We start from the raw sequence: 113,303 nt of genomic DNA, 5'->3' as shown, positions 1-113,303 counted from the left end.
GTCGACACGGTGCCCAGCGAGGTGCACGACCAGAAAGTCAATGGTGTGGTCACGCCCAGCTCTGTGGTGACGTTCGCCCGTTAGGCAGCTTCCACCGCACCATCCCTGCGCACTATCTACGCATGATTCAGAGGAACGAACTGCCTTGCCCACTTACTCCTACCGGTGCACGGAATGCGGCACCGCATTCGACATCCAGCAGGCATTCACCGACGACTCGCTCACGGAGTGCCCGAAGTGCGGCGGCAAGCTGCGCAAGCTGTTCAGCGCGGTCGGCGTTACGTTCAAGGGCTCGGGTTTCTACCGCAACGACTCCCGTGCCACCAAGAGCAGCTCGGACCGCCCGTCGAGCTCATCGTCGGACTCGGGGTCCTCTTCCTCGGGGTCCTCTTCTTCGGGGTCCTCTTCCTCGGACAAGAAGTCCGAGAGCAAGCCCGCCGCGGCGAGCACGTCGGGTTCGAACGGGAGCTCGTCGGGAAGCGGTTCGTCTGGAAGCGGCTCGTCCGGTGGCAGCTCGTCCGGAAGCAGCTCGTCCGGAAGCAGCTCGTCCAGCGCCTCCACCACCTCAAGTTCCTAAGGAGACCCCCATGCTGAAAGGCTTCAAGGAGTTCATCCTCCGCGGAAACGTCATCGACCTTGCCGTAGCGGTAGTCATCGGCACCGCGTTCTCAGCGATCGTCACCGCCATCGTCGCCGGAGTACTCAACCCGGCGATCGGCGCCTTGTTCAACGCGGAGTCACTCTCCACCGCGCTCGTCGTCACGATTCCGACCACCGACGACGGCTCCGCGAAGATCCTCTTCGGCGCGGTAATCGCTGCAGTCATCCAGTTTGTGCTGGTGGCGGCAGTTGTATATTTCGCTCTGATTCTCCCCATCAACTACCTGAAGAAGCGCGCGTTCCAGAAAAAGGAGGCCGGAGTTCCTGCGGTCGCCGCAGACACCCCGCCGACCGAGCTGGAGCTGCTTGCCGAGATCCGCGACCTCCTCGCGAAGACCTCCAGCGGGTCGCACCGCGAATAAGAGCACCCTCCGAGCCGCTCAGGTATCAGGTTTCGTCGGATTCGCTTAAATCTGAGCGACCATTTCTGATCCCTGAGGTGCTCTGGGGTGCTCCGAGGAGCTCTGCGGTGCTCTGAGGTGCCGGTTTCCGAGAACGGGGCGTGCCGAGCGGCCACCTGCCGAGAATCCCGCGTGCCGGGATGCTGCGCATTCAGTAGTGCGGGGGCTTCTCCGCTTTCAAGCGATCGTCGTTCTCCGTGAGGGTGTGCCGGGCCGGTTCCGGCGCGGGGCGCGGGTCACTTCCGGGCGCGGGGTCAGTTGTGGCGCGACGGTGCAGACGGCGGATGACGGGGACCGGCGACATCCCGCTGCCCTCAGCACCTCGGTCGTCAGCCCCTCGGTCATCAGCACCCCGGTCATCAGAAGAAGCCCCCGCGGAGTCGGTCATGCGCCGTTCGGCTCGGCGGCCGGCTCGGCGTGCTGCTGCTGCTGCTGCGTGATGATCGTGATGGGCTCGGTGATCGGATCAAGATCCGCGCCGAGCATGGTGACGACGCGGCTGGCAACGGCATCCGGGTCGCTGAAGAGCTCGAAGGCGTGCACCCGCAGGTAGTGCCAGCCGAGGCGACGCAGCACCTCCGGACGCAGCCGCAGCGACTCGCGCAGGCTGGAGCGGTGCAGCACGGCGTCAGTTTCGATCGTGACACAGGTGCCGAGGTGCGCCGCGACCAGGCCGAGTTTGCCGCGGTGGCCGAGGGCAACCTTGAGCCCACGGCGCTCGAGACGGCGAGCGAGGTCGACCAGCATGGGGTCGCTGTCGTCGGGAATCGGAACCTGCGCGGCTCGCGCACCCACCTCGGCGAGGATCTCCGCGAGGGCGATGGCGCCGTGTTGCATGCGCCCCTCTTCGATGTCGTCTGGCTCAAAGCAGGAGACGATCACCATGGAACGCCGGGCGCGGGTCATGGCGACGGCGAGCAGTCGGTCTCCGCCCGCCTCCCCGAGTGCGCCGAAGTTGGAGAGCACCCTGCCGTGCGGAGTGCGTCCGAAGCCGATCGAGAAGATCACCCGGTCGCGGCTCTGCGCCACGGCCTGTTCGATCGTGGTGACGGTGAAGGGCTCCGCGCGATCGCCGATGACGAACTCGGTGAGCTTTGCGTTGCCGCTGACGGCGGTGAGGACCGCCTGCTCGACCCGCACCGCGTGGCGTGCACTGGCTGTGATCACCATCAGGGATTCGTGGGGGCGGTGCTGGGCGTGGTCGAGAACCAACTCGACCGCACGCTTCACCTCGGCGTCGGGGCTCTCGACCGCACCGGAGTCCGGGTCGGGCATGCCGTGACCGTCGACGACGTAGTCGAGCGCCAGGCTGCCGTGGCCGAGGAAGCTTCCCGCCCAGGGCAGGGACTCGATGCGCCCGCCGTAGAAACGACGGTTGACCAGCTCGGCGAGGTCCTCGCCACCCGCGCGATAGCTGCGCGTCAGCGCCAGCGTGGGCAGGACCGCGGACAGCTGGGCCAGCGCGGAGTACTCGTGGAGTTCGTCGGGGGTCAGCTCGCGAGCGGGTTCGGCGAACGCGTCAAGGGCGAAGACGGCACCGGTGTCGGTTCCGGTGTCGGTTCCAGCGTCGGTCGCGCGAGAAGCCCCTGCCGTCCTGGAACCGGATGCGGGAGAAGCGCCTGCGGCTGCCGGACCCGCGCTCTGCGGCCGGTCGGGATCGGTAATCGCGATCGTGAACGGACCGGGGGTCTGCGTAACGGGATCTCCGAAGGCGACAACCTGGCGCCCGCGGCGGATCGCGCCGACGTTCTCCGCGATGGTCGTTGCACCGGCGTCCACCAGGATCACCGTGTCGAATGGCATCGTGTCGGCAATCGAGGGAATCTCGTACGGCGAGGCCAGCCAGACGGGGGCTACCGCGCGGGAGAGGTGCGGTGCCGTCGTCTGCAGGTCGAAGGCAGAGATGCGGTCGCGGCGAAGCAAGTTCTTGAGCAGCTTCGCCTCGTCCGGCCAGTCGACCAGCCCGATCTTCCAGTTCTCGGCGATCTGCCAGGACAGCAGCTGCGCGCTGCCGGAGGCGTGTGCATCATCCACGAGACGGAAGTCCGCCTCGAGTCGGTCGAGAACCGGGGTGTTCGCCCCGAGAAGCGCCCGGTCGGCGGACAGCAGCGACTCAAGCGCGGACTGCCACCAGGCCAGCTCCAGCTCTGCCTCGACCTGTTCGTCCGGGATGTGGCGGGAGGCGAGGTCGTGGATGAGAGGGGTCAGTTCGAGACCACGCAGGGTCTCCATCAGCGCCATCCGGCCCTGCAGGTTGTTGAGCACGTCGGACTCGGCGGCGAGCGCTTCGACCGCGGCGAGCAACTCCGGGATGCGGAGGTACGCGAGCTGCGTCTCCCGGGTGTGGGATCCGAGTGGCTCGTCGAGCTGCGCGAGATCCTGAACGACCACCTGGTGTGCGACCTGCACATCCGCGATGCCCACCGGCACGTGCGGCGGCACGCCTTCCGCCGCGAAGCGCTGCCAGAGCACGCGCTGCTGCTGGATGCGTACGAGCGCTTCGTGCAGATCGGAGATGTGCACGCCGGGGCGCACGTACTCGCGCGCCAGCTTCTTGAGGCGGCGGCGATTGGGGCCGGACATGTCCGGGGACTGGTTACGGGAGCCTGTCGCGGCGATGAGCTCGCTCAGCGACCGGTCGAAGACCACCGGGAGAAACTTGTCGAGGGTCTCACGCAGGTCGATGAGAAGACGGAGGTAGACGCCGAGCTCATTGATCGTCTCGAACGGGCGCATGTGCGAGTTCTCGATGAGCTCGCGGGAGCGCTCGAGAAGGCGCGGCAGCGAGTCGCCGTGCAGGCGCTTGGCGATGTCGTGTGCACGACCGGCGGCGTCGCCGGTCGCGAACTTCGCTCCGTACCAGGGTGAGTCGCCGGGCCCGTAGCGGAACTCGCCCAGCCGTGCGGCGCTGACCATGGTCTTCGCCGCGGGCCGGCGGTCACGCGCGAGCGCCTCCACGGCGGTGCGACCGAGCCGGGCCGTGGTGGACGGCGCGCTCGGCAGCAGAGCCAGCCTGCTGAGTTCGGTGACGCAGTCGAGCACGCTGATGCCCAGCACCGGGTCGGGCTTTGCGAGGGCGCCGCGATAGTCGAGCAGCACCTTGCGCAACCGCACCAACGCTTCATCCACCTCGGCGATCTGCGGCTGCACAGCCTTCTCGCTGCGGGAGATGGACCGCACCAGGTCGCGGCGGAGACTGCGCGGCGACACCGCGAGGCCCGGCAGGCCGACGTCAGTGAGGCGGTGCGCGATGCCCTGCAGCGACGCGCGGCGCGCGCTGACCACGAGCACCCGCTTGTTCTGGGCGACCAGACTGCCGATCGCGTTAACAATGGTCTGGGTTCCCCCGGTGCCTGGCAGGGTCTTCACCACAACGGAGTTGCCCGCCGTGATCTGCGCGACGATGTTCTCCTGCTCGGCGTCGGCGTCGAGCAGCAGGGTGTCGGTCTGGGGCGGACGCTCGTCTGAGTTCGGCGCTTCGGCCGGGGAGTAGCCGTCGCTCAGGGTCCAGCGTGCCGCGGCGTTGCCCGCGAGCGCGTCGAGAACGGTGTGGGAGAGATTATGGGCGTCCTCGCGCATTGTCGTGGCGACGTCGGCGAACGACGAAACCACCAGCCGGGGTTGGACGGTGAAACGATCAAGGTGGTCGGTCAGGCCGCGCAACCGGTCGATGACCTGGTTCGGCTTGAACGTTCCGTCGTCGTCCGCCAGCGCGGCGAAGGCGTCAGCGTCAAGGTCGAGGCCGAAGTGCTCCCGGAGCGCGCGCGCCAGCTGGGGATTCAGGAAGGCGTGGCCGCGCAGCTTGACCTCGAAGTCACGTCCGTGGCGACGGATGGCGAGCGGACGCAGCAGCAGGGGCGCGTCGTAGTCGACGTGTTCGTGGCGCCAGTGCACCATGCCGATGCCGAGATGCACGGCGTCGATGCCGCGCGCGGTGACGAGCTCCAGGCCCTTCGCCGCGATTGCTCCCGCCGCGAGGCGTGCGGTGCGAAGCGCGACCTCATCGCGAATGAGGTTGGAGAGCAACGTGGTCTTGCCGGTGATGAACTGCGCGAGTCCCCCGGGATGTGTAGCACTCAGCTCGATGCGGGTGCGCGGGCTGTCAACAAAGTGGAGCAGCGGAGACGGGCCGCCAACGGACCCCAATTCCGCACGCCATTCGGCCCAGATCGGTTCAGCCACGTTTCCTGCCTCGAATGATGGGTCTCCCAGATTCAACGAGTGCGGCGCCGAGCCTCGACGATTGGCGCCTCGTCGACCCGCATCCGGGCGGTCAGCGAGCACCCGTTCGTCGTCAACGAACAGTTCGTCATGATTTTTGTCGGCACGCCACACCCCCCAACCTTAAAGCCGAAGTCGGGCAATGTCTGGGAGGTTTGCCGGGTTTCCCGCATATCAGCGCACGTAAAATCAGGATTATGCCCCTCTTCCCGCCCGTTTCGAGCCTCGCTTCGGCTGCCATCGGCGCAGGCGTCCACACCGCTGTCGACGCCGTGCGTGGGGCCGCCGTCGGATTCGGAACGCTGGCACTGGCACTGGCGCTCGCGCTCGTGGTGGGCATCGCCCTGCTGTTCCGCCGACGCCAGCGCTCGACCACGCAGCCGGGTTCCTCCCCAGTTGCGCCCTCCAATGCTGCCCTCGGCATTGAGCAACTCACCCTGCACGCTGGCGCGATTTTGGTACGAGCGGATGACGCGGTCCAATCAGCCGAGAATGAGGTCGGGTTCGCCGTGGCGCAGTTCGGACCCGAGCGAACCCGAGCGTTCGCCGAGGCGGTGACCGACGCCCGCGCCCAGGTCGCCGAGGCGTTCCGCCTCAAGCAGCAGCTCGACGACGCGTACCCAGACACCGACCAGCAGCGCCGGGACTGGACGAAACGCGTCATCGCCCTCGGCGAGTCCGCCACGCGCGCAATCGATGAGCACACCCGCCAGTTCACCGCGCTTCGCCGTTCGGAGGCAGACTCCCCCACCCGGCTGCTCGACCTGCGTGCCGCTATCGAGCACACACGCGCTCGGCTGCCCGCGAGTGCGGCGACTCTGCAGCGACTCGCGGCCCGCTACGACCCGGCGCTGCTTACCGAGGTGCAGACGAACGCGGTCGACGCGGAGCAGAACCTGGCAGAGGCGGGCAGGCGAGCGGATGTCATCGCCACCCGTATTGCACCCGGCGGCGTCAATGCGGAGGCAGTCACGACCGAGCTTGACGCCGCTTCATCTCTCGTCCGCGACGCCGACCGGCTCCTCTCCGCCATCGAAGCGTGTGACACATCGGTGGGGCAGGCCGAGGCCGCGTTGTCCGCTCTGGTGGAGGCGACCCGCACCGACCTCGTGGAGTCTCGCGCGATGCGCGACGCCGCCCCCGACCCCGAGACGGGCGCACGGGTTCTTCGCGCCATCGAAGAAGTGGACTTTGTGCTCGCCGGAACCGGCTCCCCGAGCGGTCCGCGCAATCCCGTGCACGACCTCGGCCGTCTCGGATCGGCCGTGTCGACCCTCGACACCGCCCTTGCCGGGGCCCGCAACCAACAGCAACGCCTGGCTCACGCGCGTACGGCGCTGGTCGGGGCCTTGGTAGGCGCTCGCAGCGAGATCACCGTCGCCAAAACCTTTATGGCGAGCACTCACACCGACGTCGATGCGCGCACCCGCCTGGCCGAGGCGGAACGCCAGCTACTGCTCGCGGAAGCGGCGAGCGACCCGGTCGACGCCCTCGATGCGGCACGACGGGCCGCTACCGCGGCGCGCGACGCGGACGCGCTGGCCCGCTATCGCTAGCGAGGCGGCGGGTACAGGTACGACGCGACCGAGCTGATCGGGATGGTGCGGATGGCGTAGGCCAACTTCGCCATGCCGTTGTACTCCTCGATGATGACGTTGCTGCCGACGACCTCTTTGACGTACGCAACGTGGTTTCCGTTGAACCAGGCGACGGAGCCGGTGACGGGGGTGCTGCTGATGGTCCAGCCATTGGCGGCCCACGCGGACTTCCATGCGGACGCGTTTCCGCCGGTCGGGGTGAGGTTGGACCAGACGTACTTCCACGGCGCGCTCATGGAGCCGGCGTCGCGGTTGAGGCGCCAGGCAACGAAGTCGACACACTGGCGGTAGTAGTAGTTGAGAGGGGACAGCGTGTTTCCTGCGCTGGGCCAGGGGTAGTCGTCGCCGGCGGCGCGAACGGACGACACCGTGCCGGAGACGGTGCCGGTAGTGGAAGACGAAGAGGACCTGGTCGAGTAGGACGCCAGGGCGGCCGCGGCGAGCTGCTCGGCCTTCAACGCGGCGGCGGCGGCTACCTGGGCGGCCTTGAGCTCAGCTTCGCTGGTCGCGGTGATCGCGTCTTGCTGAACCTGCGCGCCAACGACGGTGTTGCCAACAGCGAGTTCCTGCGAGGTGCCGTTGGCAGCGTTGAGGGCGTCAGCTGCTTCGGAGATTTCGGCCTGGTGCTCTGAGCCAGCGGGCGCGAAAGCAAATGCGGGAAGGCTGGCGGAGGCGAGAAACCCGGGAACGGCCAGCAGCGTGATCAGCACGACGGCGGGCTTCTGCTTCTTGCTCGGGGAAACCCTGGGGGCGACGGCGACCGTGCGCTCCGGCGCGGTCAACCGGCGAGCGGCACCGCGCTCGGCGCGGGTCGGCTTAGCCGTGCGGGGCGCGGCGTGCACCGATGCGACCGCGGGCCCTGCGGGCACCACTGTCACCGGCACGGCGACGGCCTTCGCGGGACGGCGAGCCTCACGCTCCAGAGCCGCACGCGCCTCGCGACGAGACGCGTATTGAGGAGTCGAGTCCTGGCTGGTGCGGACGGCGTCCGATGAATCGGGCGTAGTCGCTTCGAGCACAGGCCGTACCTCCGGGTTCTTTCGCAGGGCCGGATGAGGACGAGATTCCCTCAAGGTGCCAGCCGAGCTACCCACCGATGCTACGCGACAACTGCCGACCTGTCACGGCAACCTCACGAATTGGTAACGGCCGGGGGGACTAACTGAGCGGTTTTGGGGGACAAATAGCGCGAATCCGCGCAATTTCTTGCGTACTCGCGCTAGATCGCAGCGAATTCCACGGTGACCACGCCAGTGACGGCACCTGACTGAGAAATTCCTCAATGTCAGGAACCGGGTCGACATGGAAGCGCAACGCCTGCATACACGGCACGAGCTGGTTGACGTAGTAGAAGTACTGGATCTGTCGTTGTTGTTCAGTCAGTTCCTGGGGGCTGGGAAATGCCGCAGGCGGGCTGGTGCCCCAGCTACACCCCGTGATGGCACCAGCCACCAACGCCAGGCAGGCTAGCCCGCTGCGCGCGATCCGTTCCACAACCCTGGAGGACGTCACGACGCAATTCTGCGCTCGTTACCGTCTCCAGACAATCGGGATTTAGGGCAAATCGCTGGCCGCGCCCGCTCCGTCGGCGCTTCGCACATCGGCGCTGTGCATATCGGCACTGCGCACATCGGCGCTGCTCAGATCGGCACTGATGCGCTGAAGGCAGTCTTCGAGGCCGCCGTACACGATCGTCGACGGCACCGAGATCATCAGGTTGATGGGTGACCCGAAGTTCTCGACCGTCATGCCCGTGGCATCCACCGTCCGTCCATCAGCGGTAATGGTCACCGGCGCGTGGTGCTCAGAGATGCGCTCGGCCATGGTTCCCGCGGCGGTGTACCCATAGAGCGGCTTGCCGAGTCCGTAAGCAAGTCCGAGCTCGAAGCAGGTACCCGAGTCTGGCTCGGCCCCCCGGAACGGGTAAAGGTTGGCGGCGACGAGGTCACACTCGCGCACCAGGTCCGCGTCCCGCCGGAAGATCGCGGCGGCGAGCTCGGCGGGGGTAAGTCCGGTCGGGTCGATCGAGATGTCCGCCGGAAACCTGCCGACAAAGCCGTACTGGGCGCACAGGGCTTTCATCTTTTCGGCACGCTCGACCGCGTCCGGGTAGAAGACGTCAAATCCGGCCAAATAGATCTTCACTGCTGCGCCTCTCGTTCGGCTTTCGCCTTCGCCACCCCACACGCGGCCGCGGGCGGGGACACCGTCGGGGTGCGCGCAACAGTATCAACTGATCACTGGCGCGCCGCCCATAGAATGGGAGACGGGAGTGCTGAATCGGATGAAAAAGAACGACAACGAAGAGCCACGCGACGAGTTCGATCACGTGATGCTCCCCGCTTTTATGGCCAAGCCCCTCGGCTTTTTGCAGAACCCTTCAGCCGGAGCTTCGCCGCGGGAGCGCACCGCCGACTCGACTCCCCGCGACGCTGACCCCTATGCGACTGATTCGAACGGGGCTGACGCATACGAGGCTGACGCGTACGAGCCTGATCCCTACGGCGCAGAGCCGGACGAGCGCGACTCGCGCGGCGACGACGCCCGAAAAAGCGCGCCGCCAGCCAAATGGTGGTCGGGTGTGCGCGGCCGCACGCTGATCTATGTCGGAGGGACCGTCGTCTGGCTGTACCTCCAGTCGCGCAACTAGCCGGGCCAGCCCAACCACCTGGCCGGCACCGGCCGTGCTAGCCGGGCCAGCCCAACGAGCCGGTCAGAACGGAAGGTTTGTGGAGCCGGGGCTGACGATCAGGATTCCCGTGATCTTGCCGCTGCTGCTGTAAGCGACGCGCCCCATCCACTCCCCCGCCTCGTGGTTGAGCTGGGTTTGACCTACGACGCCCGCGCCGAGGTACTGGTTCCACAGCTGCTCGGCGACTGTTCGCCCGTCGAGTGTCTGCACGACGGTTTTCGAGCACGATTCGAACTGACCGCTGGATGCGATGACGCCGGTCCAGACATCCATCACCCTCTTCTTGGTTAGGGCACGAGCACACGTGAAGGTCATCAAGGACTTCACCGCCCCGAAGTCTCCCTTGTTCAGACTGCGGAAGACATTCTCTGTTCGTTCCACGAGGTTCACGACGGGCTGGCTCATGAGGTGCTCTCCTGTCTCGCTTGTTGGGTTGGGGACGGCTCCGAACCGCTTGAAGGCGGCCTGGCGGCTGGTACCGAGCGCATCGCCGATTACCTGCCACGACACTCCGTCCGCGCGGGCGGCGATGACCGCGCCGTGCAGACGCGCCTCCGCGATCGTGATGAGTTCGTCGGCAGACCGGATCGCCCGGACGTAGTCGTCTGCGCTGACTTCTGCGGCTGCCTCTGCGGCTGCGCCTGCACCTACTTCTGCGTCTGGCATGGCGTAAACTTACCACCGAAAAGCGTGAAGTGTCATCGACTGAATGACAAACCACATTTTGACTCAGTTGCTCTGGCGGCACCGTGCGACCCGTCTCCCTCCTATACGCGCGCTCCCGGCTTATTCATACTGGAGGCATGGACAGTGCAGTCCGTCCTCGCCAGGACGAAACCCTTCTCGAACTTCGCTTTCACCGGAAGCCGTCAACACCAACCGCGACGGAGCAGCGATGACCGCCAGGGACCGATTCACCGACGCCGAATGGACCACGGTCGGCCGCGCGCCTTTTATGACTGGCGTTTTCATCGCGTCGTCCGATCTGAGTGACGCGATCGGAATCGTGCGCGAGCTTCTGACCGTCGAAGCGCTGGTGGCTGCCGAGGCGAACAAGCACCGCGGACTCGCCCTCGCCAAGCAGATCTTCGCGGACATCGAGGCAGGAACATTGAGTTCGGATGTCGGGGCGCTCAACGACGAGCCGGAGACACGCACGAGGGCGCTCGAGTCGGTGATCAGCGCCGTTCGATTGGTCGCGGCGAATGACCCGGCCCAGGCGCCCGCCTACCGGGACTGGCTGGTGCGGATCGCGCACGGAGTCGCCGAGGCGACGCGAGAGGGACGCGTGCTCAGGTTCGCCCACCGGATGAGCGGTCACGAGAAGTCCGCGCTGGCGGAACTCGAGAGGGCGCTCCGGGCTGCCGCCTAGGTGGTTGGGCTGGCCACAGCGTTGCTCGGCACCGCGTTGCTAGCTTCGGCGTTGCTAACCTCAGCGCCGCGGCCGAGGCCGAGAGCCGGCAGCAGCACACCGTCGATCAGCGCGATGAGGAATTTGCGGTCGACGGGTTTGCGTTCGATCAGCACCCGATACGCCGCGATCGAGGGCGACACGATCGACAGCGTGGCGATGTCGCAATCCGGCGAGATCTCGCCCCGATCGATGGCGCGCTGCATCAGGAAGAGGTTCGCCTCGGCGCGGGGCCTCACCAGCGCGTTGTTGGCAGCGTCCGCGAGCTCGGGGGCGGCGGACAGCATCGACATGAGTCCGGCCATAATCTGCAGCTTCTTCTCCGCCTCCTCCATCGTGCGCGGCTTGATCATGGCCACGAGGTCGCCGCGGAGGGTTCCGGTGTCCGGCAGGTGCGAGCGTTCGAAGTCGTTCTGCTTCATGCAGGCGACCGCGTCGATCACCAGTTCGCTCTTCGACGGCCATCGTCGGTAGAGCGTCGCTTTGCCCGCCTTGGCGCGCGCGGCAACCATGTCGATCGTCATGCCGTCGAATCCGGTCTCGGCGAGCACCTCGAGCGCCGCGGTCAGGATCTCCGGATCGCGGGTGTGATCCCGCTTGCGGCCGAGCCGCGGCGGGTGGGAGTCGGGCTGCACCATTGCGGCGGCTTCTCCTTCTGTTGTCTGTGACACCTCAAAATGGTACCGCGCAGCACCTCTGTCACGGCTGGGCAAATTCAGGAACTGTTAAGATCCGGAACTCCACAGTATCGTATAGGGTCTCATTTATGCCTAAAACGATCCCCGCTCGCGCAACCGCGCCGAGCACCCCGGCGCCACACTCCCGCCGCTGGTTCACCCTCATAACCGTCGGCCTCGCACAGCTGATGGTGGTTCTCGACTCCACGGTGGTGAACATCGCACTGCCCTCCGCCCAGGCCGACCTCGGCTTCTCCAACGGCGACCGCCAGTGGATCGTCACCGCCTACTCCCTCGCGTTTGCGAGCCTTCTTCTACTCGGTGGTCGTCTCTCCGATCTTCTCGGTCGCAAGCGCACCTTCATCATCGGCCTCATCGGTTTCGCCGTGGCATCCGCTCTGGGAGGCGCCGCCGGCACCTTCGGCCTGCTCGTCGGCGCCCGCGCCCTGCAGGGTGCGTTCGGCGCACTGCTCGCGCCCACCGCGCTTGCCGTTCTGACCACGACATTCACGATCCCGAAGGAGCGTGCGCGCGCATTTGGCGTGTTCGGCGCGATCGCCGGGGCCGGCGGCGCCGTCGGCCTGCTGCTCGGGGGCTTCCTCACCGAGAACTTCGACTGGCGCTGGAACCTCTACATCAACGTGTTTATCGCCATCATTGCGATCATCGGCTCCGTGCTCTTCGTAGACCACGTCGTTCGCACCGGTCCCCGCCCGAAGCTCGACATCCCGGGAACCGTCCTCGTTTCGGCCGCCTTGTTCGGCCTGGTCTACGGCTTCTCCAATGCCGAAACCGATGGTTGGGACTCGCCCCTCACCTGGGGCATGCTCGCCGGCGCCGTCGTGCTGCTCGTGGCCTTTGTGCTCTGGCAGCGCAGGGCCGCCCACCCCCTGCTCCCGCTGTCGATCGTGCTCGACCGCAACCGCGGCGCGGCCTACATCTCGGTGCTCATCGCCGGCGCGGGGATGTTCGGGATCTTCCTCTTCGTCACCTACTACCTCCAGACATCCCTCTTCTACTCCCCCATGCAGACCGGTGTCTCGTTCCTGCCGATGATCGCGATGCTGATTCTCGCCGCGCAGCTGTCGACCAACATCTTCGTGCCGAGGTTCGGCCCCAAGGTGATGGTGCCGTTCGGAATGACGCTCGGCGCGCTGGGTATGGCCCTGCTCACCAACCTCGACACCGACAGCTCCTACGTTGCCAACGTTCTGCCGCCGCTGATGATCCTCGGCTTCGCGATGGGCTCGATCATGCCCGCCTCGATGCAGACCGCAACCCTCGGTGTGGACCGCCAGTTCGCCGGCGTCACCTCCGCGATGGTCAACACGAGCCAGCAGGTTGGCGGATCGATTGGCACCGCGCTGCTGAACACGCTCGCGGCCACCTCGGCGGCAAACTACGTTGCCGGGCACCTGCCCGAATCTGCTGAGGTTGTGGCGGACGCCGCGGTGGCCAGCTACGCAACCGCCTACTGGTGGGGCGCCAGCTTCTTCGCGGTGGGAGCCGTCATCGCCGCGCTGCTGTTCCGCCGCAAGGGCCAGGGCCTGTCGCTGTCAGATCCGCACCCCGCTGCTGGGGCGACCGCGGGCGACGCTGCCGACCGCGACGTACTCGACGCCGCGCGGGTCGCAGCCCGGTGACGCCGCAGTAATGCGTGCCGCGGCGCAGGTTGTTTCCCAGCAACCTGTGCCGCGACCGCCCGCGCAAGAACGCCCTCCGCGACCGGCTAGTGTCAACGGGGGCGCGCTTCGGCATGACCCCGCGGACGATGGAGTCGTTATGCCCCTTTCTGAACTGCAGCCGTCCCGCGACGGCCGCCGCACCGTCTTCGCCCGCGCCCAGCTGCCGTTCCTGATCATGACCCTCCTGCTGGCGATCGCTGTCGCTGTCGCCCTGCCCTCAGATTTGCTCTCGATAGAATTTCTGACGGGTGTAGCGATCGCCGTGGCCGCCTCCATCGTCGCCCTGACCGTGCCGTGGGAACGTCATTCCAGCCAGTGGCTCATCACGATCGCCGTCGCCGACCTTGTCGCCGTCGCATTCCTGCGCTTTGCGGTCTACCCGGAGATCGCCGGAGTGGGCCTCCTCGCCATATTTCCCGCGCTCTGGTTCGCCTACGGTTTTCATCCCGCGTACGCCCCGATCGGCGTGATCGGCGCATTCTTCGTCACCCTGTTTCCGCTCGTTTACACGCGTGAGCTCCCGACCTCAGCGCTGGGGTGGGTCAACGTGCTCACGCTGCCGGTGGCGGTCGCGCTCATCATGCTCGCCGTTCAAACCGCCGCTACACAGATGCGCCTCAGCCGCGGCCGCCTGATCGAGAACTCTCGCAAACTCGCGGCCGCACTCGATGAATCGGAAGACAACGGCATCATCGCCCGCACCATTTTCGATACGGTCGACGCGGCGATGACGTTCTACGGCGTCGACAATCGCCTCCTGATTGCGAACCAAACGGCCCTCGATATGTCGAATCGTCTCGGCTTCAGGCTTGATGACCCGCCCTTCGCAGACGTGGACGTTCTCGCGGCAGACCGCACGACCCCGCTTCCGGCCGAGCAACAGCTCGTTGCCCGGGCATTGCGCGGCGAAGAAGTGACCGGTCACATCGAATGGCTTGGACCTCCCGGCGACCAGGTAGCCATCATGGGGAGCGCCCGGCAGGTGCATCGCGTCGATGGCCACCTTCTGGGAACCGTGATCGCCGCCTACAACATCACCGAGCTGGCCAACGCGATCGACGTGCGCGAGCGGTTTCTCACGACGGTCTCCCACGAGTTGCGTACGCCGCTGACCTCGATCATGGGCTACCTGGAGATGATTGAGGACGAGGTGGATGCCGCTGCCCTCGGCGTCGACGGCTATTTCAGCATCGTCCGGCGCAACTCCGTCGAGCTCCTCGCGCGCATCTCGGAGTTGCTGCAGTTCTCGGACAAAGCAGCCCCGGTCGTGCGCAGCAGCGACGACATCCGCGGCATCGTTTTAGCCGCCGTTACCAATGCGATGCCCGCAGCAACCGCCGCGGGGCTGACGGTCGAACACCGGCTCGCCGACGGTCCGGGCGCGCTTGTGGACTCGCGCCGATTTGATCAGGTGATCGACAATCTCCTGTCCAATGCGATCAAGTACTCGCCCGCCGGCGGCACAGTTGTGGTGGAGCTGCGCCACACGAGTGCGGAGACCGTGCTCTCGGTCAGCGACACCGGCGCCGGCATGACGCCCGACGAGCAGAGCCAGGCGTTCGATCCGTTCTATCGTTCCGCAAGCGCCCGCGTCGGGGCAATCCCCGGGTTTGGTGTCGGCCTGTCAATTGTGAAGGAGATCGTCGCCGCGCACGGCGGCGACATCACGGTCTCGAGTGCGCCAGGCGAGGGCACCACCATGACCGTCCGCGTCCCGCGTCAGGTCGAGCCCTAGCGAGAAGAATCAGTCCATCAGTGTCGCCGGAAGGCAAAGACAGCGACCAACACCATCAGCACCGCGAGAACCGCAACCACCGTGGGTATCCAGAAATTGCCTACACCGGTGTCCGAGCAATCTACTGCCTCCACCGCGCAAGCCACGTAGGCGGTCATGTGGTTCACGCTCTGCCCCCAGGCTGCGCATCCGCGCCGCGCGACGAAGTGGATTGCACACCCATAGTGGCACTGATCGGCAAACCACAACACGCCCGGCCGCGGGAAGCGGTCGGGCGTGTTGTGATACCGGTGAAGCGGATGTAACGGGTCTAGCTGATCTAGCGGGTCATGCGGTTTAGCGTTCCCGAGTTACAGCGCCGCGGTCTGCCTGCGGCGCAGCACCATGAGCGCGGCCCCCGCGACGAGCAGCAACAGGGCCGCCCGGATCGGCAACTCCGTGTCGGTTCCGGTCGACGCGAGGCTCTGGCTGCCGGCGGCAGCGACCGTGATGGTGATGTTGTCCCATCCGATGAGGGTGCCGTCTTCTGCGAGCACCACGATGCGGTGCGCGCCGGCCACGGTGTTCGCCGGAATGGTGACGGTCACCGAACCGTTGCTGCTCACCTCACGAGTGCCGAGGAGCACCGGTGCGGAGTGCAGCCAGACGTTGACGGTCTCACTTGCGAGCGCCGAACCCATGGTGACGGAGATGGTGCTGCCCGCCGGTGCGGTGGCGGGAGCGTTCACGGTTCCACGGGTGTTGCTCGTCAGAGCCTCATCCGGTGCAGGAGTGGTGGCACCTACGTTGCTCGGCGTGCTCGGAGCCGGCGACGGCACGGTCGGATCCGCGGGATCCGTCGGGTCGACCGGAGTGGTCGGGTCGACGGGGATTGTCGGGTCGGTCGGGTCGGTCGGGTCCGTCGGGTCGGTCGGTGTTTCGATGCAATCCAACGCGCCCGTGCGAATGGCGAATCCGTTGGTGTTCGAGTCATCCGCCCAGAAAACGGCCCTGGAACCCTCGACACACTCAGACTGCGGCGCGATCGCGAAGCCCTCGTTGTTCAGGTTGGGCATGCCGGTCGGACGGTCGATGACGCGGCTGACCGTGAAACGTCCGTCGGTCGCACCCTCCTGGGCGATGTCGAGAATGGCCGAACGACCCTCGCAGGTGTCGTCACAGACAGCCCAGAGAGAGCCGGACTCCGCCTCGAACTCGAGGTCCATCACACCGGTAAATCCGCTGGCGATGGTCGCGACGCGATTGAAGCCGCCCGTCGTCTGGTTGAGTGCGTAGGCGTAAATCGTGCCACCCGCTTCGACACCGACGAAGAACAGTCCGTCGCCGTGGCCCGCGTAGGTGGCGGGGTTGTAGGCGGCGTTGGTGTTCTCGTCGAGCATCCCATCGGCGACGAGCACCTCGTCGGGAACCCAGGCGATGGCCTCGAGGCCGGCGTTGGCGCCGACGACGGGGAGGTCCGCGGTGAGGTTCCACTCCATGGCGGCGTTGAGGCTGCTGCCCGCAGCGGAAGCGTCGTAGCGCAGCACAGACAAGCGGCTCACGCTGCTCGCGGCGTTGTTACGCTCGCTCGCGATGAAGATGCCACCGGCAGCGCCCGCGTCGGTCAGAGCGACACCCTCGGCGTCGACATCCCCCGTGCCATCTGCATAGTGCAGAACCTTGCCCGCACCCCAGCCATTCGCGCTGTCGGATACCCAGTTGGTGCCGTTGTCGAGGAGGCGGTAGAGGCCGCCGACGCCGTTCTTCGCGGCCCAGAGCACGTTGCCGGCCTCGGTTGCCTCGAAGGCGAGCCCGCTCATGTTGCCGCCGAGCACGTTCTGCACGTCAGCGGTCGCAACATCCTGCGAACCGGGCCACGGAACGGTGACCAGGTCACCGACGCACGCGTTGACCGCGCCCTTGGTGGACGAGGCGGTTGTGGTGAACTCACCGGTTCCATCCGGGCAACGTCCGTAGGTGGATGTCGCGTGGGCAGTCCAGGTGTAGCTGTCAATGAGGGTGGTGCCGTCGGCCGCGAAGAGGCGAGCTGAGTCGCCGCCGCCGAGCCCATAGTTGCCAGCCACTGCCTTGTCGTCAACATCGGCGACGTAGTATCCGCCGGCGGCAACGGTGGTAGCCGCGGGAATCACAAATGCGTGGCTGTCATCGCTGTCCTTGAGGACGTAGCCCGAGATGTCGACGGCCGCGCCGCCGTTGTTACGCAGCTCGATCCAGTCGCCAGGCGTGCCGTCGTTCGACTCGACCTCGTTGATACGAACGGGCGAGCCACAGTCGTTGACCGCACCCTTGGTGGACGACGTGGTCGTGACGAACTCGGTTCCGCAAATGCCATAGGTCGTGGTCGCGTGCGCGGTCCAGCTGCGCTCGTCGACGAGGGTGAACCCGTCGGCCAGGTAGACGCGCGCGGACTCCGCGCCGCCCAGGCCGAATCCCAGCGCCGCCTCTTCGACGACGTAGAACGTACCGGCGGCAACCGTGGTGGCCGCGGGAATGACCGAGATGTGGGCGTCGTCGTTGTCCTTGACGATCCAACCGGAGATGTCGACGGCGGTGGTGCCGGCGTTGAACAGTTCGATCCAGTCGCCGGGGGTACCGCCGCTTGATTCGGCCTCGTTCACCCGGATGGTGGGAAGAGTCGGTGCAACGCGCTGGTTCGGAGCGGCCTTGGTGGCTGCCGCGGTCGCGACGAATGTGCCCGTGCCGTCCGGGTATCGTCCGTAGCTGGTCGCCGAGTGCTCGGTCCAGGTGTACGAGTCGACGAGCGTGGTGCCATCGGCCAGGAAGAGGCGCGCAGAGTCGCCGCTGCCAAGCCCGAAGCCACCGGTGATGTCCACGTCAACCGCGAGGAATCCGCCCGCCGCGATCGTGCTGCCCGCGGGGACCACCATGACGGAGTCGTTCTTGTTGTCACGCAGGATCATGCCCGACACATCGACCGCAGCTGACGCGGTGTTGGTGAGTTCAATCCAGTCGACGGGCACGCCGTCCTTGGACTCAACCTCGTTGATCCGCACGGCGTCCACAAGCGAGACGGTGCAGGTATTCGTGGTGCCCCGAGAGGAGGCGACCGTTTCGCGGAATTCCCCGGTGCCGTCTGCGCAGCGGCCGAAGGTCGTGCCGGCGTGAGCGGTCCACGCGTACGAGTCGATCAGTGTGGTGCCGTCCGCGGCAAACAGCCGGGCGATATCCGCCTTCCCCAGGCCGAACCCACCGGCGCCTTCGACGTCGACAACGTAGTGGGCTCCCGCGGCGAGGGTTGTCCCCGCAGCGATCGCGAGGGTGCGACTGTCGTTGTCATCCTTCAGGATCATGCCGGACACATCGGTCGGCGTGCTGCCTGTGTTGACGATCTCGATCCAGTCCCCGGGAACACCACCGTCGGACTCGATTTCATTGATTCGAACGGATGCCACGTCCGCAGCCATTGCGGGTGTCATCGTTGCGGCGAGCGGAACGGTCAGGGCAAGACAGGTAAGAACGGCCAGCATGGGCCGACGTTGGGGCATGCGCATAGGGGTGCCTTCTTGATCAGACGCGGGGGGGGACGCCCAATTCGGGCTCCGTCCCCAGCATCCGGGTACCGGGCAAACACAAGGTAAACGGTTAGCGAACGCGAGATCTGCTCACTGCGTCGGCACAGCGTCCGTTGCGATGTCGATGGATTGTGTAGGCGGAAGATCGACTGCTGCCGGGTCGATCGTCGTGCCCACTATCGTCACCAGTTGCAGGACGAAATCGCTGTGATCGCTCATGGCGTGGAGGTGACCACTGATGTCGTGACCGACGTGGCCGCTCGCGTGATCCCCGCCGGCGCGCCGAAGCCAGCAACGGTTCTGACGGTGCGCTCACCGATGAGGTCGCCCGTGGTCGGGTCGACGATGATGTCCTGGCGTTCGTCTCTGGCCGGCTCAAAACGACCGATAGCGATTCCGGTGCGGCCGTTGAGCGTGGCCCCTCCCGGGACTATTTCTATTCCGGGGATCATGGCTGCGACGCTGTACAGCGCCGAGCGGAGATCAGCCGGCGCGGTACCGGTACGGAGCAAAGCGGTGATGCGGACCCACGCGTCTTCGTCGGCATTGGTCGAGCCGCCGTTGTATTCGTCGCGAATGTATTCGTAGAGTTTTTGGGGATCTCGCGGGAGAAAGTCGGTGGCCCAAGCGGGGTCGGGTGAGCCGTAAAACGCCGCATCTCTTGCCCGGAAGATCCCATTCTGCGTTGCGCTGTTTTTACTGTCCTCCCAGGATTCCATGGCGGCTGCCTCAGCTCCTTCACCGAAGAACTCTGTGGGGATCTCCTGACGACGTTCCATCACCCACTCGGCGTCGGAATCAGCCGGTTTGTAAACAACGGTCGTCTCCGGCGCCACCCAGGAGACCTTCTCTCCGTCAGCAGACGACCCCACGTTTGTGTAGGACGCGTGAGTTTCGATGCGCAGATACTGACCAGACTTTGCGACAATTTCTGCGCTCGCGATCGACAGATCGGCGGCGTCGTTCAGGATGGTCGCGGCTTCCGCGGAGGAATCAGGCCCACCAGGCAAGAAAATGCTGCCAACGACCAGTGCTGCTGCCGCTGCCGCTCCGACCGCTGCGAACGCGATACGGGTTCGGCCACGGCCGCCCGCAGCGACTCGCCGCGAAACCAGGGGTGGCTCGTCTGAGATCTGACTGAAGATGCTCTGACGCATCGTACGGACTTGCTCGGCAGTCGGGCCCAGTGTGCGGGTCATGACAGTCCTTCCTTATGAGTGGCAAGAGATACCTGGAGAGCTCGGCGCAGACGCGAGAGCCGGTTGCGCACGACGCCGGTTGTTGTTCCCATTGCGCCGGCGGCATCGTGATAGGACATTTCGTCTACAAGGCAAAGCCGGTAAAGCCGTTGGTCCTTCTCCGACAGGCGCGCTACCGCATCCTCGATAGATGCCGCCAATTGGCGGTCCAGAAGCGCAGCGTCAGGGCCCGGACTCTGGTCGATGCGCTCTGTCCAATCAAACGGGGCATCGTGGCGATCCGACCTTTTGAGGCGATTGAGACACAGGTTTCGTGCAGTTACGAGAAACCATGGCAGCAGGGAGCGATCGACCATTTTGATCTCGCCTCGGTTCGCCCAGGCGAGGGTGAAGACGTCCTGGGTGATGTCCTCGGCACCCGGAACATCACGAAGCATCCGGAGCGCGTACCGATAAACATCTCTGACGTGCTCTTCGTAAAGTTCGCCAAAGGCCACGCGATCGCCAGCCTGGCTGGCGGTGAGCAAGGTGCTGTCGGTACCTCGCGACCCTGCTTCTTGAATTTGCCTCATACCTCATAGTGTCCCGTCACCTCGATTAGTCTCAGAAAAATTCTCTTGACGCCGCCTCACACGGTCCCCTAAAGTCGCAGAGCTGCACCGAACGTCGGTGCCGCCCCCGCTGATCTGGAAGGAGACGCCGCAATGATCACTACTGTGTTCACCAATACAGAGTTTGCAAAATCGAAGCGCGTCTCCCCCGAGTTGAGCCTCCGACTGATGTCGGAGCAGCCCAACCGTGAACTGGCGCTGTTCCAGCGTCTGATCCAGCACCTCTAGTACGACACCAGCTGTCTTTCGACGCTCCGTGCCTGCTCGAGGCCCGGGGCGTTTGTGTTTTTACACACAGCCATCTCCCTCTGACACTGCAGGGTCAGGGAGTCGCCGCCCCGGGCGCCCACTCCCCCACCCCACGTCTCTACCGTTCTTCAAAAGAGAGCCGTTCTTCAGAAGAGAATCGTTCTTCGCAAAAGAACACAGAGACTCGCAAGACAGAAAAGGATCATGAAGAAAATCAACGACCGGCTCATCAGTTGGGCGAGCTTGCTCGACCCGAACGCTGAGGAGCAGGCGCGCACCACCTCGACCCTGCCGTTCATCTACCCGCACGTGGCGCTGATGCCCGACGCCCACCTCGGGCTCGGCGCAACCGTCGGATCCGTAATCCCGACCCTGAAGGCCGTCATCCCGGCGGCAGTCGGTGTCGACATCGGCTGCGGAATGATCGCGGTGAAGACACAGTTCACGGCACCCGACATCCGCAATTCGCCAAAGCACCTCAAGGAACTGAGGGAAGAGATCGAGCGTGCCGTGCCGACATCCGCCGGCGCCTACAACCGCAAGATCGTGGCGACCGCCGAGCCGAGCATTGCCGAGCTCGAAGCCCTCGCCGAGCGCAACGGATTCGACCCGGCGAGCTACGTCGGCAACTGGCGGCTGCAGCTCGGCACGCTCGGCAGCGGCAACCACTTCATCGAGGTGAGTCTGGATGAGACGGATGCCGTGTGGCTCTTCCTTCACTCGGGCAGCAGGGGCGTCGGCAACAAGATCGCTCAGAAGCACATCAAGGTGGCGCAGGCGCAGATGGAGAAGTGGTGGATCACGCTTGCCGACCGCGACCTGGCCTACCTCGTGGAGGGCACTCCGGAGTTCAGCAGGTACATCGCCGAACTGCGGTGGGCGCAGCACTTCGCCCTGCTCAACCGGGAGGAAATGATGGACCGCGTCATCCGGCAGCTGTCGGAGTGGATAGGCACGCCCGTCATCGAGCAGGACCGCATCAACTGCCACCACAACTTCACGCAGAAGGAGAAGCACTTCGGCAAGGACGTGTGGCTGTCGCGGAAGGGCGCGATCTCGGCGAAGTCCGGCGAGCTCGGGTTGATTCCGGGGTCGATGGGTACCGCCTCGTACGTGGTCGAGGGGCTCGGCAACCCGGTCGCGCTCGAGTCGAGTCCACACGGCGCCGGACGGCTGCACTCCCGGTCGTCCGCCCGCAAGACCTTCTCGCACGAGCAGTTGCGTGAGGCGATGGTGGGCATCGAGTACCGGGACACGCCCGCGTTCCTCGACGAGATTCCCGCTGCGTACAAGCCCATTGATCAGGTGATGGTGGATGCTGCGGAGCTGGTCACGGTCAGGCACACCCTCCGCCAGATCGTGAACGTCAAGGGCGATTGACGCTGCGGTCGTTCAGTTGGGCCCCCGCCTCTTTCGAGAGGCGGGGGTTCGCCGCAGCGGCAGGCTCAGCGGGGCGGGCTCAGTGCCGTGCGTGGCGCGCGGTCGGGTCGCTTAGTTGGGAGCGATGTTCTGGTTCAGCCGGAAGAAGTTGTCCGGATCCCAGGTGCGTTTGAGGCTCTGCAGCCTGGCCCACTTGGCGGTGCCGTAGGCCTGCACGACCCGGTCGGCACCTTCATCGGCGAGAAAGTTCACGTAGACGCCCTGGTGCCACGGCTCGAGCGCCGACCAGAAATCACGCACCCAGGCGCGCTCCGCGTCGAATCCCTCGCGACCCGCGGTGCAGGCGCCGATGTTAAAGGTGAACCCCGCGTGGCGGCCGGTGAAGGCCGTTGCGTCCTCGCCGATGCGGCTCACGGCACCGCCCCTCTGCCAGATGGGAAACGACGTCAGCGGCGACGCGAACTGCACGGAATGCTCGGCGGTGATGTCAATGATCTCGTCGGTGAGTTCGGCGACATCGCAACTTTTGTAGTAATACCACCGCCCGTGAGGGAACGACGGATCGAACAGGGCCTGGTGCGCCAGGTACGACGTCGGCTGGCAGTGGTCAACGACGGGATGCCCGAACTCCCGCAGCGGCCGGATAACCGTCTCCCCCTCGTCTATGTCACCTACCCAGCAGCAGACGACGATCACGACGGGCTGGCCCCGTAAGTCTTCGGGTATGAACGGCAGGTCGGGCGCCTTTCGATGGATCACCAACGTCATCAGGTCGTCGGGCGCCTCCGCGATCCAGTCGCGGTAGAACCGGAGCACCTCGGCCGACTGCTGCATCGGCCAGATCAGGGGCCCGCCCAGAACCTGCGTGCCGAGCGCGACGCAACGGAACGCGAACTCGGTGACGATCCCGAAGTTGCCTCCGCCCCCACGGACTCCCCAAAACAGCTCGGCGTTCTCCCCCGCGCTAGCACGGACAAACTCGCCTTCGGCCGTGACGAGATCGACAGAAATGAGTTGGTCGACAGACAAGCCGTGCTTGCGCATGATCCACCCGATTCCGCCGCCGAGCGTCAGTCCAGCGACACCCGTGTGGCTGACGATGCCGGACGGCACCGCCAGCCCAAAAGCCTGGGTCTCGCGATCGAGTTCGCCGAGCAAAACTCCCGCCTGCACCCGCGCGATGCGCGTTCCGGGGTCGATGCTCACCCCTTTCATGAGCGACAGGTCGATCACCACCGCGTTGTCCGCAACAGACAGCCCGGAGAAGGAATGCCCGCCGCTGCGCACCGCAACCGGCAGCCCGGTGACGCGGGCGAATTTGACCGCGGCCATCACATCGGCAACTCCGGCGCACCGGATGATGAGCGCTGGGTGTTTGTCGACCGATCCGTTCCAGATTCGGCGCTGCGCGTCGAAAGCTGGGTTCTCAGAGTCGACCAACTCGCCGCGAAGCTGTGCTCCGATCATCAGCTGGGCGTCGGATCCAACGGTCATACCTCTAGCTTTTCACCGCGAATCCGCGCCGCAACCCCCTGCGGGAATAGGAGCCGGCTGCCCACAAGTCGCTCGGACTGTCTAGCGTTCCCAGACCTCAGCCAGGCGGAACGGTCTGTCCTGCCCGTCCCACGTGGCAATGATGCTGTGCGCTTCAGCACCCTCAGGCCTGTACCCCCGAAGTGCCTCCGTGGTCTGCTCCGAGATGCGCCGCACGATCGCAAGCCGGAGGTCGCCGGCTTCGACGACGGTCGCGCGGCCGTCGAAGCTCGTGGACACGCTCCCCGGCGAAGGAACCGCGAAGGTGCGGACTACCGCGCCAGTCCCCACCGCGTGAGCGGTTGACGCCTTCGGCACCAGGACTCCGTCGACGTTGACGAACTGATCGACCTCTGTCGCTCCGGAGAACGCGGCAGAGGCAATCTCGGCGATGTAGACGGGGTCGCCAGCCGCGTCGTACACCCAGCGGGAGCCGAGCACGGAATGCTCCATCGTGCCGATGAGCCACGGCTCGCCACCCTCAAGCGGCGCACCGCGGTACGTGACGGGAACGTGGAGCAACTCCCCCTCCGGCACCCGGACGATCAGGGTCTCGATTCCCACCTCGCCCTGCGGGTCGTCGTATCGGAACGATGCGATCACGGAAAGTTCGGCCGCGACATCCCCCTTAAAAAAAGGTTGCTGTGGCGCCCAAGACTGCACCAGCTCGATCTTCGACGGTGTCACCTGCGCGGGATGCAATATAGCCATGGGCTGACGCTAGCAAGAATGTCGCCCGGGCGAGCCAGCGAGTCTCCGGTAGTCCAGCTCAGCCGCGGGCGTCGCCGAAGGAATGCAACCCGAGGTCATCGTGGGGCATTCGGGGCCAGACTTCGAGCCAAAAATTCGGATGCTGGCGACATTGGCGGCCTATGGCTAGGGTCTGACTCCGCACGGCAAGCGGTCGGCGTAGCCGACTCTCTATGTCCCACCCCGATTGATGGCGGCGCAAAGTCACACCTTTTCCCGACTGGTGTGCGCGCCGAATTGGTTCAACTCCCGGTGAACAAACGGGCTCCGCTATTGTAAGTTCAGCGAATCGGAGCCGAACTCATGAAGCCTTCCACCACAACCGCTGGCCGCGCTTGGCTTACAAACTTCGACGCCCCGGACCGCGACGCGGCTGCGTTACTGATCGACAGTCTCGAAATTCACGATCATGTCGCGATCATGAGCGCGCTTTCAGAACGTGTCCGCCGTCTCGTGAGCAGCGATGCGTCTGCGGCCCCCGCAGTACTGGTTCCAATCCGCTCGATCGAAGACCTTCCGAACTTGTCCGACATCAACAGTCACCACGTCGCATATCGGACGTATGACCCGGGGGCTGGCTTTCCCGCGCTGCCGGGCAGCGAAGCGGATATCGGCGCGATGAGCAGAGCACTAATAGAGAACAATTCTTCCCTCTTCATTTCGCCAGAGCACGACATAGAAGCGCTTAGGTTCCTGAAGCCTCGCACTTTCTGCCTTCTCGTCGATTACTCGGGAAGCGGCAACCAGGCAGCGAAATTCGCCCAGACGTTCAGAGCAAACAGCACTATTGCGAGTTGGATTTCGTTTGGGTATGTCCGCCTGAAAGTAGTGGCATACGCCGCCAATCTTGAAGCGTCGCGCAGGTTCGAATCCCAGACCCATGTCGACTTTGAGTCTCACACGATCGCGAAGTCAGCTATGTCCGCGGATTGGACTCAGGAAGAGCGCGATCGCATAACACGCGTGTGTATCGATTACTCAAGCGATCAGGTTTCCGAAAGCCCTCTTGGCTATCACGACAGCTTTGGGCTCTACCTGACGAACATGAGAGTACCTAACAACTTGCCACAGATATTGATCCGCAGCGGTGGGCCCTTCCCCGGTCTATTCGCGGGACGCGAGATACCGGCAAGCTTTGTCAACGAACTGCGGTCATATCGCCCAACTCCATCGCTTGACCGAACCCTCCGTAGTCTGGGCGCCGACGCACTGGCCGAACGCCTCAAGGAGAGAACTCGCCCTGTTCAGGCCTTACGGGCATTGGCAGCGCTCCAACTGCTTGACTACGGGTTTGATGAAGATCAAGTTTGGGCGATGCTGGGCCTCGGCGACGACGCGGCCGTTGAGCTCAGAACGACCCTGATTGCGTTGGAATGCATCACCATCGACAACAAGGTCACGAAGCGAGGCAGAGCCGAACTGCAGCGGGCAACTAATCTTGGCCGACCAGTATCGAGATATGTTCACACTCGGAGATCTCCGGTAGGGTACGAACCAACTCAATTGAGATGAGACGCGTGAACAGCCTAGAGATGAAGCCTGCTAAAAAAGCAGGCTCGGGCATCGAAAGGTGTCAGGTTGCAGCGCTCTGTGATCGGCGGCCAAGCCATCGATTCGAAGGCGCCGGGAAGCTTCCGCTTCCCGAAGCCTCGAAAAGCGGAAGCTCCCCGCCCCTTCGGGGGAGGATTAAAGTAGGTGACTAGCGCGCCTCATCTCAACTGGGCTCGCACAGTGGATTTCGGTGCCGCTCCCGGTATCGCTGACGCGATGTTCCACCGCTCGGAAATACTTCGGCGGACCGGGGCGCCCGTCATTCTCTCGCTCAAGCACCTTGCTTTGAGTGCCAGCGTCGACTACGGCTTTCTCCTTGGCGTGATTCGCCGGAGTGCTCCTGCGTACAGAGCCATTCGAATTCCAAAGAACACCGGCGGTTTCCGAGACTTGCTATCGCCATCGGAATCTTTGATGGCAGTTCAACGCTGGATTCTCCACGAGGTGCTTACCCACCAACCTCGGCATCGAAACAACTTTGCTTACTTCCCGGGCGTGACTGCCCGGGAGTGCGCGGCACGGCATGCTGGCGCAAAATGGATGATCAAGACCGACCTCCATAACTACTTCCCATCGATTACCGAGAAAAAGGTCTTCGAGGTGTTTGAGGGGCTGGGCTACTCGCGTTTGGTGGCCTTCGAACTCGCCCGACTCTGCACGTGGACCATCTCTCAAACGCCAACTGCCGTCACTACGGTCCAGCAGCGCGCCCGATCAAGTACCGGTCTGCCCTACCCGGTTATGTTGGAGGGGGTCTTACCTCAGGGGGCGCCTACGAGCGGAGCCTTAGCAAATGCCTCAACGTTTTCATTGGACGAGAAACTCTCGGACCTTGCGATCAAAAGTAACCTGGTCTACACGCGATACTCAGACGACATGACCTTCTCGAGCGCGAGCCCGCTTGATCGCGACGTTGCTCGCCTCGTGATTAGACATATCAGAACGATCGTCGGCAAGTCCGGACTCGAGCTTCACGACAAGAAGACCAAGCTGATTCCGCATGGTGCTCGGAAGATTGTTCTGGGAATGTTGATTACCGAGGATGGAGTTAGCGTCCTTCCTGAACAGCGAAGAATGATCGACCTGCATATCCACGCCGTTGGAAAATTCGGCCCCGTAGCGTATGCCACGCAACGACGGTTCGAATCCGTTCTCTCATTCGTCAATCATGTCGAGGGATGGCTCGCATACCTGTCACACATCGACCGCGATTGGACCGCTCAACGCAGATTGGCGTGGAACGCAGCCCTCGATCGCCACCACGTTTCGGTGATGTCGCTCGGATGAGTAGAGGCGGATGTGGCCGCTTCGACAGTCCTGCTGGCCAGAACCGAACTGCCCTGTCTCGCACGCGCGGGTGGCCTACCTTCTGGTCCTCGCGTTGGACGGATTGAGCGAGTCATCGTGCTAGCAGCGACACTTCGTCACTCTGCGATCGTTGATAGTGCCCCTGGAGGGATTCGAACCCCCGACCTGATCCTTAGGACGGACTTGCTCTTCCACTGAGCTACAGAGGCGGACCCATAAATCCTACCCGTCGAGCGCCCGGCCATTACCTCGGGAACGGAATGCCTGGCGTGGAGCCACCCGTCAGACGGCTGCCGCTGCTGCACGAATCCCCCGAGCACCCGTGGACCGTCGACGAACTCGCGCGCCGCCTGTCCGTTTCGAACGCGACGCTGGCTGCCCGGTTCCGCGGCACGGTGGGCAGGTCGCCGATTGCCTATTTAAACAGAGTGGCGGATGTCGCTCGCGAGCGAGTACCGCTTTGAACCCGCCACCTCCGTGGCCGCAGTGGGACGCCGCGTCGGCTACGACAGCGCCGCCGCGATCAACCGGTCCGGGTGAAGACGCCGAGCCCGTTCGGCTCCTGCCCGGGCGCAGGGAACGTGTTGAAAAACGTCAGGGTGACACCGGTGATCTGCTCGCCATCGCGGACGAAGACCGCGGAGGAGAGTGAACCGGGGAGCGCATTCTCACCGGTGGGCACGAAGGACAGCGTGTCGCCGTCCCACGGATCGATCTCGAACGTGTAGCCACCTTCAGGGCCGAGCGCCCCGGTGAGGGTGCCGTTCTCCTCGGTCACGATGAAGTTGCCAAAGTAGGGGCTCGTGTAGGTGCCGACATAGTCCCCGGCCGGACCCGCTGCCGCGGCACCCGTTGGGGGCGCCTCGCCAGCGAGGTCGCCCGCCGGGTCAGAAAAGTGGGCAAAGACGGCGGGCCACAGGTCCAACCACGGGCGCGTCTCCTCACCGAACTGGACGAGGTCGACGAACTCCGAAACGATTGCTTCCGGGACTCCCGACGGCGCTCCGTTCGTGAGCACAACGATCCCGAGGTTCAGATCGGGAATCATCGTGGCGTTGGTGGCGGCGCCCCACCCGAATGCACCGGAGTGGCTGATGGTGACGCGGCCGGTCACGGTGGCGCCGACGTTCGTGCCGAACCCATAGTGCGATGTGCGCGATGTGAGATTGGTGGCGTCGCCGCCGGTAATCGAATGAGCGGAATAGGTCTTTGCGAGCACGGGTGGGTCGATGAATTCCGTGCCGTCGACCTCGCCGTTGGCCAGCACCATGTTCATCCACTTCGCAATATCGCCGGCTGTTGAGGCGACACCGCCGGCCGGAGCCTCGGCATCAGCGTCACGGTCGAACAGTTGCTCGTACTGACCTTCACCGGTGCGCGCGTGCATCGCCGCACGATTATCTTCGGCGAGGTATTCGTCGTGGACTGTGGTCGTCGAAGTCATGCCGAGCGGCTCGAATAGCAGTTCGTTCGCGGTCTGTGCCCACGTTTGCCCGCGAGACGCTGCGACCGCCTCGCCACCCACCGTCAGTCCGAAGTTGGAGTACTGGTACGTGTCGCGGAACGACGCCAGAGGAATCTGGTTCATGTGGGCCATGATGTAGTCGATATCGAAGCCGAGGTCCTCGAGGTCGTCGCCGCCACCGGTCGGGATGCCGGTGCGGTGCGAGAAGAAGTCGGCGATCTTTCCGTGCTCGGTCACATACGGATCGCTCAGCGCGAACGCAGGGAGGTATTTGACGACCGGATCTTCCCAGGAAAGATTGGCGTCGTCGGTGATCGCTTTCGCCACAACGCTCGACGAAAGGGGCTTGGACAAAGACGCGATCGGAAACACGGTGTCCACATCCACGGGCTCCTTTGTCGTCACGTCCCGCACACCGTATCCCTCTTCGAACACGACCTCACCGTTCGAGACGACCGCGACTGAGGCGCCGGGCACTCCCGTTTGCTCGAGCGCCTTCTCGATGAACTCGGGAAGCGCATCGACGGCTTTGGACACTGCCGTGTCGCGATCCGTGTAGAGATCGACGACGTCCTGGTTGGGTGCTTCGCCGAGCGCGACGGCGAGCTCACTCGAGGACGACGGTTCCTCCGCCGCAACGGCGGTGCACGCCGTTATTCCCAGCGTGAGTGCCACCACCATCGACACGGCGACAATGCGTACAAGCCTTTTGGTGGTGCTGCTCATGCCATTCATGTCGCTGGCTCCCGGTGACTATCTCATTGGCGGACCCATGGTTTTCCTCCCCCGCCTACGAAGCCATGGACTCCGATCCCCCATGGAGATCAGTGTGCGTGGACAAATGCGGACGAAACAACCTCCGCTTCCGGACAAGACCGCTAGAGGGCGACCGAATAAGGTCACATGCAACAGGATGGTGTCGACACACGCTCCGGAGGCCGACGTGGAAGATAGGGCACTGCTCGAACTGATCTACCGCAGCCGACCTGAGACAGTGGCGGAGCTCGCCGCTACGGCGCACGCAGATGAGGGCGACATCGCCCACGCCGTTGCGCGTCTCGCTCGGGGAGGCGCGATCTCGGTGCGCGAGGGCACGATCGTGTACACGACGCCGGCGATGTGGACGGCCCACGTCGTCGAGCGCGAAGTGCGTGCGATGCGGCACACGGCAGACGAGGCTGCTTCGCGAATCGAGGCGCTCGTTGCAGACCTGCCGGCTTTGTTGCGGCACTGGGCTGTGGGCGAGGCATCCGGTGATCTCGTTCCCGTTTTCGTGCGACACGGGCCGCACGCGGCGGAAGACCTCTGGTATGACATCGCGCGGGACGAGAACGACACCGCGTGGGCAGTGCTTCCTGATCTCGAACGCTACTTGACGACCGATCCCGCGCGCTCCAGCCGTTTCGCGGAGGTGTTCGCTGGCAGGCGATCGGTGCGAGCCCTTGTCCCGCGTTCGATGGCAGCGGACTCCCGGCTCGTGGCGATCGCTGCGCGCTACGCGGCTGTGGGGGTGGAGTTCCGCCTTCTCGACGACCTTCCAAGTTGGTTCTGGATCGACGGTGAGGTTCTCGCATTGCCGGTCGAATGGGGCGAGGGGTGGCCCGCCAGCGTAGTCGGTGTTCGTAGCGCTGCCCTCGCCGAGCTAGGCCGAAGCCTGTTCCGCGAGCTCTGGCGTCGCGGTGAGCCGATCGGTGGCGTGGAGCAGCCGTGGGCGCCGCTACTCCGGCTGATGAACCAGGGCGTCACTCTTGACGCGGCATCTCGCAGGCTCGGGATCAATCCGCGAACGGGTCGGCGTCGCATCGCGGCCGCGATGAAGCAGTACGGCGTGTCGACGCTGTTCGCCTTGGGTGTGGCGTGGTCCGCGGACGGGAAGCCCACCGCGCGCTGACGGATCTCCCGCGCACCGGTGGACGGTCGCCGAACCGCGAAGTCGCCTACGGACCCGCGGCGCTAAAGATCGTTACGCCGCCGCCGCGATCGCCGCGGCCGGCAGAAACTCGTCCCACTCGGGTTCGCTCTTCTCCACGCCGCGCACCAACCAGGTCGAGCCGTGGGGCATCCGCGGTTTGATCCGCAGGGTCCAGTTCATCTCTGCCGGGGTGCGGTCACTCTTTTTGTTGTTGCACTTGAGGCAGCAGGCGATGAGGTTCTCCCACGAGTCCGCTCCCCCGCGGGAACGCGGCATCACGTGGTCGATCGTGTTGGCGGAGTTGCCGCAGTATCCGCAGCGGTGGTTGTCGCGCCGCAGGACACCGCGCCGGGACACCGGCACGTTGCGGGAGCTCGGGATTCGAACGTAGCGCCGCAGAATGATGACCGACGGGCGCTCCCACGCACCCGAGGAACCCCAGACGGGGTGCCCGACGTCGTGAGCAACTATTGAGGCTTTGCCGTTCATCACAAGCACGAGTGCTCGTTTGAATGTCACAACCGCAAGCGGCTCGTATCCGGCGTTCAGGACCAGTGTGCGCATCGTTTTCCTCTCGAACGAGCCTGCACGGCTTGCAGGCATTCGAATGCGTTCTCGTGGTTCGAGAAGGAAGGAGTCAGCGGGCAAACAAAAAGGCACCGTCGTAAACGACAGTGCCTTACATAACCGGAGCGCAACAGTGCACGCTCGGCCTTGTGCTGTGGCGTATGAAGAAGACGGCGCGCACGTCCACGGTTTGGACGGTGCGTATCTCCAACATCAGCTCTCCCAAAACCCTTCTAGAACCTCAAGGACTTCAGGTTAACCCAAATTTGTTTCAGCGCAATGAATTTATGGTGTCTGTTCCGTGCCGCAGGTTACGCGGGGTTGACCGCAGCGTAGATATGCACCGCAACTTCGTTGGGCAATTCGAGTCCGTCGCCGAACCCGTCGACCTGCACGAGCAGGTAGGACCCGGCCGCCGAGACGGTCGCGGTGGCCCCGGGCATCACTCCGGCGTTCTGCAGCTGCTGCAACAGGTCGGGTTCGAACTGCACCGGTTCCGCTAGACGACGGATTACTACCTGGGAAGGCGCGGAAGATCGGCGCACGACATCCACAATGCTGATCACCCCGTCCATAAAACGCGCCCCGGGAGGATCGCCAAGTTCTTCGAGACCGGGAATGGGGTTGCCGTACGGAGATTCGGTGGGGTGATCGAGCATCTCGAGGATGCGACGCTCGACCTGCTCGCTCATCACGTGCTCCCAGCGACAGGCCTCGTCGTGCACAAAGGCCCAGTCGAGGCCAATCACGTCAGACAGCAGACGCTCGGCGAGACGGTGCTTGCGCATGACGTGGGTTGCCTTGCGGCGGCCATCGTCGGTGAGTTCAAGGTGGCGGTCGCCCTCGACGACAACGAGACCATCGCGTTCCATGCGCCCGATGGTCTGGGAGACCGTGGGACCGGAGTGCCCGAGGCGCTCGGAGATGCGTGCCCGCAGCGGAATGATGTGTTCTTCCTCGAGATCGAGGATCGTCCGGAGGTACATCTCCGTGGTGTCTACGAGATCCGTCATAGATGCCTCCAAGTCAACCGCACAGTGCGCCTCAGCTTACCGTTTGAGAATCCGTCTCAGGTACCTGGCGCGACATCTGTAGAACCTTAAGTCCTTAGCGGATTCGGCCCCGAGGAATAGAATCTTGCGCATGCCCCAGATCACAATTCCCACTGACCTCTTGCCCGCTGACGGACGTTTCGGCTGCGGCCCGTCCAAGGTTCGTCAGGAGCAGCTCGACTACCTGAGTTCTGCCGGCGCGAAGATCATGGGCACCTCCCACCGCCAGGCTCCGGTCAAAGACCTCGTTGGCCGGGTTCGTGGCGGACTCAGCGACCTGTTCTCGCTGCCCGAAGGCTACGAAGTCATCATGGGCAATGGTGGGTCGACCGCCTTTTGGGATGCCGCGGCCTTCGGCCTGATAGAACACCGCAGCGAGCACCTCACCTTCGGGGAGTTCGGCTCCAAGTTCGGCCTCGCCGCCAAGACCCCCTGGCTCGAAGCCCCCCACATCATCAACGCTCCGGGCGGCTCGCGTTCCGAAGTGGAGATTCTCGATGGGATCGACGTCTACGCGTGGCCTCAGAACGAGACATCCACCGGGGTAATGGCGCCCGTCACCCGGGTGAACGCCGACGCACTCACCGTGATCGACGCCACCAGCGCCGCCGGCGGGATCAACTTCGACGCCAGCCAGGCCGATGTGTACTACTTCGCGCCGCAGAAGAACTTCGCGAGCGACGGCGGACTCTGGTTCGCCCTCTTCTCTCCCGCCGCGATCGCGCGCGTTGAGAAGATCGCCGCGAGCGACCGGTACATCCCCGAGTTCCTCAGCCTGAAGAACGCGATCGACAACTCGCGGCTCAACCAGACGCTGAATACCCCCGCGGTGGCCACCCTCCTGCTGATGGAGAACCAGATCGAGTGGATGAACGGCAACGGCGGCCTCGCCTGGGCGGACGCCCGCACCAAGGAGTCCTCCTCGGCCCTCTACGACTGGGCGACCGCGAGTTCGTACGCCACTCCGTTCGTGGCGAACCCCGAGCACCGCTCGCAGGTCGTCGCGACGATCGACTTCGACGACACCATCGACGCGGCCGCGATCGCCAAGGCGCTGCGTGCCAACGGCATCGTCGACACCGAGCCGTACCGCAAGCTCGGACGCAACCAGCTGCGCGTCGCGACCTTTACAGCAATCGAGCCGGAAGACGTGCGCCAGCTCATCAAGTCGATCGAGTTCGTGGTCGGAGCGCTGTAGTCGCGCACTGGTGCTGAGGCGGGTGCCCACGACCGTGCGGGCGCCCGCCGATGCCATGCGAACTTGTCGACGTCGGAGAGTGCCCGGGCGCTAGAGTGTGGGCATGCGCGTGTGGCTCAAAGACAGTGAGCGCCGGCCCGATCCGGTGCCGGTGAAGACCGATAGCCGTGCCGCGCTCTACGTCGGACTCGTCCTCTGGCTTCTCGCACTCGTCGCCCTGCTCCTGGCTCCCGAGCTGCTCAACCTCGACGAGGCCCCCTGGCGAGTCGCGACCTGCGTGGTCGGCCTCGTGCTTGGCGCGCTCGGCCTTCTCTACCTGCGTTTCCGCAAGAACGGGTAGCGCCGAGCCGCGACATCCCCCGCCGACGGCCGCCCCATTTTTTGGAACGTCCGCCGACCGGGTTCGTCGACACAGATCGACAGGGCGCGGTTGCGGGATGCCACGGCGCCAGTCTTGCTACGGCTGGTCTACCGGTGCCTCAGTCGCTTGCGCGATGCTTGCCGAACTGGCTCGGCGCGACTTGCGCGGGCGCCTCACGGGCTCCGCGGCAGGCTCGGCCCACCGCGCGGAATCGGCGTCCGTCGTCGCTGTCGTTGCTGAAGCCGCGGACTCGGGCACAGCGACCTCAGGCGCAGTGACCTCAGGCTCTACCTGCTCAGACTCCGGAGTTTCGGCTGCGACGTTGACTTGAGGTGCGTCCGCATCGGTGGCGTCCGTGTCGGCAACATCCGTGTCGGCGGCGAGGTCGTCGAGCTCGTCGATGTCGACGCCATCCAGGTCTCCGGCGTGAAGCACCGGAACGGGATTTTCGAACTCGTCGTCTTCGTCGTCGGACTCGCCGTCGTCATCGGACTCGTCGTCATCATCATCGTCATCGTCGTCATCATCGTCATCGTCGTCATCATCGTCATCGTCGTCGTCGTCAGACTCGTCCTCGTCGGAGTCGTCGTCATCCGCATCGAGGTCCGCGGTGTCGTCTTCTGACTCGTCGCCGTCCTCGTCTTCGGACTCCGCAAGCTCGCCGAGCGCGACAGCAGCACGGTGGTCTTCCATGCGGTCGGACCACGGCACCCATTCGGGCGCGAGCAGCGCGTCCTCCGCGGGGGTAAGTTCGGTCTCCAGAACGGTCGGAGCGGAGTCTTCGACCTGTGCGATCGTCACCGTCCACTTCCATCCCGGGTAGCCGGCCATGTTGTTCTCGAAGAGGTAGGAGACGACGCCGTCGCCCTCGTCCACCTCGTCGGAGGGGTCGCCGACAGATGACGCCTCGGTCACTTCGAGCAGGGCGGTGCGCGCGAGTTCCCAGCGCGCCACTTCGTCAGCGGTCAACGGTTCGGGCTCGAGGAGCTCCGGGTCGATACCTGCGGCGCCGAGCTCGGCGGGGTCAATCGCTTCGGCGTCGGGCGCGACAGTGTCTGCCGCGTCGGCGTCGATTGCTTCGGTGTCTTCCGCGTCGGCGTCGGTTGCTTCGGTGTCTGCCTCGACAGCGTCAGGCGCGACGGCCGCGGCAGCATCGAGCGCTTCGGGGTCAACTGCGCTGGCATCGGTCGATTCGGCGGCGGCCGCTTCGGCATCAAGCTGCTCGGGAGCGAGCTGCTCGGGAGCGAGCTGCTCCGCCTCGGTCGACTCGACCGGGGCGGAGGACTCAGTGTCGCGCTCAGGCATCGAGATCGTCGGCAACCTTGCGCAGAACTGCCGCAATCTTTGCCCCGTGGTTCTTGTCGGGGTAGCGGCCGCGCTTGAGGTTCGTGCCAATGCCGTCGAGCAGCTTGACGAGGTCCTCGACGATGATGGACATGTCGTCGGCCGATTTGCGGTTCATCTTGGCGAGGCTCGGAGGAGCCTCGATCACACGCACGGAGAGCGCCTGAGCGCCCTTCTTGCCGTCCGCGATGCCAAACTCGAGCTTGGAGCCCGGCTTGACGGTTACGCCTGCGGGCAGTGCGGAGGCGTGCAGAAAGACCTCCTGGCCATCATCAGAGCTGATGAACCCGAAGCCTTTTTCGTCGTCGTAAAACTTGACTTTGCCGGTAGGCATCCCAGTACCTCTTTCACACCGAGCAGTTCACGGTGCCTGATAAGGATACGGGGTGCGGCTGCCCCTATTCTTAGGGTTGTGGCAAAACAATCCGCACAACCCGCACCGATAAGCGACAACCGTCGTGAGCGACTGCTCGCGTACATGGTCATCGGCACCGTCGGCCTGTCCCTCGTAGCGTTCTTCGCCATTGCCATCGGTATCGGGACGGGAGCGGCAGCCGACGACGGTTTCAGCCGGGGAATCTGGCCGACCGTCGTCATCCTTCCGCTCATCGCGCTGCCGATCGGTTTTTTGCTGATGATCGTGCTCTTGGTGCTCAGCACGATACGTCGCAACCGCGAAGCCAAGGGCAAGTAGCGGGTCACTGGAGCGCGAGCAAGTAGCAGGCCACTAGGGCGCGAGCAAGTAGAGGGCTACTGGGGCGCAAGCAAGTAGCGGGCTACTGGGGCGCGAGCAGGTAGCGCAGCAGCAGGGCGTCGCGGGACCGCAGCACCTGCGCAAGCCGCAGTGGGAGGGGCGCGTCACCCGGGAGTGCGCCGCCGAGGATCCGACCCGCGTCGCCGCTCACCAGCATCGGGCTGAGCGTCAGACACACTTCATCCACCACACCACCGGCGGCAAGCGCGCCAAACAGGCGCGGCCCACCCTCGCAGTGCACCTGCGGCAACCCGTGGGCGGTCAGCGCCGCTCGTACCGCGCGGGCGTCCAGCTCGTCGTCACCGCAGACGAGCACGTCGGCGACCGCATCGAGGGCCCGGCGTGCCGCGGCATCGGACGACCCGGTCGTGATCACGATCGGGCGCACGGGTGCCTCGGTGAAGATGCGGGAGGCGGGGTCGAGGTCGAGCCGTCCGGACACGATGGCGAACACCGGATGATCGGCGAGGCCCGCTGACCGCCGCCAGGCCACTTGTTGCTCGTCCATCACCATCGGGCCGTAGCCTTCCGCGCGAACGGTGCCCGCGCCGACCAGCACCACGTCGCAGAGGCGCCGCAGCAGGTCGAAGAGCCGCTTGTCGGCGGGAACCCCGAGGGCTCCGGAGAGTCCCGCGCTGGTCGCTGCGCCGTCGACGCTGGAGATGAAGTTGACGCGGGTCGTCGGGTGGGAGCGATCCGGGACGGCGTAGCGGCTGAGGAGCACGTCGTCGGTAATCGCCGTGCCGGGTGTCGGCCACAGGCTGTCGATCTGGGCCGGGTCGGGCTGGTTCGGGTCGTCGGGCTCGGTCGGGTCGTCGATCTGGGCCGGGTCGGGCTGGTTCGGGTCGGGCTGGTTCGGGTCGGGATGCCCCGGCTCCTGCTGCGACGTGTTCATACGAGTCCGCTCCCCTGCTCGATGTTGTGCCGCGTGTACACCGGCGGGCGAAATCCGAGGATGCCCTCGGTCATGCGCACGGCCGCCACGGCCGCGGCCACGTCGTGCATCCGCACGATGCGCGCTCCCTTGGTGATGCAGACGACGGCGGCCGCCAAGGTTCCCTCGAGACGCTCGTTGCGGGGGCGATCGAGCATCTCGCCGATGAAGTCCTTGTTCGATACCGCCACCAGCGTGGGCGGGCCGAGAGCGACGACCTCCTCGAGGCGGCGGGTGATCTCAAGGGTGTGCAGGGTGTTTTTGTTGAGGTCGTGCCCGGGGTCGATGATCAGCCGGTCGCCTCGGACGCCGGCGTTGAGGGCGCGCTCGATGAGCTCGGCAAGCCGCGCGGTGACGGCGGCCGTGACATCCGCATATTGAGGTCCAACGATCGCGCTGCGCGGCGCCCCGAGACTGTGCGTGAGGACGAGAGCTGCCTCGCTGTCGGCGATGACACCCGCCATGTTCTCGTCCCAGAGTCCGCTGGTGTCGTTGATGACACCGGCGCCGGCGGCGATGGAGAGGCGCGCGACCTCGGCATTGGTGGTGTCGACCGAGATCACGACATCGGAGTGGGTGTGGATCGCCTCGACCAGGGGGATGACGCGGTCGAGCTCTTCTGCGGTGCTGACGACTGGTCCGCGCCCAAACGGAACGCCGCCGACATCCACCCAGTCCGCCCCCGCCGCAACGGCCTCGAGCGCCCGGTCGATCGCGCTCTGCAGGGCGAAGGTGGCGCCGCGGTCGTAGAACGAATCGGGCGTGCGGTTGACGATCGCCATCACGGCGACCCGCCGGGAGAAGTCGAAACTGTGGCCGCCGATCTGGCGGGGGTCGGCGAGAGGCGGCACAACGAATGCGAGATTTTGCGACATGGCGCACCGTCCTCCCGCGCGACCGGGTGGCGCGCTGCTCCTACTCAACCAGATCAGCGATCGGGGCACTCAGCACACCCTCAGCCGGTGCATGAGGTAGGTCGCCCAATTCTCACAGAGTGCATTCAGGCAACGCGCAGATACTGTACATATGAGCGACGGCCCCAAGATCCTAATTGTTGACGACGAACCCAATATCCGCGACCTGCTGACCACAAGCCTGCGTTTCGCCGGTTTCGCGGTGCGCGCCGTGGGCAACGGCGCGCAGGCCATCTCTGCGGTGCTGGAAGAAGAGCCCGACCTCATCATTCTCGACGTGATGCTGCCGGACATGAACGGATTCGGCGTCACCAAGCGCCTGCGCGCATCCGGTTACACCGCGCCGATCCTCTTTCTGACGGCCAAGGACGACACGGAAGACAAGATCACCGGGTTGACCGTCGGCGGCGACGACTACGTCACCAAGCCCTTCAGCCTCGACGAGATTGTCGCCCGCCTCAAGGCGATCCTGCGGCGCACCATGCACGACGACGAAGAAGCGGTCATCCGCGCCGGCGAACTGACGATGGACCAGGACACTCACGAGGTGACCATCGGCAACGAGCAAATCGAACTCAGCCCGACCGAGTTCAAGCTGCTGCGGTACCTCATGCTGAACCCGAACCGGGTGCTGTCGAAAGCGCAGATCCTCGACCACGTCTGGGAGTACGACTTCAACGGTGACGCGGGAATCGTCGAGAGCTACATCTCGTACCTGCGCCGCAAGCTCGACCAGTTCTCGGACGAGCCGATCATCCAGACCAAGCGCGGTTTCGGATACATGTTAAAGGCAGCAAAGGTTTAGTAGCCTTACCTCCTAATGCACGAGCACCTGACCCAATGGTGGAACGCGGTTTCGCTGCGTACCAAGATCACCGGCGTAACGGTGATGCTGCTGACCCTCGGGCTAGCGGTGGCGGGGCTCGGCACTATGAGCGTTCTGCGCACCTATCTCGTCGGAGAACTTGATGACAAGATCTCTGACAGCGCGGTCACCCTGATCAACAGCGTCGACGACCTCAACGGCGATTGCGCCATCGACAAGTTCTATGGTGACTACTACCTGTCCGTGCTCGACAGCGACGCCGTCACGATGTGCAGCACCTCGGTGAACCCGAGGACCAGCCCGGTGACCAGCGGACTGACGATCGAGCGGGTGGCGAGCGAAGACTCCGCCTTCACCCTCAGCAACGCGGATCGCACCAGCCAGTGGCGGGTGATCGCGCAGCCGTACGCCAACTCGCTCGGAGAGCAGGTGACGGTACTGGTGGGGTTGAGTCTCGACTCGACCAACAAGGTGATCGCCAACTACGCCGCGACCTTCCTGTTCTTCGCGCTCACCGTTGTTGTGCTGGGCGGAGCGCTCACGCGCTTGCTGGTGACATCGACCTTCCATCCCCTGCACGAGGTTGAGGAAACTGCCGCGCGCTTCGCCGCCGGCGACTTTAGCCAGCGGTTGGGCGGAGCCACGCCCAACACCGAGGTGGGGCGGTTGAACCAATCGCTGAACACCATGCTCAGTCGCATCGACTCGGCCTTCGGTGATCGGGCGAGAACGATCGACCAGATGCGGCGGTTTGTCGGCGACGCAAGCCACGAACTGCGCACACCCCTGGTGTCCGTGCGTGGGTACGCCGAGCTGTACCGCATGGGCGCGCTGACCACCCCGGACGAAGTGGCCCAGGCGATGGAGCGGATCGAGAAAGAGGCGATCCGCATGGGTGCCCTCGTACAGGACCTGCTCGAGCTCGCCCGAATCGACGAGGCGAAGCCGCTGAAGCTTGCGCCGGTAGACCTCATCCCCCTCGCGTCCGACGCGGCCATGGACGCCATGGCCTCCTCCCCCGGTCGCGCGGTGCGGGTCGTGGTGACCGAACCGATCCGCCATCCGACGGCGGCAGAACTCGGCGCGACGACGTCGACGGCTGGGACGTCGGGTGCTGGGATGCCGGGTGCCGGAATGGCCGCGGGGACGCCCGGCGTGACCCCGGCCGAACCATTGACGTCGACCGTGACCGTGGGCTCGCAGCGCGGGTTGGCGTTCAGACGCCCATCGCGGGAGGTATCCACCCAGGGCGGTTTGACCAGGACAAACTCGGGAACGAACGAACCGTCACGGAACGGCACCCCCGAGAGCAGCTACACAAGCGGCTACACCACGGCCGGTGATGCGGAGGCATCCGACCTGTCGCTGCCCACCGTCATCGACGGCGACGATGGTTCGCAGAAACCGGGTGAGCGCTCGGCCGCCCAGACCACAGGGCCGATCAGCTTCGCCGGGAATGCCCTCGCCCGGTTGCGCTCCCGTCGGCTGCGGCCGGCAGTGAAGGGCGCGCCCCCGGAGGTCGTCGTCGACACGATTCCCGTCGCCGCATCTGCGACAGTGCTGGCCGAAGAAAACAAGATCCGGCAGGTCATCACCAACCTGATGGGCAACGCGCTGCGATTTGCTCCGGCCGGAAGCCCCATCGAGATCATGGTGACGGTGGACGAGGTTCAAGACACGGCCGTCATTTCCGTCGTCGACCACGGAGAGGGTATCCCTCCGCAGATCCGCGACAAGATCTTCCAGCGCTTCTGGCGTGCCGACAGCTCACGCAACCGCGATACCGGAGGCAGCGGCCTCGGGCTCGCGATCGTCGCCTCTATTGTGGCCTCGCACGGCGGTTCGGTGGATGTCGTGGAGACTCCGGGAGGCGGAGCAACCTTCCGGGTGTCGCTTCCCCTCCTCCACGAGGACCCTGCCGCTACCGACAACCCCACCGCCGCATAGTCTTCGCCCGCGGGTGACGCAGCCGAATTACCGTGCTGCTATGACTCGTTACCAGGTAGACAGTGAAGCCGTCCTCAGCGCCACCGGATCCGTGCGCGCATCGATCAGTCGCATCCAGGCAGAGGTAGGCGGCCTCCACAGCCAACTCCTGGGCCTCGAAGGCTCGTGGAGCGGACAGGCCGCGACCGCGTTTCAGTCCGTCGTCACCGATTGGAAGGCGACCCAGCAGCGGGTCGAAGAGAACCTCGCCGCGCTGAACCAGGCACTGACCGTCGCGGCACAGCAATACGCGGAGATCGAGGCGAGCAACGCGCGGCTCTTCGGCCGGTGACGCGGCGGCGGGTGATCGCAGCGGCGCGTTGACGCGGCAGCAGGTTAGCAAAGCGCGGCGCGTTAACGCAGCAGAGGCGACTCCCCCGAAGGGAAGCCGCCTCTGCGACTGTGGTGCTGACGTGCTGTGGTGCTGACGTGCTGTGGGCCGGGGCCCTAGGAGCTAAGTCCTAGAAGTCCATTCCACCGCTGGGGTCGCCCTGCGGTGCCGGGTTCTTCTCGGGCTTCTCGGCGACAACGGCCTCGGTGGTGAGGAACAGGCCGGCGATCGACGCAGCGTTGAGCAGCGCGGAACGGGTGACCTTTACCGGGTCGTTGATTCCGGCAGCAAGCATGTCAACGTACTCGCCGGTCGCGGCGTTGAGGCCGTGTCCGGTGGGCAGGTGACGAACCTTGTCGGCAACGACGCCAGGCTCGAGGCCAGCGTTGAGGGCGATCTGCTTGAGCGGGGCGTCAACTGCAACGCGCACGATGTTCGCACCCGTTGCCTCGTCGCCGACCAGGCCGAGCAGGGCCTCGGACTCGAAAGCAACCTTGCCGGCCTGGATGAGGGCGACGCCACCACCGGCGACGATGCCCTCTTCGACTGCAGCCTTCGCGTTGCGGACTGCGTCCTCAATGCGGTGCTTGCGCTCCTTGAGCTCAACCTCGGTTGCGGCTCCGGCCTTGATGACTGCAACGCCACCGGCCAGCTTGGCCAGGCGCTCCTGCAGCTTCTCGCGGTCGTAGTCGCTGTCGGTGTTCTCGATCTCGGCACGGATCTGGCGAACGCGACCGGCGATCTGGTCGTTGTCACCGGAGCCCTCGATGATCGTGGTCTCGTCCTTGGTGATGACGATCTTGCGGGCGCGGCCAAGCAGGTCGAGGGTGACGTTCTCGAGCTTGAGTCCGACTTCCTCGCTGATGACCTGGCCACCGGTGAGGATGGCGATGTCCTGCAGCTGAGCCTTGCGACGGTCGCCGAAGCCGGGAGCCTTGACGGCAACCGACTTGAAGATGCCACGGATCTTGTTGACCACGAGGGTAGCCAGCGCTTCGCCGTCAACGTCCTCGGCGATGATCAGCAGCTGCTTGCCGTCCTGGATGACCTTGTCAACGATAGGAAGCAGATCCTTGATGTTCGAGATCTTGCTGTTGGCGATGAGGATGTAGGGGTCCTCGAACACCGTCTCCTGGCGCTCCGGGTCGGTGACGAAGTAAGGGTTGATGAAACCCTTGTCGAAACGCATGCCCTCGGTGAGCTCCAGCTCGGTGCCAAAGGTGTTCGACTCCTCGACGGTGACAACACCCTCCTTGCCGACCTTGTCGATGGCCTCGGCGATGAGCGCGCCGATCTCGGGGTCTCCGGCGGAGATGGAGGCGGTGGCCGCGATCTCTTCCTTCGTCTCGATTTCCTTGGCACCGGCAACGAGTGCGGCGATGACCTCGGTCACGGCCTTTTCGATACCGCGCTTGAGGCTGATCGGGTCGGCGCCAGCGGCGACGTTACGGAGGCCTTCGCGAACGAGCGCCTGGGCGAGAACGACCGAGGTGGTCGTTCCGTCGCCAGCGACGTCATCCGTCTTCTTGGCGACCTCTTTGACGAGCTCGGCACCGATCTTCTCGAACGGGTCGTCGAGTTCGATCTCCTTGGCGATGGACACACCGTCGTTCGTGATGGTGGGTGCGCCCCACTTCTTCTCGAGAACGACGTTACGGCCGCGGGGGCCAAGCGTCACCTTGACGGCGTCGGCGAGAATGTTGAGGCCGCGTTCGAGGCCACGACGTGACTCTTCGTTGAAAGCAATAATCTTTGCCATGTGTGTTTCTCGTCCCTCCCGGACGTAATTCCAAGCTATGGATTTAGCACTCGACAGTGTTGAGTGCCAGAGTCAAAATTAGCACTCGACACTGGTGAGTGCAAGACAGCTCCGGCAGTGCAGAAACCTGTCGACCCGAAGGGAGCTAGGGGGTCGTGGGTGGAACCAACTCGACCGAACCGGCCTGGGGAACCAGCTCGATCCAGCTGTTGCCCGGGGCCAGCAGGATCTGGGCGCCCGCATCATCCACCAGCGTAATTTTCTCGGCTGCTGCCGTCTTCGACCAGGTCGCGTGCACGGTGTGCCCGCCGCTGGACACCCACGCTTCGCCGGTGCCGACGAGCTCGGACTTCGGAATATCCTGCTCGACCGTCACAGGAACCCGCAGCACGAGCACGTTCGTTGCGCCGTAGGGCGAGCCGGCGGTGTCCAGGTCGGTCGCGCCATCCTGCGAGCGAGCAAAAGCGCCGCGGGCGGCATCCCACGTCCATGAACGCGTCGACATCTGAGAAAAGACGAGATTGATGACGGATGTCGCGGTGCCGCTCATCGCGGAGGCCGGCACCGTCTCCGTGGCGTACCCAAACTGCTGGGCGGGCGCGGGCAGATCGGTGTGCTCGGCGACCACGTCCTGTGCCTTCACCAGAACGTTGTGCGGCGACGACTTGGTCGGCGTGCGGAAGAACGTGTTTTCGGTGTCGGCCTGGCCGTGGATCGCGTTATAGACGGGTGAGGCCTGCATCATGGCGACGAAGCGCGCCTGGCCTCCGGAATAGGCCATGATGCCCCCAAACGGGGAGACGATGTCGGGGTCCATCGGGCGCACCGAGCGCACCGGTCCGAGCTCGGCGGGGATGGTGCTCTGCCAGATCGCGAGATAGCGGGTCATGCCGCCCTCGACCAGTTCCTCGAACACGATGTCGGCGGTCTCGATCGACACCTGGGGGCGCGCGGCCGGGTGATTGTCAATCTTCGCGGCGATCGAGGCGTTCGCGGCGGAGCCTTCGGCGATCGTCACCCCGGTGAGCGGCGCGAGAAAAACAGGATCCGGTGCCGCCGGTGCGGCAGACGCGGTCGGGGTGCTCGTCGCCGACGTGGACGCCACAGGCGTGGTCGCGGGCGCGCACGCCGTTGCTGTCAGCGCGACGGTAGCCAGCACGGCTGCCCACCCCGACAACCGTGCAGAACGCTTCGACCTCGGTATTGATAAATCGCTCACTTTTGCCTTCCCGGACACAGACTAGCGCCGCCCACGACGTGGACGGCGCTAGTGGAGTGGGCGTGGTGCCGGGACTATGCCAGGCGCACCGACTCCGCCTGTGGGCCTTTGCTGCCAGTTCCGACCTCGAAGATCACGTTCTGGCCCTCCTCGAGGACTTTGTATCCACCCATATCGATGGCGGAGTAGTGAACGAATACGTCCTGTCCTCCGCCTTCGACGGTGATGAAACCGTAGCCCTTTTCAGCGTTGAACCACTTCACGGTTCCATTCGCCATCTGTTACTCCCCTGCTGTGTTCCTGCGGCGCGTGCGGTGTTGCCAGAGCCGACCAATCCCAGATGTTAGCCGAGCAGATCAGAGCAGGGACCCCCCTTTACGGCCAAAATACCGCTCGTGTAGGAAAAATACTCACGGATTAAACGCCTAGGAAACACGCCGGTTACGCAGGGGGCGCGGGAAGGGCTTTTTGCTACCCGGCGGGTACGAAATCGGACCCGACGACGACCGTCACCGGGGCGCCCTGATAGGCGTCGCTGAGCCGGACGTCGCCGACACCGATCGCGAGCACGATGCCGCGAGCGACGTCTTCGTTGGCGGCGTCGGAGTAGTAGACGATGGTCTGCGTGATGTCGGTGGCGCTCGAGGAGGCCTGCGATCCGATGGTCCAGCCCTGGTCTTCGAGCACGGTGGCCGCGTCATCCTGCAGGCCGGCGGTTGCCGTGCCGTTAAGCACCGTGACGGTGATCTCGCGATCGGCAACGGTCGCCGGATCGGTGACGGGCTCGGCGGTCGGCACCGTGGTGCCCCCCGGCGCCGCCTCGGACGTCGGCTCAGTGAAGGACAGTGACGAATCAAGGATGCCGACACCGATCAGTCCGGCGCCCACGAGCACGCCGGTCGCCAGGGCCGCCCAGGCGAACGTGATCCATCCCGCGCCCGCACGCTTCGGTGCGCGATGGGCACCCACGCGTACCAGATCGTCCGGGAGCGTATCGAAACGGTCCTTGGGGAAATTCGCCATGTCTTAGTCGTTCGATTCCGAGTTTGGAGGGCCGCTGGATTGCCTGCCCGTGGGGGTCGTAAACGCCCGGGCAGATCTCGCCTGCAACCGTTCGGCGCGGGCCCGCTGCAATCGCTTGACGAGCATCGGGTCGGTTCGGGTTGCGCCGGGGAGATCGATCACGGCGTTCAGCAACTGATAGTACCGGGCAGCGGGAAGATCAAACTCTGCGCGGATCGCCTCCTCCTTCGCGCCGGCATGACGCCACCACCGCCGCTCGAAGTCGAGCACCCGCAGGTCGCGCTCGCTGAGGAGCGGCGGTTGTGCTGCGGGGGTGGGTTCGGGGTCGGGATCGGGATCAGAATCGGGGCGGGTGGCGGGTGGATCGGTGGCGACGGGCTCAGGATCGATGGCGGGCGCGGGCGCGGGGTCGGTGTCGTGCGAGTCAGCGTCGAGTGGGTCGGCGCTGGGTGCATTCGGCCGTACCGGCATATTCCTGACCCTTCCTCGCCGCAATCCTAAGTCGGGCCGCCTGAGGGTCCGGGATGACGTGCCCGCCGCGCGCCGATTTGTCTCTCCGGGCCCGGTGCGTCACGAGCCGCTGCCGCCAGAGAGCGCCTGCAGCGAACTTCGTGCTTCGCAGCGAGCTCGATCCTGCGACTACACCGGAGGCCGCGACCATCGAGCGGACAGGAACCTACGGTGCCGTCAACCCAACGGACAGCAACCTGGAGTGTCGCGAAACCGACCGGCCAGCTATCGACCCCCTTTTGGGCGCGGAAGGCGCGGTGCTGTCCTGTGGGCAAGCGCGATAGTCGACTGCTGCCCGGTGGGCGAGAAGCATCGTCGACTGCTGCCCGGTCGGCGGGGTGACAGCGGAGGTGAGGCGGCGCGAGGGAGCGAGGGCGACGGGGCGCGCCGTCGGGGTGTGGGGTGGTTCGGGATCGACGTGAAGTGTGGGATGCCTCGGGGCGGGGTGGCTGGCGGCACGCGGCATCCGCTCGGCGTTAGGGCTCCGCGATCCAGGCGATGCTCTGGCCGTGCGGGGAACACCAGGCGACCGGGTCACCGTCGAGGGTGAGCGGAAACAGGCCGGGGCGCGGGGCGGGGTTCTCATCGAAGGCTTCGGCCATGGCAGGGAATACCGGGGCGTCCTCGAGCGAGATCCAGCGGGCGCCGTAGTCCGCGAGTTCGGCGAGCGCTTCGGTGAACGCGGAGCGCTGCTGCGGGCCGAGGTAGACCAGCACACCCACGACGAGCACCACCAGGGTTGCGTCTGCTGGCGCGCTGGTTGCCACGGCGGCGAGCGCGGCCGTGACATCCCCCGCCACCAAATGCGGCGGATCCTGGCGCACGATCTGTGCTGCTGCGGCGATGCGGTCGCGGCGGTCCTGCTGCTCGGGTCCGACCAGCATCTGCAGCCAGCGCACGTCGGCGGGGTCGGTGACGTCGAGGGGTGCGAGGTCGATTCCGGCGCGCCAGACGATGTCGGGCATCGCGGTGGGCAGCGGGGCGTTGCCGGTCACCTCGCAGCGCAGCACCACCTCGCTCGGACCGTCGGCCGGGTCGAGCCGGAGCGTCACCGGCCCGGCCGCTCTGTCGACCACGTAGTCGTAGCTGTACCGGTCGGGATACAGGCAGAGCCCGGCGGAGGTGCCCACCTCGAGAAGCGCGATCGGGCCGTCGATCTGGGCGAGGAGCGGGAGGATCGCGGCGCAGCGCCCGGGTTCGTTGGTCTGGGTGGTGCGCACGAGCGCCTCGGCGCGCACCCGCGGCCAGTGCGCGAGCATCCATTGCTGCCACTGCCGGTACTCCCCCTCCGGCGCGCCGAGCAGCCGGGACACCGCGAAGACGAGGTGCGGTTGGCGCTTCTCGCGGGGCAGCTCGCAGAGCAGGCGCAGCAGCTCCGTGTCGTCGGCGACACCGAGCGCCCAGCTGCGGTAGAGGTCGGACTGGCCCGCCAGCTTGGAGGTGGCGAAGCGGCGGTACCACTGCTCTATATAAGGAACGTCCGCGTGCTCGTTCACTTCTTCACTCGCCGGCGCGGTACATCGACTGGTGCGCGATGCCCGCTTCGCTGTACGCGTCGCCGAACGGCACGAAGCCGGCCTTCGCGTAGAGCGGCGCCGCGTAGACCTGAGCGTGCAGCAGCATGGCTTCGCCGCCGTGCGTGGAGATCACTTGGCGGAGCAGGGCCTGCGCGAGTCCTTCGCCGCGGCGGTCCCTGCGCACCACCACCCGGCCGATGATGCGGTGGGCGTCGAGGTGCTCGGCGGTCGAATCGACGAGCACGCGGAGGTAGGCGGCGGTGCCTGCGTCGTCGGAGATCCAGTAGTGCTCGGTGGACTCTTCCCTGTCGCGGTTGTCGAGCTCCTCGTCATCCACCTTCTGTTCGACGTAAAAAACATCCGTTCGCAGCTTCAGGAACGAATACAGCTCATCAGTTGTGAGTTCGCCCCACGACTTGGTCACAACGGAACAATCAGACATGGTCGTGAGTTTAATAGAGCGGAAGACTCCTTCCCTGTTCCACCCCTGAGGAGGGCACTATGACGTACAAGGTAGAGAAGACCGAAGAGCAGTGGCTTGCCGAGCTCGGACCCGTGCAGTACAAGATTCTGCGTGAGGCCGCCACCGAGCGTCCGTGGTCGGGCGCGCTGCTCGACGAGAAGCGTCCCGGAACCTACACCTGCGGCGCCTGCCACGCCGAGCTGTTCAAGAGCGGCGCGAAGTTCGAGTCCGGCAGCGGCTGGCCAAGCTTCTACGAGGCAATCAACCCGGAGGCCGTCGAGCTAAAGACCGACAAGTCACTGGGCATGGTGCGCACCGAGATCCTCTGTGGCAGCTGCGGATCGCACCTCGGCCACCTCTTCGACGACGCGTACCAGACGCCCACCGGCGACCGGTACTGCATGAACTCGCTCTCGCTCGAGTTCAAGGAAGAGTGAGCCTTCTCGACGCCGTGGCCGCGCGGAAGTCCCATTCCAAGGTGACTTCCGATGCGCCCACCCACGCCGAGCTGCTGCCGTTGGTGGCGGCTGCGGCGTCGGTGGCGGACTACGGTTCTCTGCGCCCCTGGCGTCTTATTGAATTGCGGGATGATGCGCGCTCGCGCCTGGGCACCGCTTTCGCCGAAGCAGTCGGACTCGAGGGTCACCACGCCGAGAAGCTCGCGTCGAAGCCGCTGCGCGCGTCGCTGCTGATCGCTGTGGTCGCCGTAAACAAGCCCAGTCACAAGGTGTTGCCGTGGGAGCAGGATGTCGCGACCGCTGGTGTCGCGCACACCCTCAGTCTCCTGTTGCACGACGCCGGCTGGGGAGTGATGTGGCGCACCGGTCCGCACGTGGATGCTCCCGCTGTGCGCGAACTGCACGGCCTCGCCGACAACGAGCGCCTCTTCGGCTGGCTCTACGTCGGCGGGCTGCCGGAGAAGGTCAAGCCGGAGAAGAAGTCGAAGTTCGATCCGGAGTCTGTGCTTTCGCAGCTGTAGGCGCTTGTGGGCGCTGGTATCGGCGGTTGCACTCATCGCGCTCGGCAGTTGCAACGCCAGCGCGCATTCGGTGGCGCTCTGGTCAAGCTAGGATCTAAGTGGTCGTTTGCCCCCTTAGCTCAGCCTGGCCAGAGCACCGCTCTTGTAAAGCGGGGGTCGTCGGTTCGAATCCGACAGGGGGCCCCAAGAAAGTAGCTGGTCAGACCTGGTGTTGTAGATTAGTCCCTAGAAATCAAAGCTCCTTCTGGCAACAGAATGGCAACATTTGATTTCACTATGGCCTCATCGAGCGCCGCGGAGACTGCATCTAGATCAGTGTCGAAGAGGTCCGAATACACATCAAGGGTGACCGAAGCCGACGCGTGACCTAACACTCGTTGGACTGCTTTCACGTTTGCTCCGGCGCTGATCGCGAGGCTGGCAGCGGTGTGGCGCATCTCGTGCGGGGTGGGCCCCGGTCGTCCGATCCGAACCGCGCCTTGGTCAAACCACCCGCGACGGCAGCTCCGCGGCGAGGGCAGCAGGGATCGGGTAATCGCGGTGACGTAATAGCGTCGCTTCGACCGGGCATACCGGGCGCGGTCACGCTCTGCGCTATTCCTCGCCGCCCCGTGGACACGGTTCGCGGCGTCTTTCTGTGAGTAGGTCTGGCGCCACTGGGCGCTGTCGCGGACGATGATGTCCAGCTGCGCGCTGCGGGTGCCTTCCTGAGCGATGGCGGAAATGTGTGCCGGGCCGGCCTGTTCTAACTGGCGGTAGAACCTGTCGGAGTCGGCCTGATGCTGTGCGTGGGTGTCCTCGGTGATGTCCATCTGTGTTTGTCCCGTACAACCGTTTTCTTTGCCTTCTGGCAGATGAATCGATTGCGAGAGAAGTGACGAAATGGAGGGTCGTGGAATACCGCAAGCGAAGCGGGATATGCCGCGAAAGCCCGCAATGCAGAAACGCAGCGAGCTACGATCGGCAGCCAAAAAGGTCAGATAGAACCCGTTCAGAACAGCGCCGCGCCGCGGCTCCCAATCCTTTTCTTCCCGGGCTACGTCCCGGGAGCTCTGCAGATCGGCAGGGCCAGCTATTACTGAGGCGACCGCCCGCAGCGGTTCGTCGTGACGTATACCGGGACCACTCCCCCGGCCTCCAGCACGACCACGCTGACCAAGTCACATAACGGGCACCCCGTGAAATACGATCCGCCGCTCCAAGAGAAACGCCTTTCACCGGGCTAGGCGGTAAAGCCGGCTCAGCACCCTGGTCGGTGGCGGCGGCTCCGCTGCCGCATTCGCCATCCCGCGTCTGCGTTCTAAGTGCTGATATGGGGATTTTCGCGGCGTTCCCTGCGCGGCATCCCGGCGCCGGAACGGTCTTATACGCCTGTTGTTTTCCGCTTCGCAAGCCCCAACAGTTTCCAGAAGATTTGCTGGTGCTGGGGTTTGCTCACGTGGTTGGGTGTGGTCACATTCACGGGGATTACTCACGTGAGCTGACCTACTCACACGGGGGATCCCAATGAAGCGCTCCGCGTTACTCGGTACTGTCCTGACTACGGCGCTGCTTGCCAGCAGCCTGGTCGTAACTGCACCCGCGGTGGCAGCCGCCCCGGATGGGCGTGCTGAGATCGCGGCGATCCTCGCCGAACATCTCAAAGACACCGGAGCGAACACCGACCCGATCTGGGAGCCCGCGGCCGACACCGCCGGGAACCCCAAACCGGACACCGTTGTCCCGGAGGAAGCGTGGGAGCCACCCACTGAGCTGCGGGCCGGCAGTGTTGCCGGCGGTTCAAGCGGAGGGACTGCGAATCGCGCACCGGCCGGCACTACAGTTGCTGCCCCCGGCCTGGGCTCACTGCCCTATTTCGGGTTCCACAAGATCGAGCTGGCCGACGACACCGTGATGCAGGTCAACCTGGCCAACGGGAACCTGCTCATCACCGCAGCAGATGAATCCATCGCCGCCCCCGGCATCGGGCTGCGTTCCGACCGGTTCTACAACGGCCTCGCCGCCCTCGACGGTGAATTCGGCGGCGGCTGGTCCTCGTCCCTCTCCCCCGAAAGCATCGGCCTGCGCGGCCCAGCCGCGACAGCAACCCCCACCACACAAGAGTTCTGGGGCCCAAGCGGCTTCCGGGTCACATTCACCTGGAACGGCACCAAATACGTTGCCGCCGCCGGCTTCGACGCCACCCTCACCCGCGCCGCTACAATCCCGGCGAACAGCTACGACACCTATTACACACTGACCTATAACTCGACCGGGGAGAAGCTGCTGTTCAACACCAGCGGCTGGCTGCTGGCCGACCTCGATAAAAACGGTATCGGCTTCGACTACTCCTACCCCAACGACGGTCAGGTGTCACTGGTCGCCACTGACACTGCCGGCCGCCAGCTGTATATGTATGCCAGTGCTGACGGTTCCCGCTGGACGCGCATCGCGGACAGTGCCGGACGGGAAACCAGCTACGAACAAAACAGTGCCGGACAGCTCATCAAGGTCACCAAACCCGACGGCGAAGTAAACCAGTACACCTACGACAGCACCGGACGCCTGGCCACCATCACCCTCGGCGCAAACGCCACCGATCCGACAATCACCCTCGGCTACAACACCACCCACCGGGTCACCTCGATCACCCAGACCACCACCACCGGCACCGGCACTACCGCCGGCCCGAACGCCGTGACTACCTTCACTTACGCTGCCGGATCCACGAAGGTGAAAGACGCCCGCAACAACGAGTCCACCTTCGCGATCGACACCACCGGACGCATCACTTCCGCCACCGACCCCCTCGGCCGCAAGCGCGCGCAGACCTGGACCGCGAACAGCGATGTTGCGACCAGCACCGACGCGTTTGCTTCTACCTCTACGCCCGGCAATGTCACCACCCTGAGCTATGACGCACTCGGCAACCAGACGGGAGCCACCCTCCCCACGGGAGCGGCGGCCTCTGCGGTCTACGCGCAAGGAACCGGCTGCCCCGCGGGAGGAACCGGAAACCCCTACCTGGCGAAGTGCTCTAAGGATGCCGCGGGCAACACCACCGGCTTCACCTATGACGCTGCAGGGAACCTCACTCAGGCAGCAGACACCACCACCGGAGGCACCGGCGCCGTCACCGCAAAGTACACCTATGACACCGTCAACCGCACCGTATGCGGCGGCTTTGCTGGCCAGATTTGTACCTCGACCAGCGGCATCAACGGGGTGACCTCGTACCAGTACGACGCTGAAGGCAACCTCACCACCGTCACCCCACCCGCACCGCTCGGCGCAACCACCTACACCTATGACGGTCTCGGCCGAGCGCTGACGGTGACCGACGGCAACGGAGACACCACCAGCTACGCCTACGACGCCGCCGACCGGGTGGCATCCACCACCTCCGACGGTGGTCGCCTATTCGAGCAGTGGTACAACCCTGACGGGACCCTCGAGGCAATCTGCGACTACGACGCCGAATGCGTTATGTATGGCAGTGACAGCCAGGGACGAACCCTCTTCGCGGACCACTACCTGATAACGCCCACCGGAAGCCCGGAGTCCTCATGGGAGAACTACACCTACGACTTGGTCGGGAACATCACCATCCTGGCCACCAGTGTCTCCGGCACTAGTACCTCCACCTACGACGCTGCGAACCAGCTGGTGAAGCTTCAGCAACCCGGCGGCACCTGCCCCGCCACCGGAAACCCGGCAGCGAACTCCGGTTGCGTAACCTTCGCCTACAACGCAAACGGCGCCGAAACGAATCGAATACTCCCGGGTGGTGCTCGCATCGACACCACTCGTGACGCTGCGGGTCGGCCCACTCGGATCACGGCGAAGGACGCCACCGGTGTTGTCGCTGTCGATATTGGATACTCCTACACCGCACCCGGAACCACCGGAGCTACCGGCGACCGGACCACGATCCAAACCCGCACCGCGTTCAAGGAACAGGGCATCACCGCCGGAGCGATCACCACCTACGGCTACGACTCACTGAGTCGTGTGGTTTCCGCGCTTGAGAAATCGGGCACCACCACCACCGCGTCCTGGACTTACGCCTATGACAAAGCCGGCAACCGCACTCAACAGGTCCGCGCCGGCAGCACCGGGTCGGCGGCCGGGACGATTGCGTACACCTACAACACTGCCGGACAGCTCACCTCGGCCACCGGACAAACCACCACCTGGACCTACGACGGAGCCGGCAACCAAACCCGCAACGGCCTCACCGGAGCGACGGCCGCGTACGGTGACCTCGGCGACACCCTCACCACGGTCCTCGGAGGAACCACTAACAGCAACAGCTATGCCGGCGTAGGAAACACCACCCGCCTGACTGGAAACGGCCCCGCTGCAAACCGCGCATTCACATATAGCGCGGTCGGGCTGGATTCAATGACCACCGACAGCTCGGTACACAAATACAGCACCACCCCAGCCGGCACATCGGTTGGATACACACATAGCACCTACTACGCAGGCAACACGCCGTACTACTTCGTCGCTGATCACCTCGGCAGCGTCGTCGGCATGTTCAACAGCGTTGGGGCCTATGAAGGCGGATACTCCTACTCCCCCTACGGTGAAACCCGCGCACAAAGCATGAACGCTGGTCTGACCAACAACACCCAGCGATACATCGGCGGCTACCTGGAAAACGCCACCACCTACAAACTTGGTGCACGCTTCTACGACTCCACCACCGGCCGATTCACCCAGATGGACCCCAGCGGGCAAGAAGCGAACCCCTACGCTTATGCTGGTTGTAACCCGGTTAATGCCAAAGATCCATCCGGCCTCTTGCCTTCAGTCTCTGACCTGGTTGCACTGGGGTGGGGCCGAGTAGCTGCGGCACATTGCATCGCAATCGCCCAAGTACGGGGCCAGGCGCAGGTCTTCATATACGGAGCAACTGTTGCTGGCGGAATAGCCGCGATAACTGGCCTTGGCGCCGGGCCCTTCGCGGTCCTTGCGGGTTCACTCGGACTCGGCACGTTAGTCAGTCAGCGATACAGTGACGCATATTGCGGATGAAAGGTGAACGACGTGGATCAGCTATCAGTCGCGCTACTAGTAGTCATTATCGGCGTCATGATATCGAGCTTCTTTTGGGATGAGCGCCTGCGCAAGAAACATCCCACACTCCGCATATCCCTTTGGATAACGCTCACTGTGGTCTCAACAATCCTGCTTGTCTACTTCATTGTCGACAGACTCACTAGTGGATAGAGCTTGTTTCCGATCCCAGAGAGCGCGTGGTCGACTCAATCACCAAGCGCCGCGACGCCCGCGGAATCATGTAGATCCTCTCGACAGCTTCAGGCCCGCAGGCCACCTATGGTTGCTTGAACCTCGTTCAAACAAACTTCAACCTCTGATCGACAATGACGATGTCGTCGCACGGGACCTCAGTCAATACGGCTGGCGGCCCCTTGTCGAAAATCACATAACACTTTTTTCCTGCAGACGCTTGGAACGGCTTGATCGCCCGGTCCAAATCGGCCTCAAGAGGAATTACCCGCGGTTGCACAGCGGTTGCCGCGCTGACATTCGAGGGCTCGCGGTCGGCACTCTTTGCTTCGGTCATGAATTACTCCATTCTTTTCGATACTAGAAAAACTGCTCCTAGCGGAAAATCGCCAAATCTGCAAATCGGCGCGTTCGACCGTACCGCCGATACAAGCCTTCGGCAACGGGCCACGACGTCAGCGCAACGAGTTGGCTTGCCACCGCGCCTACGATTTGTGCGGCCGGATGATTACAATTCGGGCAACAATCATCCCGGACCCAACACCGCGACACCAATCCAGCCCACACCGCTCAGGCGCACGACGAAAAGATTTGCGGACCATCCCAGCTCTCCCTCAGGGCGGAAGCCGCGGCCGCAAAACACGAATCGCTTTCTCGCATCCCTTCGGCTACGCGAGGTCGCATTGGAGCGAAATGGTAGATCTGTGCCGACGAAGCATTGACGCAAAAGTCTTATCACTACGTCTCGCGACCATAGGGATGAATCCGGGTACACGTTGTCAGCTACGAAACGCTGGGGCCGACGTGTGTCCGATAGGGGATCATTAACCGGCCACTCCCCCACCAGATCGACACTCCCGGACTGGCGTGGAAACGACGCGTCCTGTGGAGTTGATCGCTAACTGGCGGCGTTCTGTTATCGCTCAGTGGCGGTTCGCCCCCCCAGTAAGACGATCCTTGAGCGGGCACTCGGGCTGGTGGCACAGCGGATGTCCGTAACACGACTGCTTTGCGGGCGGTGTCGAAGCGACAACATCGCGCTGCGTCCGATCATGCGCGAGCGACCATCGGCCAATGGATTTGACCTTGCACTATGGTGCAGGCCGAACAGTAGGGGAATGACATCCTCGACTGTTCGACGTAACGTCCGCATCTCCGCTTTCTACGATCTGATTGTCACTGCCGGCTTCGCGCTGCCGTTCACGGCACCAGCTCTCTTTGAAGGGTTCGGAGCGCTTCAGGTAACCCTCGGGCTCCCTGGTTCAGCGCCCGAGGCGGGTGATGTGTTTACCGTCATGTTTACCAACTTGATGGGATCGTTGGTGGTGGTGCGCCAACGCTGTCCGCAAGGAGAAGACGATTGGGATTTGCCACGGATCTGCCGGCGTCGGGAAAACCAACTCCGCTCGCCGATACGCAAACTGGGACGCCCTTGAGCCCTACATCACCGAATGGGGACCCCGCGGGGACCACGATGCAAAGTTCTACGCCCTCGCGAACCGATCCCGAACCGTCTTCTAGGAAGTAATGGGAGAAGGAGCCAGTTATGCGGGGGTGATGTGTCGGGAGGGGATGGGGCTTGAATACACCACGCTGGTTGTGATGCCACCGAGCGTGGCGAGTCGGCCGGTGATGCGCTCAAGGTCGCGCATGGAGCGCGCAAGAACTTTGATGATGAAGCAGTCGGCCCCGGTGACGTGGTGCGCCTCGATGACCTCCGGGAGCGAGTCGACGAGGTCGTGGAATGGCTTGTAGTTACCCGTCGGGTAAGCGAGCCGCACGAACGCGGTGACGTTGTACCCCATGGCTTCGGAGTCGACGGTGATCGAGTACCCGGTGATCACCCCGCCGTCGGTCAGGCGGCGCACGCGGTCGGAAGTAGCGCTGGCCGAAAGGTTGATCACTCGAGCGAGATGCGCGACACTGGTGCGCCCGTCCTTTTGGAGGCAGTCAATGATGGCGTGATCGGTGGTATCGAGTTCTAACCGGGGAATCGAAGGCATAGCGCACAATCTACAGCGGATCCACTCGCGAATCGGCATCATCGCCGTTCAAGTGCTGTTCCGCATCCGAGTCGCTCGGTGTTCTATAGACGTATGACAACTTCATTCTCCGCAGCCGCGTTTTTCGCCGCCAAGCTGGCCTACGAAACAGACCCCTCGGATCTCGCGGCAGCACGTGCGTCGGGAACGCCGCCTATCGTTATCGACACCCGATCGCTTGCTTCATGGAGCCAAGGCCGCATTCCCGGCGCGATCCATATTCCCAATGCTGAGCTCGAAACACGTATCCAGGAGGTCGCCTCGGATGTAAGCGCCGCGATTGTCGTCTATTGCTGGGGTCCCGGCTGCAATGGCAGCACCCGTGGTGCGCTCATTCTGGCGAACCTCGGCTACACAAACGTAAAGGAACTCATTGGTGGCTTCGAGTACTGGTCCCGCGAAGGTTTAGCGACCGTGAGCGACGCGGGACGGGGCCGGCTCACGACCGACCCGCTGACCGCTCCCACAAAGTGACCGACACTGCCACGATCGACGTGGCGGCCGATGAGCTTGATTACGCCAGCATTCGAACGCTCGTGCAAGAGCACATTGCCTACGAACGCAGCGACATTGTGCTCCCACCTGACTGGGCGCGAATGATCGCTAGCCAAGCGGCCGAGGGATCCATCTCCATCTTCGTTGCTCGGATCGATGGCATTCCGGTCGGCTATGCCGCTCTGACGTCGGATATCGCGACGTGGACGGGCGAGCGGTTTGGGCACCTCGACTGCCTTTTCATCACGGAGGCCCATCGTGGTGCAGGCCTCGGCCGCGTGCTCATCGACGTGGTCGCATCGAGCGCTGCCGCTCGCGGTTACCGTGAACTCCAGTGGCAAACACCCGAGTGGAACTCCGCCGCGACACGGTTCTACGAAAAATTGGGCGCAGCCCACCTGCCCAAGGAGCGGTTCACCCTCACCGTCTAGAAGCCGCGGACATCATTATCGTGGGCAGAGTCCTCTCCCGCGAAGACATCAATGGAGTTTCATGCGGTCGCGAGGTTGACGGTGATTATTTGGGCTCCCCCCTAGTAGGCGGGGCCGTAGAGGCAGTGATGACAGATACCGCTCTAAAACAGACGCCATCTAGGGCTGCGAATCACAGACGCGTCCGTTAGACCCTTCCGAAATAGGTTCCGGTGAAGGAGCCCTAAGTGAGACGGTTGACGCTCGATACTGTGGTCGCAGCGAACGCAGCGCTATTGAGCCAGATAGCGTTGCTTCCTTTCGAGAGCTTCTGTCTCTAGGAAGGTCTCGAGCGCTTTATATCTGGGCCCCTTTAGCCAGATACGTCTCTCATCGTTTTGCAGGCCACCGGTGACGATTATGTTCTTTTGATGCCGGCGCAATAGCGCGCCGAATCTCTCGGCATCGCCGCTATAGAGGTAACCGAGCTGATCCTCCCCTACCCAGACGCCGACAGCGTGTTTGTCGTGCGGATTGCCGCGCTCGGCGCGTAGCCGAAACGGTTGGGTGTAGTCCAGATGAGGACGCTCCTCCCAATCCACGAACCAGTTAAGGCCGGCGACCACCAAGTGACGGGTCGGGAGATGTCGCACGTCCGTATCGGCTCCGAATTGCGGTGCACCGCCGCGAGAATTACGAACGGTCATCCGGCTACCCCTCGACCTCGCGGATGCGGCGGTAAAGGGTTGCTCGTGACATCCCCATGTCTCGAGCAACCTGGCTTGCAGACTCGCCGGCGCCAACGAGCCGCGCAGCGTTACGGATCTGGCTGTCAGTGAATGCCTGACGTCGTCCTCCCAAGTCCTTTCCTGCTGCTCGACGTTTCGTAACAGAATCCGTGATGCGTTCGCGCTTGATCTCTAATTCCATCTGCGCCAGCGCCGCCATCACCGTGAACACCATGGAGCCCATCGGGGTAGAGGTGTCCACGTCTCCCCCGCCGAGGTTCAACACACGCAAGGCCGCCTGGCGGTCACGGAGCTGGTCAGCGAAGGAAAGCATATTCTGTGTCGATCGCCCGAGTCGGTCGAGCGTTGTAAGTACCAGGGTGTCCCCTGCTTCGAGCGCATTAAGAGCTGCATCGAATTGTGGGCGAGACGCACGAGCCCCTGAGACGCCGTGATCTAAATACAGATCATCTCGGCGCACTCCCGCCGCAATGAGATCTGTTTCCTGGCGGTCGATGTCCTGTTGTCGGGTTGAGACTCGCGCGTACCCCATGAGCTTGTTCATAACGTCACACCTGTCTCGCAACCGACTGCTACGAGGCGCTCCGGCAAGGTATAGGTGGTGCGTTCCAGGAGAACCATCTCGACCAGGTCGAGTCCGGGCGCTGGCATAGGGCCGAGGCCCGAGATCTCGGCGCCGCCGAATGTCGCGTGCCCGAAGTCGCGCAGGTACTGGGTGAAGTCCGGCGGGAATTCGCCGAGTTGATCCTGCGCAGACCGAATGTCCTCATCAGACGCGCCGACGCCAAGCTGCACATCGTCCCGTGCTAGCAGCGTCGCCTTCATTTCGTCGTAGCTGACCATGGTGGAGTCCTCGATTAGTGCGATCGATGGTAGTGCGAGGCGCAATACGCTCACCCCTTTATAGCGGGGAAAGCGGCGCTAAGGATGGATTCCTCAGCTATGGCGCTGGATGTTCACGAGCCGAGGCATACTGGCCGTGTGGCCAACACTTCGCGAGGCGCGATCCTACTCAAAATCCGCAACGAATTCGTTACTCAGCTGCGGTTCGACTTCGCGTTTACCGTTGTAACGGAAAGCAGCGAGACGAGAATCGAAAGTCCCTTTCATCTCGTCCGGCCCGACGCGCACACGCACGTGATCGATCCGGAGCACCCGAGTCATCCGGATGAGCTCCTTATGCTGCATAAAACTGACGTCGATGCGGACTGCTTCGTCGACGGAAGCCTCGAATTGCGGTTCTCGAACGGCTACACCGTGACAGTTATGCCAGACATCGAATTCGAAGCCTGGACGCTGACCCGCAGGAACGGTGAGCTCGCGGTCGCGACGCCGGGAGGCGGGCTCACGACGTTCGGGCCCCGGGTTTAGAGCTTTGTCTAGCGACCCCTGGGCCCGTTCATCTCCGCTGTCAGACGCGGATGCAACACTCGGTCCATGTCCACAACGAGCGGGTACGACAATTCCTTCCTTCCCATAGACGTGCCGGTCCCCTATCCAACAGACGGGCGGAGCGTCATCGAGCTTCCCTACGTTCACTTCACCGTTCTTCTCGACCCGGCCCGCCGGCTCGCTGCCGCCACCGGTGTGAATATCGATGGCGCGAAGCTGCTGGATCTGGAACGTGCGGATGACTGGTACCTCGACCCGCGGGTGCCCGTCTCTGAGCAGGCCGGCCCCGAGCTGTATGCCCGCAACGATCTGGATCGCGGACACCTAGTTCGCCGGCGCGATCCCGTCTGGGGAGAGCGTGCCGTGGCCCAGGCTGCGAACGACGCCACGTTCGTGTTCACCAACGCCGCTCCGCAGGCGGCACCATTCAACCAGGGGCAGAACCTGTGGGTGGGACTGGAAGATCACGTTCTGAATTACGCCCGCGCGTACGAGCAGAAGATCAGTGTGTTCACCGGGCCGGTTCTCGCTGCCGATGACGTCGTGTACCGCGACATCCAGATTCCTCGAATGTTTTGGAAGATCGCCGCGTGGACAACGCTCGACCAAGTCGGGACGCCGGTGCTGCGAACGGCTGGCTTCGTGTTGGACCAGGGGCCGTCTCTGGATGACATCGATCTGTCGCTTCGTGCGGGCAATCCGCCTCCGCTGGGTCCATTCCTCACTTATCAGGTGCCCGTGGCAGAAATCGGGTCGCTGACCGGGCTGGACGTGGAGATTCTTGCGGACGCCGATCAGCTCGAACCAGTGCCCGCCGCGTTGCCGGCCGCGCGCTGGAAGCTCATCGAGAGCGCGACCGACATCACGCTGTAAGTCACTGGTCGATGCCGCCGAAGGTTTCCGGGTAGTTGTCGAGCAGGGTCCAACGGTTGGCGGGCCAGCTGATGACGAACGCGCGGCCGACGACGTTGGACACCGGGACGAATCCGCCGGACGGTTCCAAGCGGTGGAACGCGGAATCGCCCGAGTTGTAGCGGTTGTCGCCCATGACCCAGAGCATCCCGTCGGGCACGGTGACCTCGAAGTCCGCAGGGGTGACTTTGAGCGACCCGGGCGGAACCTCGATGTACGGCTCCGTGAGTTGAACACCGTTGATCGACAACTGTCCCGACGCGGTGCAACAAACCACTGTGTCGCCCGGCAGTCCGATGACCCGTTTGATCAGATGGTCGTCGTTGGTGGGGCCGAGCCCGACGACGCTGAGGGCGCCACCGATTACCGCTCCGATGGGGCTGACGGGCTCAGGCGTAGGGCCGGTGAGCCAGTCGGCCGGGTCAGTGAACACCACGACATCGCCGCGCGAGAGCGGGATGAGATCCGGCACGAGCTGATTGACAATGACCCGGTCGTCCTCGATCAGGGTGTTGTTCATCGAAGGCGACGGGATGTAGAAGGTACGCGCCAGGAACGTTTTGACCCCGAACGATATGACCAGCGCAGCGACGATGATGATCGCCAGGTCGCGCAGAAAGATCGGAAGGCCGCGGGCCCGTGGCTCGTCGTCGCCGGTTGTCTTGGTGGCGCCGGGTGACTCTTCACTGCTCACGGAAACCTCCAGCTCAGCGACATCCTAAGCCAGAAAATGCAAGAAAAAGTCAGCTAACTGACGGACCAACGGACGGCGCGGGGGTGAAGCCGGAATCAGATCGATTCGTTGTGCTCGGCCACGGCGTCGGTCACCCAAGAGAGTTCGTCGACGAAACGGCCGAGCAGGCGGGCGAACTCGGTGCGGTCCTCTTCCGTCCACTTGCCGACGAGGGTGTCGTAGACGTCCTGGGCTGCGTGACGATGCTTGGCGATCGCGGTGCGCCCCGCCTCCGTCGAGCTGACCAGCACTGCGCGACGATCGGACGGATCGGGTCGGCGGCTCACCAGCTTCGCCTTCTCCAACCGATGGATCTCGGTGGTCATGGTGGACTTGTCAACCTCCATCCACTCGGCGAGCTTCGACATTCGCACCGGCCCGGAAACCACAACCCGCTCGAGCAGCCAGGAGTCCGTGCTCGACAGCGCGGCGCCCGCGGAGTCGTGCAACAAACGCTTGTTATAGGCGCGGGTCGACCAGCGCGTAATGGTGGACAGCGCCGACTCGACGGTCTCCCCGACGTTCGGGGCAGGCTCCGGACGTTGCGCCATGAGTGAACTTTTCCTGACTTTTCGGGGAGATGTACAGATAGTTGGATGAAGCCAACTAATATAGTGGGACTGCTCCTACTAAATCACACCCTCACACTCGCGGAGAACCCCACACATGGATATACCCGGATACGTCTGGCTCCTCACGATCGTCGGCATCCTCGGGCTGCTGACCTTCGACTTCTTCTTTCACGTGCGCAAAGCGCACGAGCCCACACTTCCTGAGGCGGCCAAGTGGTCTGCCATCTACGTCGGCATCGCGATCCTGTTCGGCTTCGGCGTCTTCCTCTTCGGTGGCGGAACGATGGGAACCGAGTACTTCGCGGGCTACATCACGGAGAAGGCACTGTCGGTTGACAACCTCTTCGTCTTCCTCATCATCATGGCGAGCTTCAAGGTGCCGCGCATGGACCAGCAGAAGGTACTCCTCTTCGGAATCGTCTTCGCACTGATCGCTCGCACCGGATTCATCTTCCTCGGCTCCGCCCTGATCAACTCCTTCGCCTGGCTGTTCTACCTGTTCGGAGCGTTCCTTATCTACACGGCGATCAAGCTGCTCAAGCCGGAAGAGGAGAGCGACGAGGCAGACAACTTCATCATTCGTCTCGCGAAGCGCTTGTTCAACACGACCGAGCGCTACGACGGCGACAAGCTCTTCACGATGGAGAACGGCAAGAAGGTCATGACGCCGATGCTTCTCGTCATGGTCGCTATCGGTGGAACCGACCTCCTGTTCGCGCTTGACTCGGTTCCCGCGATCTTCGGCCTGACGCAGAACGTGTACATCGTGTTCACCGCGACGGCCTTCTCCCTCATGGGTCTTCGCCAGCTGTACTTCCTCATCGACGGACTGCTCGACCGCCTGATTTACCTGAGCTACGGCCTCGCCGCAATCCTCGGGTTCATCGGTGTCAAGCTCGTGCTGCACGCCCTGCACGAGAACACGCTTCCGTTCATCAACGGTGGAGAGCACGTTCCGGTGTTCGAGATCAGCACGGGCCTGTCGCTCATCGTCATCATCGGCGTGCTTGCGGTCACCGTTCTCGCCTCGCTTTGGAGCCCGGCCGGCCGGGCGCACTCCGCGATCACCTCCAGCCGCACCTCGGCGAAGAAGTACCTCGCCGGAGACTTCTCCGGAAAGGGCCAGACCCGCGACGAGGTGTACGCGCAGGTTGTGGCACACGAGCGCGCGCTCGGCCTGCTCAACGAGAAGCACCGGGCCCGTGCCGCCGAAGACGAGGAGCTCAACGCGCTCCTCGCCGAGGCGCACGAGACCCACAGCACCAGCAGCAAGTAAGCAGCAAGCTCCACCACTCAGTAGAGGGAAAGACGCTGGGGACGGCCCGTGCAGACGAGCCGCCCCCAGCACAATCAACTCCAAGAGTTTTCATCACGCTGGGCCCTAGACTGGGCCCGGATCGTCGGCGTCGCTCGATCGGGCGCACGTCGGCATTGCTACCAGGATCAACGACTAGTGATCACGACCGGAAGGGCCGACGCAGGTGCAACTCGAGTTACTGGCCCGTCCCGGACTCTTCCGCGCCGGCCGGCTCCGCGCTGATAGCCAGCGCCAGTTGCAGCCCTTGCGGTCGAACGCATCTCGCGTCCCGCTTTGCGGCCATGGCCACGCCGCTCGCGTCACACACGCTTCCCCGGTCGGGTCCATCCGGTGTCCACTCGGTGGCACATCAGTTCGTTCCCGTCCGTAGTAACCAACTGTTTAGAAAAGAAGGAGCACACCATGGGTTTGAGTTTGTCAAAAGGCGAGTCGCTATCACTCAAGAAGGCCGACGGCGGAAGCCTGACGAAGGTACGCCTGGGGCTCGGCTGGGACAGCGCAGCTCCCGTCAAGCGTGGCCTCTTCGGTCGCGGCAAGGCTGCCGAGGTTGACCTCGACGCCTCGGCGATCTTCTTTGACGCCGCCGGCAAGGTACTGGACACCGTCTGGTTCCAGCAGCTCGCGAGCAAAGACGGATCCACGACCCACACCGGTGACAACCTCACCGGCGCCGGCGACGGTGACGACGAGACAATCCTCGTCGACCTCACCAAGGTGTCGGCCGCGGTCGCGCAGATCGTGTTCGTCATCAGCAGCTACACCCAGCAGACCTTCGACTCCGTCGAGAACGCGTTCAGCCGCATCGTCGACGACTCGACCTCCGGCACCCCCGAGGTCGCTCGCTACCAGCTCACCGACGCCGGCTCACACACCGCGATGATCATGTCGAAGGTCTCGCGCGAGGGCACCGGCTGGAGCTTCAAGGCTGTCGGAGAGCGCGCCAACGGCCGCTCGGTGATGGACTTGCTCGCCCCAGCCGCGAAGGTCCTCTGAGTCCCGCAAAGGTCCTGAGCTCCACCTGACGCACCACCCCGATTCGATCCACAGATTCGATCTACAAAGGAGAAACTCTCATGGCAGGTCTCACTCTTCAAAAGGGAAACAACCTCTCACTGACGAAGGTCAGCCCCGGACTCACCGTCGCGACGGTCGGCCTCGGCTGGGATCCCCGCACCACCAGCGGCGAGCCGTTCGACCTCGACGCGTCCGCGCTGCTCATTGGCGAGAACGGCAAGGTGCGTTCCTCCGCCGACTTCATCTTCTACAACCAGCCCGCCGCCGCCGACCAGTCGGTCGTTCACCTCGGTGACAACCGCTCCGGCGCCGGCGACGGCGACGACGAGCAGATCACGATCGACCTGCGTCTGGTTGCGGCCGACGTCAAGCGCGTCGTCATCGTGGTCTCCATCGACCAGGCAGACGTTCGCCGCCAGAACTTCGGCCAGGTTCGCGGCGCCTACTGCCGCGTCTTCGACCAGGACGAGAACGAGGTTGTGCGCTTCGACCTGAGCGAGGACGCCGCTCCCGAGACCGCGATGCTGTTCGCCGAGGTCTACCGCAACGGCTCCGAGTGGAAGTTCAAGGCCGTCGGCCAGGGCTACACCTCCGGACTCGCCGGCATCGCCGACGACTTCGGCGTCGTACTCGGCTAATCACCTCAGCTAATCGCCACATCGGCTAGTCCGCTCGCCACTCAGTTCCATCGGCGAATCCGCTGGCAACGCAGTTTCATTCGCTCTTCTCCCCGTCACCGTTCAACCAGGCAGGAAACTCCATGAGTTCACCCCTCACTCCCCCCGACGCCTCTGAGGCCGCCCTCGTCCTGAGAGCGCCCGACGCGCCCGCGATCGTGCAGGCGGAAGAAGCGCCGGGGATGGTGCCGGTGCCGGTCGAGCGTCAGCAGGAGATCGCCAGGCAGGCGCGTGATTTTGTGGCGGATGTCTCGTCCCTCGACCCACGGACGCCCGAGTTCACCGAGAAGATCGAGGGGATCTCGTCCCTCGCCGGCACGGAGATGGTGCAGTCCAGCGGCTACTCGACGCGCATGCTGGATCGCTCCTCCACCTCCGTCGCCGGGGCGAAGCGCTCCGGCAACAGCGCGCAGATCGCCGTCGCCAACACGCTCGGCGACCTGCGCTCGACGGTCGAGGACCTGACGCCGAACGACGCCGACCTCGGCGTGGGACGCAAGATTCTCGGGTTCATCCCGGGCGGCAACAAGCTGGCGAAGTACTTCCAGAAGTACGAGTCGGCCCAGACCCAGCTCGACGCGATCATCAAATCGCTGATGGCCGGGCAGGACGAACTCCTGAAGGACAACGCCTCGCTCGCCGGCGAGAAGGTGCAGCTGTGGGAGACCATGCAGTCGCTCAGCGAGTACGCGATCTTCGCGAAGGCGCTGGATGGCGCAACCGTGGAGAAGATCGACGCCTCGCGGGCGGCTGGACGCATTGACGAGGCGCAGAAGCTCGAAGCCGATGTGCTGTACCCGATCAGACAGCGCCATCAAGACATCCTGACCCAGCTTGCCGTTTCGGTGCAGGGATACCTGGCGATGGACCTCATTCGCAAAAACAACCTGGAGCTCATCAAGGGTGTTGACCGCGCCCGCACGACCACGATCGCGGCGCTGCGAACGGCCGTCATCGTGGCGCAGGCGCTGGCCAACCAGAAGATGGTTCTCGACCAGATCGACGCGATCAACACCACGACGAACAACATGATCCTGAAGACCAGCGAGATGCTGAAGGACCAGACCGTGCGCATTCACGAGCAGGCATCGAGCTCGGGCGTCAGCGTAGAGACGCTGCAGAAGGCGTTCGACAACGTATTCGCCACCATGGACGCCATCGACACGTTCCGGGCGACGGCTGCGAAGAACATGGAAGGTACGGTCTCGGCGCTCGAGGTCGGACTCCAGAAGGCGAAGCCCTACCTGGAGCGCAGCCAGCAGGGCGAGCAGCGCGAACTGCGCTAGTTTTCGAACTGCGATAGTTATCGTACGAAGCTCCACGGGACGAGGGCGGTGACGCAGTGGCTTTTGGCAAGTTCATGGACTCGCTGTTTAAGGGCCCATCGGCCCAGCCGGTGCGGTCGTCTGACGTGGCAGCGCCTAATGCGCAGGGCGGGCGAGGACCGGCGGATGTCGCTGGGCCCGCCGAATCGGAGGATGCCGCAGTCGCCCGTGCCCTCGACCAGCTGCGCGCTACCGTTCGCAGCGGCGGAAGCGAGCTGCCCACCCTCATCACCTCGCGCCTCGCGCACATTGATGACCTGCTGCGGGTGGTCATCGAGACGGTAAGTGCGCAGAACGCCTCAACCGAGCAGCGCGTGCTGCTCGAAGCAATGATCCGGGACTACCTGCCGACGCCCCTGCGGGCGTTCCTCGCACTCCCGGAGAGCGAGCGGGAGAACTCCTCCCCCGCCACCCTGCAATTCTCGACCCAGCTCGGGATTCTCGAAGAGACGATCAACGACTTGCTCAACCAGATCCGGATCGGCGCCATCGCCGAACTATCCACGCACGGGCGGTTTCTCGCGGACAAGTTCGCGGCGCCGAGCCTCCGGTTGGACGGTGCCTCGTGAGTTCCATGATCGCTGGCGCCAATGCCGCGCTGACCGCCGAGAACCCCGGCCTCTCCGAAGTTCTGCTGGGGTTCGGCTGGGACACCATCCCGAGCCGTGGCGCCCAGGCCGAGCTGGTTGCGATGGCCATCATGTGTGATGCCGAGGGACACTCCGTCTCGAACGACCACCTGGTGTTCTTCAACCAGATCGTCAGCGACGACGGTTCGGTGTCGTTTGTCGACGACCGCGACGACGAAGAGATCGACGTCAACCTCGCGCTGGTTCCCGCGGATGTCGCGAAGATCGTGTTCATCGTCTATGTCGACCCGGATGTACGCGGGCCGGGCAACTTTTCGGCGGTGCGCTCCGCCTATGTGCGGGTGGCGACCAGGGACAATAGGGAGCTTGTGCGCTTCGTGGTGCCCGCCGGCGACAACCGCACCATCAACGTGATGATGTTCGGCGAGCTCTATCGGCACCGCGATGACTGGAAGTTCCGCGCCCTCGGACAGGGGTACGCGACCGGCCTGCGCGGCGTCGCCGCCGACTTCAGAATCGACCTCTGACGCGTGCCGCTCAATCGCTCATCCGTGCGAACGGACATTAGCTACCTGCGCCGACGCGTGAAGCCCGCGCCGGTCGTTGAGTCGGCCGTTGCTGAGCCGACTGTTGCTGCGCCGGCAAGCGCCAATTCGGCCGCAACCGCGACTGCGGACCGTGATCCGGCACCCCGAGCGGCGGCTTCGTCCGGGCTGTCGCTGCATCCTCCGACAACTTCCGCGCCGTCGTCCGGGCTGTCGCTGCATCCTCCGACGACTTCTGCACCGTCGGCCGGGCTGTCGCTTGCCCCCGCGGCTGCTCCTGCTCGGTCGGCGGGACTGTCGCTGGCTCCGTCGACGGCGGGCGCGGCATCCGCTCGGCCTTCGTCTTCGGCCTCCTCGTCTTCGGGCTCTGATTCTGCCGCTTCTTCGGCTCGGCAAACACCGCCACGGCCGCCGGCGGGGTCGCTGCCGTTTCCCGCGCCAACCATCGACGAGCTGCGCGAACTGGGCGAGAGCAACCCGGTGCTGAGGCTGAATGCGCGCGAATCCGCGGTCGGCAGTCTGATCGTGAGCGGCGCCGATGTTGCCGTCTGGGAAAGCACCGAGCGCGTGACGGGGTCGGCGACCGCGTCCGGGGGCACCGCGGGCAGCCCGGTGACGACGCCCGGCCATCGACCACTGGTGGGCTTCGATGACGCCGACGCGCTCGTGTCGCTGCGGCACGTTCGTCTGCTGCGCCGGGCGCTGTTCATCGCGCGGGGCGACCAGGCGTTCGGGGCGCAGATTTTCGACGGGGCGACGGTCACGATCTTCCCCGGCGACGAGTCCCGGATGTTTGTTCTGTACCTGCTGCGCATCGGCAACCTCATCGAGCTGCGCGCCGAGCCCGTCGACCGCACGGCCTCAGACGACATGATCATGAAACAGTTCGGCTTTACCCTCACCCCCTATCTCCTCACGCGAGAGTCACGGAGCCGATAGCACCATGCACCACTTTGGATTTCTGGGGAAAACCCAAGTCAAGCGCCTGTTCCACCAGCCTCCCGTGGAGATCAGCATCGACGCGCCCGCGCACCTGCTCGCCGCCGGACTCGGCGCCACGCTCTACTGCCCCGGCGATCGTCCGAAGATCGCCAAGGACGTCGTGAAGCAGGCCGCGCGCGGCTGCGTCAGCATGGTGCTCTGCCTCGAGGATTCCATCGCCGACAGTGCGGTGGATGCCGCGGAGATCAATGTCGCGGAAGCGCTCCAGGCTCTGCACCGCATCTCGCAGGACAAGCCGGAGACCGAGCTTCCGCTGCTGTTCGTGCGGGTGCGTACTCCTGAGCAGATTCTGCGGGTGGCGGAGCTTGCCGGCGACGGGCTCGAGGTGCTCAGCGGATTTGTGGTGCCCAAGTTCGAGAACCTGACGGGCTACGCCGAGGGCTTCTTCGGCGCGTTGCGCGAGGTGCAGCGGCACACCGGTTTCGACGGCGCCGGCGACAAGCGGAGGCTCCGGCTGATGCCGATTCTCGAGTCGCCCGTCATGATTCACCGCGAAACCCGCGGGGCGGCTCTCGCGTCGATCCGCGAGATTCTGCACGGCAACCGCGACGACGTGCTGGCCGTGCGGATCGGCGCGACCGACCTCGCGAGCGCCTTCGGGCTGCGCCGCTCCCGCGACCTCACCGTCTACGACGTGCAGGTGGTGGCGTCGGTGATCTCCGACATCGTGAACGTTCTCGGCAGGCACGAGGACAGCTTTGTCACCACCGGAACCGTCTGGGAGCACTACGCCAGCGAGCGGATTTTGCGCCCGCAGCTGCGGCTCACCCCCTTCGTGGAGGCGAACGAGACCGACCTGCGACGCAAGCTGCTGGGCGGCGGACTCGACGGGCTTATCCGCGAGATCGCGCTCGACCAGGCCAACGGGTTGCTCGGTAAAACGGTGATCCACCCGAGCCACGTTCCCGTGGTGCACGCCATGTCCGTCGTCAGTCACGAGGAGTTCCTCGACGCCACCGCGATCCTCGACAACGTCGGCGGCGGCGCGAGCGCGTCGCCGTACGGCAACAAGATGAACGAGGTGAAGCCGCACTCCGCCTGGGCCGAGAAGACGATGGTGCGTGCGGAGGCGTTCGGCGTCGCCTCGGAGTCGACCACCTTCGTCGACTTCCTCGAAGCGAGCATGCGATGACCGAGCACGTGACAACTGAGCCTGCGCCAACCACGGTTGTGACCACGACGGTCTGGCAGGGCACTCACGTGCGCGATACTCTCGACATTTCGGTGCGCACAGACGGCGAGCGCAGCATTCTCAGCGTCGAGGAACTCGTCGGCATCGCCGTGCGCCGAAACCCCAAACGCGCACACCTGCTCGTCTCGACGGTTCTCGCGAAGCACGTGCCGACCCATCCCGGCGTCGCGCTGGCCGCCGGGGAACTGCTCGGGCTGCTCGTCTCGGGTGAGCTCGACGGCGATGTGCACAATGCGGGTGGGCACGACGAGGCTGCACTCGGACGCGGAGGCGCCGGCTCGCGGGCTGCGGCCGGGTTCGGCGTGCGTCTCGCTGCCCTGATGGCCGAGCTGGCCGAATCCAATCAGCTGGCGGATGTCACGGCCGCCGCTCACAGCAAGGAGCAGCTCACCGCGCTCCGCAGTGAGATCCGCGCCGCCACCATCCCGTCACCCGCCGTCGTCACGCTCGGCTTCGCCGAGACCGCTACTGGTCTCGGGCAGATCGTGGGCGACGCTCTCCAGTCGTACTACCTGCACTCGACGCGGCATGAAGTCGCGGGCGCGACATCCTTCACCGGATTCGAGGAAGAACACTCGCACGCCACCGACCACGGGCTGTTGCCGACCGACCCGCAGTGGCTCCGAACGGGCGGCACGGTGGTGCTGGTCGACGACGAGCTCAGCACCGGGACGACGGCGATCAACACGGTCACCGCGATCCAGGCCCTGCTCCCGCAGCGGCGGTGGGTGATCGCGTCCCTCATCGACCTGCGCTCGGCGGCCGATCAGCGCCGCTTCGACGAGCTTGCGGAGGCGCTCGGCACGCGCATCTCGGTGGTGTCGTTGGCGTCGGGTTCGATCGAGCTTCCTGTCGATGTGCTCTCCCGCGCGGCGCAGCTGATCGAGGCACTGCCGCCGGCCGCGGACTCCCCCGACCTCGCCGGAGCGGTGCGCTGGATCGACTGCACCGACCTTTCCGCCGTGCGCAGCGCCCGGTTCGGCACCACCGCACCGATCGACACCGCCGTTGCCCGGGCCATCGGCGAGCGGCTGCACGAGGTGATCGGCGCGGCTGACGCGTTGTCCGGTGGTCGCGGAGTGCTGGTTCTCGGTTCAGAGGAGTTCATCGCCCTGCCCATGACCATCGCCGACGAGCTGTCGCTCCTGGCCGGAGCCACACCCGTGCGGTTCTCCACGAGCACCCGATCCCCGATCGCGACGCTCGACCGGGCCGACTACCCCATCGCGAGCGCGGTGCACTTTCGGAGCCACGACGTCACCACCGACGGCGTTGGGGACCGGTTCGCCTACAACCTCACCGCCGCCGGCAGCCGTTTCGGCACCATCGTGTTTATACCGGAACCCGGCACCGACCCCGCTGCACTCGACGGCCCGAACGGCGTCGTCGAGGCTCTTCGCCGCGTCAGCACCAACGTCATCGTGGTGCTGCTGAGCGCCTCCGACCCTACCGACGGGACATCCGCCTCATGACCACTGTTCACCCCGACGCGGCGACACCTTCGCCAGCAACACCTCTGCCGCAGTCGCTCGCGCTACCGCAGCCGCTCAGCGGTCCTGAGTTCGGCTCCTACGCCGCGGATGACGTGAGCTGGCTACTGCAGGACCTCCGCGATGCCGCCCTTGAGGCTCCGGCCGAGGAACGCGAGCAGGCCATCCAGAGCGGCCAGGCGAACTACGCCGAGTCGCTGCCGATCGAATACCTGCCGTCGCCGGAGTATGAGGAGCTGTACCGGGAGGCGCTCGAACGATCGGGCCGTCGGCTCGCCATCGCCGTCGGCGTGGTGACCGACCTCGCCCTCGCGGCCCGGGGCGACCGTCCGGTGTTCGTCTCCCTCGCCCGCGCCGGCACACCCATCGGCATCCTGATGCGACGCTGGGCAATGCAGATGCGCGGAATCGACGTGCCGCACTACACGATGAGCATCGTGCGCGGGGTCGGCCTCGACCAGACCGCGCTGCGCTACCTCGCCGCGCACCACGATCCGGAGCAGGTCATCTTCGTCGACGGCTGGACGGGCAAGGGCGCCATCACGCGCGAGCTGTCCGCGGCCCTCGCCCTCTTCGCCGAGACCGACGGCGTCGTCTTCTCCGACAACATGGCCGTGCTGGCCGACCCCGGGCACTGCGTCACGATCCACGGCACCCGCGAGGACTACCTCATCCCGTCGGCGTGCCTGAACTCGACGGTGTCCGGGCTCGTCTCGCGCACGGTGTTCAACAAGCAGCTGATCGGCGACAACGAATTTCACGGGGCGAAGTTCTACACGGCGCTGCGCGACAACGATGTGTCGCGCGAGTTCCTCGACGCGGTCTGCGCGTACTTCGCCGACGTCGACGACGAGGTCTCGGCCGGCGTCGCCGTTGCCGCCGCCGAAGACCGCACCCCGTCCTGGATCGGCTGGAAGGCCGTCGAACGCATCAGCACTGAGTACGGCATCAACGACGTCAACCTGGTCAAGCCGGGAGTGGGCGAGACCACCCGGGTGCTGCTGCGCCGGGTCCCGTGGAAGGTGCTCGTGCGCGCGGACGCGGTCACGGAGGTGGCGCACGTGCTCCTGCTCGCCGAACAGCGCGGCGTCACCATCGAGGTGGTGCCCGACCTGCCCTACAGTTGCGTCGGCCTGATTCACCCCGGGTTCGGAAACTCAGAGAGCGTGGCCGTGCAGTGAGCGACATCCGCCTCATCGACATCCCCCTCAGCGACGTTCCCCTTGTCGCCTGCGACCTCGACCGCACCCTCATCTATTCGTCGCGGGCCTTCTGGCTCACCACCCCCGACGCCGATGCTCCCCCCATCGTGGTGTCTGAGGTCTACCAGGGCGTGCCGATCTCGTACATGACCAGGGCCGCGGAGCAACTTCTGCGTGAGCTCACGACGACGGCGACCTTCGTGCCGGTGACCACGCGCACGGTCGCCCAGTACAGCCGCGTGCGCCTGCCCGGCGGGGTGCCGCGGTTTGCCATCACGACCAATGGCGGCACGATCCTCTCCCATGGTGAGGTGGATGTCTCGTGGTCCGAGTCTCTTCGCGCCCGGCTCACCGACGAGGCAGCGCCTCTGCCCGAGGTGCGGTCACTGCTGGAGGACCCGGCAGCGTCGGGTTGGATCCAGCGAGTGCACACCGCAGAAGACCTGTTCAGCTACGCGATCATCGACCGGGATGCCATGCCGTCCGAGTGGATCGCCGGGCTTCACGCGCAGTGCGCGGCGCTCGGCTGGACCGTCTCCGTGCAGGGCCGCAAGCTCTACTGCGTGCCCGACGCGGTGAACAAGAGTGCGGCCGTCGCCGAGGTTCGGCGCAGGCTGGGCTCCCCTCCCGTTATCGCCGCGGGCGACTCGCTGCTTGACCAGCGCATGCTCGAGGAGGCGCAGGTTGCGTTCCGCCCGGCGCACGGCGAGCTCGACGAAGCGGGATTCGTCGGACCCAACCTCACGGTGACCACCGCCCGGGGCATCCTGGCCGGGGAAGAACTGCTGGCGTCAATCACCCGCCGCGTGCTCGACGGGTTTTCGCCGGAGCGTGCCGGAGCGTCCGCGCCGTGCCCTACTCGAGAATCTCAGGCTGGGTGAGCCGCAGCGCTTCCCGGTCGAGGCGAGTCTGCATGGTGCGCAGTGTCGTGTCGTTGATGGTGCCGCCGTCGCGCAGTTCGATCATTACGGCGCGTTTGCGCTCAAGGAGGGCGAGGCGCAGCTCCATCGCCTGACGGTCCTGGGCGCGAAGCAGCTCGTCCTCCTCGACCCCCGGCGACGCGTCCAGTAGCGCGCGGTGTTCTTCGAACTGCGCCGCAACCCGGTCGCGCACCCCGGCGTCCGTGCCGAGCCGCGCGGCCTCTTCGGTGAGATGCTCGAGGGCTGCCGTCGTGGCCGCGAGTTCGGCCCCCGCGAGCTCGTCGTCGAAGGCGGTGTCGGGCTCGAAATGGGCCCAGCGGATGACCAGCGGAAGGAGCAATCCCTGAACGATCAGGGTGAGTAACACGACTCCGGTGGTGACGAAGACAATCTCGTCCCGGCCGGGGAATGGTTCACCCGAGGCGAGTACCGTCGGCACCGCGAGGGCGACTGCGAGGGACACCGCCCCGCGGAATCCGGAGACCGTCGAAACGACGCGGGCACGGTGTGACATCCGGCGGCCCCGCTGTGAGGGGCGCCGATCGAGCAGGCGAATCAGGAAAACCGATGCCATCTGGAACCCGAAGCGGATGACCAGGACGGCGATCCACGCAAACAGGGTGAGCAGAAGGAGCGGTCCGAACGCGTCACCTTCGACCGCGTTCACGGCGACGTGCACCTCGATGCCGACGAGCACGAACAGTGCGCTGTTGAGAAAAAAGGTGGCCAGCGACCAGAACGCGAGCGACTGCTGGCGGGCCTGCGGCGTGCCGACGCGTGGTCCTGACTGACTGAGCGCCAGCCCGGCGACGACGACCGCGATCACGCCTGACGCGCTGATGAGCTCCGCGACCAGAAATGCGGCGAACGGGATGACGACGAGCAGGGCATTGTTCGCGATCGGTTCCCGGATTCGGGCAAGGATCAGCGTGCCGCCCCAGCCGGCGAGCGCGCCGATCAACCCGCCCCCGAGATAAGCGAGCGCGACCAGGCCGGTGATTTGCCACCCGGAGTAATCGATCTGGCTCACCCCGATGCCGACCGCGATGCTGAAGATGACGAGCGCCGTGCCGTCGTTCATCAGGCTCTCCGCACGGAGCACTGTCATGTTGCGGTGCGGAAGCGACTTGGCGATCGCGCCGACGGCGGTCGCGTCAGTCGGTGCCAGCGCGGCGCCGAGGATGAGCGCCGCGCCCCAGGTGAGGCCAAGAGCCGTGGCGATGCCCGCGACGCCGAATGCGGTCGCGACCACGAGGAGTGTGGACAGCAGCAGTATCCCCCGCAGGTCTCGCCGGATCTCCCGCAGAGATGTCGTCAGGCTTTCCCAGAACAGCAGCGCCGGAAGGAACAGCACCAGGACTGCCTCCGAGGGCAGTTGCACCTCCCGCTCCTGAGGAACGAAGCCCACCGCGATGCCAAGGAGCAACAGCAGGAGGGGTGTGGGGACGTGCAGCCGCGGAGCCGCGACTGCCCCGATCACGATGATGGCTCCGACGAGCACAACAACGGCGAGAGCTTCCACGTGGACTCTCCTTCCCGCGCGCACGCGTAGCGGGCCGATTTGTTGGCTGTCGACTGCGGAAAATCACCCGATTTCCTACCGTATCCGCAAAGTGCCGGGTGAAAGGCCGGGCAGGTCGGCTGAGCATCTGTTCATCCGCCTCGCGCTCGACCGGGCCTCCCGCTCGACCGGGCCCCACTCGACGAGCGGTAAACTGCCGCGTGACCGTTGAAACAATGCCCGCCGACATCCGCCTCATCGTCTCCGACATGGACGGCACCCTCCTCGACGGCGACGGCAATGTGCCCGCCACGTTCTGGCCGCTTCTCGACAGCCTCACCGACGCGGGAATCCTCTTCTCACCCGGCAGCGGACGGCAGTACCAGACCCTGCTGTCGGTGTTCGGAGATCGCCCTGGTTTGGTCTACATCGCCGAGAACGGCACCAACGTGATGCGCGACGGCGTTGCCCTCTCGCGGGAACCCGTCGACCAGGCCATCATCGCGCCGATCGTCAACTGGGTGAAAGAGGTCGCGGCAGCGGGAGCGGACATCGGCTTTGTCGTCTGCGGAGCCCGCACCGCCTACATCGAGCGCACCGACGATGCGTTCGTCGCCCACGTGCGCCGCTACTACGCGGCCGTCGAAATCGTCGCCGATGCGCGTGCAGCGGCAGTCGACGACGCCGTCCTCAAGATCGCAATTTACGACGTCGGCCTGGCCGAGTCGCGTACGGCTCCCGCCATCCTCGGCCTCAACCTCCCGGCGGATGTCGTGGTCTCCGGCGAAAACTGGGTCGACGTCATGCCGCCCGGGGTCAACAAGGGGACGGCGCTGATCCGGCTGCAGGATCACCTGGGCATCACTCGGGCGCAGACGATGGCGTTCGGTGATTTTTTGAACGACGCCGAAATGTTGGATGCCGCGGAGCATTCTTACGCCGTCGCGAATGCCCACCCGTCAATCCGTGCCCGCGCACGTCACATCGCGCCGTCGAACATCGACGACGGCGTGGTCACCAGCATCCTCAACGCGTTCCCGCACCTGCGCTAGGCGACACCTCCGCGAGGCGGCGCCACCGCTAGGCGACACCGGCTTTAGCCGACACCTCGCCCCTGAGCGCTGGCGCGCTGGCTGCGCAACTCCGCCCGGCCTCGGCTGATACCCGCCTGCACGTCGAGGATCGGGCAAGCAAGCTCGCGCCGGTCGACGAGACGCCGGGTGAGGATGAACGCCAAAAGTTTCTCCGTCAGCTGCAGCTGCGCCGCGCGCTGAAGACGGTCGTTCGGTTGCCACTGCGGCTCGACAAAGATCGACAGGAGGAACACGAGGTCATCCGCCTGCATCACCCGGGCGACCGCTTCGTACTCGTCGAATTGTCTTTCCGCAGCCAGGAGGCGGAGGTCATCCTCCTCGAGGATTCTCTCCGCCTCGGCATCGATGCAGGCGCGCAGCTGGTGGATGGCCTCGTCAGTGCGCCGTCGGGTCACCCCGGTTTTACCGTCCAGGTACGCGGCGAAAAAGTGGGTCAGAATGTGGGCAATGGTGATGGGTTGAGTTGTCATGTGCCGACACTCTCGCTGACCACTGACATCCCAGTCTTCGTTCACAGCGGAATCCGAGGCACCGCATATGCAGCCGACAGCAGGGTGGCCGAGGGTGGTGGATGCACCGATCACCCACCACCGCGAGAGACGATGATGAGCCGCATTCCTGAACCTGATTCAACGCCCGAAGGTCCCCGCTACGAAGGACGTCTTCTCGACCGAGCGGACGAAGAGGTGGTCGATCAGGGCGTCGCGTTCGACCTGCGCACCCTGATCAGCCGGCGTAGCGTGTTGGGCTTGCTCGGTCTCGGCGTCGGCGCGGTGGCGCTCGCCGCCTGCGCTACTGACGCCTCTGGCGACTCGGACAGAAGCGCCTCGGGCTCGGGCGGAACAGCGACAACCTCGACCGGTGAGATCCCCGACGAGACCGCGGGGCCGTATCCGGGCGATGATTCTAATGGAGCCGATGTGCTCGAGCAATCGGGAATCGTGCGCCGTGACATCCGCTCAAGCATCGACGGCGGGTTGACTGCCACGGGCGTGCCCATGACCTTCACCCTCACGATCCTGGACCTGGCCAACAACGGCGCACCCTTCGCCGGGGTCGCCGTCTACGTCTGGCACTGCGACAGCGCCGGGGGCTACTCGATGTACTCGGAGGGCATCGAGAACGAAACCTATCTGCGGGGGGTGCAGGTAGCCGACGCCGACGGAAAGGTGACGTTCACGTCGATCTACCCCGCCTGCTACACCGGCCGCTGGCCGCACATCCACTTCGAGGTCTACCCCGACGTGGACTCGATCACCGACAGCACGAATGCGATCGCGACCTCGCAGGCGGCCCTGCCGGAAGACGTCTCCACCGGCGTATATGTGCTTGAGGAATACGAGGGTTCCACGGCCAATATGAAGCAGGTGAGCCTCGACTCGGACAACGTGTTCGGAGACGACGGCGGCGCCCTCCAGCTGGCGACCGCCACCGGAGACACAACCGGCGGCTACGTCGTGAGCCTATCCGTCGGGGTCGACACCGCGACAACGCCGGGCGGCGGGTCCTCCCCCGCCGGCGGTGGCGGTGGCGGTGGCGGCACGCCGCCAAGCGGTGGCGGTGGCACGCCCCCCAACTAGCTCTTGCCCGGCTGCCTCGGAATTTTCGGAGTCTTCGGTCGCACCAGAGCGTGGCTGCCCCGGATCAGGGCTTCGACGAGGTCATCCGGCACGGCTCCGTCAAGCTCGATAGTGATCCAGTGTCGCTTGTTGAGGTGGTAGCCGGGCGTGATCTGCGGGTACTCCTCGCGGAGGGCGATGCTGTCCTGCGGGTCACACTTGAGGGAAACCGAGAGCGGCTCCTTGTCGAGTGACGACAGCGCAAAGATCTTGTCGTTTCCGCTGGTCTTGAACACGGACGTTTCCTCGCCGAACGGGAAGGTCTCGGTCGCCTGCGGGAGGCTGAGACAGAACTGCAGGAGGGAGTCCGGGGTCACGCTTCGATGCTACGCGCCGACGTACCGGCCCGGTCGGTGGTTGAGGGCGAGAATCAGGTTGAGCAGAACGGCTCCGGCCGCGGACATCGCCACGGTGAGCGGCGGGGCGACCGCGAATGCCGCGAGGATGATGACCACGTCGAGCGCCATCTGGGTGTACCCGGCGCGCCAGCCGAACCGGTCCTGGATGATCAGCGCGAGGATGTTGAACCCGCCGAGACTCGCCTTGTGCCGGAAGAGGATGAGCAGCCCCACGCCCGCGAGCGCATTGCCCGTGATCACGGCGTACACGGGGTTGAGCTCTGACAACTGCAGCGCGTTCGGATGCACCTCAGACAACAGGGAAACGAGGGCCACCGCGACGACCGTGCGCAGGGTGAAGTTCAGGCCTTTTTTCCACAGCGCGAGCACGAAGAACGGCAGGTTGATCGCGAAAAAGAGTACGCCGAACGGCACGGGCGCTGCGTAGCTGACCAGCAGCGCGAGACCCGCGGTGCCGCCCGTCACCGCCGCGGTGCTCTTGAGCAGAAAGAGCCCAAGCGAGACCACGAGGGTTCCGGTCAGAATCCCCAAAACGTCTTCGACGACGGAGTGGCGGAGCGGGTTCTGCGGCGCGCGACCGCCACCCGCCGGTGCGGCGTTGCTCTGGGGCTCTACGGAGACGACGGGCTCGGCGGAGACGACGGGCCCCGCGGAGACGACGGGCCCCGCGGAGACGACGGGCCCCGCGGAGACGACGGGCCCCGCGGAGACGACGGGCTCCGCGGAGACGACGGGCTCGGCTGGGACCAGGGGCTCGGAGGGCGCGGTGGAGGGCATCCCGCCATTGTGTGGGCGAATGCCGCGCACGCGCAACCCGAGGTCGCCTCGCTGCGCATAAAGGAGTGCAGATTCCCCCAGAGGTGCCAGAATGCTCAGATGCCCACCATAGATTCGTTGGATGCCCGCCTGCTCCTCGCGCTCGATGAGGATCCGGATGCCACGGTGCTTGCTCTCTCGCGCACCCTGGGCATCGCGCGCAACACGGTGCAGGGGCGGCTTCGCCGACTCGGTGAGAGCGGGGCGCTCCGGGAAACCAGTCGCCGGGTCAATGCTGTTGCGCTGGGTTACGGTCTGGTGGCGTTCGTCTCCATCGCGATCAGTCAGGTTGACGGCGACCTCACGACGGAGGGTCTGGCTGAATTGCCCGAAGTCGTTGAGATCCATTCCATCACCGGCGACGCTGACCTGCTGGTGAAGGTTGTTGCCCGGGACACCGAAGACCTGCTGCGGGTCACCCGGGCGGTCATCGGCGTGCCGGGCGTCGTGCGCACCAACACGGCGGTGTCGCTGAGCGAGGCGATGCCGTTGCGCATGCGCGCTCTACTCGAGGCCGCGGCCGCGAAGCGATAGCGGCGCGCTCCATCTCTGACGCCGGGCGGCAGCCGAGGCGATCCGGTCGATGACCAGCCCGAGCGTGAGGGCGAGCACCACGCCGATCGCGGCACCGAGCAGCGGTTGGTCCTTCACCCAGGCCCCCGCGATGGTGCCGATGAGCACGGAATAGACCGCCCAGCAGGCGCCTGCGAGCATGGTCAGCGGCCAGAAGCGGCGGTGCGGAAATTCAGTCGCGCCCGCGGTCATGTTCACCGCGGTGCGCCCGACCGGAATGTACCGGGCGGTCAGCAGCAGGCTGGCCGGCCGCACGACGAGCCCACGGCCGGCCCGGTCGATGGCGCTCGCAGCCCGGGGGCCCCGCATCCAGCGAAATCGCGAGACCCCGATCCTGCTGCCGATCCAATAGGCGATGTTGTCGCCCAGGGCGGCACCGATTGCTGCGAGCACCACGATCACGATCGGGTTCGGGCTTCCCGCGCTCACGCCGAGCGCGGCGGCAACCACCACGATGCTCTCGCTCGGCACCGGCGGAAAGAAACCGTCAATCACCACGATGGCGAACACAACGAGGTAGACCCAGGGAGAGCTGACCGCCGAGAGCAAGAAGTCTGTAAGCAGTTCCATGTTCGATTCGATTCGATTCAGTTCGGAATAGGGACTGTTTCGAGGCTAGGAAACTGCGCGAGCAACCGCGTCCACCCGCGGTGCCGTCGAGGTCATCCGATGGAATGACATCCCCAGAGTCCGACGGCCCCCGCGACGGTCGGCCCGCGACGCACCTCACCGACGACGGCGACGGTGAGTTGTGGGGTAGAGGTCATTTCAGTTCCGTTCGGGGATGACGACGACCTTGCCGTGGATTCCGCCGGCGGCAGCCTTCGCGTGAATCGCTGGGAGTTCGTCGAGTGGCACGCGCTGCGCGATGTTGACGGTGAGGTCGCCGCTATCGACAAGGGCGACGAGCTGTGCGAGCTGATCTGTCTTGGCTTCAACAAAGACCCCGGCGGTGCGAACCCCGCGGGCGCTGTCGCCCGGGGTGGTCATCCAGGCGGCGGTGGAAACCACGATGCCGCCGTCCTGGACGCGGGCGACAAGCGCGGTGAACTCCTCTTCGCTGAGCGGTGCGAGATTGAACAGCACGTCAACGGGTTCGGTGACCGCATCAAGGACCGTGGCGTTGGTGTGATCGATGATCTCATCGGCGCCGGCCGCGGCGACGGCGTCACGACTGCGCGGGCTTGCGGTTGCGATGACGTAGGCCCCAGCCCGCTTAGCGAGCTGGATCGCGTATCCTCCTACGGCTCCCCCGGCGCCCGTGATGAGCAGGCGCTGGCCAGCGCGCACCCCGCCGAGATCGAAGAGACCTTGCCAGGCGGTGAGCGCTACCGAGGGCAGCGCCGCCGCGTCGGCGAGGGGGATGCTGGTGGGTGCTGCAACGAGGACGTTGGAGGGGGCAACCACGAACTCCGCCGCAGATCCGTCGGCGCCCATCGGGAGGAATCCGACGACAGCGTCGCCCACTTCGAAGTTCGTTGCGCCCTCGCCGAGGGCCTCCACAGTGCCAGAAACGTCGTACCCGGGTACGTGCGGCAGGGACACCGGGAAGGGGAGGGTGCCACCGCGGATGCCGTTGTCGGCCGGATTGAATGCGGAGCCGGCAACGCGGATGAGCACCTGGCCCTCCGCGGCGACGGGCTGGTCGGCGTCCTCGTAGCGAAGAACTTCTGGAGTACCGAACTGGTGGAAACGTACTGCCTTCATGGTGATCTCTCTTTCGTTGGGGTTTTTGCTTCGACGTCGAAGCAACAAGTGGAAACGTAGCATTGCTTTGACGTCGAAGCAACTAGAATGTCGATGTGGAAGAGAAAAGACTGTCGTTGGACCCGGTCGAGCTGAGCGCGTACTTCGCATTTATGGAGGTAAGCAGCCTGCTTCGCCATGCGGTGGAGCAGCAGTTACGCGATGCGGGCGGTCTCAGTTACGTGCAGTTCCAGATCCTCGCCCGCCTTGGGGACTCACCCATGGGTAGCCAGCGCATGACGGACCTGGCGGACGGCGTTGTGTACAGCCGCAGCGGGTTGACGCATCAGGCGGGGCTCCTGGAGAAGGCGGGCCTGGTGACACGAGCCCCGTCGGCCAACGACGAACGCAGCGTCACGATCACTATCACCGCGGCGGGGCGTGCTGTGCTGGCCAAGGTTTTCCCAGGGCACATCCTGGTGCTCCGGAACTTGTTCTTCGACCCGCTGAGCCGGAGTGATGTGGAGGCCCTCGCCGCGTCGCTGGTTTCCGTACGCGATCATCTGCGCTCGGCACCGCCGCGGTCGGCCGAGCCTCGACGACGCAAAAGCAGCTGAGGACGGACACAAAACGACGATGACGACAGAATTGCCGACAAGCACCCCTACCGGGGCAGGGGGCCCACGGCAGTAGCCTGTGCGGAGGCAGCCCCGCACCAAGCGGAGAGCACGATGAACAGTAGAGAGGCACGGCACGCCATGGCCGAGGTATCCCCCGAAGTACGCAGCTTCGTCGACGCCGTCCCCGGCGCGCGCAGGCGGGCCGATGCCGAAACCCTGCTCGAGATGTTCGGACGGATCACGGGCCAGAGTCCCACCCTCTGGTCCGCCACGATCGTCGGATTCGGGAGCTACCACTACAAGTACGCGACAGGACGTGAGGGGGATGCCGCGGCGGCAGCCTTCGCGCCGCGCAAAGCCGCCACGTCGATCTACCTCGCCGACGGCATCGGCGCTCACACCGACGCGCTGTCCCGGCTCGGGGAGCACACGGTCGGGGTGGGGTGCCTGTACATCAAGGACCTCGGCAAGGTCGACCTCGCCGTGCTCGAGGAGATCGTCACCACCTCGTATGCGACGCTGTCCACCGGAACCTATCCGTTCCGCGCGGCCGAGTCCGCACCGGGCACGGACGACGCCGAGCGCTAGCTGAAGACAACGACTGCTGGCGACCGGCGCTCCAACGACCGGCGCTCTAACGCTTTAGCGACCCGCGTCGTGGTGTGCGTCGACAGACGCAGCCGACAGCGGCACTGTGTAGAACGCAATCTCGTCCAGGTCGCCGATGAAGTAACGCGCGCCGTCGCGGGATCGCCCGAAGTCGATCTGCGCGCTCGCGGTCAGCGGCACCCGGTTGCTGCTGGTCGCCGATCCGGCAACCACCCCATCGACGTAGAGCACGAGCGCACCGGTGGCCATCGTGCGGGTGAACACCACGTGGTGCCAGCCGCCGTCGGCTACCGACGCGGCCGTCGCGATCGAGGTGTCGGGGTTGCCGGTGCCGGCCACCACGCGGCCAGCACAGAGTCCCACACCGAAGTCGTTGGCAGTACCGGCCAGATCGGCGTCGACGAGGCCCACCCCGTTCCACCACTGCGTGCAGCCCGTTCCGATCAGTTGGGTTGAGGAGAACCAGAATTCGATCGAGAAGTCATCGGAGACCGTGCGGGTGACCGAGCCGAAGTCGTCGGTGCCTGCGAATCGCGCGGCCGTGTTGCTGTCGCCGGAGATGACTCCGGCAACCCCGGTGTTCACTCCCCCGAGGTAGGTTCCGGCGTTGGTGCTCACACTGTCGGAGATCTTCGCCGTCACCGTGAACGAGTCGAGGTGGAGACCCGCCGTCGGCGAGGTGGCCGCCGTCGCCCCGGGCAGCCCGAAGGAAACTCCGGCGCGGCCGGCCGCGGTGATGCTGGCGTCGGTCGCCGACCCGAGCACCACACCGCCGACCAGCATGCGGATGGTGCTGCCGTTCATGTCCAGGGTGAGCCGGTGAGTCGATCCCACCGCCAGCGCCTGCGGCGACGTGGCCAGGATGGTGGTCGTGCCGTTGACGTTTTTCAGCAGCTCCCACGACGCGTTGGCCGTGTTGTAGCGGGCCTCGTAGTGCGTGCCCGGGCCGGTGGTGGCGGCCGGGTCGACCCGGCCGGTGACACCGATGTAGTCCGGGGTGAGCAGGGACTTCACCACCACGTCGGCCTCAACCGTGTAGTTCGCCGAGGCCGGTAACGCCGACGAGTAGTACGCCACCGGGCCGCTGACGCTGGACCGCCGTACGCTGCCGGTGCCGCTGAGCACCGCGGTGACGGTGTCGTTTTTCCAGCGGGTCCAGGTGGCCGAGGTGTCTCCGGTGTGAACAGTCAGGCTGGTTCCCGCCGTGCCGGTGAAGGAGTCGCGGGTTGCCGCGGCCTCTCCCAGGCGCCAGTGGCTGAGCAGGCCCGACGTTGAGCTGACGGCTGCCGCGTAGCTGGTGGCGACGACCACGTTCGGGTTGACCGCAACCGAGACATTGCCCACATGGTCGTAGGTGAGAAAACGGTAGCTGTAGCAATTGCCCTGCACCACGGGTGTGGCCAGCGGGGAGACGGGGTTGACGCCGCCGGCGACGGTCGAGAATGATCCGAACGTGCCGCACACTCCGCCGGAGATCGTCGCGGACGCACGCTGGAGCTCCCCGGACGCCGTGCCGGAGCCCGTGTCGGTGCCGAGGCCCGTGCTCACATCCACCGAGGTTGCCGAGGTCGTTCCATCTGCATAGTCGACGGTGCCGATACTGGGCTTGGCGTTGTCGGAAATCAGGGTGAAGGCCGATCCGGCCGAGGTCACGCCCGCGTGGTTGGTGGCGGTGACAGCATAGGTGCCGTTACTTGCGGTGTCCGCCGTGGTCCACCCGTAGGTCATCACGCCGGAGGCTCCGGCGGTAGTGGTCCACCCGGAGGCGGCGGGGTATGCGTAGGTGGCAATGCCGGATTGCCCGTCGGCGGCGGCTGCGGAAACGGTGAAGGAACCCGCCGCCTGGCCACTTCGGAAGTAGATCGAGGATCCGGTGGCGTAGGTATTGGTGAGCGCCGAGTATGCCAGCGACGGCGTGGACGACGCGCTGCCGTCGACGAGGATGTTGCCGCTGGTGTACGTAGCGGTGTTTCCAACGGTGTCGCCCACGACGTACTGGTAGCGGTAGCAGGCCTGATCAGTCACGGTGTCAGCCTTGGGCGACGTCGGGTTGGTGCCCCCGGGCACGAGCGCGTAGCTTCCGTAGGTTCCGCAGACGCCGGCGGCTCCGCCCGTCGAGGTGAGTGGGGCCGTCGCGCGCAGCAGCTGGGCGCCCGAAGCGGCTATTCCGCTGGCGTCGGTGCCGGGCGAGAAAGCGAGGTTCAGTGTGGTCGAGGTCGAGTAGCGCCCGCCGGTTCCGGCCAGCCCCGCGGCATCCACCGACCCGCCCGACGGCGGGGTGCTGTCACGGCCGGGGGATGTTGCGAGCTGGTAGTGATTGCTCACGCTCGTGGCGCTCAGCACTGAGTTGTAGAGCGACACCTCGTCGAGCGACCCGGCGAAGAATCCGCCGGAGTACGCGTCGCCGGGATTGTTTACCGCTCCGATGCTGAACCCGTAAGTCGGGTTCATCACGGTGGACCGGGTCGCGGCCTGCGCGGCCAGGGCGATGCCGTCGATGTAGATCCTGATCGACGCGCCGTCGTAGGTCGTCACAACTTGGTGCCACGCTCCATTGTTGACGGCTGCGGGCATCGCGAACACCTTGTCGTTGCCGTTTCCGTAGCCCCAGGCGGTCATCGACGCACCCCCGGCGTCGATCCAGAGTCCGAACTGCTGCGTTGCGGAGAAGGATCCGTAGTCGTACAGCACCTGGCGCGCCCCGCTGGAGGTCTTGAACCACATCTCGATCGATCGCACCGCGGCACCCACCGGGATCCCGGTTGTGTTCACCGCGGCACCGTGATCGTCGACTCCGTCGAAGGTGGCCGCGGTGTTGCCGTCGTTGCTGATCGCGCCGCCGGTGGCGAGGGTCGGCGAGCCCAGGTAGTCGCCGGTGTTGCTGCCCTTGCTGTCGATCATGGGTGGCACGATCGCGAAGTTGTCCAGGTGCAGTCCGGTTGTGTTGCTGGCCGCGGGCGCGTTGTTGTATCCCATTCCCGCGCCTGCCCGCCCCGCCGCGGTGATGCTGGAGTCGGTGACGCTTGCCCGAACGACGCCATCGACGAGCATCCGGATGCTGGTTCCGTTCATGTCGACGGCTACCCGGTGAGACGTACCCACCAACACCGTCGGGGCGTACGAGCCCAGCAGCGTAGTGACGCCGTTGACGTTTTTGTTGAGTTCCCAACGGGCGTTGCCGGTGCTGAGCCGCGCCTGGTAGCTCGTGCCGACACCGGTCGTTGCGGCCAGGTCAATGCGTCCCTCTACTCCGGCGTCGTCAGGCTGCAGAATCGACTTGACCCAGACGTCTGCCTCCACCCGGTAGTTCGGCGAGGTCGGCACGGCGGAAGAGTAGTACCCCACGCCACCGGCGCCCGTGCGGCGGATCCGACCCTCGTTGCTGAGCTGCGCCGTTGTTGTGCCGCCCGGAGCCAGCAGCCAGGTCGCTCCGGTGGCGCCGGTGTGTGCGGTCAGGTTTGTTCCCGCCGCGCCCGTGAAGGAGTCGGTGGTGAGGGCCGACTCGCCGAGACGCCACTGGCTGAGCAGTCCGCCGGTAGCGAGCACCGCGGCGTTGTAGTCGATTCTGGCCTGGCTGGCACTCGTGGCGATGGTCTGGTTACCCACCCGATCGACCACGACGTAGCGGTACTGGTAGCAGGCGCCGGTGACCACGGTGCTATCTGTGTACGGAGACACCGGCGTCGCTCCCCCGACCGCCACGAAGCTGCCGTAGGAGCCGCACACGCCTGCGCTCAAGGTCGCCGCCGCGCGCTGGAGCGTCGCCGTGGCGACGCCCGATCCGCTGTCGGACCCGGCGGCGAACGTCACCGTCACCGCTCGACCGGCCTGATACCCGTCGGCGTAGCTGACGGGCCCCGCCGTCGGTGCGGTGGAGTCGTTGGTGAACGTGAGGACGGTGGATGTCGCGTTACCGGACACATCCCGCCCGGTCACCTGCTCCGTCGGGGCAGAGGTGGTTCCGGCGCCCCAGCTGAAAGGGGCCGAGACGAAGGGTCCTCCGGCGGGCGTCGACACGGTCGACGGGCTGTGGCTCCACCCGGTCGTGGTGCCAGCGAGCGCGGCAGTGGTGCTCGAGGCGACTCCCGTGCCCACATCGGTCATCGTGTTGACTAGGGTGAAGGACCCCGCCGCGACCCCGCGGTAGAAGATTGTGGTGCCGCTGCGCGCTGCACTGGTCGCCGCGGCATCCACCTCAATGGAATTTATTGGTGCTGAGGCATCCGTGATCACGGCCCCGCTGACCGCGCTCTCTGCGCCACGCCAGTTGGTCGCGAACATCGGGGTGACCGAGTAGACCCAGGTTCCGCTCGGCACGGCGGATTCGATACATGAGGTGGATGCCACGGTGCCAGTACAGGCCGACAGCATGGTCTGCGCCGCGAGGGTAGACGCGTTGTAGCGTTTCACGGAGTACCCGGCGACCGGTTGCCCGGTCGTGAGCGTGCGCGCCGGCCAGGTGAGAGTCACCGCGCTTCCGACCACGGTGGCTACGGGGGTGGCTCCTGCCTGCACCGAGGTGGCCGCGCCCGCGCCCGCGCCTCCCGCGGTGGAGCCCGCGGTCCAGTATGCGCCCGCGACGCCGGTGGTGAGGGTCATCACGACGATCGTCGCGAGAAGGCGGCGGATCCACGTACTGCGGCGGCGGCTCGCTCCGTGGCCGGTGTGTGCGCTGCGGCGGGCGCTCGTTGTGCGGCGGGTCAAGACGAGCCCGCCGTGAGGTAGACGAGCGGCACAACGCCCTGGCAGGCGTTGGCGGCGTCGAGGCGCATTCCAAGGGCGGCGGTGAGCGTCACCGCGAGAGTTCCGGGCGTGCCGCCGGTCTGGGCCGGTACCGTCCATCCGTTCCCCGCGTTGGTGCTGGGCGTAAACGTGAACACGGAGGAGGCGCAGCCGCTGTGGTTCGCGTCGGCGCTGAATCCGCCCGTGCCCTGGGTGGCGTCGAGGGTGAAGGATCGGACAACAATGCTCGACGGGTTGGGATTGCTGATCGTCACCAGAACGTCGGATGACCCACCCGGGTACAGAAGGGCGGTCGGGCTGCCCGCGCTGAGGGTCAGCGGCACGGTGGTGGAGGTGGCCGCGGTTCCGCTGCCGGAGCCCACGATTCCCCAACCGGCGTAGGCGATGCCCGCGAGCAGCACGATGCCGGCGGCGGCGACAACGGCCGCGGCAGCGCTTCGGGTCGGTGTGCTTCGGGTGTGATTGCTTCGAGTGTGACGCCGGCGCCGGGCGCCGCGGACGGCGCCCATCAGGACGCCTCGACCGAGAGGACGAAGTCGAGCTCCAGGGTGGCCCCGGAGCACCCGCCCTGGTTGTCGGCAGAATCAGCCATGCCGACGGTCGGCCACTGTGCGCGCGGAACGTCGAGCGCGCTGAGGCGAGTTGTTCCCGGGTGGACCACAATGCCCAAGGTGCTGGACGGAGCGATCACGACAAAGTCCCGGATGGTGCAGGGTGATCCCGGGGTGGACGCCGGAGCGTCGATCGCGCGGATGGTGGTCTCGAGTCGATCGATAGAGACCGGGCCTCCACCGTGGTTGGTGATCTCCAGGTCGAAGACGGCCGAGCGGTTCGGCGTTATCGAGCGGTCTCCGGAGCCGACCGCGGTAACGCCCGGGGTGAGGGCGGGGAATGTGGGGAGCAGGCGCGAAAACGGTGCTGGCGGGAAGAGGACAAGCACCGCCGCGATTCCGACCACCGGCACGCTGGTCGCGGCCACGACTTGCCACGCGTGCAGCGGCGTCTTTGTCGCGGTCACGATTGTCATCTCCCTCGGCGGGTATCCCGAACGATCAGTTGATGCGAAGGAAGTGGGGCGAGTGGAACGGGCGCTGGCCCGTTCCACTCGCGATTACAGGGTTACAGGGTTACTGCGTTACTCGACGACGTAGCTGAAGGTGACAAGCGCGTCCTTGCAGTCGTCCTGGTTGGTGCCGGAGTTGATCATCTGGATGGTCGCGCCGGTCCAGGCACCCACGGCAGTTCCGGCGGCCACATCGGCGCCGACGGTCATCTCCGGGTTGGCAAGGGTGAAGTCGGCCGCGGTGCAGCCGAGCGCGGTGGCGCTGCCCGGGGTGACACTATCGATGCTGGCGGTGACGGTGGCCACGTACGCGGGGCCATCGTTGGGGTTGGTGAAGTTACCGCTCAGCGTCTGGGCAGCATTGCCCGGATACATCGCGACGGGCACGGAGGTCTGGACGGCCGTGACCGCTTCGTTGGTGCCCACTGCGGCCGTACCTGTGCCGGTACCCGTCGTGGTCCAGTATGCGAACGCCGCGCCACCACCGGCTAGCAGCAACACCGCGGAGATCGCGATGACGGTGGTCTTTTTGCTGAACTTGGAGCGCTCGCGCATGGTGTTCCTTTGTGTCGGTGGCCCTAGAGAGGAAGGGCGGACCCCTGTTGCTGCGATGGACTCCCGGGACTTCGAGTGGGTCTCATCTGTTGCGAACCTTACGTCACAAATCGTCACTTGTACATCAACTCGACGATTCACAGCCAAACCGTAACGTCGAATACATTGCGTATTCCTTTGCCGCGATGACGGCGGGCGACCAGATCCTCCGTCACACAAGGTCACATTCAGCCCCGGAGTCGCGCGGGCGAACGGCTTGGGGCGACCCTGCGGCCCGATCACAAACCCAACGCCGGTATTCTCGGAACACCCCGAGCCTCGCGCGCCGGGCGCCATCCGCACGCACCGCACACCCACTACGGAGGACCTCGCTGTGGCAGTTTCCCCGGCTCCCGCACGCCGCACTCCCGCACGCTCGAGCCTCGAGGATTCCGTTCGGATCGAGTCCGGAGCGGTCTGGATCCTCGACCGGCGGGTGTTCCCCAACACGACGGCGTGGGTGAGGGCCGACACCGCCCATGACGTCGCCCGCGCGATCCGTGCGATGGTGACCCAGAGCTCGGGCCCCACCTTTGCCGCGTGCGCGGGGATGGAACTGGCGGCTGTGCAGGCCGCGGCCCTTCCCCTGGCTGAGGCACGCGCCTTTGTGCGGCTCGCCGGCGAGGCCATCAGTCAGGCGCGCCCCACCAATATTCACCCGCGGGAGGCGGTGGAGTGGGTTCTCGAGGCCGTCGGCCCCGCGGCATCCACCCCCGACCTGATCGAATTGGCAGTGGATGCCGCCCGCGCCTTCGCCCTGCGCTACACGGCACGCAGCCGCGCACTCGGCCAGTTCGCGGCCGCCAAACTGGGCGACGGCGACCGGATCCTCACCCACTGCTGGATGGACACCTACCTCGTGGAGCTCGTGCGCGCCGCAGCGGAGGCCGGCAAGCGCTTCGAGTGGGTCGCGACGGAGACCCGTCCGTACCTGCAGGGCGCCCGGCTGACAGCGCACACCCTGCGCGAACTCGACCAGAAGGTGACGCTGATCACCGATGGAATGGGGGCGGCCGCCCTGGCGCCCGGCTCTACCCTCGGCCGCATCGACGCCCTGGTCACCGCCGCCGACCGCGTGAGCCTGGACGGCAGCGTGGTCAACAAGGTGGGCACGCTCGGACTCGCCATCGCGGCGAGCGCCTTCGACGTGCCGTACTACGCCCTGGTGCAATCGCCCGACCCCGCGGCATCCACCGGCGAGGACATCACCATCGAGAACCGCGACCCGGCGGAGGTGCTCTCGACGCTCGGCTCCCGCACCGCCTCGACCCTCGTCACCGACGCCTGGTACCCCGCGTTCGACCTGACCCCGCCCCGGTTTGTCACCGCGGTCGTCACCGATCGCGGCGCATTCGCCCCGGCTGACCTGGCCGGCTACTTTTCTGCACCAGACTTTTCCGCATCGCACCCCGTACACACCCCACGCAAGGAATCCGCCGCGCCATGACAGACACCCCGGCCCTCCCCACCGAAGCGGACTACGAGCTGCTCATCGACCGCGACAACGTCGTCGAGTACCTCGAGATCGCGGGCATCGCCGCGCGCCTCGCCGCCGATCCCGACGAGATCGCCGTGGTCGAGGTGACGGCGGGCAACATGAACCGGGTGTTCCTCGCGCGCGGGCCGCTCGGAAGCGTCGCGGTCAAGCAGGCGCCGCCGTGGGTGCAGGTCGCCGGGCCCGACTGGCCGATCGATCCCGCCCGCATCGCCTCGGAGGCGCGCGCCTACGAGTTGCTGTCCGGGCTGGTTCCGCAGTCGGTGCCGCGCATCGAGTCCGTCGACCTCGACCGCTTTATTCTCGTGATGGAGGACCTCTCCGACCTCGATGTGCTGCGGGACGTCTTGGTGCAGCAGGTGGCGGATGCCGCGGCCGGCCGCACCCCGCGGGAACTCGACTTTCTCGAGCTCGGCACCGTCGTCGGGCGCTTCGTCGCCGAGCTCTCGCTGTCGACGAGCGTGGTCGGGCTGCCCGCTTCGGAGTTTGCGGCGCTGGTCGAGTCCGCCGCGAACCCCGAGCTGTGCGCACTGACGGACGCGGTGGTGCTCGACGAGCCGTTCCGTGAGCACGAGCACAACACCTGGATTGCCGAGTTGGATGCCGCGGTGCGCGAGCTCTACCTCGACACCGAGCTTCTTGCCGCCGCAGCGACACTGCGCGCCACCTTTGGCAGCCGCTCCGAGGCACTCATCCACGGCGACCTGCACAGCGGATCGGTGATGGTCGGCACCCGCGACGGCGCCCAGGCCACAAAGATCTTCGACCCCGAGTTCAGCTTCGTCGGCCCGATCGGCATGGACCTCGGCCTGTTCTGGGCGAACCTCACCATCGCCGGCATCGCGGCCCGCGCCGTCGGTGCCCACCAGCTCGCTTCGGCTCGACTGTCGGCGATCGGCGCGAGCTGGGACGAGTTCCGCCGCGTCGTCGCGGCGCGCTGGCCCGACCGGGTCGCGGCCCCCGACGACCTCTCGCAGGAGGAATGGCTCGACCGGATCCACTCCGACGCGTGGGGCTTCGCCGGCGCCGAGTCCATTCGCCGGGTCGCTGGCTACGCGGGCGCCGCCGACCTCAACTCGCTTCCGGCCGAACACCGCGCGGCCGCCCACGGCGAGCTGCTGCAGCGTGCCCGCGGGTGGATCGTCGACCGCGCGGACCTGACAGCAGCGAAAGTGAGCCCCGTGACATCCGCCTCATCATCAAAGTCGGCAGCTTCCGCACCACTCTCCGGCACCGTGTCGGTGACGGCCCGCACGATCGTGCTCGACCTCGAGGGAACCACCAGCGCCGCCGGGTTCATCCTCGGCGACCTCTACGACTACGCCCGTCCGCGCCTCGCGCCCTACCTCGACGCGCACGCGACCGAGCCGCTCACCATCGAGGCACGGGCGCAGATCATTGCCGATTCGCGCGCGGCCGGAACCGAGGCCACCGCCCCGGCTGGTCCTGCGGGCCTCTCCGACGACGCGACCACGGACCAGGTCGTCGCCGTGCTGCACGAATGGATGGCGAACGACGTCAAGGCCACCCCGCTGAAAACCCTGCAGGGGCAGATTTGGGCCACCGGCTTCGCGAAGGGCGAGATCAGCTCGCACTTCTTCGACGACGTGATTCCGCGCCTGCGCGAGTGGCACGCGGCGGGCGTCGCGCTGTCGGTGTTCTCGTCCGGGTCGGTTGCGAGCCAGGTGCCGTGGTTCCGCCACTCCCCCGACGGCGACCTCACCCCGCTGATCACCGACTACTTCGACACCGTCAAGGCCGGATCGAAAAAGGACCCCGCGTCATACGACGCCATCTCCGCGTCGCTCGGCAACCCGGCATCCGACATCGTATTTTTCACTGACCACCCCGAAGAAGTCTCCGCAGCCCTCGCCGCCGGCTGGCAGGTCGTCGCGTTCTCGCGGGCCGGCGAACCGTGGTTCGGAGCGGACTTCGGGCCAGCTCCGGTAGCCAGTTCCTTTGATGAGGTGGATGTCGCGGCGCCGACATCCGCCTCGCCGTCGAGTTCTGTTGGCACGAACGGCGCCAGCGCATGAGCGCGCCAGCCTCGTCAGGCTCGCAGTTCTCCCCCGACGGCATAACGTCCGACACCCTCGCGGCCGCGGGCGCAGCCCTCGCCGCCGAGGCCGCTCGCTTCGCCGGCATGGGGTGGATGCGCGGCACCTCCGGGAACCTCTCCGTCACCCTCACGCGGGATCCGCTGCACCTCGCCGTCACCGGCTCGGGCCTCGACAAGGGCGAGCTCACCGCGGACGACTTTGTCATCGTCGACCGCGACGGCGCGCGCACCGAGGGACTCGGCGGCTCCGGCCACCGCCCGTCGGCCGAGGCCGGCCTCCACTCACGCATCGCCCGGGTCACCGGAGCCGGAGCTGTTGTGCACGTGCACGCCCTGGCCGCCGTGGTCGCCGCGCACCACTGGCCGCACGGCGTAGAGCTCCGCGACCTCGAAATGCTCAAGGGTCTGGGGCACCTCGCGCACGACGAGACCGTGCTGATCCCCGTGGTGCAGAACAGCCAGGACATGGTCGAGCTCGGCGATGCGTTCGAGGCCGTTTATGTTCCCGCGACGGACGCGGTCGGCGAGGTACCGGTGGTGCTCGTCGCCAACCACGGCATGTACGCGTGGGGCGCCGACCTCCACCAGGCCCGCTGGCACGCCGAACTGATCGAGTGGCTGCTGCGCTTCCGCATCGAGACGCGGTAGGGCGCGCTTCTGCTGGCCGCTCCTGCTGCGCTCGCACTGCGGCTGCCGCTGCGCACTGCGGCTTCCGCTGCGCACCGCGGTAGAAACACGCTCGATGCGGTATCTACAGGCTGACCACAACTTTGCGCGCGGAAACCCCTCGGCCCAGCACGTCCAGCGCGGTCTGCACCTGCTCCAGCCCGGAGCCGATCACCTGAGCCGTCGGCGCGGCAATGTAGCGCCCCTCCGCGAGCGCCGCGGGCAGAAACTCCTCCCACAGCATGGGGCCCACCTCGTTGTTCATGAGCGAGCTACCCCACACAAAGCGCGCACGGATGCCGCGCGGGATGCAGCGCAACTGCAGGGCGACGTTGCTCGCGACGAGCCTCGCCATCACCCGCACAAATGTGACACTGGGGCCCTTCCGACGGGGCAGTTCGAGGAACGAAACCGACGGGCTCGCCATCGCGACTCGCTTCGCCCCGGTGCCGGCCGCAATGGCCACGCTGGGTTCGGCGGATCCGGTGCCGACCGCCAGAACGCCGATGACCCTTGTGCCCGAGGTAGTGGCAGCAGCGATCACGTCAGCCACAACGGTCGGGCTCGCGTAGTCGAAGACATGGGTTGCGCCGAGTTCCCGCATGCGGTCGTGGTTGCGCGGCGATGCCGTGGTCACCACGGTGTAGCCGGCGGCGACGGCCAGCTGAATCGCGTTGCTCCCCACACTGGTCGAACCGCCCCACACGACGACCGCTTCTCGGGGTTCCGCCGCTAGCCCCGCACGTTCCGTCGCCGCGTCCGCCTGCCGCACGGCCAGCGGATGCCGCAGTCCGAGCTGGTCCTTCTGGAACAGCGCCGACGCCGCCGTCGAGATCCCCAACGGGAGCACCGCCGCGTCCTCGAACGCCATACTGTCCGGGATCGGCGCGGCCAGCAGCGCACGCAGCACCGTGTAGTTCTGGAATCCGCCCTCCGCCGCGTGGTTACGCTTCTTCTCCATGCCGACCGCATACCCGACCACGCGATCTCCCACTGCGAAACGGGTGACGCCGGCTCCCACCTCCATGACCTCGCCCGCGACATCCACCCCAAGAATCATGGAATAGGGCAGCCAGCCGTACATCAGGTCGCCCGTCGACTGCTTCACGACATCGAGCGGGTTCATGGCAACCGCGCGATTGCGCACGACGATCTCGCCCGCACCCGGCGAGGTGTACGGCGCCTCTCTCACCACGAGGGTGCCGAAGGGCGCGTCGAGCCAGGCTGCGGAGTTCGTGGGCATGTGGGAGTCCTTCGCTAGTTCTCAGATGGAAAATATGCAGGTGGATGCCGCGGGGCTTACGATCCCGCCGCGTCGATGACACCGCGTGGTGACGCGGCGCTGACCACCCGGCGCTGATGACACGGCGTGTCATCACTATACGCCTGATGACACGTCATGTCATCAGCTACGCTGGGCAGATGAGTCGATGGGCACCAGATGCGGCGATGCGCCTGGAGCGCGCCGCCCTCGAACTATTCGCGGAGCAGGGGTACGCAGACACCACCGTTCCCCAGATCACCGAGCGCGCGGGACTCACGACGCGCACCTTCTTCCGGCACTTCGCTGACAAGCCCGAGGTGCTCTTCTTTCGGGAACGCGAGTTTCCGACGGTGGTCACCGCGGTACTCGCTGACGCCCCGGCATCCCTCCATCCTTGGGCGCTCGTGATGTTCGGGCTCGAGGCCGTCACGGCCAGCCGGTTCGACCAGTGGCGCGGCGACCTGCTGGTGCGGCGGCTGATCCTGCGCGACGATGTGCGACTGCGCGAGCGGGAACTACTGAAATCCGCTGTGCTGGCCGACGCGATCGAGAGTGCGCTGCTCGACCACAACGTCGACCCCGCCACGGCCGCGCTGCTCGCACCCATGGCCGTGGTGCTGTTCAACAGCGCGCTCAGCGACTGGCTGGACGCAAACGTAGACTCCAAGGCCGACGCTCGCCTCGACGCCGGGGCCGACTCCAGCCCAGACACCGACGCCGACTCCGACTCCGACTCCAGCCCAGACACCGTCGCCGACTCCCGCCCCGACTCCAGCCCAGACACCGACGCCGACTCCAGCAGCAGCAGCAGCAGCAGCACAACTTTGCTCGAGGTCCTCCGCGCCAACCACGACAGGATGCGAGCGCTGATCGCTAGTCCGGGAGACAGTTAGGTCGGTTGACGCCCGCGACGAGCCCTGACGGACGACATAACGTGACACCTCACGCCTACAGGGACGACGCCCGCGCCGAAGTGTCGAAATAGGTCGCAACTCCCGACGAAGTTACGACAGATTCGGCCACCTCGCGGGGGATACCCGACCAGTCGTGACACTTCGGGTTTGGCCAGAGACGAATCTGGACACCTCACTTTGGGCCAGAGACAAAACGCGGCACTTCAGCTCCGAGGGAACGACGAATCGCGGCACTTCGCGGGATTTGCAGCCGGGCACTCTCGGCCCAGCGACAAAGCGCGACACTTCGCATGTCGGATCGCCGACAACTCGTGACGCTTCGGCCTTCGCCGCACCGCCGCCTAGTTCGTGTGACTCCCCGCCACCACAACCGTGCGGCGACGCGAGAAGGTGAAGCTGAACAGCAGCGCCACCAGCAGCACGATGCCCTTGCCGAAGTCCTGCGCGTAGTACGGCAGCCCGATCATCGTGAACCCGGTCACCATCACCGCGATCAGCACCGCGCCCAGTGCGGTTCCCCACGCGTTCGGGCGCCCGATGCCGAGCACGGACACCCCGACCAGTGAGACCGCGACGGCGTCGAGCAGCAGAGAGTTGCCGGCGGAGACATCCCCCTGTCCGATCCGCGCCCCAAGCAAGAGGCCAGCGATTGACGCGAGCAAACCACAGGCCATGTAGGCGAAGGTGCGGTAGAGCTGCACCCGCACGCCGGCGAGTCTGGCCGCCTCGGCGTTGGCGCCGACAGCGTAGAGGGCGCGGCCCCATCGCGTGCGCTCGAGCAAGAACCAGAGCAACGCCGTGATCGCCAGGAACAGCACGACGGGCACCGGAACGGGTCCGATGCTGCCACGGTCGAGCCAGAGAAAGTCCGCGGTGAAGCTGCCGGGGGCGGTGCTGCCGTCGGCGAGCGACATCTTCGACGAGATGGACTTTCCGTCGACGATGAGGAGCTTGAGGCCCACGATCACGAACATGGTCGTCAGCGTCGCGAGCAAATCGGGGATGCGAGCGACCACGATGAGCAGCGCGTTCAGGGCGCCGATCAGCAGACCGCAGACCAGCACCACGATGATCGCGACCCCGCCGACCTGGTTGCCGATCACCATCGTCCACGCCGCGATCGACACCGCGAAGCCCGCCGAGGCGCCCACCGAAAGGTCGATTCCGCCGACGGTCATCGCCATCATCACGCCGAGCCCCGCGATCGCCGTCGGGGCGATGAACTTGAGCATGCCGAACAGGTTGTCGACCGTGCGGAAGTTCGGCTCGGTGAACGCGAAGAACGCCACGAGCAGGATCGTCACGGCAACAAAGCCCCAGCGCACCACCCCGGCGGCGGCGCGATCGCCGAAACTGGAGCGGGTGAGGCCGGTGAGGCCGGAGGCGCCGACCGTCTTGCGCGAGGTGGTTACGGGAGGGATCGTCACAGTCTGGGGCCGTTCACTAGGGGCGGGTGCTGGGGGATGTCACGGGGCTCAGTCTCGCCGGGCGCACCGTCGCGGGGCGAAGCGTTGCCCGCAGTCTCGCCGAGGAATGCCTCGACGATCGTGGAGCGGTCGAGTTCGTCGGCGTAGCCATCGAGAGCGATCGAGCCGGCGACCAGCACGATGATGCGGTCGGACACCTCCACGATCTCGTCGACATCGCTGGACAGAACAACGGCGGCGGCTCCGGTGCGCACGAGCGTGGTCAGCCGCGCGCCGATCTCGCGCCGCGCGGCAATGTCGACCCCGCGGAACGGTTCATCGAGGATCGCCAGCCGCGGCTCGGCCGATAGCCAGCGGCCGACGACGACCTTCTGCTGGTTGCCGCCGGACAGGTCGTCGATCGGAGTATTGAGGTTTTCCGTCACGACATCGAGCGCGCTGACTACCTCGGAGGCGCGCGTGCTTTCGCGACTGGAGCGCAGCGTTCCGAGCCGTGAGGAGGCCCGCAGGAACGGCAGCGAAATGTTGTGCATCACCGACCAGCCCGGCAGGATTCCCTGGCGCTGCCGGTCCTCCGGAACCAGAACCACCCCGGCGCGGATGGCGTCCCACGGCCGGCGCGGCGCATACGGCTCGCCGCCGAGGGTCAGCGTGCCCGCGGGAGCGCCCGCAAGAGCACCCGCGGGAGCGCCGGCTCGGGGCTTCGCCAGGCCCGCCAGGATCTCGGCGAGCTCGGTCTTTCCCGCGCCGATGAGACCCAGAATTCCCAGCACCTCACCACCGCGAATCGCGAGCGACACCGGCGCCGACTCGGCCAGCAGCGTGACCGCGCTGACCTCCGCGACGGTGGTCGCTCCCCGGTCGCTTTGGGCCCGCTGGTGGGTCAGTTCGGTCGCGCGCCCCAGCATGTCGTGCAGGATGCCGTTCCAGACGAACGGGCGTTCGCTGTGGCTCTGCACAACGCCGTCGCGCAGCACCACGGCGCTGTCGGCGAGCGCCTCGATCTCTCCGAAGCGGTGGGACACGTACACGATCGCGAGTCCGTCGGCGCGCAGCGCTCGCAGCACCTCGAACAGTCGGTCGGATTCCGCGGAGGTCAGCGCCGACGTCGGCTCGTCGAGGATCAGCAATCGGGGTCGGCTGCGCAGCGCCCGCGCGAGAATCAGCAACTGCGCGTCCGAGATGCGCAGGTCCCCGGCATCCGCCCTCAAAACACGGTCGGACCACTCGAGCCCCAGCACGGCGAGGGCTGCGCGGGCATCGACCAGATCACGACGTCTATTTCGAAGCGGATGCCGGCTGCCGGCCAGGTCATCCAGCAGCACGTTCTCGGCCACAGTGAGGCCCGGAACAATACCGTCGGCAACCTTCTGGTGCACCGCGGAGATACCGTGCCCGCGCGCAACGGTCGGGCTGCTCAGCGCCACGACCGCGCCGCCAACTTCGATGGTGCCCGAGTATCGCGGGTTCGCCCCCGAGAGTGCCTTGATCAGGGTCGACTTGCCCGCGCCGTTCGCGCCGAGCAGCGCGGTGATGCGACCGGCGGCGAAGCTCAGGGTGACGTCCCGCAGCACGAGGTTCGAGCCGTAGGAGACAGAAACGCCACTGAGGGAGACGACGGTGTCGGAAGGCGCGCTGTCGGAAAAGCCATTGTTGGAATCGCCTGGGAGGGAAACGACGGTGGTGTCGTTTCCCTCGGCGGGCGACGGGGGCGACGCGGGTGATTCGGGTGACGCGTTGCTCAGACTCACGAAGCGGCCGGCAGCCAATCCGTGACGAGGGTGGTGTCGAGGGTCAGGGTCGGCTCCGCCACGCGCAGGGCTGCGACGTTGTCCACGTCGTTGTCGGCTAGGAACTCCTGCGTGATGGTGATCGCGGGGAACTGCACGTCGGTCTCCTCGAGTTCGCCCGCGAGCTGCAGCGCGAGGGTGCGCACGACGGCCGCGCCGATGGCGGTGGGATCGGTGGCTGAGGTTGCGACCCACGGGCTGTTCTCCGCGTTGATTACCTCGAGGTCGGCGTTGGAGATATCGATTCCGTACACCTTCACGCTCGAGGACAGGTTGTTCTGCGAGACGGCCTGAACTACGCCCTTCGTGATCTCGTCGTAGGGGGCGAAGATCGCCTGCACGTCCGGGTTCTGTTTGAGCGCGGCATCCACCAGGGGAATATTGTCGCTCGCGGTGGAATCCGTCACCTTGCCGGTCGAGAACACAACGTCGAGGTCGTTTTCCTCGACGAACTCGTTCCAGACGACGGCTCGGCGGTCGAGGGCCGCGTACCCGGTCGCGGACACGTAGCCGACCTTCGCGCCGGCGCCAACGTCCTCGATCAGCTGGTCGAGGACCCCTGTCGCCATCGACTCGTCTGACTGGGACGTGGTCACCACACCCGTCGCGTCTGTCAACGCGAGGTCGTAGACGACGACCGGGATGCCCGCGTCGACCGCCCGGGTGATCAGCGGCTGGAGGGTGTCTGTCTGGCCGTGGTCGACGATGATCGCGTCGGGCTCGGAGGCAATCGCCTGCTCGAGGTCGCTCGCCTGCTTCGCGTTGTCGTTGCGGGCATCGGTGATCGTCAGCTCGATATTCGCGAGCGCGGCCTGGGCCTCGGCACCGGCGCCCCATGACTCGAAGTAGTCGCCCGCGCCACTCTGGCGCACCAGGGCAACGCTGACCGGGTCGCCGTCGAACGGCGCGGGAAGGTCGGCGGTCGCGGCCTTCGCGGTGGTCTCGGGGGCGGGGGCGGTTTCAGCACTCGACTGGGCGCAGCCGGAGAGGGCGAGCAGTGCGGTCGCGGCGAGGGTGACGAGGGGGGCGAAGGGGATGCTGCGGGGCTTAGCCATGGGATGCGTACTTTCGAGAAGGAAGTGCTGCGGCAAGGAGGGCAGGCTTATGCAACCAAGGACGGGCTGCGAATGCACTTTCTGTGACACCGTGTTACGGCTGATCGTCCTGCGGGGCGCCGCAGAATGCTGCGGCGAATAATATTGCGGCTATGACTCTTCTGACCGTCTGGGACGAAACCGACGAAACGACCCCCACCATCCAGACCCGCGATGCCGCAACCATCGGCGCGGTCCTCTCCCCCTTGGGCGTGCGCTTCGGCCGTTGGGAGCTCAAAGAACTGGGCGAGAACCCCACGCAGGACGAGGTGCTCGCCGCCTACAAGACCGAGATCGACGCGGTCAACGCCGCGCAGGGCTACACGCTCGTCGACGTGGTCGCGATCGCGCCCTCGGAGGACCCCGCGTACGCAGAGACCGCCGCGACCGCTCGCCAGAAGTTCCTCAGTGAGCACCAGCACGACGACGACGAAGACCGCTTCTTCGCTCGCGGCTCCGGCGTGTTCTACCTGCGCGTCGCCGGCAAGGTGCACGCGGTCTTCTGTGAGGCCGGCGACGTCATCTCCGTTCCGGCGAACACGACCCACTGGTTCGACATGGGCACGCGCCCCGAGTACGTCTCGGTGCGCTTCTTCCACGACGACGACGGCTGGGTGGGCAACTTCACCGGCAGCGACATCGCCACAAAGTTCGCCACCTACGACGAGCTCGCCGCGGTCCCCGCGTAGCCGCGGGCGCCGTCGTCCAGGCGCCGCCGGCCAGGCGCCATCGTCCAGGCGCCGCCGGCCGACTCCCGCGTCGCCGCCGCGACAAAACGGGACACCTCGGGCCCAGAGGGGTGAGGTGCCCCGTTTTGTCGCTGGAGCCAGGTAGGTCCGCCCGACAAATCGTGACACCTCACGCTCCGTAAGGCGACGCTCGCGCTGAGGTGGCCCAAGTGGTCGCAACGCGCGACGAAGTTACGACGAATCGTGACACGTCACCGATGACGCTCGACAAAACGCGACACCTCACGCGCACGGTTCGACCACTTGCGACACTTCGGATTTCGCCCAGTAACCATTCGTGACACCTCACGAACCATTCGTGACACCTCACGGAATTCGCGCGGCTCACTCGACCAGTCGCGACACCGCCCAGGCGCACCCGGTCGCCCAGGCGTTCCCGGCACCCGGTCGCCCCACCAAGACCGCTACGCCGCGATGCCCAGCGCGTTCAGCGAATCGTCCACGATCGTGAGCCCCTGCAGCCCGGGCAGGCCCGAGATGGCGGTGTCGATCTTGCGCGCGGCCTTGCGACCCTCGGGCCCACCCATCAGGTGGCCCATGACGTGCTGCACCTCGACCTTGTCCATGATGCTGGAGCCGACGGGCGCCCAGAAGTTGCTCAGGGCGAAGCGCGCGAACACCTGCGCCTTCTTGCTCTTTGCGAGGCGGTCGCGGGCCTGCGAGGTGTAGAACGCGACGTGCCGCGCCTCCTGCTTCGCGATTCGCTTGAGCAGCTCGGCAAGCACCGGATCCTCCTCGAGCTCCGCCATGCGGTTATAGGCGGTGATCGCCGACCACTCGTTCGCGGCGCCCCAGGCCATGTGCACGGCGACGAAGTCCATTCCGACGAGCTTGCCCACGACGGACTGCTTGATCGGGTCGAGACGGTCCTTCCACCCGAGCTTCAGGCGGTTGGCCTTCAGCTCGTCGAAGTCGACCGTGATGTCGTGGTAGCTCAGCACCTCGGCGAGCGCTTCACCGTGCCAGAACTCTTCGCGGTTCCACATCGTCATAAACGCGCTCATGTCCGCCTCCTTGTGGGAGGGCGTGGTGAGCAGGTCGCGGGTGTAGCAGACGGTGTGATATTCCACATCCGCCATATACCGGAGCGTGCGCAACGAACCCTCGGGCAAGGGGTGCTCGCGGAATCGCGCGAGGTCGAGGTCCGCCCAGTTCACCGCGACCGATGTCGCCGTGTACTTGTCTACGTCGAATGCCATGAGATGTGAGGAAGTCGCCTCCTAGGTGGCGGTTCCCACTCCTTTCGGGTTGTCAGCGGTGAGATCAGGACCGTTTGTCAGGCGGATGTCGGTGGGTGCCGGCTCCGCAGAAGCCACAGACTCTGCGGCGCCCACGGGTGCAAGCCCGGCACTCACCGAAGCGGGTGCAGGTGCGGGCGCGGGGAGCACAGCACGCTGGCTGCCCCGTTTCCAATTGTGGATCCTCCAACGTCTTCGTTGCGCTTCCCGCGACAGATTGGTGTCGGGGTTGACCGCATGCGGGTGACCCAGCAGTTCGAGCCAGACGAGGTCGGCGTGGCTGTCGCCGTACCCGTAGGACTGCGCGAGGTCGATGTTGTGCTGCTCGGCGTAGTGCCGAAGCCACGCCGCACGCGCCTCGTCGACGATGGGCGGCTGGGCGAGGTACCCCGTGAGGATCCCGTCGCGCTCGTGCATCGACCCGGCAACCACCTCGTCGAAGAGGTGCGCAAGAGGGGCCACGAGGGCTCCGATCGATCCGGTCACCAGCACCGTGCGGTGGCCGGCGGCGCGGTGCTCCTGGATGCGCGCGATGGCCTCGGGCATGGTGTGACGCAGCAACGTGTCACGGTATCCGCCGGCCACCACCCGGTCGAGTCGCTCTGCCGGCATCCCGCTATATCGGCGCAGGAAAACACGGATGAACTCGCCGCGATCGCGGCGTTCTGCGGCAAGATACCGCGGCAGATCTGCGAGCAATCCGATGACCTCGGCGGGCCAGGCGGCTTTTCGGAGGCCGGCGGAGCGCACCCAGAGGTACTGCTCCACGATGTTCGAGTCGACGACGGTGCCCTCGAGGTCGAAGACGGCGACCACGTCGGATCTCTCGGGCAGGGCCTTCGCCGTGCGGGCGGTCTCCGGCCGGCGCACCGCGAATGCGCGGGTGAGGGTGGTGATCGCCGGGAAGTGCACCCGGCCGAGGTAGTCCTCCCAGTCGATGCTCGCCACGTCGAATCCGGCGTCGGCCTGCACAGCTTCGGGCAGGGAACGGAACAGCGCCTTCGTTCGGGTGTCGTCGAAGATGATCTCCGTCTGCACGTACGCCCGGTAGAGTTCGGCGAAATTCTGCAGCGACTCGAGATCGCTCAGGCGGGTCTGCAGCTTCGCGATGCGGGCGCGGGTTGCCTCGTTTGAGGGCAGACGCTCGATCAGCATCCGGCTCTGCAGCACCCGGCGCCGCTCGCCGCGGAGCGCCCGGTCGACCCGTCGGCCGCCGGGGAACTTCCAGGTGGGAACGCGCACGTGCCCGTGCTCGGCGTGCGGCATCGGGTTGGCGGTGAAGAAGTCGTTCATGTTCTGCAGCATGCGATGGATCGGCAGCGGGTTACTCGCGCCGGAACTCACGTGAAAGTACTGGGGGTCTGCGGCCGGCGGGTTGCTCGCGACCGCGAGGATCGCGTTGACCACAAAGTCCACCGGGATCACGTCGAGCACGCTGTCTGGCAGGCCAGGGAACTCGGGGAGAACCCCGCGGCCGTAGGCGAGGATGAGCGGGTCGGCGACCTTGAACCCGTCGATCCAGCCGGGGAACGGGTGGGTCAGCGCGCTCTCGATGATCGCGGGACGAACAACGGAGAGCCTGCGACCCTCGGCGGCCGGCCACAGCTGCTCGGCGGCGCGCTCGGCGAAGGCCTTCGTGAGCGTGTACACGTCGGTCCAGCCGAGGCTCTCCGCACGCATCCGCCCGTAGTCCACCAGGCGGGACTGCACCCACTCCAGGCGTGCCGCCTCCGCCGCGGTCGCGACTGCCTGCGGGCCTTCTTTACCGTGTTTGGCGCGGGCGGTGTGGATGAATCCCCGCAGCGTTTCTGGTTGGCGCGACGCCATTTGCACGCGCTCACGGGCGCCCTGCGCCGCCGTGTATTCGGCGCGCCAATCGACCTCGTGGGTGAGGCGGGCCTCGGGCACGATGCCCTTGCGGATACCGCCGACGTACGCGGTGGAGACGTGCACCACGTGGGGATTGCTGCCGCTGGCCGCGAGCGCGCTGTAGAGCCCGAGGGCGCCGCCGACATTGGTCTCGAAGGCCTGGTCGATGGGCGGGTCGAAGCTGACGGTGGAGGCGCTGTGGATGACAACGTCTAGGTCGGACGGCAGCTCAGGAAAGGCCGAGAGGCTGCCCTCGACGACGCGCAGGCGCTCGCGAACCGCGCGTTCCACCTCGGCGTCGCCCACCCGGTCGCGCCAGACGGAGAAGACGGGTTTGCGCAGCAGGTTGCGCAGCCGGTCCTGACCGCTGGTGCTGCCCTTCGTGCGCACGAGGAGTGAGACCGTGGTGCCGGGGTGGGATTCCAGGAGCCGTTCGAGGATCGCCTGGCCGACGAACCCGGTGCCGCCCGTCAGCAGGATGTGGGCAGTGCCCAGGTCACCAGAAGTAATGCCCGCGCTCGAGCCCGCCGAACCCGCCGCGCCCGCAGAGCCCGCGCCTCCCGCGCCAGCTGCATGCGCACTCACGGTCGAAGCCCCTGCGCGACGGCGTCACCGATGGAACGCGTCATGCCGGGAAGCGCGCTGACCTGGGTGCCGAGATCCCGGGCGCGTGCGGCGCCCTCGTCCCCGCCGAAGACGTAGCTCTCGAAGAAGCTGCGGTCGATGGCCGCGCGGTCGATCGACCCAATCGGCCAGGCGATGCGGGGCAGCGTGCGGCGGGTCTGGCGAACAGCCCGCGCGGAATCCGTGAGGCGTCGCACCGCCTCGTCCTCGAAGAAGGCGGCGTGCCGCTTTTTGACGTCGAGAATGAGAGCGACCGTGGAGGACAGAGCAGCGCTCTCGCTCCGGGCCGCGAGCCGCTCGTAGGCCGCGCGCATCACCCACTCGTCCACAAGCCCCATGGCCATGTGCAGCGCGATGATCGGCACCCCCTGCGCAATCGCGGCGAGGGCACGGCGGATCGGGCCGCGACGCTCGGATGCCTCCGACCTCGAGTGTCGGGTCTCGCCCTCGTCCTCATCCTGGGCGCGCGGACGACCGTTCGCTTCGAGCACGGCGTCGAGCGCGTCGGCGATCCAGAACTTCTCAAAGGCCCACGTCACCAGGAATGCGGTAACCCGTGCATCCTTGTGGGTCGCCGTCACCAGGAGGTTACGCAGGTGCTCCATTGTGGCGCTTTCGAGGCGCGCGTAATAGCGAATTGCGTGCAGCGATTCGGGGTCGAGCGGAGCGGTTGCGTAGTCCGCCAGCTGCAGCTCGTCGCGGTGATTGCCGCGGGCCGTACGGGCGTACTCGCGCACGTCAAAACGTGCGCCGAGGGACGCTGGGCTTTGGGGTGTCATCGTCCAACCTTCGCTTTCTGACGCAGCGTGCGAGTCGGAAAAGTGTTGTCCGCAGCGTATCCTAACCGGATGGTAGTAGCTTTCGTCACCGGTGGAACGTCTGGCATTGGAGCCGCGTTCGCACGACAACTCGCGGGCGAAGGATACGACCTGGTGCTGGTCGCTCGCGGGGCGGAACGGCTCGCCGAGATGGCAACCGAGCTGCGCGCACTTGGTCGCACCGTGGAAACGATCGAGGCCGACCTGGCCGACCGCGACGCGGTCGCCCGGCTGGCCGCCCGCCTGGAGGATCCCACCCGACCGGTCGATCTGGTGGTCAATAACGCAGGCTTCGGCATGCATACCTCTCTCATCGATGCGGATGTGTCGGAGCATGACCGGGGCTTCGAGGTGATGTGCCGGGCGGTTCTGGTTCTGTCGGGCGCCGCGGCCCGGGGCATGCTGCCCCGCGGAGCCGGAAACATCATCAATGTGTCAAGCACAGCGGGCTTCATCACGATGGGAAGTTACTCGGCGATCAAGGCCTGGGTTACCTCGTTCACCGAGGGACTCGCGGTCGAGCTGCGCGGAACCGGAATCGTCGTGACGGCGCTCTGCCCCGGATGGGTGCGCACCGAGTTTCACGAGCGCGCCGGCATCGGGGCGAGCAGCATTCCAAACCTGATGTGGCTGGACGCCGAACAACTCGTAACCGCGTGCTTACGCGACGTAAAGCGAGGCAAAATGATCTCCATACCCACAGTTCGGTACCGAGCCCTCATCTGGATGGCTCGGCATGCTCCACGCAGCGCAATCCGGAGCTTCTCCTCCGCAATTTCGTCCAGTCGCAGAAAGGCAACCGCACGATGACCGTCGGAGTGCCCCGGAGCCCCGGAGTCATCGGCGCCGCGAGCACGGAGCCGCGTGACAGGTTTGCCTCGCCCGGCCACGCCAGCATCCGCTATGTCGCCCAGCGCGGCCTCCTCAAACCGCTCATCTGGACCCTCACCAACGTCACCGTCATCGGCCGCGAACGCCTCCGCGACGTGAAGGGTCCGTTCGTAGTGGTGGCGAACCATTCCAGTCACCTGGACACCCCCCTGATATTCGGAGCGCTCCCCCGACGCCTCGCCCGGTACCTCGCCGCCGGCGCCGCCGCGGACTACTTCTTCGACGTGTGGTGGCGTCGCGGGTTGACTGCCCTGTTCTTCAATGCGTTCCCCGTGCGCCGCTCCACCCCGAGCGCGCACTCGGTCAGCGCCCGCTCGCTCCTGCTCCGCGGCATCCCCCTGCTCATATTCCCCGAGGGCACCCGGTCGCGCGACGGCGAATTCGGCGCGTTCAAGCCCGGCGCCGCCGCACTCGCCGCCTCCTGCGAGGTGCCGTGCATCCCGCTCGCGCTGATCGGAGTGCACATCGCGCATCCCCGCGGGACGAACTGGCCGCGCCCCGGGCGTCCCCGGGTCGGTATTGTGTTCGGCGAACCGCTCTACGCCCTCCCCGACGAGGGTGCGGCCCAGTTCTCGGCTCGTCTGCGCGCCGAAATCACTCGCCTGCGAGATACCAACACGGCCATCGTTCTTGGCCAGCCCACCGCCCCCAAAGGAGTTCGCCCGTGACCGACGTCAAGCACATGAAGTGGTGGGGCTGGGGCCTGGAGGGCATCGCTTTCCACCACGAGAACAAGCCGGGGTTCGCTCCCTTCCTGAAGTCCGCCGTCGGAGTTGACCTGTCGCTGCCGACAGAGCCCACCTCGATGGCATTCGAGGATCTGGATGTTCCGGCCAGCCGTGCCAGCGACGCGTTTCTCACCGCACTGACCGGCATAGTCGGGGCGACGTACCTCACGACCAATGACATGGACCGGGTCATCCACACCTTCGGAAAGAGCATCCGTGACCTGCTCCGGGTGCGCGCGGGAGACCTGGCCCGGGTACCCGACGTGGTCATCTACCCCGCGGACGAGGCCGAGGTGCAGGACATCGTGGATGCCGCGGTCGAAGCCGACGCGGTCATCATCCCGTTCGGCGGCGGCAGCAACATCGTCGGCAGCCTCGAGCCCCTCGCGACCGAGGAGCGCACCGTGATCTCGCTCGACCTCGGGCGCCTCAACCGGGTTCTCGACATTGACGAGGGATCCGGACTCGCCCGCATCCAGGCTGGCGCCCAGGGCCCCGATCTCGAAGCCGAACTCACCAAGGCCGGCTGGACCATCGGGCACTTCCCCGACAGCTTCACCCACTCGACCGTCGGCGGCTGGGTTGCCACCCGCTCCTCCGGCATGCAGTCGGACAAGTATGGCGACATCGCCGACATCGCGAAGGGCCTGCGGGTCGTGCGCCCCGGCGGTGTGCTCGTCATCCGCGCCATCCCCAGCGCCTCGACCGGGCCGAGCGTCCGCGAGATGATTTTGGGCAGCGAGGGCCGCCTCGGCGTGATCACCGAGGTGACCGTGCAGGTGCACCGCATCCCCGCCAACCGCGAGATCCTCGCCTACCTCTACCCGACGTGGCGCGCCGGCCTCGCCGCGATGCAGGCGATCTCCGAGAGCGACGCGAGCCCCTCGGTGACCCGCGTCTCCGACGGTAACGAGACGGTCTTTTCGTTTGCCACGAGCAAGGCGAGCAAGGGCCTCTCCAGCCTGGTGACCAAGGGACTCGGCGTGTTCCTCAAGGCGAAGGGTTGGGACACGACCAAGATGTGCCTCTCCTTCGTGGGGTACGAGGGCGGCGACGAGCTCGTGTCGCGCAACCAGAAGCTGGTGGCCTCCATCGTCAAGAAGCACGGCGGCGTCAGCGTCGGCAAGGGGCCCGGAGTGCTCTACGACCAGAAGAAGTTCGACACCCCGTACATCCGAGACTTCTTCCTGGACTTTGGGGGCTCGGCGGATGTCTCGGAGACAGCCGCTCCCTGGTCGAAGCTCCTCCCGCTGTACACAGACGTGATCGCCAGCGCCAACCGTGCGTTCGACGAGATCGGGGTGAAGGGCTGGATCATGGCCCACATGTCGCACTCGTACCACTCGGGCGCCTGCCTCTACTTCACGTTCGCCTTTGTCTCCACCGGCGATGCCATCGCCCAGTACGACGTGGTGAAGACCGCCATCCAGCAGGCGTTCATCACCAACGGAGGAACGGTCTCGCACCACCACGGTGTCGGGCTCGAGCACGCTCCGTGGCTCGAGGAAGACATCTCCAGCGAGGGCATCGCGATGATGCGCGGCCTCTTCGACGCGGCCGACCCCAAGGGAACGTTCAACCCGGGCAAGGTTGTGCTCGGCAGCACCACGAAGGTGGAGCAGAGCGCTCTCGGCTAGCTGTCGCTCGGTGGGGCGGGCGACGGGGCGACTGCTGCTGTAGCGGCTGGTGTCGCGGCGACTGCTGCGATAATCGTCTGCGGCGCGCCTTCGGCCTGTCGCCCCTCCCCCACCACAAAGAGAGTTTCATGAGCACCGACCAGCTTTCCCCTGCCACACGCGTCGCCCCCGCGGCATCCACCCCTCCCGCCGACCCCGGATCGCTCGGGCTCGCCGCTTTCGCACTGACCACCTTCGTGCTCAGCGTGGCTAACGCCGGGCTGATCGAGTCGAGCGCGTCTGTACTGGGCCTCGCCCTTTTCTACGGCGGCATCGCGCAGATCATCGCGGGCGTGTGGGAGTTCGCGAACAAGAACACCTTCGGCGCGACCGCGTTCACCTCCTACGGCGCGTTCTGGCTGGCCTTCTGGTACCTCGAGACCACCCCGAGCGGCGAAGCGGCTGGCGCCGTCGGTGTGGGCGTCTTCCTGCTCGGCTGGGCGATCTTCACCGCGTACATGACCGTCGCTGCTCGCCAGACGAACGGCTCGATCTTCGCCGTGTTCGTCGCACTGACGCTCACCTTCTTCGCCCTCGCGATCAGCGACCTCGCCGGCATCGAGGCCCTGCACCGCATCGGCGGCTGGCTCGGAATCATCACCGCGCTGCTGGCCTGGTACGGCTCCTTCGCCGTGGTGCTCAACGCCACCTCGAAGCGCACCGTGCTGCCGGTCTGGCCGCGCAAGTAGGTCCCCGCACCGCAGCACCGCAGCACCGCAGCACCGCGCTGGTCACCACCGCGCAGGACTGCCCGCGTAGCCAAAAGGCGCTGGCCCCCGGCCGACATTTCGTCGATCGGGGGCCAGCGCCTTTTGTGCGTTACCGCGCTCTGCGTTACCGCGCTCTGCGTTACGGCGCGGGCGTCGGCGTGGGGGTGGCCGTCGAGTTCTCGCTGAAGGTGGCTCCGGCGGCCTGGATCACGAACTGCGCGAACGCGTCGGGGTCATCCACGGCACCCTCGTACTTGAGACCATCCACGACTACGGTCGGCGTGCCCTTCACGAGCGCCTCAGAGTTAGGGACGGGCCCGTCCAGTGCTCGCAACGTGGCATCCCCCACCCAGGTTTTGAATGTCTGGTCGCGCACGCACGATTCGATGGCGTCCGTCGGGGTGAGGCCGGCGTCGGACACGACCTCGAGCAGCTCGTCATCGGAGAGGCCAGCGGTGCGCTCCTCCGGCTGGTTGGCGAAGAGGGCCTTGTTGACGGCCCAGAAGCTGTCCGGGGCGAAGTTGGCGACGCACGCGGCGACGTTCGCCGAGCGGGTGGAGTACTGGGTGCCCATCGAATTCGAGTTGAGGATCGAGATGGGGTGCACCTCCACCGTGACGGCCCCGCGCTCGAGCCACGACTCGAGCTGCTCGGTGTTGGTGTCTTCGAAGATCTTGCAGAACGGGCAGAGGTAGTCGACGTAGATCTGGATGTCGATCACTTCGGAGTCTTCGGCGATGGCGTTCGGCACCGGCTCGGCTTCAGCCTCGAGGGCGGCCGTCGGCAGGGCGATCATGCCGGCGCCGATCTTGATTCCGTCGCTCAGCATGTTCAGGGGGCCGGGGCCCGCGGGACGCTGGGTATTGACCAGCACGAGAACGATGACGGTGATGATGGCAAGCGCGCCGACGATGATGCCGCCCTGAAGGAACAGCTTGCCGGCGCGGTCCTTGCGCTTGCGGGAGTCGCGGATGGCTTTCGCCTTCGCCCGTGCAGCCTCGCGGCTCTCGCTCTTGCTGAGATTGCCGTCTCCGGTACTCCCGTTGGTCAAAAGAACCTCACTCATTACGCTGGAAAATTTCGGGTGGCGGCCCCAGGTAAAGGCCGCGCGCGTCTAGAAGGTTAGGGCGAGACTCTGGGAATCGTCCAAACGTTCGCGGGTATCACCATAACCAACTGTTCTGAGTACGCGCCTATCGCCGGGTCCTAGACAGTGACATAATGGCCGGTGGTGGTTCGTCCACCGTCCATTCACTCGGATCGTCCGGCACGTACCTGCCGGTGAAGGAGCAATTTAACATGGCATCAGTAACTTTCGACAAGGCCACACGTCTGTACCCGGGCTCGACCCGACCGGCCGTTGACGCCCTCGACCTCGACGTAGCAGACGGCGAATTCCTCGTCCTCGTCGGACCCTCCGGTTGTGGAAAGTCCACCTCCCTCCGGATGCTCGCTGGCCTCGAAGAGGTCAACGAAGGAAGCATCCTCATTGGCGACCGCAACGTCACGGACGTTCCGCCGAAGGACCGTGACATCGCCATGGTCTTCCAGAACTACGCGCTGTACCCGCACATGACCGTCGCCGAGAACATGGGCTTCGCGCTCAAGATCGCCGGCATCAACAAAGACGAGCGTGCAACGCGCGTTCTCGAGGCCGCAAAGCTCCTCGACCTCGAGCCCTACCTCGGCCGCAAGCCGAAGGCACTCTCCGGTGGTCAGCGTCAGCGCGTCGCCATGGGTCGCGCGATCGTTCGCCAGCCCCAGGTGTTCCTCATGGACGAGCCGCTGTCGAACCTCGACGCCAAGCTCCGCGTTCAAACCCGCACGCAGATCGCGTCGCTGCAGCGTCGCCTCGGCGTCACCACGGTCTACGTCACCCACGACCAGACTGAGGCCCTCACCATGGGTGACCGCATCGCGGTGCTCAAGGATGGCGTGCTTCAGCAGGTCGGTACCCCCCGTGATCTGTACGAGCGCCCGAACAACGTGTTCGTCGCAGGCTTCATCGGCTCCCCCGCGATGAACCTGTTCCAGGCTGACCTTTCCGAGGATGGTGTGCTCTTCGGCAACCACGCGGTACGGGTCGACCGCAACACGCTCGCGGGCATCAAGCAGAAGCAGGTCACCGTGGGCATCCGCCCCGAAGACGTCACGGTCACCACGGCCGGCGACGGCCTCCCGGTCGAGGTCGACGTCATCGAGGAGCTCGGCGCCGACGGCAACCTCTACGGACACGCCACCATCGGCGGCAACCGCGTCGACCTGTGCGTGCGCGTCGACGGCCGCTCGCACCCGAACGCCGGCGACCAGGTGTACATCGTCCCCAAGGAGGGCCACGTGCACCTGTTCGACATCGAGTCTGGCGCTCGCGTCGGCGAAGTTGTCGTCGCGTAAGGCACTGACAAACCAGCGGGGCGCCTAGCCCCAGCGAACGAGGAGCCTGTTGCCCGACATCTGGGCGGCAGGCTCCTCGTCTTGGGTCGCACCGGTTCTGTCGCTACTCCTGCACCGCTTCAGTGCTATCGCGGCCCGCTACACAGCACCGAATCATCGCTACTCCAGCACCGCTTCATCGCTACCTCGCTACTCCATCGCTACCTCGCTACTCCATCGCTACCTATCTCTACGAGAGGCTCAACGGCACTATGAGTGGCTCCCTCAACATCACCTCCGCGATCGTCGACCCGGCGCTGCTCGACCTGCCCTGGGCACTTCCGCTCGAGGTCTGGCCAGACGACTCCATCGCCGCACTCCCCAAGGGAATTTCGCGACACCTCGTGCGCTTCGCTCACCTGAGCGGCTACGTCGTTGCCATCAAGGAAACCTCGGCAGAGTTCGCCCGTCGCGAGTACGAGATGCTCCGCACCCTGCAGCGCCTCGAGATCCCGTGTGTTGACCCGGTCGCGGTGATCACCAACCGCAGCACGGTCGACGGCATCGAACTCGACTCCGCCCTGGTCACGCGGCACCTGCGTTTCTCCCTGCCCTATCGCGCGCTCTACTCGCAGAGCCTCCGCCCCGACACCGGTACCCGCCTCGTCGACGCCCTCGCGGTGTTGTTGGTTCGCCTGCACATCGTCGGGTTCTTCTGGGGTGACGTCTCGCTGTCGAACACGCTGTTCCGTCGCGACGCCGGGGCGTTCGCCGCCTACCTGGTGGACGCAGAAACCGGCCAGCTCTACAACAAGCTTTCGAACGGTCAGCGCGAGAACGACCTCGAGATCGCCCGCGTAAATATCGCCGGCGAACTGCTCGACCTGCAGGCCGGTGGCCGTCTCGACGAGGACTTCGACCCGGTCGGGATCAGCAACGGAATCGTCGCCGCCTACCGCACCCTGTGGAAGGAACTGACCGGCTCCGAGGAGTTCGACCAGTCCGAACGCTGGCGCATCAACCAGCGGGTCGAGCGCCTCAACGACCTCGGTTTCGACATCGAAGAGCTTGCAATCAAAACGGATGACACGGGCACCCAGGTTCGCATCCAGCCCAAGGTTGTCGACGCCGGGCACCACCAGCGCCGCCTGCTCCGCCTCACCGGGCTGGACGCGCAAGAAAACCAGGCGCGGCGGCTGCTCAACGACCTCGACTCCTACACCGTCACCTTCCACAAGAAGGGTGAGGTCGACGAAGAGATGATCGCGCACGAATGGCTCGCCCGTGTGTTCGAGCCTGTTATCCGCGCGATCCCGAAGGACCTGCGCGGGCGGCTGGAACCTGCAGAGGTGTTCCACCAGCTGCTGGACCACCGCTGGTACATGTCGCAGAACGAGGCACGAGACATCCCCCTCGCCGAAGCACTGAACTCTTACGTCGACGTGGTCCTCCGCCACCGTCGTGACGAGGCCACCGTCATCAACCCGCCCACCGGGTCGATCACGATGCCCACCGAGGTCGTGGACGAGGACGACTGGCGACTGAAGGTCTAGCTCGAGCTCCGGCGGAGTAGGCACTACGTCGGTCGGCCGCGGCGGGCCCCTCCCGGAGGGAGAAGTGCCTCCCGGAGGGGGAAAGCGTCTCCCGGAGGGATCTATGACTCCCTCCGGGACGCTCCTTCTCCGGCCGCGAGCGCCCGTTTCGCCCGCCGGGACGCAATATCTCTCACCCAGTCACAATCCAGCCGGCGCAGCCGCGTGCTCTCTTCACGAAAGTGTTCTCCCACGATGACATCTGAATCCCCGCCATCTGAATCCCTGCCCCCTAAGTCCGTGCGCGCCGAGACCGTGCACACCGAGTCCGTGCGCACCGAAACCAGCGGAGACGCTCGTCCGCCGGCTCCTCTCTCGCCACGTCGGTTGGCACAGGCCCGCTTCGCGGTGGCGATCCTCTTCTTCACGAATGGCGCGATCTTCGCGAACCTGCTGCCGCGGTACCCCGAGATCGTCGCCGATCTCGAGCTCTCGAACGCGGCCTTCGGCGTCGCGGTCGCAGCCTTTCCGTTGGGCGCCCTGCTCGCCGGCCTGAGCGCGGGAATGCTGATCCGACGCTTCCGTTCGTCGCGGGTGGCCGTCGTCGCCACTATTTTCACCGCGGTCGGCATCCTCGTCGCCGGGGTAGCACCCGCGTGGATCGCTCTGGCCGGTGGCCTGTTCCTCGCCGGGGCGATGGACTCCATCACGGATGTCGCGCAGAACTCCCACGGCCTGCGCGTGCAACGCCTCTACCGGCGGTCGATCCTGAACTCGTTCCACGCGATCTGGAGTGTGGGCGCGGTTCTCGGCGGTGTCCTCGGCGCGGCCGCCGCGCAATTCGCGCTTCCCCTGCCGGTGCACCTCTCGATCTCCGGTGTCGTGTTCAGCCTGATGGCGATGGCCGCGTACCGCTTCCTCCTGGCAGGCCCGGAACCGACGGAAGCCCTTTCGCAGGCCACAGAGGACCCCGCAGACCAGTCCGCCCCCACTGCCGCAGCCACAGCCACAGCCGGCATCGCCAGCTCAGGAATTACCGGCACCGCAGGAATCGCCAGCACCTCCAGCGCCGCCAGCACCTCCGCCACCGCAGGAACCACCGCCACCCCGGACGTCGCCAGCACCACCGGCACAGCCGCGCTCCGCCGCCCGCGCGCCCTCGCCGTCGTCGCGAAGTACGGCGTACTTCTCGCCCTGGTCGTCATCGCCGCCTCGGGCGCACTGGTCGAAGACTCCGGCAGCTCCTGGTCGGCGATCTACCTGTCCGGTTCGCTCGGTGCGACCGCCTTCGTCGCCGGCATCGGATTCATCGCTTTGCAGGGCATGCAGTTCATCGGCCGCATCTTCGGCGACCGGCTCGTTGACCGATTCGGCCAGCGCGCGGTTGCCCGAGCCGGTGGCGCAATCGTCTTCGTGGGCATGGGTATCGCCTTGGCGTTTCCCTCGGTCCCCGCCACGGTGATCGGATTCGGCCTCGCCGGTCTCGGCGTCGCGACGCTCATTCCCGCCGCGATGGAGGCAGCGGATTCCCTGCCCGGATTTCGCCCGGGTACCGGCCTGACGCTCGTCGGCTGGTTGCTGCGGGTGGGCTTCCTGGTTTCGCCGCCGATTGTGGGTGCGATAGCGGATGCCACGTCGCTACGCACCGGCCTGCTCATAGTTCCGGTGGCCGGACTCCTCGTGCTCCTCTTCGCGCGGGTGCTCACGGTGAGGGTGCCGGCCGCACTACCGCGATGACACCGCTGGCGCGCGCCGAGTCGATCGCAACCAGAGCCAGCCACGCCGAGTGGACTGCAACCGTCGGTCATCCTCACCGACCGGACAATAACCTTCGATCGTCCACGCCGACTGGGCAGTTCTGGCGACTTTTCGGCCCGATTTGCCCCAGAACTGATACGTAAATAGAGGTTCCTTATGCTGCTGCGTGGGTGATTGTGACTTCGTATCCGAGGGCTTCGAGTTGCCGGACGGCTTTGTTTTTGG

At 65.6% G+C, this 113,303-nt stretch carries 107 protein-coding genes, 2 tRNA genes and 2 pseudogenes (1 of these 111 running past the window's edge); 57 read left to right on the top strand and 54 right to left on the bottom strand.

The annotated features are described in order from the left end of the window. Both B0I08_RS13580 and B0I08_RS18240 read left to right on the top strand, forming a co-directional pair. A protein-coding gene (locus B0I08_RS13580) for a 5-formyltetrahydrofolate cyclo-ligase (RefSeq protein WP_106213739.1) crosses the window boundary here: on the top strand, positions 1-84 show its 3' end. It extends 513 nt beyond the left edge of the window; the window shows 84 of its 597 coding nt (coding positions 514-597); its start codon lies off the left edge, out of view; the stop codon is at positions 82-84. Positions 85-145: 61 nt separating this feature from the next. Next, positions 146-286: pseudogene (locus B0I08_RS18240) on the top strand (FmdB family zinc ribbon protein); the annotation flags it as partial. Between the two features lie 14 nt (positions 287-300). Here the strand turns inward: B0I08_RS18240 and B0I08_RS18235 are convergent. After that, positions 301-564, bottom strand: coding sequence for a hypothetical protein (locus B0I08_RS18235; protein WP_342748185.1), 264 nt, complete (start codon positions 562-564; stop codon positions 301-303). A gap of 23 nt (positions 565-587) precedes the next feature. Here B0I08_RS18235 and mscL point away from each other — a divergent pair, with 23 nt between their 5' ends. Further along, the gene (mscL, locus tag B0I08_RS13570; protein ID WP_106213735.1) at positions 588-1,022 is read left to right on the top strand and encodes a large conductance mechanosensitive channel protein MscL; all 435 of its coding nucleotides are present in this window, start codon (positions 588-590) and stop codon (positions 1,020-1,022) included. 423 nt (positions 1,023-1,445) lie between these two features. Here the strand turns inward: mscL and B0I08_RS18100 are convergent, their stop codons facing one another. Further along, positions 1,446-5,396 (bottom strand): AAA family ATPase, encoded by a 3,951-nt coding sequence (locus B0I08_RS18100; protein WP_425433004.1) that lies wholly within the window; start codon positions 5,394-5,396, stop codon positions 1,446-1,448. Positions 5,397-5,479: 83 nt separating this feature from the next. On the opposite strand from B0I08_RS18100, the gene B0I08_RS13560 reads away from it, so the two are divergent. Then, positions 5,480-6,838, top strand: a complete 1,359-nt coding sequence (locus tag B0I08_RS13560) for a hypothetical protein (protein WP_106213733.1) — start codon at positions 5,480-5,482, stop codon at positions 6,836-6,838. Here the strand turns inward: B0I08_RS13560 and B0I08_RS13555 are convergent. Together B0I08_RS13555 and B0I08_RS13550 are read right to left on the bottom strand one after the other, a co-directional pair. Beyond that, on the bottom strand, positions 6,835-7,899 hold the full coding sequence (locus tag B0I08_RS13555) for a CHAP domain-containing protein (RefSeq protein WP_181243419.1): 1,065 nt from the start codon (positions 7,897-7,899) through the stop codon (positions 6,835-6,837). The genes B0I08_RS13560 and B0I08_RS13555 overlap by 4 nt on opposite strands. 535 nt (positions 7,900-8,434) lie before the next feature. Next, positions 8,435-9,025, bottom strand: a complete 591-nt coding sequence (locus B0I08_RS13550) for a nucleoside 2-deoxyribosyltransferase (RefSeq protein WP_106213729.1) — start codon at positions 9,023-9,025, stop codon at positions 8,435-8,437. 139 nt (positions 9,026-9,164) lie between these two features. On the opposite strand from B0I08_RS13550, the gene B0I08_RS13545 reads away from it, so the two are divergent. Continuing rightward, on the top strand, positions 9,165-9,530 hold the full coding sequence (locus tag B0I08_RS13545; protein WP_106213727.1) for a hypothetical protein: 366 nt from the start codon (positions 9,165-9,167) through the stop codon (positions 9,528-9,530). 63 nt (positions 9,531-9,593) lie between these two features. Here the strand turns inward: B0I08_RS13545 and B0I08_RS13540 are convergent, their stop codons facing one another. Then, on the bottom strand, positions 9,594-10,238 hold the full coding sequence (locus B0I08_RS13540) for a hypothetical protein (protein WP_106213725.1): 645 nt from the start codon (positions 10,236-10,238) through the stop codon (positions 9,594-9,596). Between the two features lie 229 nt (positions 10,239-10,467). On the opposite strand from B0I08_RS13540, the gene B0I08_RS13535 reads away from it, so the two are divergent. Beyond that, on the top strand, positions 10,468-10,944 hold the full coding sequence (locus tag B0I08_RS13535) for a hypothetical protein (RefSeq protein ID WP_106213723.1): 477 nt from the start codon (positions 10,468-10,470) through the stop codon (positions 10,942-10,944). Here the strand turns inward: B0I08_RS13535 and B0I08_RS13530 are convergent. Beyond that, positions 10,941-11,654 (bottom strand): TetR/AcrR family transcriptional regulator, encoded by a 714-nt coding sequence (locus tag B0I08_RS13530; protein ID WP_245884810.1) that lies wholly within the window; start codon positions 11,652-11,654, stop codon positions 10,941-10,943. The genes B0I08_RS13535 and B0I08_RS13530 overlap by 4 nt on opposite strands. Positions 11,655-11,749: 95 nt before the next feature. On the opposite strand from B0I08_RS13530, the gene B0I08_RS13525 reads away from it, so the two are divergent. Together B0I08_RS13525 and B0I08_RS13520 are read left to right on the top strand one after the other, a co-directional pair. After that, positions 11,750-13,303, top strand: coding sequence for an MFS transporter (locus B0I08_RS13525; protein ID WP_106213719.1), 1,554 nt, complete (start codon positions 11,750-11,752; stop codon positions 13,301-13,303). Between the two features lie 139 nt (positions 13,304-13,442). Next, positions 13,443-15,080, top strand: coding sequence for a sensor histidine kinase (locus B0I08_RS13520; RefSeq protein ID WP_181243418.1), 1,638 nt, complete (start codon positions 13,443-13,445; stop codon positions 15,078-15,080). A gap of 350 nt (positions 15,081-15,430) precedes the next feature. Here the strand turns inward: B0I08_RS13520 and B0I08_RS17925 are convergent, their stop codons facing one another. The 4 genes from B0I08_RS17925 to B0I08_RS13495 all read right to left on the bottom strand — a co-directional run bounded on the left by B0I08_RS17925 (position 15,431) and on the right by B0I08_RS13495 (position 20,384). Further along, positions 15,431-18,568 (bottom strand): lamin tail domain-containing protein, encoded by a 3,138-nt coding sequence (locus tag B0I08_RS17925; protein WP_219905676.1) that lies wholly within the window; start codon positions 18,566-18,568, stop codon positions 15,431-15,433. A 135-nt stretch (positions 18,569-18,703) separates the two neighbouring features. After that, positions 18,704-18,832 (bottom strand): hypothetical protein, encoded by a 129-nt coding sequence (locus B0I08_RS18205; protein WP_281260223.1) that lies wholly within the window; start codon positions 18,830-18,832, stop codon positions 18,704-18,706. Next, a complete protein-coding gene (locus B0I08_RS13500) occupies positions 18,829-19,812 on the bottom strand; it encodes a CU044_5270 family protein (RefSeq protein WP_106213715.1) in 984 nt (327 codons plus the stop codon). The genes B0I08_RS18205 and B0I08_RS13500 overlap by 4 nt, the downstream gene beginning before the upstream one ends. Next, the gene (locus B0I08_RS13495; RefSeq protein WP_106213713.1) at positions 19,809-20,384 is read right to left on the bottom strand and encodes an RNA polymerase sigma factor; all 576 of its coding nucleotides are present in this window, start codon (positions 20,382-20,384) and stop codon (positions 19,809-19,811) included. The genes B0I08_RS13500 and B0I08_RS13495 overlap by 4 nt, the downstream gene beginning before the upstream one ends. Positions 20,385-20,516: 132 nt before the next feature. Between B0I08_RS13495 and B0I08_RS18200 the strand changes: the two genes are divergently transcribed. Together B0I08_RS18200 and B0I08_RS13490 are read left to right on the top strand one after the other, a co-directional pair. Next, positions 20,517-20,651 (top strand): hypothetical protein, encoded by a 135-nt coding sequence (locus B0I08_RS18200; protein ID WP_281260222.1) that lies wholly within the window; start codon positions 20,517-20,519, stop codon positions 20,649-20,651. A 225-nt stretch (positions 20,652-20,876) separates the two neighbouring features. Beyond that, positions 20,877-22,052 (top strand): RtcB family protein, encoded by a 1,176-nt coding sequence (locus tag B0I08_RS13490; RefSeq protein WP_106213711.1) that lies wholly within the window; start codon positions 20,877-20,879, stop codon positions 22,050-22,052. Between the two features lie 111 nt (positions 22,053-22,163). Here the strand turns inward: B0I08_RS13490 and B0I08_RS13485 are convergent, their stop codons facing one another. Both B0I08_RS13485 and B0I08_RS13480 read right to left on the bottom strand, forming a co-directional pair. Then, positions 22,164-23,546 carry an FAD-binding oxidoreductase gene (locus B0I08_RS13485; protein ID WP_106213709.1) on the bottom strand — a complete coding sequence of 461 codons (1,383 nt, stop codon included), beginning with the start codon at positions 23,544-23,546 and terminating at the stop codon, positions 22,164-22,166. An 81-nt stretch (positions 23,547-23,627) separates the two neighbouring features. Next, positions 23,628-24,296 carry a CG0192-related protein gene (locus tag B0I08_RS13480; protein WP_106213708.1) on the bottom strand — a complete coding sequence of 223 codons (669 nt, stop codon included), beginning with the start codon at positions 24,294-24,296 and terminating at the stop codon, positions 23,628-23,630. 342 nt (positions 24,297-24,638) lie between these two features. On the opposite strand from B0I08_RS13480, the gene B0I08_RS13475 reads away from it, so the two are divergent. After that, positions 24,639-25,847 (top strand): phosphoribosyltransferase-like protein, encoded by a 1,209-nt coding sequence (locus B0I08_RS13475; protein WP_106213706.1) that lies wholly within the window; start codon positions 24,639-24,641, stop codon positions 25,845-25,847. A gap of 219 nt (positions 25,848-26,066) precedes the next feature. Continuing rightward, positions 26,067-27,173: a reverse transcriptase family protein gene (locus B0I08_RS13470; RefSeq protein WP_106213704.1), complete on the top strand. Its 1,107-nt coding sequence runs from the start codon at positions 26,067-26,069 to the stop codon at positions 27,171-27,173. A gap of 158 nt (positions 27,174-27,331) precedes the next feature. Here B0I08_RS13470 and B0I08_RS13465 read toward each other — a convergent pair. Together B0I08_RS13465 and B0I08_RS13460 are read right to left on the bottom strand one after the other, a co-directional pair. Continuing rightward, positions 27,332-27,403, bottom strand: a tRNA-Arg gene (locus B0I08_RS13465). 314 nt (positions 27,404-27,717) lie between these two features. Continuing rightward, positions 27,718-29,385: a serine hydrolase gene (locus B0I08_RS13460; RefSeq protein WP_181243416.1), complete on the bottom strand. Its 1,668-nt coding sequence runs from the start codon at positions 29,383-29,385 to the stop codon at positions 27,718-27,720. A gap of 217 nt (positions 29,386-29,602) precedes the next feature. Here B0I08_RS13460 and B0I08_RS13455 point away from each other — a divergent pair, with 217 nt between their 5' ends. After that, positions 29,603-30,550 carry a hypothetical protein gene (locus B0I08_RS13455; RefSeq protein WP_146134426.1) on the top strand — a complete coding sequence of 316 codons (948 nt, stop codon included), beginning with the start codon at positions 29,603-29,605 and terminating at the stop codon, positions 30,548-30,550. Positions 30,551-30,622: 72 nt separating this feature from the next. Here B0I08_RS13455 and B0I08_RS13450 read toward each other — a convergent pair whose 3' ends face one another. After that, positions 30,623-31,135 carry an HNH endonuclease gene (locus B0I08_RS13450; RefSeq protein ID WP_106213698.1) on the bottom strand — a complete coding sequence of 171 codons (513 nt, stop codon included), beginning with the start codon at positions 31,133-31,135 and terminating at the stop codon, positions 30,623-30,625. Between the two features lie 314 nt (positions 31,136-31,449). Next, positions 31,450-32,151 carry an iron-dependent transcriptional repressor DtxR gene (locus B0I08_RS13445; protein ID WP_106213696.1) on the bottom strand — a complete coding sequence of 234 codons (702 nt, stop codon included), beginning with the start codon at positions 32,149-32,151 and terminating at the stop codon, positions 31,450-31,452. Between the two features lie 130 nt (positions 32,152-32,281). Between B0I08_RS13445 and serC the strand changes: the two genes are divergently transcribed. Both serC and B0I08_RS13435 read left to right on the top strand, forming a co-directional pair. Beyond that, on the top strand, positions 32,282-33,388 hold the full coding sequence (gene serC / locus B0I08_RS13440; RefSeq protein ID WP_106213694.1) for a phosphoserine transaminase: 1,107 nt from the start codon (positions 32,282-32,284) through the stop codon (positions 33,386-33,388). A gap of 103 nt (positions 33,389-33,491) precedes the next feature. Continuing rightward, on the top strand, positions 33,492-33,728 hold the full coding sequence (locus tag B0I08_RS13435; protein WP_106213692.1) for a DUF2530 domain-containing protein: 237 nt from the start codon (positions 33,492-33,494) through the stop codon (positions 33,726-33,728). A gap of 117 nt (positions 33,729-33,845) precedes the next feature. On the opposite strand, the gene B0I08_RS13430 is transcribed toward B0I08_RS13435, so the two are convergent. Both B0I08_RS13430 and B0I08_RS13425 read right to left on the bottom strand, forming a co-directional pair. Further along, on the bottom strand, positions 33,846-35,054 hold the full coding sequence (locus B0I08_RS13430) for a DUF3027 domain-containing protein (protein WP_106213690.1): 1,209 nt from the start codon (positions 35,052-35,054) through the stop codon (positions 33,846-33,848). Beyond that, entirely contained in the window at positions 35,047-35,427 is a 381-nt protein-coding gene (locus tag B0I08_RS13425) for a cold-shock protein (protein WP_106213688.1), read from the bottom strand. Before B0I08_RS13425 ends, B0I08_RS13430 begins: the two co-directional genes overlap by 8 nt. A gap of 78 nt (positions 35,428-35,505) precedes the next feature. Here B0I08_RS13425 and B0I08_RS13420 point away from each other — a divergent pair, with 78 nt between their 5' ends. Continuing rightward, positions 35,506-35,787 carry a hypothetical protein gene (locus tag B0I08_RS13420; RefSeq protein ID WP_146134425.1) on the top strand — a complete coding sequence of 94 codons (282 nt, stop codon included), beginning with the start codon at positions 35,506-35,508 and terminating at the stop codon, positions 35,785-35,787. Between the two features lie 82 nt (positions 35,788-35,869). On the opposite strand, the gene B0I08_RS13415 is transcribed toward B0I08_RS13420, so the two are convergent. Together B0I08_RS13415 and folP are read right to left on the bottom strand one after the other, a co-directional pair. Beyond that, a complete protein-coding gene (locus B0I08_RS13415; protein ID WP_106213685.1) occupies positions 35,870-36,742 on the bottom strand; it encodes a pyrimidine reductase family protein in 873 nt (290 codons plus the stop codon). Continuing rightward, entirely contained in the window at positions 36,739-37,656 is a 918-nt protein-coding gene (gene folP / locus B0I08_RS13410; RefSeq protein ID WP_106213683.1) for a dihydropteroate synthase, read from the bottom strand. Before folP ends, B0I08_RS13415 begins: the two co-directional genes overlap by 4 nt. A 151-nt stretch (positions 37,657-37,807) precedes the next feature. On the opposite strand from folP, the gene B0I08_RS13405 reads away from it, so the two are divergent. The 3 genes from B0I08_RS13405 to B0I08_RS13395 are packed head-to-tail and all read left to right on the top strand — an operon-like array spanning position 37,808 to position 40,799. Beyond that, a complete protein-coding gene (locus tag B0I08_RS13405; protein ID WP_106213681.1) occupies positions 37,808-38,500 on the top strand; it encodes a response regulator transcription factor in 693 nt (230 codons plus the stop codon). 15 nt (positions 38,501-38,515) lie between these two features. Further along, positions 38,516-40,468 carry a sensor histidine kinase gene (locus B0I08_RS18095; protein WP_245884809.1) on the top strand — a complete coding sequence of 651 codons (1,953 nt, stop codon included), beginning with the start codon at positions 38,516-38,518 and terminating at the stop codon, positions 40,466-40,468. A gap of 40 nt (positions 40,469-40,508) precedes the next feature. Next, positions 40,509-40,799, top strand: a complete 291-nt coding sequence (locus tag B0I08_RS13395) for a WXG100 family type VII secretion target (protein ID WP_106213679.1) — start codon at positions 40,509-40,511, stop codon at positions 40,797-40,799. A 169-nt stretch (positions 40,800-40,968) separates the two neighbouring features. Here the strand turns inward: B0I08_RS13395 and groL are convergent, their stop codons facing one another. After that, positions 40,969-42,597: a chaperonin GroEL gene (groL, locus tag B0I08_RS13390; RefSeq protein WP_106213677.1), complete on the bottom strand. Its 1,629-nt coding sequence runs from the start codon at positions 42,595-42,597 to the stop codon at positions 40,969-40,971. Between the two features lie 145 nt (positions 42,598-42,742). Continuing rightward, positions 42,743-43,615, bottom strand: a complete 873-nt coding sequence (locus B0I08_RS13385) for a DUF3048 domain-containing protein (protein WP_181243415.1) — start codon at positions 43,613-43,615, stop codon at positions 42,743-42,745. 4 nt (positions 43,616-43,619) lie between these two features. Here B0I08_RS13385 and B0I08_RS17830 point away from each other — a divergent pair, with 4 nt between their 5' ends. Further along, the gene (locus B0I08_RS17830) at positions 43,620-43,841 is read left to right on the top strand and encodes a hypothetical protein (protein WP_181243414.1); all 222 of its coding nucleotides are present in this window, start codon (positions 43,620-43,622) and stop codon (positions 43,839-43,841) included. Positions 43,842-43,890: 49 nt separating this feature from the next. On the opposite strand, the gene B0I08_RS13380 is transcribed toward B0I08_RS17830, so the two are convergent. The 5 genes from B0I08_RS13380 to B0I08_RS13360 form a co-directional block, all read right to left on the bottom strand. Beyond that, positions 43,891-44,094, bottom strand: a complete 204-nt coding sequence (locus B0I08_RS13380) for a cold-shock protein (RefSeq protein WP_106213673.1) — start codon at positions 44,092-44,094, stop codon at positions 43,891-43,893. A 193-nt stretch (positions 44,095-44,287) separates the two neighbouring features. Continuing rightward, entirely contained in the window at positions 44,288-44,839 is a 552-nt protein-coding gene (locus B0I08_RS13375; RefSeq protein ID WP_106213671.1) for a LytR C-terminal domain-containing protein, read from the bottom strand. A gap of 3 nt (positions 44,840-44,842) precedes the next feature. Then, positions 44,843-45,310 carry a DUF3263 domain-containing protein gene (locus B0I08_RS18320; RefSeq protein ID WP_106213669.1) on the bottom strand — a complete coding sequence of 156 codons (468 nt, stop codon included), beginning with the start codon at positions 45,308-45,310 and terminating at the stop codon, positions 44,843-44,845. Between the two features lie 515 nt (positions 45,311-45,825). Next, positions 45,826-46,845 carry a DUF2332 domain-containing protein gene (locus B0I08_RS13365; RefSeq protein ID WP_106213667.1) on the bottom strand — a complete coding sequence of 340 codons (1,020 nt, stop codon included), beginning with the start codon at positions 46,843-46,845 and terminating at the stop codon, positions 45,826-45,828. Positions 46,846-46,849: 4 nt separating this feature from the next. Further along, complete coding sequence (locus B0I08_RS13360; RefSeq protein ID WP_106213665.1) at positions 46,850-47,308, bottom strand: GNAT family N-acetyltransferase; 459 nt, start codon at positions 47,306-47,308, stop codon at positions 46,850-46,852. Between the two features lie 59 nt (positions 47,309-47,367). On the opposite strand from B0I08_RS13360, the gene msrB reads away from it, so the two are divergent. From msrB to B0I08_RS13345, 3 genes are all read left to right on the top strand, one after another. Further along, the gene (msrB, locus tag B0I08_RS13355; RefSeq protein WP_106213663.1) at positions 47,368-47,766 is read left to right on the top strand and encodes a peptide-methionine (R)-S-oxide reductase MsrB; all 399 of its coding nucleotides are present in this window, start codon (positions 47,368-47,370) and stop codon (positions 47,764-47,766) included. Next, the gene (locus B0I08_RS13350; RefSeq protein WP_106213661.1) at positions 47,763-48,308 is read left to right on the top strand and encodes a nitroreductase family protein; all 546 of its coding nucleotides are present in this window, start codon (positions 47,763-47,765) and stop codon (positions 48,306-48,308) included. Before msrB ends, B0I08_RS13350 begins: the two co-directional genes overlap by 4 nt. A 108-nt stretch (positions 48,309-48,416) precedes the next feature. Continuing rightward, positions 48,417-48,494 (top strand) — tRNA-Thr (locus B0I08_RS13345). Between the two features lie 32 nt (positions 48,495-48,526). On the opposite strand, the pseudogene B0I08_RS17920 reads toward B0I08_RS13345, so the two are convergent. Further along, positions 48,527-48,766 (bottom strand): annotated as a pseudogene (locus B0I08_RS17920) (tyrosine-type recombinase/integrase); the annotation flags it as partial. 1,048 nt (positions 48,767-49,814) lie between these two features. On the opposite strand from B0I08_RS17920, the gene B0I08_RS13335 reads away from it, so the two are divergent. After that, complete coding sequence (locus B0I08_RS13335; protein ID WP_106213659.1) at positions 49,815-53,330, top strand: RHS repeat-associated core domain-containing protein; 3,516 nt, start codon at positions 49,815-49,817, stop codon at positions 53,328-53,330. Positions 53,331-53,652: 322 nt separating this feature from the next. Here the strand turns inward: B0I08_RS13335 and B0I08_RS13325 are convergent, their stop codons facing one another. Then, positions 53,653-53,883 carry a hypothetical protein gene (locus B0I08_RS13325; RefSeq protein WP_106213655.1) on the bottom strand — a complete coding sequence of 77 codons (231 nt, stop codon included), beginning with the start codon at positions 53,881-53,883 and terminating at the stop codon, positions 53,653-53,655. Between the two features lie 781 nt (positions 53,884-54,664). On the opposite strand from B0I08_RS13325, the gene B0I08_RS18350 reads away from it, so the two are divergent. After that, positions 54,665-54,982, top strand: coding sequence for a hypothetical protein (locus tag B0I08_RS18350; RefSeq protein ID WP_146134424.1), 318 nt, complete (start codon positions 54,665-54,667; stop codon positions 54,980-54,982). Between the two features lie 108 nt (positions 54,983-55,090). Here B0I08_RS18350 and B0I08_RS13315 read toward each other — a convergent pair whose 3' ends face one another. Beyond that, positions 55,091-55,549 (bottom strand): Lrp/AsnC family transcriptional regulator, encoded by a 459-nt coding sequence (locus tag B0I08_RS13315; protein WP_106213653.1) that lies wholly within the window; start codon positions 55,547-55,549, stop codon positions 55,091-55,093. A gap of 93 nt (positions 55,550-55,642) precedes the next feature. On the opposite strand from B0I08_RS13315, the gene B0I08_RS13310 reads away from it, so the two are divergent. Then, positions 55,643-56,062, top strand: coding sequence for a rhodanese-like domain-containing protein (locus tag B0I08_RS13310; RefSeq protein WP_106213651.1), 420 nt, complete (start codon positions 55,643-55,645; stop codon positions 56,060-56,062). Further along, the gene (locus tag B0I08_RS13305; RefSeq protein ID WP_106213649.1) at positions 56,059-56,514 is read left to right on the top strand and encodes a GNAT family N-acetyltransferase; all 456 of its coding nucleotides are present in this window, start codon (positions 56,059-56,061) and stop codon (positions 56,512-56,514) included. The genes B0I08_RS13310 and B0I08_RS13305 overlap by 4 nt, the downstream gene beginning before the upstream one ends. A gap of 272 nt (positions 56,515-56,786) precedes the next feature. Here the strand turns inward: B0I08_RS13305 and B0I08_RS13300 are convergent, their stop codons facing one another. The 3 genes from B0I08_RS13300 to B0I08_RS13290 are packed head-to-tail and all read right to left on the bottom strand — an operon-like array spanning position 56,787 to position 58,085. Beyond that, on the bottom strand, positions 56,787-57,200 hold the full coding sequence (locus tag B0I08_RS13300; protein WP_146134422.1) for an HIRAN domain-containing protein: 414 nt from the start codon (positions 57,198-57,200) through the stop codon (positions 56,787-56,789). A gap of 4 nt (positions 57,201-57,204) precedes the next feature. Then, a complete protein-coding gene (locus B0I08_RS13295) occupies positions 57,205-57,786 on the bottom strand; it encodes a recombinase family protein (protein WP_106213645.1) in 582 nt (193 codons plus the stop codon). Further along, positions 57,783-58,085: an SMI1/KNR4 family protein gene (locus B0I08_RS13290; RefSeq protein ID WP_146134421.1), complete on the bottom strand. Its 303-nt coding sequence runs from the start codon at positions 58,083-58,085 to the stop codon at positions 57,783-57,785. Before B0I08_RS13290 ends, B0I08_RS13295 begins: the two co-directional genes overlap by 4 nt. A 99-nt stretch (positions 58,086-58,184) precedes the next feature. Here B0I08_RS13290 and B0I08_RS13285 point away from each other — a divergent pair, with 99 nt between their 5' ends. Then, entirely contained in the window at positions 58,185-58,613 is a 429-nt protein-coding gene (locus tag B0I08_RS13285; protein ID WP_181243413.1) for a DUF6188 family protein, read from the top strand. A 66-nt stretch (positions 58,614-58,679) separates the two neighbouring features. Continuing rightward, a complete protein-coding gene (locus B0I08_RS13280) occupies positions 58,680-59,507 on the top strand; it encodes a DNA/RNA non-specific endonuclease (RefSeq protein WP_106213639.1) in 828 nt (275 codons plus the stop codon). A 1-nt stretch (position 59,508) separates the two neighbouring features. On the opposite strand, the gene lepB is transcribed toward B0I08_RS13280, so the two are convergent. Together lepB and B0I08_RS13270 are read right to left on the bottom strand one after the other, a co-directional pair. Further along, the gene (gene lepB, locus B0I08_RS13275; protein ID WP_245884808.1) at positions 59,509-60,240 is read right to left on the bottom strand and encodes a signal peptidase I; all 732 of its coding nucleotides are present in this window, start codon (positions 60,238-60,240) and stop codon (positions 59,509-59,511) included. 95 nt (positions 60,241-60,335) lie between these two features. Further along, positions 60,336-60,830 carry a MarR family winged helix-turn-helix transcriptional regulator gene (locus tag B0I08_RS13270; protein WP_106213637.1) on the bottom strand — a complete coding sequence of 165 codons (495 nt, stop codon included), beginning with the start codon at positions 60,828-60,830 and terminating at the stop codon, positions 60,336-60,338. Between the two features lie 115 nt (positions 60,831-60,945). Between B0I08_RS13270 and B0I08_RS13265 the strand changes: the two genes are divergently transcribed. The 6 genes from B0I08_RS13265 (at position 60,946) to B0I08_RS13240 (ending at position 66,302) form a co-directional block, all read left to right on the top strand. Beyond that, positions 60,946-62,127 carry a TerC family protein gene (locus tag B0I08_RS13265; RefSeq protein ID WP_106213635.1) on the top strand — a complete coding sequence of 394 codons (1,182 nt, stop codon included), beginning with the start codon at positions 60,946-60,948 and terminating at the stop codon, positions 62,125-62,127. A 444-nt stretch (positions 62,128-62,571) separates the two neighbouring features. Then, entirely contained in the window at positions 62,572-63,162 is a 591-nt protein-coding gene (locus tag B0I08_RS13260; protein WP_106213633.1) for a TerD family protein, read from the top strand. 80 nt (positions 63,163-63,242) lie between these two features. Beyond that, positions 63,243-63,821, top strand: a complete 579-nt coding sequence (locus B0I08_RS13255) for a TerD family protein (protein ID WP_106213631.1) — start codon at positions 63,243-63,245, stop codon at positions 63,819-63,821. 122 nt (positions 63,822-63,943) lie between these two features. Next, positions 63,944-65,146: a toxic anion resistance protein gene (locus B0I08_RS13250; RefSeq protein ID WP_106213629.1), complete on the top strand. Its 1,203-nt coding sequence runs from the start codon at positions 63,944-63,946 to the stop codon at positions 65,144-65,146. A gap of 56 nt (positions 65,147-65,202) precedes the next feature. Beyond that, positions 65,203-65,754: a hypothetical protein gene (locus B0I08_RS13245; RefSeq protein ID WP_106213627.1), complete on the top strand. Its 552-nt coding sequence runs from the start codon at positions 65,203-65,205 to the stop codon at positions 65,752-65,754. 5 nt (positions 65,755-65,759) lie between these two features. Next, on the top strand, positions 65,760-66,302 hold the full coding sequence (locus B0I08_RS13240; protein WP_245884821.1) for a TerD family protein: 543 nt from the start codon (positions 65,760-65,762) through the stop codon (positions 66,300-66,302). 41 nt (positions 66,303-66,343) lie between these two features. Here the strand turns inward: B0I08_RS13240 and B0I08_RS13235 are convergent, their stop codons facing one another. Then, complete coding sequence (locus tag B0I08_RS13235; RefSeq protein WP_146134419.1) at positions 66,344-66,796, bottom strand: hypothetical protein; 453 nt, start codon at positions 66,794-66,796, stop codon at positions 66,344-66,346. 4 nt (positions 66,797-66,800) lie between these two features. On the opposite strand from B0I08_RS13235, the gene B0I08_RS13230 reads away from it, so the two are divergent. From B0I08_RS13230 to B0I08_RS13210, 5 genes are read left to right on the top strand one after another with little or no spacing between them, the layout of a single operon-like run. Continuing rightward, complete coding sequence (locus tag B0I08_RS13230) at positions 66,801-67,259, top strand: hypothetical protein (protein ID WP_146134418.1); 459 nt, start codon at positions 66,801-66,803, stop codon at positions 67,257-67,259. A gap of 4 nt (positions 67,260-67,263) precedes the next feature. Continuing rightward, positions 67,264-68,454 carry an HpcH/HpaI aldolase/citrate lyase family protein gene (locus B0I08_RS13225; RefSeq protein ID WP_106213618.1) on the top strand — a complete coding sequence of 397 codons (1,191 nt, stop codon included), beginning with the start codon at positions 67,264-67,266 and terminating at the stop codon, positions 68,452-68,454. Further along, positions 68,451-69,986, top strand: coding sequence for a phosphoribosyltransferase domain-containing protein (locus tag B0I08_RS13220; protein WP_106213616.1), 1,536 nt, complete (start codon positions 68,451-68,453; stop codon positions 69,984-69,986). Before B0I08_RS13225 ends, B0I08_RS13220 begins: the two co-directional genes overlap by 4 nt. Then, a complete protein-coding gene (locus B0I08_RS13215) occupies positions 69,983-71,185 on the top strand; it encodes a cysteine protease StiP family protein (RefSeq protein WP_106213614.1) in 1,203 nt (400 codons plus the stop codon). The genes B0I08_RS13220 and B0I08_RS13215 overlap by 4 nt, the downstream gene beginning before the upstream one ends. After that, positions 71,182-72,087, top strand: coding sequence for an HAD family hydrolase (locus B0I08_RS13210; RefSeq protein ID WP_219905675.1), 906 nt, complete (start codon positions 71,182-71,184; stop codon positions 72,085-72,087). Before B0I08_RS13215 ends, B0I08_RS13210 begins: the two co-directional genes overlap by 4 nt. Here the strand turns inward: B0I08_RS13210 and B0I08_RS13205 are convergent. After that, positions 72,062-73,648: a Na+/H+ antiporter gene (locus B0I08_RS13205; protein ID WP_106213612.1), complete on the bottom strand. Its 1,587-nt coding sequence runs from the start codon at positions 73,646-73,648 to the stop codon at positions 72,062-72,064. The two genes, B0I08_RS13210 and B0I08_RS13205, sit on opposite strands and share 26 nt — an antisense overlap. A gap of 200 nt (positions 73,649-73,848) precedes the next feature. On the opposite strand from B0I08_RS13205, the gene B0I08_RS13200 reads away from it, so the two are divergent. Next, the gene (locus B0I08_RS13200; RefSeq protein WP_245884807.1) at positions 73,849-74,679 is read left to right on the top strand and encodes a Cof-type HAD-IIB family hydrolase; all 831 of its coding nucleotides are present in this window, start codon (positions 73,849-73,851) and stop codon (positions 74,677-74,679) included. 44 nt (positions 74,680-74,723) lie between these two features. Here B0I08_RS13200 and B0I08_RS13195 read toward each other — a convergent pair whose 3' ends face one another. Then, complete coding sequence (locus tag B0I08_RS13195; protein ID WP_106213608.1) at positions 74,724-75,191, bottom strand: hypothetical protein; 468 nt, start codon at positions 75,189-75,191, stop codon at positions 74,724-74,726. A gap of 135 nt (positions 75,192-75,326) precedes the next feature. Here B0I08_RS13195 and B0I08_RS13190 point away from each other — a divergent pair, with 135 nt between their 5' ends. Beyond that, positions 75,327-76,301, top strand: a complete 975-nt coding sequence (locus B0I08_RS13190) for an intradiol ring-cleavage dioxygenase (RefSeq protein WP_106213606.1) — start codon at positions 75,327-75,329, stop codon at positions 76,299-76,301. Here B0I08_RS13190 and B0I08_RS13185 read toward each other — a convergent pair. Further along, positions 76,298-76,657, bottom strand: a complete 360-nt coding sequence (locus B0I08_RS13185; protein WP_106213604.1) for an MmcQ/YjbR family DNA-binding protein — start codon at positions 76,655-76,657, stop codon at positions 76,298-76,300. The genes B0I08_RS13190 and B0I08_RS13185 overlap by 4 nt on opposite strands. A 9-nt stretch (positions 76,658-76,666) precedes the next feature. Further along, the gene (locus B0I08_RS13180; protein WP_219905674.1) at positions 76,667-77,476 is read right to left on the bottom strand and encodes a YitT family protein; all 810 of its coding nucleotides are present in this window, start codon (positions 77,474-77,476) and stop codon (positions 76,667-76,669) included. 99 nt (positions 77,477-77,575) lie between these two features. Here B0I08_RS13180 and B0I08_RS13175 point away from each other — a divergent pair, with 99 nt between their 5' ends. Next, positions 77,576-78,049, top strand: coding sequence for an Lrp/AsnC family transcriptional regulator (locus tag B0I08_RS13175; protein ID WP_106213602.1), 474 nt, complete (start codon positions 77,576-77,578; stop codon positions 78,047-78,049). Here the strand turns inward: B0I08_RS13175 and B0I08_RS13170 are convergent. Beyond that, on the bottom strand, positions 78,020-78,658 hold the full coding sequence (locus tag B0I08_RS13170; RefSeq protein ID WP_106213600.1) for a DedA family protein: 639 nt from the start codon (positions 78,656-78,658) through the stop codon (positions 78,020-78,022). The two genes, B0I08_RS13175 and B0I08_RS13170, sit on opposite strands and share 30 nt — an antisense overlap. A 198-nt stretch (positions 78,659-78,856) precedes the next feature. Continuing rightward, entirely contained in the window at positions 78,857-79,795 is a 939-nt protein-coding gene (locus B0I08_RS13165; protein WP_181243412.1) for an NADP-dependent oxidoreductase, read from the bottom strand. Positions 79,796-79,890: 95 nt separating this feature from the next. Between B0I08_RS13165 and B0I08_RS13160 the strand changes: the two genes are divergently transcribed. Next, the gene (locus B0I08_RS13160) at positions 79,891-80,391 is read left to right on the top strand and encodes a MarR family winged helix-turn-helix transcriptional regulator (protein WP_245884806.1); all 501 of its coding nucleotides are present in this window, start codon (positions 79,891-79,893) and stop codon (positions 80,389-80,391) included. A gap of 114 nt (positions 80,392-80,505) precedes the next feature. Then, positions 80,506-80,982, top strand: a complete 477-nt coding sequence (locus tag B0I08_RS13155; RefSeq protein ID WP_245884805.1) for a DUF1801 domain-containing protein — start codon at positions 80,506-80,508, stop codon at positions 80,980-80,982. Positions 80,983-81,036: 54 nt separating this feature from the next. On the opposite strand, the gene B0I08_RS13150 is transcribed toward B0I08_RS13155, so the two are convergent. From B0I08_RS13150 to B0I08_RS13135, 4 genes are all read right to left on the bottom strand, one after another. Further along, entirely contained in the window at positions 81,037-85,707 is a 4,671-nt protein-coding gene (locus B0I08_RS13150) for a LamG domain-containing protein (protein WP_106213596.1), read from the bottom strand. Beyond that, positions 85,704-86,255: a hypothetical protein gene (locus B0I08_RS13145; protein WP_245884804.1), complete on the bottom strand. Its 552-nt coding sequence runs from the start codon at positions 86,253-86,255 to the stop codon at positions 85,704-85,706. The genes B0I08_RS13150 and B0I08_RS13145 overlap by 4 nt, the downstream gene beginning before the upstream one ends. Further along, positions 86,255-86,764 carry a hypothetical protein gene (locus tag B0I08_RS13140; RefSeq protein WP_146134417.1) on the bottom strand — a complete coding sequence of 170 codons (510 nt, stop codon included), beginning with the start codon at positions 86,762-86,764 and terminating at the stop codon, positions 86,255-86,257. Before B0I08_RS13140 ends, B0I08_RS13145 begins: the two co-directional genes overlap by 1 nt. 117 nt (positions 86,765-86,881) lie before the next feature. Further along, positions 86,882-87,364, bottom strand: a complete 483-nt coding sequence (locus B0I08_RS13135) for a hypothetical protein (protein ID WP_106213592.1) — start codon at positions 87,362-87,364, stop codon at positions 86,882-86,884. A 373-nt stretch (positions 87,365-87,737) separates the two neighbouring features. Between B0I08_RS13135 and B0I08_RS13130 the strand changes: the two genes are divergently transcribed. The 3 genes from B0I08_RS13130 to mtnB are packed head-to-tail and all read left to right on the top strand — an operon-like array spanning position 87,738 to position 91,605. Next, on the top strand, positions 87,738-88,850 hold the full coding sequence (locus B0I08_RS13130; protein WP_106213590.1) for a translation initiation factor eIF-2B alpha/beta/delta subunit family protein: 1,113 nt from the start codon (positions 87,738-87,740) through the stop codon (positions 88,848-88,850). Beyond that, entirely contained in the window at positions 88,847-90,934 is a 2,088-nt protein-coding gene (mtnK, locus tag B0I08_RS17915; protein ID WP_219905673.1) for an S-methyl-5-thioribose kinase, read from the top strand. The genes B0I08_RS13130 and mtnK overlap by 4 nt, the downstream gene beginning before the upstream one ends. Next, positions 90,931-91,605, top strand: a complete 675-nt coding sequence (gene mtnB / locus B0I08_RS13120) for a methylthioribulose 1-phosphate dehydratase (RefSeq protein ID WP_106213588.1) — start codon at positions 90,931-90,933, stop codon at positions 91,603-91,605. Before mtnK ends, mtnB begins: the two co-directional genes overlap by 4 nt. A gap of 103 nt (positions 91,606-91,708) precedes the next feature. On the opposite strand, the gene B0I08_RS13115 is transcribed toward mtnB, so the two are convergent. Next, positions 91,709-92,866, bottom strand: coding sequence for a zinc-binding alcohol dehydrogenase family protein (locus tag B0I08_RS13115; protein ID WP_106213586.1), 1,158 nt, complete (start codon positions 92,864-92,866; stop codon positions 91,709-91,711). 179 nt (positions 92,867-93,045) lie between these two features. On the opposite strand from B0I08_RS13115, the gene B0I08_RS13110 reads away from it, so the two are divergent. Next, the gene (locus B0I08_RS13110; RefSeq protein WP_106213930.1) at positions 93,046-93,780 is read left to right on the top strand and encodes a TetR/AcrR family transcriptional regulator; all 735 of its coding nucleotides are present in this window, start codon (positions 93,046-93,048) and stop codon (positions 93,778-93,780) included. Between the two features lie 362 nt (positions 93,781-94,142). Here the strand turns inward: B0I08_RS13110 and B0I08_RS13105 are convergent, their stop codons facing one another. From B0I08_RS13105 to B0I08_RS13095, 3 genes are read right to left on the bottom strand one after another with little or no spacing between them, the layout of a single operon-like run. Further along, a complete protein-coding gene (locus tag B0I08_RS13105) occupies positions 94,143-95,228 on the bottom strand; it encodes an ABC transporter permease (RefSeq protein ID WP_245884803.1) in 1,086 nt (361 codons plus the stop codon). Then, positions 95,225-96,979, bottom strand: coding sequence for a sugar ABC transporter ATP-binding protein (locus B0I08_RS13100; RefSeq protein ID WP_245884802.1), 1,755 nt, complete (start codon positions 96,977-96,979; stop codon positions 95,225-95,227). The genes B0I08_RS13105 and B0I08_RS13100 overlap by 4 nt, the downstream gene beginning before the upstream one ends. Beyond that, a complete protein-coding gene (locus tag B0I08_RS13095) occupies positions 96,976-98,073 on the bottom strand; it encodes a substrate-binding domain-containing protein (protein ID WP_106213584.1) in 1,098 nt (365 codons plus the stop codon). Before B0I08_RS13095 ends, B0I08_RS13100 begins: the two co-directional genes overlap by 4 nt. Before the next feature lie 152 nt (positions 98,074-98,225). Here B0I08_RS13095 and B0I08_RS13090 point away from each other — a divergent pair, with 152 nt between their 5' ends. Then, entirely contained in the window at positions 98,226-98,801 is a 576-nt protein-coding gene (locus tag B0I08_RS13090; RefSeq protein ID WP_106213582.1) for a 1,2-dihydroxy-3-keto-5-methylthiopentene dioxygenase, read from the top strand. Positions 98,802-99,265: 464 nt separating this feature from the next. Here the strand turns inward: B0I08_RS13090 and B0I08_RS13085 are convergent, their stop codons facing one another. From B0I08_RS13085 to B0I08_RS13075, 3 genes are read right to left on the bottom strand one after another with little or no spacing between them, the layout of a single operon-like run. Next, positions 99,266-100,060: a ferritin-like domain-containing protein gene (locus B0I08_RS13085; RefSeq protein ID WP_106213580.1), complete on the bottom strand. Its 795-nt coding sequence runs from the start codon at positions 100,058-100,060 to the stop codon at positions 99,266-99,268. Between the two features lie 21 nt (positions 100,061-100,081). After that, the gene (locus B0I08_RS13080; RefSeq protein WP_245884801.1) at positions 100,082-102,553 is read right to left on the bottom strand and encodes an SDR family oxidoreductase; all 2,472 of its coding nucleotides are present in this window, start codon (positions 102,551-102,553) and stop codon (positions 100,082-100,084) included. Beyond that, positions 102,550-103,371, bottom strand: coding sequence for a hypothetical protein (locus tag B0I08_RS13075; RefSeq protein WP_106213578.1), 822 nt, complete (start codon positions 103,369-103,371; stop codon positions 102,550-102,552). Before B0I08_RS13075 ends, B0I08_RS13080 begins: the two co-directional genes overlap by 4 nt. A 69-nt stretch (positions 103,372-103,440) precedes the next feature. Here B0I08_RS13075 and B0I08_RS13070 point away from each other — a divergent pair, with 69 nt between their 5' ends. From B0I08_RS13070 to B0I08_RS13055, 4 genes are all read left to right on the top strand, one after another. Further along, positions 103,441-104,220 carry an SDR family NAD(P)-dependent oxidoreductase gene (locus B0I08_RS13070; RefSeq protein ID WP_106213576.1) on the top strand — a complete coding sequence of 260 codons (780 nt, stop codon included), beginning with the start codon at positions 103,441-103,443 and terminating at the stop codon, positions 104,218-104,220. Beyond that, positions 104,217-104,969: a lysophospholipid acyltransferase family protein gene (locus B0I08_RS13065; RefSeq protein WP_106213574.1), complete on the top strand. Its 753-nt coding sequence runs from the start codon at positions 104,217-104,219 to the stop codon at positions 104,967-104,969. The genes B0I08_RS13070 and B0I08_RS13065 overlap by 4 nt, the downstream gene beginning before the upstream one ends. Further along, positions 104,966-106,666, top strand: a complete 1,701-nt coding sequence (locus B0I08_RS13060) for an FAD-binding oxidoreductase (RefSeq protein WP_106213572.1) — start codon at positions 104,966-104,968, stop codon at positions 106,664-106,666. Before B0I08_RS13065 ends, B0I08_RS13060 begins: the two co-directional genes overlap by 4 nt. Positions 106,667-106,794: 128 nt before the next feature. Next, positions 106,795-107,394, top strand: a complete 600-nt coding sequence (locus B0I08_RS13055) for an acetate uptake transporter (protein ID WP_106213570.1) — start codon at positions 106,795-106,797, stop codon at positions 107,392-107,394. Between the two features lie 160 nt (positions 107,395-107,554). Here B0I08_RS13055 and B0I08_RS13050 read toward each other — a convergent pair whose 3' ends face one another. Next, positions 107,555-108,481: a DsbA family protein gene (locus tag B0I08_RS13050; RefSeq protein WP_106213568.1), complete on the bottom strand. Its 927-nt coding sequence runs from the start codon at positions 108,479-108,481 to the stop codon at positions 107,555-107,557. A gap of 233 nt (positions 108,482-108,714) precedes the next feature. On the opposite strand from B0I08_RS13050, the gene B0I08_RS13045 reads away from it, so the two are divergent. The 3 genes from B0I08_RS13045 to B0I08_RS13035 all read left to right on the top strand — a co-directional run bounded on the left by B0I08_RS13045 (position 108,715) and on the right by B0I08_RS13035 (position 113,057). Further along, positions 108,715-109,809: an ABC transporter ATP-binding protein gene (locus B0I08_RS13045; protein WP_106213923.1), complete on the top strand. Its 1,095-nt coding sequence runs from the start codon at positions 108,715-108,717 to the stop codon at positions 109,807-109,809. A gap of 251 nt (positions 109,810-110,060) precedes the next feature. Continuing rightward, positions 110,061-111,341, top strand: coding sequence for a DUF4032 domain-containing protein (locus B0I08_RS13040; RefSeq protein WP_106213566.1), 1,281 nt, complete (start codon positions 110,061-110,063; stop codon positions 111,339-111,341). A 234-nt stretch (positions 111,342-111,575) separates the two neighbouring features. Next, positions 111,576-113,057, top strand: coding sequence for an MFS transporter (locus B0I08_RS13035; RefSeq protein ID WP_146134416.1), 1,482 nt, complete (start codon positions 111,576-111,578; stop codon positions 113,055-113,057). Positions 113,058-113,303: the final 246 nt, after the last annotated feature.

It is taken from the genome of Glaciihabitans tibetensis (genome assembly GCF_003003265.1).
Taxonomy (GTDB): domain Bacteria; phylum Actinomycetota; class Actinomycetes; order Actinomycetales; family Microbacteriaceae; genus Glaciihabitans; species Glaciihabitans tibetensis.
Note: the sequence above shows the minus strand (reverse complement) of the source record. Positions and strands in the feature narration are given on the sequence as shown.

Bases quoted from the DNA above. Each gene is read 5' to 3' on its own strand.
- mscL (WP_106213735.1), top strand. From the start codon at position 588: ATGCTGAAAGGCTTCAAGGAGTTCATCCTCCGCGGAAACGTCATCGAC.
- B0I08_RS13560 (WP_106213733.1), top strand. From the start codon at position 5,480: ATGCCCCTCTTCCCGCCCGTTTCGAGCCTCGCTTCGGCTGCCATCGGC.
- B0I08_RS13545 (WP_106213727.1), top strand. From the start codon at position 9,165: ATGAAAAAGAACGACAACGAAGAGCCACGCGACGAGTTCGATCACGTG.
- B0I08_RS13540 (WP_106213725.1), bottom strand. From the start codon at position 10,238: ATGCCAGACGCAGAAGTAGGTGCAGGCGCAGCCGCAGAGGCAGCCGCA.
- B0I08_RS13535 (WP_106213723.1), top strand. From the start codon at position 10,468: ATGACCGCCAGGGACCGATTCACCGACGCCGAATGGACCACGGTCGGC.
- B0I08_RS13525 (WP_106213719.1), top strand. From the start codon at position 11,750: ATGCCTAAAACGATCCCCGCTCGCGCAACCGCGCCGAGCACCCCGGCG.
- B0I08_RS13520 (WP_181243418.1), top strand. From the start codon at position 13,443: ATGCCCCTTTCTGAACTGCAGCCGTCCCGCGACGGCCGCCGCACCGTC.
- B0I08_RS17925 (WP_219905676.1), bottom strand. From the start codon at position 18,568: ATGCTGGCCGTTCTTACCTGTCTTGCCCTGACCGTTCCGCTCGCCGCA.
- B0I08_RS18205 (WP_281260223.1), bottom strand. From the start codon at position 18,832: ATGAGCGATCACAGCGATTTCGTCCTGCAACTGGTGACGATAGTGGGC.
- B0I08_RS13500 (WP_106213715.1), bottom strand. From the start codon at position 19,812: ATGACCCGCACACTGGGCCCGACTGCCGAGCAAGTCCGTACGATGCGT.
- B0I08_RS13495 (WP_106213713.1), bottom strand. From the start codon at position 20,384: ATGAGGCAAATTCAAGAAGCAGGGTCGCGAGGTACCGACAGCACCTTG.
- B0I08_RS18200 (WP_281260222.1), top strand. From the start codon at position 20,517: ATGATCACTACTGTGTTCACCAATACAGAGTTTGCAAAATCGAAGCGC.
- B0I08_RS13490 (WP_106213711.1), top strand. From the start codon at position 20,877: ATGAAGAAAATCAACGACCGGCTCATCAGTTGGGCGAGCTTGCTCGAC.
- B0I08_RS13485 (WP_106213709.1), bottom strand. From the start codon at position 23,546: ATGACCGTTGGATCCGACGCCCAGCTGATGATCGGAGCACAGCTTCGC.
- B0I08_RS13480 (WP_106213708.1), bottom strand. From the start codon at position 24,296: ATGGCTATATTGCATCCCGCGCAGGTGACACCGTCGAAGATCGAGCTG.
- B0I08_RS13475 (WP_106213706.1), top strand. From the start codon at position 24,639: ATGAAGCCTTCCACCACAACCGCTGGCCGCGCTTGGCTTACAAACTTC.
- B0I08_RS13460 (WP_181243416.1), bottom strand. From the start codon at position 29,385: ATGAGCAGCACCACCAAAAGGCTTGTACGCATTGTCGCCGTGTCGATG.
- B0I08_RS13450 (WP_106213698.1), bottom strand. From the start codon at position 31,135: ATGCGCACACTGGTCCTGAACGCCGGATACGAGCCGCTTGCGGTTGTG.
- B0I08_RS13445 (WP_106213696.1), bottom strand. From the start codon at position 32,151: ATGACGGATCTCGTAGACACCACGGAGATGTACCTCCGGACGATCCTC.
- serC (WP_106213694.1), top strand. From the start codon at position 32,282: ATGCCCCAGATCACAATTCCCACTGACCTCTTGCCCGCTGACGGACGT.
- B0I08_RS13435 (WP_106213692.1), top strand. From the start codon at position 33,492: ATGCGCGTGTGGCTCAAAGACAGTGAGCGCCGGCCCGATCCGGTGCCG.
- B0I08_RS13430 (WP_106213690.1), bottom strand. From the start codon at position 35,054: ATGCCTGAGCGCGACACTGAGTCCTCCGCCCCGGTCGAGTCGACCGAG.
- B0I08_RS13425 (WP_106213688.1), bottom strand. From the start codon at position 35,427: ATGCCTACCGGCAAAGTCAAGTTTTACGACGACGAAAAAGGCTTCGGG.
- B0I08_RS13415 (WP_106213685.1), bottom strand. From the start codon at position 36,742: ATGAACACGTCGCAGCAGGAGCCGGGGCATCCCGACCCGAACCAGCCC.
- folP (WP_106213683.1), bottom strand. From the start codon at position 37,656: ATGTCGCAAAATCTCGCATTCGTTGTGCCGCCTCTCGCCGACCCCCGC.
- B0I08_RS13405 (WP_106213681.1), top strand. From the start codon at position 37,808: ATGAGCGACGGCCCCAAGATCCTAATTGTTGACGACGAACCCAATATC.
- B0I08_RS18095 (WP_245884809.1), top strand. From the start codon at position 38,516: ATGCACGAGCACCTGACCCAATGGTGGAACGCGGTTTCGCTGCGTACC.
- B0I08_RS13395 (WP_106213679.1), top strand. From the start codon at position 40,509: ATGACTCGTTACCAGGTAGACAGTGAAGCCGTCCTCAGCGCCACCGGA.
- groL (WP_106213677.1), bottom strand. From the start codon at position 42,597: ATGGCAAAGATTATTGCTTTCAACGAAGAGTCACGTCGTGGCCTCGAA.
- B0I08_RS13380 (WP_106213673.1), bottom strand. From the start codon at position 44,094: ATGGCGAATGGAACCGTGAAGTGGTTCAACGCTGAAAAGGGCTACGGT.
- B0I08_RS13375 (WP_106213671.1), bottom strand. From the start codon at position 44,839: ATGGCGAATTTCCCCAAGGACCGTTTCGATACGCTCCCGGACGATCTG.
- B0I08_RS18320 (WP_106213669.1), bottom strand. From the start codon at position 45,310: ATGCCGGTACGGCCGAATGCACCCAGCGCCGACCCACTCGACGCTGAC.
- B0I08_RS13360 (WP_106213665.1), bottom strand. From the start codon at position 47,308: ATGTCTGATTGTTCCGTTGTGACCAAGTCGTGGGGCGAACTCACAACT.
- msrB (WP_106213663.1), top strand. From the start codon at position 47,368: ATGACGTACAAGGTAGAGAAGACCGAAGAGCAGTGGCTTGCCGAGCTC.
- B0I08_RS13335 (WP_106213659.1), top strand. From the start codon at position 49,815: ATGAAGCGCTCCGCGTTACTCGGTACTGTCCTGACTACGGCGCTGCTT.
- B0I08_RS13325 (WP_106213655.1), bottom strand. From the start codon at position 53,883: ATGACCGAAGCAAAGAGTGCCGACCGCGAGCCCTCGAATGTCAGCGCG.
- B0I08_RS18350 (WP_146134424.1), top strand. From the start codon at position 54,665: ATGACATCCTCGACTGTTCGACGTAACGTCCGCATCTCCGCTTTCTAC.
- B0I08_RS13315 (WP_106213653.1), bottom strand. From the start codon at position 55,549: ATGCCTTCGATTCCCCGGTTAGAACTCGATACCACCGATCACGCCATC.
- B0I08_RS13310 (WP_106213651.1), top strand. From the start codon at position 55,643: ATGACAACTTCATTCTCCGCAGCCGCGTTTTTCGCCGCCAAGCTGGCC.
- B0I08_RS13300 (WP_146134422.1), bottom strand. From the start codon at position 57,200: ATGACCGTTCGTAATTCTCGCGGCGGTGCACCGCAATTCGGAGCCGAT.
- B0I08_RS13295 (WP_106213645.1), bottom strand. From the start codon at position 57,786: ATGAACAAGCTCATGGGGTACGCGCGAGTCTCAACCCGACAACAGGAC.
- B0I08_RS13290 (WP_146134421.1), bottom strand. From the start codon at position 58,085: ATGGTCAGCTACGACGAAATGAAGGCGACGCTGCTAGCACGGGACGAT.
- B0I08_RS13285 (WP_181243413.1), top strand. From the start codon at position 58,185: ATGGCGCTGGATGTTCACGAGCCGAGGCATACTGGCCGTGTGGCCAAC.
- B0I08_RS13280 (WP_106213639.1), top strand. From the start codon at position 58,680: ATGTCCACAACGAGCGGGTACGACAATTCCTTCCTTCCCATAGACGTG.
- B0I08_RS13270 (WP_106213637.1), bottom strand. From the start codon at position 60,830: ATGGCGCAACGTCCGGAGCCTGCCCCGAACGTCGGGGAGACCGTCGAG.
- B0I08_RS13265 (WP_106213635.1), top strand. From the start codon at position 60,946: ATGGATATACCCGGATACGTCTGGCTCCTCACGATCGTCGGCATCCTC.
- B0I08_RS13260 (WP_106213633.1), top strand. From the start codon at position 62,572: ATGGGTTTGAGTTTGTCAAAAGGCGAGTCGCTATCACTCAAGAAGGCC.
- B0I08_RS13255 (WP_106213631.1), top strand. From the start codon at position 63,243: ATGGCAGGTCTCACTCTTCAAAAGGGAAACAACCTCTCACTGACGAAG.
- B0I08_RS13250 (WP_106213629.1), top strand. From the start codon at position 63,944: ATGAGTTCACCCCTCACTCCCCCCGACGCCTCTGAGGCCGCCCTCGTC.
- B0I08_RS13240 (WP_245884821.1), top strand. From the start codon at position 65,760: ATGATCGCTGGCGCCAATGCCGCGCTGACCGCCGAGAACCCCGGCCTC.
- B0I08_RS13225 (WP_106213618.1), top strand. From the start codon at position 67,264: ATGCACCACTTTGGATTTCTGGGGAAAACCCAAGTCAAGCGCCTGTTC.
- B0I08_RS13220 (WP_106213616.1), top strand. From the start codon at position 68,451: ATGACCGAGCACGTGACAACTGAGCCTGCGCCAACCACGGTTGTGACC.
- B0I08_RS13215 (WP_106213614.1), top strand. From the start codon at position 69,983: ATGACCACTGTTCACCCCGACGCGGCGACACCTTCGCCAGCAACACCT.
- B0I08_RS13195 (WP_106213608.1), bottom strand. From the start codon at position 75,191: ATGACAACTCAACCCATCACCATTGCCCACATTCTGACCCACTTTTTC.
- B0I08_RS13190 (WP_106213606.1), top strand. From the start codon at position 75,327: ATGAGCCGCATTCCTGAACCTGATTCAACGCCCGAAGGTCCCCGCTAC.
- B0I08_RS13180 (WP_219905674.1), bottom strand. From the start codon at position 77,476: ATGCCCTCCACCGCGCCCTCCGAGCCCCTGGTCCCAGCCGAGCCCGTC.
- B0I08_RS13175 (WP_106213602.1), top strand. From the start codon at position 77,576: ATGCCCACCATAGATTCGTTGGATGCCCGCCTGCTCCTCGCGCTCGAT.
- B0I08_RS13170 (WP_106213600.1), bottom strand. From the start codon at position 78,658: ATGGAACTGCTTACAGACTTCTTGCTCTCGGCGGTCAGCTCTCCCTGG.
- B0I08_RS13165 (WP_181243412.1), bottom strand. From the start codon at position 79,795: ATGAAGGCAGTACGTTTCCACCAGTTCGGTACTCCAGAAGTTCTTCGC.
- B0I08_RS13155 (WP_245884805.1), top strand. From the start codon at position 80,506: ATGAACAGTAGAGAGGCACGGCACGCCATGGCCGAGGTATCCCCCGAA.
- B0I08_RS13145 (WP_245884804.1), bottom strand. From the start codon at position 86,255: ATGGGCGCCGTCCGCGGCGCCCGGCGCCGGCGTCACACTCGAAGCAAT.
- B0I08_RS13135 (WP_106213592.1), bottom strand. From the start codon at position 87,364: ATGCGCGAGCGCTCCAAGTTCAGCAAAAAGACCACCGTCATCGCGATC.
- mtnK (WP_219905673.1), top strand. From the start codon at position 88,847: ATGACAGACACCCCGGCCCTCCCCACCGAAGCGGACTACGAGCTGCTC.
- mtnB (WP_106213588.1), top strand. From the start codon at position 90,931: ATGAGCGCGCCAGCCTCGTCAGGCTCGCAGTTCTCCCCCGACGGCATA.
- B0I08_RS13115 (WP_106213586.1), bottom strand. From the start codon at position 92,866: ATGCCCACGAACTCCGCAGCCTGGCTCGACGCGCCCTTCGGCACCCTC.
- B0I08_RS13110 (WP_106213930.1), top strand. From the start codon at position 93,046: ATGAGTCGATGGGCACCAGATGCGGCGATGCGCCTGGAGCGCGCCGCC.
- B0I08_RS13095 (WP_106213584.1), bottom strand. From the start codon at position 98,073: ATGGCTAAGCCCCGCAGCATCCCCTTCGCCCCCCTCGTCACCCTCGCC.
- B0I08_RS13090 (WP_106213582.1), top strand. From the start codon at position 98,226: ATGACTCTTCTGACCGTCTGGGACGAAACCGACGAAACGACCCCCACC.
- B0I08_RS13085 (WP_106213580.1), bottom strand. From the start codon at position 100,060: ATGGCATTCGACGTAGACAAGTACACGGCGACATCGGTCGCGGTGAAC.
- B0I08_RS13075 (WP_106213578.1), bottom strand. From the start codon at position 103,371: ATGACACCCCAAAGCCCAGCGTCCCTCGGCGCACGTTTTGACGTGCGC.
- B0I08_RS13070 (WP_106213576.1), top strand. From the start codon at position 103,441: ATGGTAGTAGCTTTCGTCACCGGTGGAACGTCTGGCATTGGAGCCGCG.
- B0I08_RS13065 (WP_106213574.1), top strand. From the start codon at position 104,217: ATGACCGTCGGAGTGCCCCGGAGCCCCGGAGTCATCGGCGCCGCGAGC.
- B0I08_RS13055 (WP_106213570.1), top strand. From the start codon at position 106,795: ATGAGCACCGACCAGCTTTCCCCTGCCACACGCGTCGCCCCCGCGGCA.
- B0I08_RS13050 (WP_106213568.1), bottom strand. From the start codon at position 108,481: ATGAGTGAGGTTCTTTTGACCAACGGGAGTACCGGAGACGGCAATCTC.
- B0I08_RS13045 (WP_106213923.1), top strand. From the start codon at position 108,715: ATGGCATCAGTAACTTTCGACAAGGCCACACGTCTGTACCCGGGCTCG.
- B0I08_RS13040 (WP_106213566.1), top strand. From the start codon at position 110,061: ATGAGTGGCTCCCTCAACATCACCTCCGCGATCGTCGACCCGGCGCTG.
- B0I08_RS13035 (WP_146134416.1), top strand. From the start codon at position 111,576: ATGACATCTGAATCCCCGCCATCTGAATCCCTGCCCCCTAAGTCCGTG.